This is a genomic window from Arthrobacter sp. UYCu512 (genome assembly GCF_040547075.1).
Taxonomy (GTDB): Bacteria; Actinomycetota; Actinomycetes; order Actinomycetales; family Micrococcaceae; genus Arthrobacter.
The window spans coordinates 114,325-200,226 of sequence record NZ_JBEPPA010000010.1 but is presented as its reverse complement, the minus strand read 5'-3'; the positions used below and the strand labels follow the sequence as shown (position 1 = coordinate 200,226).

70 protein-coding genes, 6 tRNA genes and 1 riboswitch (1 of these 77 only partly in view) are annotated in these 85,902 nt (G+C 66.9%); of the genes, 34 read left to right on the top strand and 42 right to left on the bottom strand.

Translation table 11 applies throughout. From position 1 onward, the window contains the following. Positions 1–191 precede the first annotated feature (191 nt). The 12 genes from hisF to def form a co-directional block, all read right to left on the bottom strand. Positions 192–968, bottom strand: a complete 777-nt coding sequence (gene hisF / locus ABIB49_RS12750; protein WP_253033081.1) for an imidazole glycerol phosphate synthase subunit HisF — start codon at positions 966–968, stop codon at positions 192–194. Positions 969–1,010: 42 nt separating this feature from the next. Continuing rightward, complete coding sequence (gene hisG / locus ABIB49_RS12745) at positions 1,011–1,853, bottom strand: ATP phosphoribosyltransferase (protein WP_226773562.1); 843 nt, start codon at positions 1,851–1,853, stop codon at positions 1,011–1,013. A gap of 134 nt (positions 1,854–1,987) precedes the next feature. Next, positions 1,988–2,251, bottom strand: a complete 264-nt coding sequence (locus ABIB49_RS12740) for a phosphoribosyl-ATP diphosphatase (RefSeq protein ID WP_024367461.1) — start codon at positions 2,249–2,251, stop codon at positions 1,988–1,990. A gap of 157 nt (positions 2,252–2,408) precedes the next feature. Further along, the gene (ribH, locus tag ABIB49_RS12735) at positions 2,409–2,894 is read right to left on the bottom strand and encodes a 6,7-dimethyl-8-ribityllumazine synthase (protein ID WP_226773561.1); all 486 of its coding nucleotides are present in this window, start codon (positions 2,892–2,894) and stop codon (positions 2,409–2,411) included. A 79-nt stretch (positions 2,895–2,973) separates the two neighbouring features. Next, positions 2,974–3,672: a GTP cyclohydrolase II gene (gene ribA / locus ABIB49_RS12730; protein ID WP_226773560.1), complete on the bottom strand. Its 699-nt coding sequence runs from the start codon at positions 3,670–3,672 to the stop codon at positions 2,974–2,976. A 13-nt stretch (positions 3,673–3,685) separates the two neighbouring features. Then, positions 3,686–4,375: a 3,4-dihydroxy-2-butanone-4-phosphate synthase gene (ribB, locus tag ABIB49_RS12725; RefSeq protein WP_283480702.1), complete on the bottom strand. Its 690-nt coding sequence runs from the start codon at positions 4,373–4,375 to the stop codon at positions 3,686–3,688. A 32-nt stretch (positions 4,376–4,407) separates the two neighbouring features. Next, the gene (locus tag ABIB49_RS12720) at positions 4,408–5,064 is read right to left on the bottom strand and encodes a riboflavin synthase (protein WP_282359827.1); all 657 of its coding nucleotides are present in this window, start codon (positions 5,062–5,064) and stop codon (positions 4,408–4,410) included. Then, positions 5,064–6,281, bottom strand: coding sequence for a bifunctional diaminohydroxyphosphoribosylaminopyrimidine deaminase/5-amino-6-(5-phosphoribosylamino)uracil reductase RibD (ribD, locus tag ABIB49_RS12715; protein WP_354157136.1), 1,218 nt, complete (start codon positions 6,279–6,281; stop codon positions 5,064–5,066). Before ribD ends, ABIB49_RS12720 begins: the two co-directional genes overlap by 1 nt. A 155-nt stretch (positions 6,282–6,436) precedes the next feature. Beyond that, a riboswitch (FMN riboswitch) is annotated at positions 6,437–6,587 on the bottom strand. A 100-nt stretch (positions 6,588–6,687) separates the two neighbouring features. Next, positions 6,688–7,344 (bottom strand): ribulose-phosphate 3-epimerase, encoded by a 657-nt coding sequence (rpe, locus tag ABIB49_RS12710; RefSeq protein WP_226773557.1) that lies wholly within the window; start codon positions 7,342–7,344, stop codon positions 6,688–6,690. A 76-nt stretch (positions 7,345–7,420) separates the two neighbouring features. Continuing rightward, positions 7,421–9,046, bottom strand: a complete 1,626-nt coding sequence (locus ABIB49_RS12705) for an RsmB/NOP family class I SAM-dependent RNA methyltransferase (RefSeq protein ID WP_226773556.1) — start codon at positions 9,044–9,046, stop codon at positions 7,421–7,423. Next, on the bottom strand, positions 9,043–9,963 hold the full coding sequence (gene fmt, locus ABIB49_RS12700; RefSeq protein ID WP_226773555.1) for a methionyl-tRNA formyltransferase: 921 nt from the start codon (positions 9,961–9,963) through the stop codon (positions 9,043–9,045). The genes ABIB49_RS12705 and fmt overlap by 4 nt, the downstream gene beginning before the upstream one ends. Then, positions 9,960–10,541: a peptide deformylase gene (def, locus tag ABIB49_RS12695; RefSeq protein ID WP_226773554.1), complete on the bottom strand. Its 582-nt coding sequence runs from the start codon at positions 10,539–10,541 to the stop codon at positions 9,960–9,962. Before def ends, fmt begins: the two co-directional genes overlap by 4 nt. A gap of 281 nt (positions 10,542–10,822) precedes the next feature. On the opposite strand from def, the gene ABIB49_RS12690 reads away from it, so the two are divergent. Next, positions 10,823–12,580 carry an HNH endonuclease signature motif containing protein gene (locus ABIB49_RS12690; protein ID WP_226773553.1) on the top strand — a complete coding sequence of 586 codons (1,758 nt, stop codon included), beginning with the start codon at positions 10,823–10,825 and terminating at the stop codon, positions 12,578–12,580. A 587-nt stretch (positions 12,581–13,167) separates the two neighbouring features. On the opposite strand, the gene ABIB49_RS12685 is transcribed toward ABIB49_RS12690, so the two are convergent. Then, on the bottom strand, positions 13,168–14,013 hold the full coding sequence (locus ABIB49_RS12685) for a cytochrome (RefSeq protein ID WP_226773552.1): 846 nt from the start codon (positions 14,011–14,013) through the stop codon (positions 13,168–13,170). A 175-nt stretch (positions 14,014–14,188) separates the two neighbouring features. Next, positions 14,189–14,260 (bottom strand) — tRNA-Val (locus ABIB49_RS12680). Between the two features lie 317 nt (positions 14,261–14,577). Between ABIB49_RS12680 and ABIB49_RS12675 the strand changes: the two genes are divergently transcribed. The 6 genes from ABIB49_RS12675 (at position 14,578) to ABIB49_RS12650 (ending at position 15,704) form a co-directional block, all read left to right on the top strand. Then, positions 14,578–14,650 (top strand) — tRNA-Gly (locus ABIB49_RS12675). Between the two features lie 45 nt (positions 14,651–14,695). Further along, positions 14,696–14,766: transfer RNA gene (locus ABIB49_RS12670), tRNA-Cys, on the top strand. Positions 14,767–14,805: 39 nt separating this feature from the next. Then, positions 14,806–14,880, top strand: a tRNA-Val gene (locus tag ABIB49_RS12665). 56 nt (positions 14,881–14,936) lie between these two features. Then, positions 14,937–15,009, top strand: a tRNA-Gly gene (locus ABIB49_RS12660). Between the two features lie 38 nt (positions 15,010–15,047). After that, positions 15,048–15,122 (top strand) — tRNA-Val (locus tag ABIB49_RS12655). A 312-nt stretch (positions 15,123–15,434) separates the two neighbouring features. Beyond that, the gene (locus ABIB49_RS12650; RefSeq protein ID WP_282359829.1) at positions 15,435–15,704 is read left to right on the top strand and encodes an antitoxin; all 270 of its coding nucleotides are present in this window, start codon (positions 15,435–15,437) and stop codon (positions 15,702–15,704) included. 204 nt (positions 15,705–15,908) lie between these two features. Here ABIB49_RS12650 and zapE read toward each other — a convergent pair whose 3' ends face one another. Continuing rightward, complete coding sequence (gene zapE / locus ABIB49_RS12645) at positions 15,909–16,946, bottom strand: cell division protein ZapE (protein WP_226773564.1); 1,038 nt, start codon at positions 16,944–16,946, stop codon at positions 15,909–15,911. Between the two features lie 229 nt (positions 16,947–17,175). Here zapE and ABIB49_RS12640 point away from each other — a divergent pair, with 229 nt between their 5' ends. From ABIB49_RS12640 to ybaK, 3 genes are all read left to right on the top strand, one after another. Next, on the top strand, positions 17,176–18,093 hold the full coding sequence (locus ABIB49_RS12640; protein ID WP_226773550.1) for a sulfurtransferase: 918 nt from the start codon (positions 17,176–17,178) through the stop codon (positions 18,091–18,093). Positions 18,094–18,169: 76 nt separating this feature from the next. Continuing rightward, positions 18,170–18,628, top strand: a complete 459-nt coding sequence (locus ABIB49_RS12635) for a SufE family protein (RefSeq protein WP_226773549.1) — start codon at positions 18,170–18,172, stop codon at positions 18,626–18,628. Between the two features lie 16 nt (positions 18,629–18,644). Continuing rightward, entirely contained in the window at positions 18,645–19,142 is a 498-nt protein-coding gene (ybaK, locus tag ABIB49_RS12630) for a Cys-tRNA(Pro) deacylase (RefSeq protein ID WP_226773548.1), read from the top strand. 57 nt (positions 19,143–19,199) lie between these two features. Here ybaK and ABIB49_RS12625 read toward each other — a convergent pair whose 3' ends face one another. Then, on the bottom strand, positions 19,200–20,531 hold the full coding sequence (locus ABIB49_RS12625) for an alpha/beta hydrolase family protein (protein WP_226773547.1): 1,332 nt from the start codon (positions 20,529–20,531) through the stop codon (positions 19,200–19,202). Positions 20,532–20,627: 96 nt separating this feature from the next. Between ABIB49_RS12625 and ABIB49_RS12620 the strand changes: the two genes are divergently transcribed. From ABIB49_RS12620 to ABIB49_RS12580, 9 genes are all read left to right on the top strand, one after another. Next, entirely contained in the window at positions 20,628–21,116 is a 489-nt protein-coding gene (locus ABIB49_RS12620) for a hypothetical protein (protein ID WP_226773546.1), read from the top strand. A gap of 14 nt (positions 21,117–21,130) precedes the next feature. Then, the gene (msrB, locus tag ABIB49_RS12615) at positions 21,131–21,631 is read left to right on the top strand and encodes a peptide-methionine (R)-S-oxide reductase MsrB (RefSeq protein WP_226773545.1); all 501 of its coding nucleotides are present in this window, start codon (positions 21,131–21,133) and stop codon (positions 21,629–21,631) included. Between the two features lie 269 nt (positions 21,632–21,900). Further along, positions 21,901–23,298 carry a DUF6421 family protein gene (locus ABIB49_RS12610; RefSeq protein ID WP_354157135.1) on the top strand — a complete coding sequence of 466 codons (1,398 nt, stop codon included), beginning with the start codon at positions 21,901–21,903 and terminating at the stop codon, positions 23,296–23,298. Continuing rightward, positions 23,295–24,068, top strand: a complete 774-nt coding sequence (locus tag ABIB49_RS12605; RefSeq protein WP_282359831.1) for an SDR family NAD(P)-dependent oxidoreductase — start codon at positions 23,295–23,297, stop codon at positions 24,066–24,068. The genes ABIB49_RS12610 and ABIB49_RS12605 overlap by 4 nt, the downstream gene beginning before the upstream one ends. A 63-nt stretch (positions 24,069–24,131) precedes the next feature. Then, positions 24,132–25,220: a threonine aldolase family protein gene (locus ABIB49_RS12600; protein WP_226773542.1), complete on the top strand. Its 1,089-nt coding sequence runs from the start codon at positions 24,132–24,134 to the stop codon at positions 25,218–25,220. 97 nt (positions 25,221–25,317) lie between these two features. Next, complete coding sequence (locus ABIB49_RS12595; RefSeq protein WP_226773563.1) at positions 25,318–25,980, top strand: DUF3000 domain-containing protein; 663 nt, start codon at positions 25,318–25,320, stop codon at positions 25,978–25,980. 84 nt (positions 25,981–26,064) lie between these two features. After that, positions 26,065–27,417, top strand: coding sequence for an HRDC domain-containing protein (locus tag ABIB49_RS12590; RefSeq protein ID WP_354157134.1), 1,353 nt, complete (start codon positions 26,065–26,067; stop codon positions 27,415–27,417). 181 nt (positions 27,418–27,598) lie between these two features. Further along, the gene (locus tag ABIB49_RS12585; RefSeq protein WP_282359833.1) at positions 27,599–28,861 is read left to right on the top strand and encodes a thiolase family protein; all 1,263 of its coding nucleotides are present in this window, start codon (positions 27,599–27,601) and stop codon (positions 28,859–28,861) included. Next, on the top strand, positions 28,858–31,020 hold the full coding sequence (locus tag ABIB49_RS12580; protein ID WP_354157133.1) for a 3-hydroxyacyl-CoA dehydrogenase NAD-binding domain-containing protein: 2,163 nt from the start codon (positions 28,858–28,860) through the stop codon (positions 31,018–31,020). The genes ABIB49_RS12585 and ABIB49_RS12580 overlap by 4 nt, the downstream gene beginning before the upstream one ends. Before the next feature lie 236 nt (positions 31,021–31,256). Here ABIB49_RS12580 and ABIB49_RS12575 read toward each other — a convergent pair whose 3' ends face one another. From ABIB49_RS12575 to ABIB49_RS12540, 8 genes are all read right to left on the bottom strand, one after another. After that, on the bottom strand, positions 31,257–32,234 hold the full coding sequence (locus ABIB49_RS12575; protein ID WP_226773217.1) for an aldo/keto reductase: 978 nt from the start codon (positions 32,232–32,234) through the stop codon (positions 31,257–31,259). A gap of 84 nt (positions 32,235–32,318) precedes the next feature. Continuing rightward, the gene (locus ABIB49_RS12570; protein WP_226773218.1) at positions 32,319–32,537 is read right to left on the bottom strand and encodes a helix-hairpin-helix domain-containing protein; all 219 of its coding nucleotides are present in this window, start codon (positions 32,535–32,537) and stop codon (positions 32,319–32,321) included. A 68-nt stretch (positions 32,538–32,605) separates the two neighbouring features. Further along, on the bottom strand, positions 32,606–33,160 hold the full coding sequence (locus ABIB49_RS12565; protein WP_226773219.1) for a hypothetical protein: 555 nt from the start codon (positions 33,158–33,160) through the stop codon (positions 32,606–32,608). After that, on the bottom strand, positions 33,157–33,702 hold the full coding sequence (locus tag ABIB49_RS12560) for a DUF402 domain-containing protein (RefSeq protein WP_226773220.1): 546 nt from the start codon (positions 33,700–33,702) through the stop codon (positions 33,157–33,159). The genes ABIB49_RS12565 and ABIB49_RS12560 overlap by 4 nt, the downstream gene beginning before the upstream one ends. Next, entirely contained in the window at positions 33,699–35,672 is a 1,974-nt protein-coding gene (gene dxs, locus ABIB49_RS12555) for a 1-deoxy-D-xylulose-5-phosphate synthase (RefSeq protein ID WP_226773221.1), read from the bottom strand. The genes ABIB49_RS12560 and dxs overlap by 4 nt, the downstream gene beginning before the upstream one ends. A gap of 132 nt (positions 35,673–35,804) precedes the next feature. Continuing rightward, positions 35,805–38,630: an aconitate hydratase AcnA gene (gene acnA, locus ABIB49_RS12550; RefSeq protein ID WP_282359836.1), complete on the bottom strand. Its 2,826-nt coding sequence runs from the start codon at positions 38,628–38,630 to the stop codon at positions 35,805–35,807. A 171-nt stretch (positions 38,631–38,801) separates the two neighbouring features. Continuing rightward, the gene (locus ABIB49_RS12545) at positions 38,802–40,175 is read right to left on the bottom strand and encodes a class I SAM-dependent RNA methyltransferase (protein WP_354157132.1); all 1,374 of its coding nucleotides are present in this window, start codon (positions 40,173–40,175) and stop codon (positions 38,802–38,804) included. Next, positions 40,172–42,148: an APC family permease gene (locus ABIB49_RS12540; protein WP_354157131.1), complete on the bottom strand. Its 1,977-nt coding sequence runs from the start codon at positions 42,146–42,148 to the stop codon at positions 40,172–40,174. Before ABIB49_RS12540 ends, ABIB49_RS12545 begins: the two co-directional genes overlap by 4 nt. Positions 42,149–42,314: 166 nt before the next feature. On the opposite strand from ABIB49_RS12540, the gene ABIB49_RS12535 reads away from it, so the two are divergent. Beyond that, positions 42,315–42,986, top strand: a complete 672-nt coding sequence (locus ABIB49_RS12535) for a potassium channel family protein (RefSeq protein WP_226773225.1) — start codon at positions 42,315–42,317, stop codon at positions 42,984–42,986. After that, positions 42,987–43,730, top strand: coding sequence for a potassium channel family protein (locus ABIB49_RS12530; protein ID WP_354157130.1), 744 nt, complete (start codon positions 42,987–42,989; stop codon positions 43,728–43,730). Positions 43,731–43,766: 36 nt separating this feature from the next. Here ABIB49_RS12530 and ABIB49_RS12525 read toward each other — a convergent pair whose 3' ends face one another. The 4 genes from ABIB49_RS12525 to dut form a co-directional block, all read right to left on the bottom strand. After that, positions 43,767–44,516 (bottom strand): DUF3159 domain-containing protein, encoded by a 750-nt coding sequence (locus tag ABIB49_RS12525; protein WP_226773227.1) that lies wholly within the window; start codon positions 44,514–44,516, stop codon positions 43,767–43,769. After that, positions 44,513–44,923, bottom strand: coding sequence for a hypothetical protein (locus ABIB49_RS12520; protein WP_354157129.1), 411 nt, complete (start codon positions 44,921–44,923; stop codon positions 44,513–44,515). The genes ABIB49_RS12525 and ABIB49_RS12520 overlap by 4 nt, the downstream gene beginning before the upstream one ends. Beyond that, on the bottom strand, positions 44,916–45,647 hold the full coding sequence (locus tag ABIB49_RS12515) for a DUF3710 domain-containing protein (protein WP_226773229.1): 732 nt from the start codon (positions 45,645–45,647) through the stop codon (positions 44,916–44,918). Before ABIB49_RS12515 ends, ABIB49_RS12520 begins: the two co-directional genes overlap by 8 nt. Positions 45,648–45,813: 166 nt before the next feature. Further along, positions 45,814–46,353 carry a dUTP diphosphatase gene (gene dut / locus ABIB49_RS12510; protein ID WP_396021204.1) on the bottom strand — a complete coding sequence of 180 codons (540 nt, stop codon included), beginning with the start codon at positions 46,351–46,353 and terminating at the stop codon, positions 45,814–45,816. A gap of 119 nt (positions 46,354–46,472) precedes the next feature. Here dut and ABIB49_RS12505 point away from each other — a divergent pair, with 119 nt between their 5' ends. Together ABIB49_RS12505 and sepH are read left to right on the top strand one after the other, a co-directional pair. Next, positions 46,473–46,958: a DUF3093 domain-containing protein gene (locus tag ABIB49_RS12505; protein ID WP_282359840.1), complete on the top strand. Its 486-nt coding sequence runs from the start codon at positions 46,473–46,475 to the stop codon at positions 46,956–46,958. A gap of 162 nt (positions 46,959–47,120) precedes the next feature. After that, positions 47,121–48,461, top strand: a complete 1,341-nt coding sequence (gene sepH, locus ABIB49_RS12500; protein ID WP_354157128.1) for a septation protein SepH — start codon at positions 47,121–47,123, stop codon at positions 48,459–48,461. Between the two features lie 50 nt (positions 48,462–48,511). On the opposite strand, the gene ABIB49_RS12495 is transcribed toward sepH, so the two are convergent. The 3 genes from ABIB49_RS12495 to ABIB49_RS12485 all read right to left on the bottom strand — a co-directional run bounded on the left by ABIB49_RS12495 (position 48,512) and on the right by ABIB49_RS12485 (position 53,277). Beyond that, a complete protein-coding gene (locus ABIB49_RS12495; protein ID WP_283480664.1) occupies positions 48,512–49,738 on the bottom strand; it encodes an alkaline phosphatase family protein in 1,227 nt (408 codons plus the stop codon). Position 49,739: 1 nt separating this feature from the next. Further along, on the bottom strand, positions 49,740–50,483 hold the full coding sequence (locus ABIB49_RS12490; RefSeq protein WP_354157127.1) for a DUF5998 family protein: 744 nt from the start codon (positions 50,481–50,483) through the stop codon (positions 49,740–49,742). 103 nt (positions 50,484–50,586) lie between these two features. Further along, entirely contained in the window at positions 50,587–53,277 is a 2,691-nt protein-coding gene (locus ABIB49_RS12485) for a bifunctional acetate--CoA ligase family protein/GNAT family N-acetyltransferase (protein ID WP_354157126.1), read from the bottom strand. A 67-nt stretch (positions 53,278–53,344) separates the two neighbouring features. Between ABIB49_RS12485 and ABIB49_RS12480 the strand changes: the two genes are divergently transcribed. Then, entirely contained in the window at positions 53,345–55,864 is a 2,520-nt protein-coding gene (locus ABIB49_RS12480) for a DNA gyrase/topoisomerase IV subunit A (protein WP_282359843.1), read from the top strand. Positions 55,865–55,913: 49 nt separating this feature from the next. Beyond that, the gene (locus ABIB49_RS12475) at positions 55,914–56,432 is read left to right on the top strand and encodes a DinB family protein (protein WP_226773236.1); all 519 of its coding nucleotides are present in this window, start codon (positions 55,914–55,916) and stop codon (positions 56,430–56,432) included. Positions 56,433–56,475: 43 nt separating this feature from the next. Here the strand turns inward: ABIB49_RS12475 and ABIB49_RS12470 are convergent, their stop codons facing one another. Genes ABIB49_RS12470 through ABIB49_RS12455 form a run of 4 tightly spaced genes read right to left on the bottom strand, consistent with a single transcriptional unit; the run spans position 56,476 to position 63,687 of the window. Then, positions 56,476–57,468 (bottom strand): GNAT family N-acetyltransferase, encoded by a 993-nt coding sequence (locus tag ABIB49_RS12470; protein ID WP_282359844.1) that lies wholly within the window; start codon positions 57,466–57,468, stop codon positions 56,476–56,478. 21 nt (positions 57,469–57,489) lie between these two features. Then, positions 57,490–61,005: a thiol reductant ABC exporter subunit CydD gene (gene cydD / locus ABIB49_RS12465; RefSeq protein WP_282359845.1), complete on the bottom strand. Its 3,516-nt coding sequence runs from the start codon at positions 61,003–61,005 to the stop codon at positions 57,490–57,492. Between the two features lie 6 nt (positions 61,006–61,011). Then, the gene (gene cydB / locus ABIB49_RS12460) at positions 61,012–62,061 is read right to left on the bottom strand and encodes a cytochrome d ubiquinol oxidase subunit II (RefSeq protein ID WP_226773238.1); all 1,050 of its coding nucleotides are present in this window, start codon (positions 62,059–62,061) and stop codon (positions 61,012–61,014) included. Between the two features lie 36 nt (positions 62,062–62,097). Further along, positions 62,098–63,687, bottom strand: a complete 1,590-nt coding sequence (locus tag ABIB49_RS12455) for a cytochrome ubiquinol oxidase subunit I (protein WP_226773239.1) — start codon at positions 63,685–63,687, stop codon at positions 62,098–62,100. A 331-nt stretch (positions 63,688–64,018) separates the two neighbouring features. On the opposite strand from ABIB49_RS12455, the gene ABIB49_RS12450 reads away from it, so the two are divergent. Beyond that, complete coding sequence (locus tag ABIB49_RS12450; protein ID WP_226773240.1) at positions 64,019–64,405, top strand: BlaI/MecI/CopY family transcriptional regulator; 387 nt, start codon at positions 64,019–64,021, stop codon at positions 64,403–64,405. A gap of 6 nt (positions 64,406–64,411) precedes the next feature. Next, positions 64,412–65,401: a M56 family metallopeptidase gene (locus tag ABIB49_RS12445; protein ID WP_226773241.1), complete on the top strand. Its 990-nt coding sequence runs from the start codon at positions 64,412–64,414 to the stop codon at positions 65,399–65,401. Between the two features lie 57 nt (positions 65,402–65,458). Here ABIB49_RS12445 and ABIB49_RS12440 read toward each other — a convergent pair whose 3' ends face one another. Beyond that, positions 65,459–67,567: a DNA gyrase/topoisomerase IV subunit B gene (locus tag ABIB49_RS12440; RefSeq protein ID WP_226773242.1), complete on the bottom strand. Its 2,109-nt coding sequence runs from the start codon at positions 67,565–67,567 to the stop codon at positions 65,459–65,461. A 237-nt stretch (positions 67,568–67,804) separates the two neighbouring features. Here ABIB49_RS12440 and ABIB49_RS12435 point away from each other — a divergent pair, with 237 nt between their 5' ends. Further along, on the top strand, positions 67,805–68,026 hold the full coding sequence (locus tag ABIB49_RS12435) for a DUF7455 domain-containing protein (RefSeq protein ID WP_160666415.1): 222 nt from the start codon (positions 67,805–67,807) through the stop codon (positions 68,024–68,026). Positions 68,027–68,223: 197 nt separating this feature from the next. On the opposite strand, the gene ABIB49_RS12430 is transcribed toward ABIB49_RS12435, so the two are convergent. The 4 genes from ABIB49_RS12430 to ABIB49_RS12415 form a co-directional block, all read right to left on the bottom strand. Then, positions 68,224–69,552, bottom strand: coding sequence for an RNA polymerase sigma factor (locus ABIB49_RS12430; RefSeq protein ID WP_226773243.1), 1,329 nt, complete (start codon positions 69,550–69,552; stop codon positions 68,224–68,226). Between the two features lie 327 nt (positions 69,553–69,879). Further along, entirely contained in the window at positions 69,880–71,199 is a 1,320-nt protein-coding gene (locus ABIB49_RS12425; protein ID WP_226773244.1) for a DUF4192 family protein, read from the bottom strand. A 92-nt stretch (positions 71,200–71,291) separates the two neighbouring features. Continuing rightward, positions 71,292–72,623 carry an MFS transporter gene (locus tag ABIB49_RS12420; RefSeq protein WP_226773245.1) on the bottom strand — a complete coding sequence of 444 codons (1,332 nt, stop codon included), beginning with the start codon at positions 72,621–72,623 and terminating at the stop codon, positions 71,292–71,294. A gap of 35 nt (positions 72,624–72,658) precedes the next feature. Beyond that, positions 72,659–73,597: a proteasome assembly chaperone family protein gene (locus ABIB49_RS12415; RefSeq protein WP_282359848.1), complete on the bottom strand. Its 939-nt coding sequence runs from the start codon at positions 73,595–73,597 to the stop codon at positions 72,659–72,661. 292 nt (positions 73,598–73,889) lie between these two features. Between ABIB49_RS12415 and ABIB49_RS12410 the strand changes: the two genes are divergently transcribed. The 5 genes from ABIB49_RS12410 to ABIB49_RS12390 all read left to right on the top strand — a co-directional run bounded on the left by ABIB49_RS12410 (position 73,890) and on the right by ABIB49_RS12390 (position 80,168). Continuing rightward, positions 73,890–75,416, top strand: a complete 1,527-nt coding sequence (locus ABIB49_RS12410) for a leucyl aminopeptidase (RefSeq protein WP_282359849.1) — start codon at positions 73,890–73,892, stop codon at positions 75,414–75,416. 257 nt (positions 75,417–75,673) lie between these two features. Next, the gene (gene lpdA / locus ABIB49_RS12405; protein WP_226773248.1) at positions 75,674–77,059 is read left to right on the top strand and encodes a dihydrolipoyl dehydrogenase; all 1,386 of its coding nucleotides are present in this window, start codon (positions 75,674–75,676) and stop codon (positions 77,057–77,059) included. A gap of 126 nt (positions 77,060–77,185) precedes the next feature. Further along, the gene (sucB, locus tag ABIB49_RS12400) at positions 77,186–78,964 is read left to right on the top strand and encodes a 2-oxoglutarate dehydrogenase, E2 component, dihydrolipoamide succinyltransferase (RefSeq protein WP_354157125.1); all 1,779 of its coding nucleotides are present in this window, start codon (positions 77,186–77,188) and stop codon (positions 78,962–78,964) included. A gap of 168 nt (positions 78,965–79,132) precedes the next feature. Beyond that, on the top strand, positions 79,133–79,483 hold the full coding sequence (locus tag ABIB49_RS12395) for a hypothetical protein (protein WP_226773299.1): 351 nt from the start codon (positions 79,133–79,135) through the stop codon (positions 79,481–79,483). A gap of 256 nt (positions 79,484–79,739) precedes the next feature. Then, positions 79,740–80,168, top strand: coding sequence for an OsmC family protein (locus ABIB49_RS12390; RefSeq protein WP_226773300.1), 429 nt, complete (start codon positions 79,740–79,742; stop codon positions 80,166–80,168). A gap of 85 nt (positions 80,169–80,253) precedes the next feature. Here the strand turns inward: ABIB49_RS12390 and ABIB49_RS12385 are convergent, their stop codons facing one another. After that, positions 80,254–83,811 carry a S41 family peptidase gene (locus ABIB49_RS12385; RefSeq protein ID WP_354157124.1) on the bottom strand — a complete coding sequence of 1,186 codons (3,558 nt, stop codon included), beginning with the start codon at positions 83,809–83,811 and terminating at the stop codon, positions 80,254–80,256. Between the two features lie 74 nt (positions 83,812–83,885). On the opposite strand from ABIB49_RS12385, the gene ABIB49_RS12380 reads away from it, so the two are divergent. Next, positions 83,886–84,788, top strand: a complete 903-nt coding sequence (locus ABIB49_RS12380; protein ID WP_226773302.1) for a TIGR01777 family oxidoreductase — start codon at positions 83,886–83,888, stop codon at positions 84,786–84,788. Between the two features lie 16 nt (positions 84,789–84,804). Here ABIB49_RS12380 and ABIB49_RS12375 read toward each other — a convergent pair whose 3' ends face one another. Then, positions 84,805–85,902 carry the 3' portion of a serine/threonine-protein kinase gene (locus ABIB49_RS12375; RefSeq protein ID WP_354157123.1) on the bottom strand. The gene runs 555 nt beyond the window's last position, so the window shows 1,098 of its 1,653 coding nt (coding positions 556–1,653); its start codon lies beyond the right edge, outside the window; it ends in the stop codon at positions 84,805–84,807.

Here is an 85,902-nt window from a genome sequence, read left to right as displayed (position 1 = left end):
GGCTGGCTAGACTTCTACAACCACCGCCGAAACCACGCAGCCCTCGGAGGACGACCACCCATCAGCAGATGTAACCAACCTGCTGGCTGAGTACATCTAGGCCCCGCAAACGCCCTCACCCCGCAAGCTCGGCCAGCGGACCCTGCGGGCGTGGCCCAGGCGCGACCAACCTTCTTTTTGCGTAATTGCGCTTAGCGGACGTCGAACCCTGCTGCCCGGATGGCTGCCTTGACCTGGGCGATCATGTCCAGCGGTCCGAAGTGGAAGACCGACGCGGCGAGGACAGCGTCCGCGCCGGCCGCCACCGCCGGCGGGAAGTGCTCAGGTTTCCCGGCTCCGCCGGAGGCAATGAGCGGAACCTTGACTGCTGCCCGCGCCAAGCGGATGAGCTCCAGGTCGAAGCCGTCCTTGGTGCCGTCGGCGTCGATCGAGTTCAGCAGGATTTCGCCGACCCCGCGGTCGGCAGCTTCACGGGCCCATGCGATTGCGTCGATCCCGGTGCCTTGCCGGCCGCCGTGTGTGGTCACCTCGAAGCCGGAGGGGGTGGGCTGCGAGCCGGGGCGGGTGCGCCGGGCGTCGAGGGACAGGACGAGGACCTGGGAGCCGAAGTGCCGGGTAATCTCATCGATCACCCCGGGACGCGCGACGGCAGCGGTGTTTATGGCGGCCTTGTCCGCGCCGCAGCGCAGGAGCCTGTCCACTTCTGCAACACCACGGACGCCGCCGCCGACGGTCAGTGGAATAAAGACTTCCTCCGCGGTCCGCCTGACGACGTCGAACGTGGTCTCCCGGTTACCCGATGAGGCCGTGACGTCCAGGAAGGTCAGCTCGTCCGCGCTGCCGTTGTCATACCGGTGCGCGAGTTCGACAGGGTCGCCGGCGTCGCGAAGCCCTTCAAAGTTGATGCCCTTGACGACGCGGCCGGCATCGACGTCAAGGCATGGGATAACGCGGACAGCTACAGCCATGACTTCTCCTGGTATTGGCTCACGAAGAATTACCGACGCCGCTCAGATGCGGCAGGCGTGGATGGTGCTCACCAGAATGGCGCGGGCACCCAGGTCGTATAGTTCGTCCATGATCGCGTTTGTCTGTTTCTTCGGCACCATCGAGCGGACGGCAACCCAGTCCGAATCGCGCAGCGGCGACACTGTGGGCGATTCCAGGCCAGGGGTCAGGGCTGCTGCTGCTTCCACCAGCTCCTTGCGGATGTCGTAGTCCATCAAAACGTACTGCCGCGCCACGAGAACACCCTGCAGGCGCCGGATCAGTACCTCGGCGGCGGCGTTCCGCTCGCCGGCGCGGCCGATCAGCACGGCTTCGGAGCGCAGGATCGGCTGGCCGAAAATCTCCATGCCTGCTGCTTTGAGGGTGTTGCCGGTTTCAACGACGTCGGCGATCGCGTCCGCGACGCCGAGCCGGACGGAGGACTCAACGGCGCCGTCAAGGCGGACCACCCGGGCGTTGATGCCGCGCTCGGCAAGGTAGCCGCGGAGCAGTCCGTCGTAGCTGGTGGCGAGGCGTTTGCCTTCAAGCTCTTCGACGGCGGTGAAGTCGCCGACCGGGCCGGCGAAGCGGAAGGTGGAGGCGGCGAAGCCGAGCGGAAGCAGTTCCGCGGCTTCAACTTCGGCGTCCAGGAGCAGGTCGCGGCCGGTGATGCCGACGTCGAGCGTTCCCTGGCCGACGTAGACGGCAATGTCACGCGGACGGAGGAAGAAGAATTCAATGTCGTTGTCCGGGTCAACCATGACCAGTTCGCGGGTGTCGCGGCGCTGGCGGTAGCCGGCCTCGGCGAGCATGGCGGAGGCAGCTTCGGACAGGGATCCCTTGTTCGGGACGGCAACTCTGAGCATGGGGAAGGTCTCTCTTGGTTGGGACGAAGTCCGTTCAGAAACAGTCCGTCCGGGAATTGTCGGTTCAGGCACAGCGGGCCACGCAGTACACCGGGTTCGCAGGCACGGCCTGCCGGTTTCCGGAGCGGACGTGGCTAGAGATGCTTGTAGACGTCTTCCAGGCTGAGTCCCTTGGCCAGCATCAGAACCTGCAGGTGATAGAGCAGCTGGGAGATTTCTTCAGCGGCGGCTTCATCGGATTCGTACTCGGCAGCCATCCAGACCTCGGCTGCTTCCTCCACGACCTTTTTTCCAATGCCGTGGACTCCGGAATCCAGTTCGGCGACGGTGCGGGAACCCTCCGGACGGACGGCTGCCTTTTCACTCAGTTCTGCGAACAGCGATTCGAAATTCTTCACACCCGCAAGCCTACTTCCTCGAGGGGGGAGGGTGCCTGCCGGGCCGTTCCGTGACGGGCGGGATGTGGGCGATGACACAGTCCGCAAGGTCCGGCAGGGGCTGCCCAGGGTCCGGCCTGCGCTGCCCGGGGTACGGCCGGACCCCAACCGCCGCGGCTTAGCTGAATTGTTTGAGCGTCACCGCTGTCGCCAGTGCGGCGGTGACGGCCTCGTGGCCCTTGTCCTCGGTTGAGCCGGGCAGCCCCGCCCGGTCAATACCCTGCTGTTCCGTGTCACAGGTCAGCACACCGAAGCCGACCGGAACGCCGGTGCGCACGGAGACTTCCGTCAGTCCGAGCGTGGCTGCTTCGCAGACGTACTCGAAGTGCGGGGTGCCGCCGCGGATTACGACGCCGAGCGCGGCCACCGCGTCGAAGTGCGGTGCCAGCCGGGCGGCGGCGACGGGGAGTTCGAAGGTGCCGGGGACCCGAAGCACTGTCGGCTCGTCGATGCCGGCGTCTTTCGCTGCGCGCAGGGCGCCCTCCAGCAGCCCGTCCATGATCCGGGTGTGCCAGCTCGCTGCCACAATGGCCAGTTTCAGCCGGGAGGTCTCTTCCGGCTGAAAGGTGCTGAGGTCAATCTGTGGTGCGCCGTGTCCGCTCATCTGGGAATCCTTGTTCTGCTCAGTTGTGGTGTGCGTGTCAAAACGTGGGAGCGGCCCGTGGCGGGCTGCTGCCGGTTAGTCAGTCGTGGCTGTTCTCGAAGCCGCCCGGACCCGATGCCGGCGCCACCGGCTGCACGTCCAGGACCAGCCGGTGGTCCATCCGGTCCTTTTTCGTCTGCAGGTACCGGATGTTCTGCTCGCGGGATGGAACTTCGGTGGGCACCATCTCCACAACACGGACCCCGGCCTGCGCCAGCCGGTCCTGTTTGTCCGGGTTGTTGCTCAGCAGGCGGACCTCGTGGAGGCCCATGTCCGCGAGGATCTGTGCCGCGGCCTGGTAGCTGCGGGCATCCACGGGCAGTCCGAGCTGTTCGTTGGCCTCGACCGTGTCGAAGCCTGCCTCCTGCAGGGCGTAGGCCTTCATTTTGTTCGCCAAGCCGATTCCCCGGCCCTCCTGGCCGCGAAGGTACAGCAGGGTTCCGCCGAACTCGTTGATCATCTCGAGGGCATACGCGAGTTGCTCGCCGCAGTCGCAGCGGTACGAGCCGAAGACATCTCCGGTGAGGCACTCAGAGTGCAAGCGGACCAGCGGAGCCTGCCCGTCGACCGGTGGCAGCGGGGAGCTGACGGCCAGGTGCTCGGCGCCGGTGGCCTGATCGGTCCAGGCTTGCGCCACAAAGTTGCCGAAGGCCGTGGGCAGCTGGACGATCGGGCCTGCGCTGACCGGATGCGGCAGGTGTTCGGCCGCCAGCTGTTCTTGTGCTTCAGACGTCGTCATCGTTTCTCCTCCATTAAACGGGGTCCGTTGGATGACCGGCGGGCTGCGCCGCCTCGAGGTAGGCCACCAGATCCGCAATCGAGATCAGCGGGCAGCCGTGCTCAAGGGCGAAGCCGCGAAGTCCGTCCAGCCGCATCATCTCTCCGTTGTCATACACCACTTCTGCAATCACACCCACGGGCTCGAGTCCGGCCAGCTTGCACAGTTCTACAGCCGCTTCGGTGTGCCCGGCGCGTTCCCGCACTCCCCCGTTAACGGCCCGGAGCGGAAAAACATGCCCGGGGCGGGTCAGAGCCGCCGGCTGGCTCCCGGGATCGGCAAGGATCCGGGCTGTCAGGGCGCGGTCCGTGGCGGAGATCCCGGTGCTCACGCCCAGCGCGGCGTCGCAGGACACTGTGTAGGCGGTGCCCTTGGCATCCTCGTTGATGTCAACCATCGGAGGCAGCGCGAGGGCCTCGGCCCGGCCGCCCTCGAGCGGCACGCAGATCACACCGGAGCTGTACCTGATGGTCCACCCCATCAGCGACGGCGTGGCATGCTGCGCGGCGAAGATGATGTCGCCTTCGTTTTCGCGGTCCTCGTTGTCCACCACCAGGACGGGACGGCCGGCGGCAATTGCGCGGACGGCGTCTTCAATCAGGTCGAGCCCGGCCGGCGCGGTAACGGGTGCGGGCCCGGCCGCGTCGCCGGCTTGGCTAAGGATGCCTTGACGGGCAGGAATGTCCTTGACGGTGTTCACGCTGTTGCCCCCTCCGCGCGTACTGCTGCTCCCCCGGCTGCAGCGCCGGAAAAGGCGAGCAGGCGCTCAGTGTACTTCGCCAGCACGTCAACTTCGAGGTTCACGCGCCCGCCAAGTGCTTTGGCGCCCAGTCCGGTGTCGGAGAGTGTGGTGGGGATCAGCCCCACTTCGAACCACGGGGCCGGTTCGGCGGCCGGGCTCACCGCCGTCACGGTTAGCGACACGCCGTCGACGGCAATCGAGCCCTTCTCCGCGATATAGCGGGCCAACCCCACCGGAACACCGAAGCGCAGCCGGTCCCAATTGCCCAGCGACTCGCGTTCGAGCAGTTGCCCGACGCCGTCGACGTGGCCCTGGACAACATGCCCGTCGAGCCGGCCGCCGGCCGGCACGCAGCGCTCGAGATTAACGGGGTCCCCGGGGGCAAGCTCGCCTACTGTGCTGCGGGTGAGCGTCTCGCCCATCACGTCTACGCTGAAGTCCCGGCCGTCGATCGCCGTGGCCGTGAGGCAGACGCCGTTGACGGCGATGGATCCGCCTAGGGCCAGCCCCTCGGTGCTGGCGGGAGCGTGCAGCCGGACGGTGGCGCTGATGTCACCATTGCGTTCAACGGACAACACCTTCCCCTGCTCGGCAATAATTCCGGTGAACATCAGTTGCCTCCTGCGGCGGTGTCCGCGCCTGCGCGGGACGGGGTTGAATCGGCTGAAGAGTTGTGGGCAGCCGGCGCGTTGCCGGTCCCCGCCGGGGTGGTTGGCGTGGGGCCGGTTGGCGTGGGGCCGGTTGGCGTGGGGCTCAAGTGCAGCCGCAGGTCTCTGCCAAGCAGCTGAACCGCGCCGCCGGACGCCGGATCCCAGTCCCACCTCTGGGCGTTCGCCAAAGTGGAGATGCCCAGGTCGTCCAGGGCCGGAGTTCCGGAACCGAGCAGGGTTGGGGCCAGGTAGACGATCAGTTCATCCACGAGCCCGGCGGCCAGGAAAGCACTCAGGATCCGGGAGCCGCCTTCGACCATAAGGTGGCGGACACCGGTGGAAAACAACGACTCCAGGGCCTCCAACGGCTCACGGGTGGGCAAGTGCAGCACCTTGCCGTCGGAGCCGTGAACGGCGGCGTCTTCGGGGATCCCCCGCAAACCCATCACAGCGCGCAACGGTTGCCGGCCGGCGGGTTTCCCGTCCGGTCCCCGGGCAGTGAGCCGTGGGTTGTCGACCAGGACCGTTTGTGTGCCGACCAGGATTGCGTCGATCCGGCCACGGAGGGCATGGTTGTCCGCCAGCGATTCGGGGCTCGAAATCCATTGGCTGGTGCCGTCGCTGGCGGCGATCCGGCTGTCGAGGGTCTGGGCGATGTGCAGGGTGACAAAGGGCCGGGCGGCAGCAACGGCGTCGAACCAGCGCCGGTTCATGTCCAGCGAGGCCTCGGCGCAGAGCCCGGAGCGGACGCGGACGTCCGCTCCGCGTAGCGTGGCCGCACCACCGGCCGCCGGGTCGTGTGGGTCATCTACCGCGTAGACGACGTCGGTAATACCGGCTTCAATGATCGCCTGGGTGCACGGCCCGGTGCGCCCGCGGTGGTCACACGGTTCCAGTGTGACCACCATCGTGGTGCCACTGAGGTCGATGCCGGCGGCTTTGGCTTGGTCAATGGCGTCCGCTTCGGCGTGCGCGGTGCCCGCCCCGCGGTGGTAGCCGGTGACGATGGGGGTTCCCGCGGCGGAAATCACGACCGCGCCAACCAGCGGGTTCGCGCCGCGCGGCCCCTGCAGCGCCGCAGCCAGGGCGGCGTCCATGGCGGCAAGCTCGGCGGTACTGAAGCCTGCAGCGGCCAGCGCCTCGACCGTCGTATCGGGCGTGGTATTCAGGACGCTCATCAACACCTCACCGGGCTTTCGCAAACCGTGGTGGTGGTCAAGAGCCATCGCAGAGAGTACATCTGGTTGCCGTTCCTTCCCTCAAAAGCGCGATGGCTCCGGGGGCATACGACAGCAACATTCCGCGGCGCCGGCAGGGCTCCGCAGTAACAGCTGTACGTGCTTCTCTCATCCAGACTTTAACTGTCGGTACCGGAGTTCCACCGGTTCAACCGTTTGCCGGCTATCTTCCCGAGGGAGGCGCCGGCGCGCGGGTCGCGGACTATAACCGCCGGTTCGGACTTACACCGACCCCGGAGCACGTATGTGTGTAGCTATTCTGGCACAACCGCCGGGCAGCCGCGGGTATTCCCCCGACCGGATGTTACGGCGTTGGTCCTTGGCGCCCGCGTTGCCGGCCTCAGCGTTAGCGTTGCCCGGCGGCCCGAAGCCGTTCGATGGCCTCTCCCGGATCCTCGGCACCGTAGACGGCGGAGCCGGCGACGAACACGTTGGCACCGGCGTCCGCGGCGCGGCGGATGGTGTCCTCGGTGATTCCGCCGTCGACCTGCAACGCCACCTGGAGGCCGGACGCGTCGATCGCCGCGCGGGCCCGGCGGATCTTGGGGAGCGTGAGGTCCAGGAAGGCCTGGCCACCGAAGCCCGGCTCCACAGTCATGATCAGCAGCATGTCCAGTTCCCCGAGCATGTCAAGGTATGGTTCGACGGCGCTGCCCGGCCGAAGGGCCATCCCGGCCTTCGCGCCGCGGGCCCGGAGCTCACGCGCGAGCTTGATCGGCGCGATGGAGGCTTCGGCGTGGAAAGTCACCGACGCGACCCCGGCCTCCGCGTACGCCGGAGCCCAGCGGTCCGCATCGTTAATCATCAGGTGGGCATCCAACGGCACCGGGCTGACCTCCTGCAGCCGTGCAACGACAGGTAAGCCCAGCGTGAGGTTGGGCACAAAGTGGTTGTCCATCACATCGACATGGACCGCATCCGCGTTGCCGATCCGGCGCAGTTCTCCTTCGAGGTTCGCGAAGTCGGCGGAAAGAATGCTCGGGTTGATACAGCACGTGGCCATGTGGAATTCCTTGTCATTCTGCTCGGATGTCCCGGTGCGGGTCGCTGCTCTTTAGTGCTTCAGTATTTCGTGTTGCTCAGGCTAATTTGTGGATTAGCGCCAGGAACATGGCGTCGGTCCGGTGCACGTGGGGCCACAGCTGGGCAGTGAGCTCGTGTCCGGCGTCGAGGTGGCCGGTGAGGCTGACGCTGTCCAGCACCGCACCGGCGTCGAGCAGTTCAAGGTCGTCGCGTTTGCGCAGCACATCGCTCACAACTGCGGTCGTTTCCGCCGGGTGCGGCGAACACGTCACGTAGGCCACCACGCCGCCGGGCTTCACGGCGTCCACTGCGGACTTGAGCAGTTCCCGTTGCAGCGGGCCGAGGTCCGTCAGGTCCTTGGGGGTCCGGCGCCAGCGTGATTCCGGCCGGCGGCGCAGGGCGCCCAGGCCGGTGCAGGGCGCATCAACCAGGACACGGTCGAAGCTTTCCGGCATCTCGGTGCCCACCTCGCGGCCGTCCCCGGTGCGCACATGCCAGACTTCGTGCGGGACCGCGGCGAGGGCCTGCCGGACGAGCTTCGCGCGGTGCGCGGCGGGCTCGTTGGCCAGCAGGGTGGCCCCGTGTTCGCGGGCCAGTGCGCCGAGCAGGGCTGCCTTGCCTCCGGGTCCGGCGCACATGTCCAGCCATCGTTCAGCCGGACTTTCCGACCCGGCGGTGCTGTCGCCGGTTCCTCCCTCGCCGGTCCTCGTTGTGCTGCCGCCAAGGTCGACGGCGGCCAGGGCCCGGGCCACGAGCTGGGAGCCAACGTCCTGAACACGGGTGGTGCCTTCCCGCACGGACGCGAGCCGGCCGAGGTCTCCGCCGCTGGAGAGCGCCGAGCCTTCGACGAGTTCCCCGGGTGTGGCGCCGCCTTCGAGCGCCTCGTCCAGGCTGCCGAGCCCGGGCAGCGCCACAAGGTTGACCACGGGAGCGGCATTGTCCGCTTCAAGCAGGTCACCGATTTCGCTGACGGGACGCCCGTGGGCCACCAGGGACTGCCGGAGCGCCCGGACAATCCATTCGGGGTGTGCGTAGCGGATGGCTGCCTTTTTGGTCTCATCCGTCTCATCGCTGAGCAGCAATTCCAGCCACTCCTCAAAGTTTCGGGCTGACACCTTGCGCAACACGGCGTTAATCAGGGTCGATGGCCCGGCGCCGATCACCGCGCGGGCCAGGCCCACTGTCTGGTCCAGCGCCGCGTGGGCGGGGACCCGCATGGCCAGCAACTGGTGTGCCCCGATCCGCAGCGCATCAAGGATCGCCGGGTCCAGCTGGTCCAGGGGCCGGTCCACGCAGCGGGCCAGGATGGCGTCATAGGTTCCCTGGCCACGCAGGGCCCCGTAGCTCAGTTCCGTGGCAAACCCGGCGTCGCGCTTGTCCAGGCCGTGGTGCCGGATCCGGGCGGGGAGGACGAGGTTCGCGTAGGCGTCCTCGGCTGCGACCGCGCGCAGCACTTCGAAGGCCACAAGCCGGGCCGGGTCCGCCCGGCGGGTTCGCTGGGACGGCGCGTTCTCGGTGAAACCGCGCTGCGGACCACGGTTCCGTTCCCGGCCCTGAGCATTCCGATGGCTGCCGTCGCGGCCGCGGCCGCCCTGGCCACCGCTTTGTCCGGCGCCGCGCTGGCCGCCTGAACCGCCGCGCTGGGGGCCGTTGCCCCGGCCGCTCGTCCCGGACTCACTCATTCGAATACCACGCTTTCCAGTGTTGCCTGTCCGCGCGCCCAATCAGCGGCGGTCATCATTTTTTTGCCTGACGGCTGGATCCGGGTGAGTTCCACCGGGTGCGAACCGGTGCCCACCAGCACTCCTTGACCCGCCAGTGCCAGCTGACCCGGTTCCAGGTCGCGGCCCGCTGGCCGCAGCAATACCGGTTCCAGCTTGATCCGCTGGCCGCCGAGGGTAGTCCACGCACCGGGTTCAGGGGTGACCCCGCGCGCCCGTCGTCCGATGGCCAGGGCCGGTTGCTGCCAATCGAGCCGGCCGTCGTCGAGGGTCAGTTTGGGGGCTGCGCTGATGTCGCCCTGCTGCGGCACCGCGGCGGCTTGGCCTGCGTCCACCGCGGACAGGGTCTGGGTCAGCAGCACGGCGCCGCTGTGGGACAGCCGCTCGAGGAGGGCACCGGCGGTGTCCTCCGGCAGGACTGCTTCGGTCAGGGTACCGAACACCGGGCCGGTGTCCAGGCCTTCCTCCAGCAGGAAGGTGACCGCGCCGGTGACGTCGTCGCCGGCGATCAGGGACCGCTGCACGGGAGCCGCGCCGCGCCAGGCCGGCAGCAGAGAGAAATGCAGGTTGATCCAGCCATGGCGGGGAATGTCCAAGGCCACCCGCGGGATGAGCCCGCCGTAGGCCACAATTGCTGCGACGTCCGGGGCGGCAGCCGCTATTTCTGCGGTCACGGCGTCGTCGACTTTCGAGGCATGGATGATCTTGATGCCCAGTTCCGCGGCGCGGGCAGCCACTGGCGACGGCGTCAGCACGCGTTTGCGCCCGAGCGGCGCGTCCGGCCGGGTCAGGACGGCGACAACGTCAAAACCCGCCGCCACCAGCGCATCCAGGGAGGGCACAGCCACGGCCGGTGTTCCGGCGAAAAGGACCCTCACTGGGAGTTGCCGAAAGCGCCGAAACTGCTGGAACCGAAGCTGGTGCCGACTGTCCTGGCCCGTTTCGCCATGGTCTGCTCCGTAATGGAGTCGTAGTTGGCGTTCCGGATCGCGCGCAGTGCGCTCTTGCGGTCTTCGCCCTCCAGCCGGTCGGTGAAGAGGATTCCGTCCAGGTGGTCCGTTTCGTGCTGGAAGGCCCGCGCCAGCATTCCTTCGCCCTCCACCGTGACCGGGTTTCCGTGCAGGTCCACGCCGGTGACACGGGTGTGGCGCCGGCGGCGGACCGGAAAACCAAGACCCGGGATGGAGAGGCACCCCTCAACTTCGTCGGGTTGGAAGTCTGCACTGTTCTCCAGCACAGGGTTGATGATGTGTCCCTCGACGCCGCCGATCCGGTAGGTGAAGACCCGCTGGCTGACGCCGACCTGGGGTGCGGCCAGGCCCGCACCTTCGACGTCTTCCATGGTTTCGGTCATGTCGGCAACAAGCTTCGCCAGCTCAGGCCCGAACTCCGTCACGGGATCGGCAACTGTGCGCAGCACAGGATCCCCGATGATGCGGATATTCAAAATGGCCATGTGCAGTCTGTCCTTACAGTGGGCGGCGATGGGATCCAGTCCAGTTTAGTTGCACATCAGCCCTTGACCCGGACGCGGCCAGCAAATCCGTCCGGGTGGATCGATGGTCTGCTCGCGCGGTGTAGGTGTCCGGTTTGACTGGCTGTGGCTTCCGGATGCCGGGGCTGGTCCGTTCTGAGGGCAGGGAAGCGGGCCGGGATTAGGGCGGGGATCTGCGGTCCGCACGGAGTCGCCAAGGCTGTGTCGCGCAAAATGTCAGACCCCCCGAGCAGAATGTTTATATGGAAGCCAGCAGGGATTTCATCACCGTCCGGGACACGGACCGGCGCGTAACTCCGGCCGGGCAGTCCGGAGTGGATGATGCCCTTGCCACACTCCGCGCAGTGGGCTCGACGGCAGTCGAAGCTGCTGCGGGGCTCGGGTTCGCGTCAGCGTCGGATTTCGCCGGCACCGTAGAGGAGCTCTCGCGGGTCGTGGAGTATTTGCAGGTTGTGGCAACCGGCGCGGTGGAACGGACCCGGAAGCAGGCGGCGGCCACAACAGCAGGCATTGTCGCTGGCAACTCGTGGACCACGGGCTGGCGGGAGGACCCCGGCACCGGGGCCGGCTGCGGCACGGGTGCGGGTGCGGGTGCAGAACCCGAGGTTCGTGCTGCCGGCCGGGAGGTCGCGGCCGGGTTGGAGCGCGCGGCTTGGGGCGAACCGGCACGGCGATCCTTGGACGCTGCGCCGGCCCCGGCTGTTGCGGTGGACGACGGGTACCGGAACGTCACGGAGTTCCTAAGGGCGCGGTTGCGGATCAGCTCCGCGGAGGCCCGGCGCCGGCTCTGCCTCGCCGGAACCCTGTTGCCCCGGCAGGGATTCACCGGGCAGGACCTGCCTGCGCTGCGCGCCGAGCTTGGTGCCACGGTGGCAGCCGGAGAGGTCCCGTCCCGGTCCGCGACCATCATCACCCTGGCCCTGGACCGGGTGCGGCACGTCTGCGACGAGGCAACCGCCGCCCGGATGGAGCACGCGCTGACCCGCACCGCCGCGGACAACGACCCGGACTTCCTCGCCCGCGTGGCCCGAAGCTGGACCGATGCGATTGATCAGGACGGCGCCGAACCCTCCGAAGAACTGCTCCGCCAACTCCAGGGCGCCTTCATCCGCAAACCCCGCCAAGGCCTCGCGCACCTGGAAATCTTCGCGACCACCGAACAGTTCGAGCACCTCCTCACCGTCATGAACACTGCCACCAACCCGCGGACCAGCGCTGCAGTGTACGCCGAAGCGTCAGGTGCATCGGATGCGTCAGGATCGTCGGGTGCGTCAGGAACGTCGGGTGATCCGGGTCTCGGAGGGGCCGCGGCAGCACAGTTGGACCTTCGTTCGCGCCCACAGAGGCTGCTGGACGGCCTGGTCGGAGCCTGCAAGGTCGCCCTCGCCACGGGATCCCTGCCGGCCGCGGGTGGACTCAGGCCGCAGGTTATGGTCACCATCGATTACCGCGGGCTACTGGCCCTGCTCCGAACCAGCCAGGACAGCCGTTCAAACCAGACCAGCCGTGCAAACCGGCAGGCCGGCACCAGTGATTCCGCCGGCCGGACGATGGCCCATACCGGGTCCCTGCTCTTCTCCGGGCCTGTCAACGCCGCCACGGCACGGAAGATCGCCTGCGACGCGGACATCATCCCGGTGCTGCTCGGCAGCGAAGGCAGGGTCCTCGACATCGGCAGGGCCACACGGGTATTCCCGCCGCACATCCGCAAAGCCCTCATCGCCCGCGACCAGGGCTGCGCGTTCCCCGGCTGCACAATCCCGGCGTCCTGGTGCGAGGCCCACCATGTCGACTACTGGTCACGCGGCGGCACTACCGGAACTGACAACGGAACCCTGCTGTGTTCGCACCATCACCATGTAATCCACAAGGAGCAATGGACCATCCAGGTCCGCACCGGGGTTCCCTGGTTCATCCCGCCACCGCACGTCGACCCACGCCAGCAACCCCGGCGCAACACCTACTTCCACCTTGCAAGCACAGAATTCACCGCCAGTTAGCTCTGCCAGGCAGATACACGGCATAGCCACAAGCACGGTGTCGGCTGGCCCATGCACGGCGCATGCGGATTGGTGCCCCGCGTTCCTGCCACCGGGGACCGAATGTTTTAGGGTAGGCCGATGCCTGGCATCGAGGGGTACTGGCTGCCACGTTTGTCACTGGCACGCACCTTCTAGACCCCATCGACTACCGGGAAGTCAAGGCTCGGCTCGAGTCAGCTGGCGGTGGTTGGGTTCGGCCCCCAACTAAAGTTCCTCTTTGGCAGATCCTGAACCGCCTAGCCGACGACGCGGCATATCCTTTGCACGGCTCCGCCGATCCGGGAATTAACGTTTTTGAAACGCCGACCCCTGTTGACTACTCGCCTGATGACTTAAGCGAGCAGAAAGCGGTCTTCGCTCCCAGTGACGTACGGATACCCCTGGCTGGCCTAGATCCAGAGTCCGAGCAGGGTATTCCGAGGCGGCGCCGCGAAATGCCACGCTTGGCTGCGTCCGAACCGCTGTTTCTGCTGACATCCAGGTGGCGGAGTTCCGCAGCGACGCCTGGAAACGATGACGCTGACGTGACGGCGCCCGGAGCCACCTCAGCGGGCTACCGGCGGCGCGATCGGCAGGAGGGCAGTTCCGGCCGCTGTGGTGTCGGCGGACATTTCCCAGACGCGCCGCAGGGCGCAGAACTTCCACCAATGGTGCTTGAGGACGTCAGGGTTGGCGCGCAGCGGACGGACTTCAGTCTGCCCAATCGCCACCGCTAACAGGATCGGGGATTCACCGTGCTGCCAGGCTTCCCACTCCCCTGCCACGGGATCCACCAGGCTTTCCTCGGCCTTCATGCCGGCCACGAGCTGCATCACCACTTTGTCATCGAGTGGTTTGACTGTGCCATCTCGGCTGGTGCCCTTGGTTTTGTAGTCGATGAGGCAGGTGCGGCCGTTAATCCTGGCGACAAGGTCCAAGGTCCCGGCATAGCCTACGGTCTTGTTCCAGACCGTGATTTCCGGGGCAACGGGTTCCACTTGGAAGAGTTCCCACCACTCGTCGAACCTGGCCGCGAAAGCTTCCTCACCGTTCTCGGAGAGGGCCTCGCGGGTTTCCTTCATCTGGTGCGGCCGGCCCAAGGCACGCAAAGCCACTTGCTCACAATAGTTGTGCACCCGGTCTCCGCGTTTCGCGGCATCGTCGCGGTAGGTTCCGGCCGCTTTGGCGGCACGGCTCACCGCCTGGCGAAGCTTGGCCGGACTGCCGAGAATACCGGGCAACCCGGGGTCCTGGGCGAGGCTGTTGGCGCCCATGTAGCCAAACCAGCCGTCCAGGCCATGGGGCTGCTGGCCGATCACTGTGGTAATCGAGGGCACGGAAAACTGCTCCGACGTGGACCGGGCATACATCCGGCCGTGATCCGTGGCGTGGGCAAGAAGTGGGGCGGTCATAACAAGACTCTTTCACGGGGGTAAGACAGTGCAGAACACCGCGATCCGCTCAACCGAGGCTCACACCATGCGGCTCACCAGAACGATCGCCGGTGGCAGGAACTCAGGACGAAGCCCGCAGCATTTAACTGAATGGTCCGCCCCGCTCACTGAGCGGGGCGGACCATTTAGTGCGTGGGCGATACTGGGTTCGAACCAGTGACCTCTTCGGTGTGAACGAAGCGCGCTACCACTGCGCCAATCGCCCCAATGCCATTGAATGCTAGCCCACCCTGAGCAAATTTAGAAATCGGGGCGGCACGCTACCGTGATGGCGCCGTATGCGTCCTTCAACACTGCCCTGCTGAACTGCGGCCCGCTGGGAGGGCCACCGGGCTGCGACCGGAAAAGCCTTCCCTAATTACATGGCTGTAATTCGAAAAAAACCCTAGAATTCAGGGATACAGCGGTCTTGAAGTCAGTCATCGTCGGCTCGATTTGTAAGTTCCCTGAACCTCCTATAGAGTTCTTACTCGTTGGAACGCGAGGAATTGCCGATTGCGGCGGGGATTTGCTGACAATAATGCGGACGTAGCTCAGCTGGTAGAGCACCACCTTGCCAAGGTGGATGTCGCGAGTTCGAATCTCGTCGTCCGCTCGCAGGACACTGTCACGGTAAGGTTCTTTGGAATCGTATCTACACGGTGGGTTGGCCGAGAGGCGAGGCAGCGGCCTGCAAAGCCGTATACACGGGTTCGAATCCCGTACCCACCTCGGTGAAAACCCTGGTTTCCGGTGCAGATCGGATGCAAGGGGCGATTGGCGCAGCGGTAGCGCGCTTCCCTGACACGGAAGAGGTCACTGGTTCGATCCCAGTATCGCCCACCAGAGCAAGGCAACTTGCTTGATGCAGTACCACCGGCCAAGCCGGCATGGACTAAAATGCGGACGTAGCTCAGCTGGTAGAGCACCACCTTGCCAAGGTGGATGTCGCGAGTTCGAATCTCGTCGTCCGCTCTCTTCATTGCAATTCCACTCCGGATACTTCCGGTTGCGGGCGATTGGCGCAGCGGTAGCGCGCTTCCCTGACACGGAAGAGGTCACTGGTTCGATCCCAGTATCGCCCACCACAAGAGCAGCTCCCCCGGAGCTGCTCTTTTTTGTGCCCGGCCCCTTGTCCAGGGTTATAGGGTTAGCGGCCAAAATGCGGGTTATAGGACAAAATGTGTGTCAATGCCGGGCGCGTCAGGTGCGTCCTGCCCATCCTCTTCTGGCCCACAGCCCTTCGTCAGCTCTGAGTCCGGCCCCTCCGGTCTGCTGGCCTGAACGCTGGGAGGAATCGCCTCTTACCCTGTGAGCGGACACCCTTGGCACCCCCGCCAGCTCCGGTTAGGGTAGAAAATGCAGGAGCGATCTGGCTCCACGACCGAAGGGAGGTGCCCGTGGGATTACTTGACGATCTAAAGGGCAAGGCTCAGCAAGTTATTGGTGGCAACGAACGAGCCATCAAGGACGGCATCGAAAAGGCCGGCGACTTCGTCGACTCTAAGACCGGCGGAAAGCACGCCGACAAGATCGATGCCATGCAGCGCGGCGCTTCCGGCTTCGTGGACAAGGCGAACGAGAAGCCCAATACGGCTCCTGTCGCCGATCGAACTCCCGTGGCCGATGAGCCGCCCGCCGCCGGCGAAGACCGCCGGCCAGGCCTCTGACCCAGATACGTCAGCGAGGTGCCGGTCCCGCCGAGAGGCGGTGCCGGCACCTCCGGCGTTTAACGGCTCCGGCGTTTAACGGCTCCGGCGTTTAACGGCTCCGGCGTTTAACGGCGCCTCGACTACACGGACCAACCACTGGCCAAGGCGAGCCCCCTACGGCGCGCCAGCGAATGACTCGCCGCAGCTGCGGAGCAGGATTCGCTACGAGGGCTCGCGGTTCTGGCCTTCCCTGGCCAGTGCGGTAAGGCGTGAGACGGCCCGGAAGTACTTCTTTGTATACCCGCCGGTCATCATTTCTTCGGTGAAAAGCTGGTCGAACGGCACACCGCTGGCAAGGATGGGCACGTCTTTGTCGTAGAGCCGGTCCGCGAGTACCACGAACCGCAGCGCCACTGCCTGCTCGGTGATGGTGTGGACGTTTTTCCAGACCACGCCTTCGATCCCGTCGAGCAATTGACGGTAACGGCTCGGGTGGACACCGGCCAGATGGTCGATCAGGGTGCTGAACTCATCGCGCGCCACTGTCTTTCCATGGAACTCCGCCTGCATGCGGTGCGTCAGCTGTTCGTTGGGCAGCGGCTGCGGCGCGGCGGGCAGACCTCGGTGGCGGAAGTCCTCACCATCAATCCGGACCACGTCGAACTGGTCCGCCAGGACCTGGATTTCCCGGGCGAAATCGACGGCGGCAAACCGGCCGTCGCCGAGTGAACCGGGCAGGGTGTTTGAGGTGGCCGCGAGCTTGACCCCGGCGTCGGCCAGTTCGCGCATCAGCCGGGACATCAGCACGGTGTCGCCCGGATCATCGAGCTCAAATTCATCGATGCAGACCAGCTTGTAGTGGCTCAGCGCCTCCACGGTTTTGCGGAAGGAAAGCGCCCCGACCAGGTTTGTGTATTCCACAAAGGTGCCAAACGCCTTGGGCCCCGGGGCGGCGTGCCACAGCGAGGCGAGCAGGTGGGTCTTGCCGACGCCGAAGCCGCCGTCGAGGTAGATCCCCGCCCGGGAGATGTCCTTTTTGCCGAAGAATCGTTTGAAGAGGCCCTCCCCATCGCGCGACCCCACGTTGGCCGCAAAAGCTTCCAGCGCGCCGACGGCGGCACTTTGGCTGGGTTGGGCCGGGTCCGGCCGGTAGCTGGAAAACGACACCTCACCAAAGCGCGGCGACGGATAAAACCCGTTAAGGAGTTCGTCCACTGAAACGGCCGGGGTGCGGGCGGTGAGCTGTTCGATCTGTACCAAGGTGGTCCGTTCTGCTGGTCTCTTGTCCCCAAAAAGAATACCGGCAAAGCGCGCGCCGACTGTCGGCCCGAGGAGTGTAGCCGGACGGCGCGTGACGAAGGCCATATTTCCGTCCGTGAACCAGGGGAGGAAATCCCGGCGGGCCGTGGTTAGTGTTGGAGAAGGCCCGGCGCCGTGCTCGATCCTGCAACGGCCCGGCCTCCTGACCGTTTCAGTGAAAGGCCACCAAATGCCCTACCCCGTTGAGCAGAATGAGAAGTTCGCCGGCTACGCCCACCCCGAGCGCCTAGTGTCCACCGAATGGCTGGCCGCCGCGATCGAATCCGGCGACCTCAACGACGGCCGGCTGGTGGTGGTGGAATCCGACGAGGACGTCCTGCTCTACGAGGTCGGCCACATTTCGGGAGCCGTGAAAATCGACTGGCACACGGACTTGAACGACGAGGTTACCCGCGACTACGTCGACGGCGCGGCGTTTGCTGCCCTCGCGGCGGCGAAGGGAATCTCCCGCGACAGCACAGTTGTCATCTACGGCGACAAATCAAACTGGTGGGCCGCCTACGCCCTCTGGGTCTTCGAGCTCTTTGGCCACAAGGACGTCCGGCTGCTCGACGGAGGCCGGGACAAATGGGTCGCCGAAGGTCGGCACCTCACCACGGACAAGCCTGCCGTCGCCCCGGGCGAGTACCCCGTCGTCGAGCGGAACGACGCTCCGATCCGTGCCTTCAAGGAAGACGTCATGGCACACTTCGGCAAGCCCCTGATCGACGTCCGCTCCACCGAGGAGTACACCGGCCAGCGCACGCATATGCCCGCCTACCCCGAGGAAGGCGCCCTGCGTGGCGGACACATCCCCACTGCGGCGTCCATTCCCTGGGCCCGGGCAGCCGCCGAGGACGGCACCTACCGGACCCGCGCCGAACTTGAGTCGTTGTACCTTGGCGAGGCCGGGCTGAAGGCGGGAGACGATGTTGTGGCGTACTGCCGCATCGGCGAGCGTTCCAGCCACACGTGGTTTGCACTCAAGTACCTGCTGGGCTTTGAGTCAGTGCGCAACTACGACGGCTCCTGGACCGAATGGGGCAACGCGGTCCGCGCCCCGATCGTCAAGGGCGCTGAACGCGGCAGCGCGCCGGCTGCCGGGTAGCCCGCAGGCTGCTCCGGGCTCCGGGCGGAATGCGGGCGCCGAGCGTGCGGAAGCTGGAAGACGTAAGCTGGACGAGATGAATACTCCTGCCCTCCCCACCGCACTGGCCGAAATCGTTGACGACTTCCAGGCCGTCACGGAACCCGACCGGCTCCAGCTGCTCCTCGAGTTCTCCCGCGAACTTCCGGAACTTCCGGACCGGCTCAAGGACCACCCGGAGCTGATGGAGCAGGTGGTGGAATGCCAGTCGCCGCTGTATCTGACCATTGAAACGGAGCAGTCCGACGGCGGCGCGGCAGAACGCGTACAACTCTTTTTCAAGGCTCCCCCCGAAGCCCCAACCACCCGCGGCTTTGCGAGTGTCCTGCATGCGGGTCTTGACGGCCTGAGCCCGGCCGAGATCCTGGCAGTCCCGGACGACATGCCCGAACTGCTGGGCCTCACCCGCGCCATCACGCCGCTTCGGATGCGCGGGATGACCGCTATGCTGGGCCGGATCAAACGCAAAGTTGCTGCCCTTCCGCAGCAGCCCTGACCGACGCACGGATCGTATGGCACGCAAGCAAGCTTCACAGGGAACCCCGGCGACCGCCGCGCTAACGGCTGCCGGGGTTCCTTTCCTCGTCCACCCCTACAGCCATGACCCGGCCGCCGCCAGCTACGGGCTGGAAGCCGCGGAGGTACTCGGCGTCGATCCCGCACGCGTGTTCAAAACCCTGATGGTCGACGTCGACGGCCGGCTAGCCGTCGGTGTTGTGCCGGTGAGCGGCAACCTGGACCTCAAGGCGATGGCGGCCGCCCTCGGCGGCAAGAAGGCGGCGATGGCGGACCCCGCGGCGGCCGAACGCCGCACCGGCTACGTTTTGGGCGGCATCTCGCCGCTGGGACAACGGCAGCCCTCCCCCACCGTGGTCGACGCCAGCGCACTGGCCCTGGAAACGATATTTGTCTCCGGCGGTCGGCGCGGCCTGGACCTTGAGCTAAGCCCGGCCGAATTGATCCGGCTTACCGGCGCCCGCACGGCCCGGATCGGCACCGGCAGGAACTAGCCGGCTTCCGCACGCCGGGGGTGCAGAAAAGAGCAATGTTGTCGGCAAACATTGCCGTCAACTGTCAACCCGGCGGGGCTCCGGCTCCGGATTCGGCTGGCCAGGGTTAGGGCGGGGCGCAATCTGCTGCCCCAGCCAAGCCGTGACCAGCCGCTCCCAGCGCTCCGGATCCACATTCCACTCCTTGGTGTGGCGGGCGCGGTCGAAGGTCTCGAAGGTAACCATCTCCGGGTTCTTCTCCGCCAGGGCCGCGGACGGGCCGTAGGGGACGTATTCGTCGTCGACGCTGTGGATGATCAGCGTCGGCGTCCGCAGTTCCACCGCACGGGATACCCAGTCCATCGCCTTCAGGTCCACCGGGGCGGCGAGGCCGGTCAGCCGCCGGCCCAGCTTGTGGCTCATCATAAGCTGCCCGTAGCGGCCGACCGCAGAGGGAATCCTGTTGAGTTCTGCATGGTGCGCCAACACATTCACCCAGTTAATGACCGGGGCATCGAGCACCATCGCGCGGATCAGGGGGTGGTAGCGGGACAAATCGGCGGTCTGGAGGCAGATGGCCCCGCCCATGGACCAGCCAAAGAGCACCACTTCACGGGCGCCGTGGCTGAGGGCAAAGCCGATGGCGGCCTCAACGTCGCGCCACTCGGTGGAGCCCAGACCGTATCGTCCGTCGTTCGCCGAAGGCGCCAGCCCGTCATTGCGGTAGGAAATCAGCAAGCTGGTCAGGCCCAGTTCCCGGGCAGTCGGGACGGCCCGGAGGCATTCCTGCCGGCTCGCCCCCCGGCCATGGACCATGATCGCCCAGATCCCGGACTCGTGCGGGCCCCGGACCAGCCAGGCCGGCGCTGTTCCGCCGTCGACGTCGATGTCCACGTCTTCCGGGGGCAGGCCGATGCTGGCGGGATCCGGGAACGCGGCTCCGCTCCAGTAGCCGCGGCGGGCCGTGCTGAGGTCGCCGCTGTAGACAGCCTCGACTTCCCGCTGCACGGTGCGCTCTGCCGGCGAATAGGACACGATCCGGCCGATCCGGGCGTGTCCGCGTCCGCCGTCGAAGAACAATCCATAGACGCCCTCGACCGTGGACTCGGGCGTCGCGGCGAGGATCACCTGCAACCCGTGTCCGGCCCGGATGACGGCGAGAATTTCCTGGTCCTCGTCCTTGACCTTGGCGGGGGTGATCACGCGGCGGGCGAAATACAGGGCGAGTGCGGAGGATCCGGCAGCCAGCAGCCCGGCCGCTGCACTGCCGCCAATGATGCCGCCGAGGGCCCATTTAGCAATGCCCTGGGCCGAAGCGTCGGTTGCGGTAGCAGCAGCGGAGCGGGTGGCCCGGCCGCGGGCGGCGGGGATCCGGTGCGGATCCGGCAGGAGGCGGAGGGAAGAAGCCATGGCACCATTCTTACCGAAGTCCGCGCCCGGCACGGCATCCGGGGACATCTGGCCGCAAACCGTGCGGGCGTACCGGTGCGCGACTAGGCTGGGGGCATGAGTGATCCAATCGTCATTTTGACAGAAGAGCCCCTCGGCGCGGACGACCGCGTCAACATTGAAACACTGCTCGCCGGAGGTGATACCCCGCTGGTGGTCCTGGTTCCGGCCAGCACGGAGCGGCACCTGCTGGTGGATTTCCTGGAGAATCTCTCCTTGCTGGAAATTTCCAAGGCCTTCCGTGAACTGACGGCACACTCCGACCCTGCGGGGGAACGCGCCGAAGCCGCGGAAACCCTGGCCGCCTCGCTCGCAGCGCTGGCAGGACTCGGCAGCGGCGTGACCGGCGAAATCGTTGAGGGCAAAGCCGTCGACGGAATGGTCGCCCGGGTCAAGGAACTCGGCGCCGGGCAGGCAGTTGTCATCACCCGTCCGCATGCCGTGGCAGACACCTTCCACACGGACTGGGCCACCAAAGCCCAGGACAAGCTGGGTCTTCCGGTCCTGCATCTTTATGCCGGATCGGGATTTATCGGGGACTCCTGAGCGTTACTGAGGCTATGAGCATCTTTACAAACAGGCCAAAAGTCACGCCCGTCAAGGATCCCGCCGCCGAAAGCGCGGGCGGATCCGATGCCGGCAACGCCAGCCCGACGGTGGAAAAATCCGACGAGCAGTGGCGCCAGGAACTGAGTCCGGAGGAGTACCGCGTGCTCCGCCAGGCAGGGACCGAGCGCCCGTACACCGGCGAGTACTGGGACTCCCACACCGCTGGCGTTTACCAGTGCCGCGCCTGCGGCACGGAGCTCTTCACCAGCAAGGAGAAGTTCGATTCGCACTGCGGCTGGCCCTCCTTCTGGGCCCCGCTGGCGGACGGCACCGTCCGGTATATCCATGACCGCACCCAGGGCATGGAGCGTGTGGAAGTCCGCTGCGCCCACTGCGATTCGCACCTGGGGCACGTGTTTGAGGGCGAGGGGTACGGAACCCCGACCGACCAGCGCTTCTGCATCAACTCCGTTTCCCTGAAGCTGGTTTCGGCCGGCGACGCCGGGCAGTAGTCCGCACCGGGTACGGCTGCGACCAGGACCCCCGGCGGCACCGCAGCAGCGGCGCCGCCGGGGGTCCTCTGCAGTGCTCGCCGGTTCGCCCCGCCCGAATCTCCGGGAAGCCCCGCGGCCGCTGGAGCTGGCCGGGGTCCTGCGGGCGGTTTGCCCCAGACTTTCTTATGCTCAAGCTTGTTTTGCGTTAGTACCTCTGTTTGCTTGCTACGCTCGTTTCAGCTACTGACGAGCGACGCTCCCAGCAAACAGAAAGGCGCCAGCTGACGATGACTACCACTGCTGTCACCACCACTGCCCCGATCACGGCCGACTCCCCGGCGTGGATGGAGCTCAAGGCCGCCGCCACCGCGCTGCAGGCACTCCAGGTCCAGGACGGCTCCGTGCCGGAGACCGCCAACCACGAACCGGCCCGCGGATATGTCCGGACGATCTCGTCGTCCATCACGGCTCTCGCGCCGTCCTTTCCGCACGACGCCGACTACCTCACCCTCCTTGTGACCGACTTCGGCCGCTGGGCCGACGGCGGCTTTGGCGTGCCCGATTTCCTGGACTCCCTGCAGGCCTTCCAGCCGCAGCAGCACCGGGTCAACGGCCTGCAGCACCTTGTGGTCTTTCCGATGTACACGCAGAACGGCAGCAGCAACCGCCTGGTCGAGGCCGTCCTGATCGAGGTCATCTGGCCCGAGTTCATTGCCGGGCTGGAGGAGGGCGACTACTCCAACAAGCTCTTCGTGCCGATTCGTTTCCTGGATTTCACCCCCGGTTACAACACCAATTCCGCGGTGCTGTTCCCGGAAACCGTCGCGGTCCGCAAGACTCCTACCTTCACCTGGGGCGCCATCTTTGCCGACCGTGAAGCAGCCCGCTTCCGCCGCGTGCTCAGCGCCGCCGCGGACATCACCTCGCTGCAGCTGCCGGAGGACGCGGCAGCCCTGCTGACGGACCAGGAGCTGACCCAGGAAACCTTTGTGATGTGGGACCTGATCCACGACCGCACCCACATGCGCGGTGACCTGCCCTTCGACCCCTTTATGATCAAGCAGCGGATGCCGTTTTTCCTGTACTCCCTCGAGGAATTGCGCTGCGACCTGACCGCATTCCGCGAATCCGTGAAAATCGAAAAGGACGAGGACGCCGATCCGGAGGCCCGCCGGCACGCCAAGCTGGTCCAGTACGCCGTTATCTTCGACCGGATCTTCCGCTTCGCCATTACCGGCAGCCGGGTGCGCAACTACGACGGTCTGGGTGGCCAGCTGCTCTTTGCCTGGATGCACCAGCACCGCGTCCTGCACTGGACCGACAGTAAACTCAGCATCGACTGGGACGAGGCCGCCGACGTTGTGGTTGAACTCGGCGCCAGGATCGAAGAGCTCTACTGGCGCTCCATCGACCGGCCGAAGATGGCGCACTGGCTGGCCGCGTACGAGCTGATTTCCGGCACCGTCACACCCAACCCTTCGTCCGTCTGGGCCAAAGGTCCGGATGCGCTGCCGCTGGCCGGCCCGCCGCGCGGACTCACCGACCAGGTCCTCGACGACGAGTTCCCGCTCTCGATGTTCTACGAGGCACTTGAGAAGAAAATGCGCCCGGTCATCGAATCCACGGCCGGCATCACGGGCACCTCGGAGACCTCAAATACCAGCACGGCCATGAACGCCGCATGAGCGCCGGACGGCCCCTGAACGTGGTGGTCACCGGCGGCAGCGGCCCGTCCGGAATCGCCGCGGCGCGCGCGCTGACTGGGGCCGGGCACACGGTCTTCACCGTGGGCTCGGACCGGGCCCGGATTGAAGCGGCCGCCGCGGAAGCCGGAAGCGCAGTCACGCCACTGGTGTGCGACCTCGCGGACCTCGCTGCAGTCCGGTCGCTGCACTCCACCGTGCACTCGATGCTGGCCGGAAAAGGCGGGGGCGTCGACGGCGTCATTCATCTGGTGGGCGGCTGGCGCGGCGCCAAGGGCATCACCGACCAGAGCGACGAGGACTGGGACTTCCTGGAACGCGGCGCAATCACCACGCTGCGCAACGTCTCGCGCGTGTTTTATGACGATCTTGCGGCGTCCGACGCCGGCCGCTTCGCCATGGTGTCCTCCACGGCCGTAGGCCGGCCGACGGCTGGCGGTGCCAGTTACGTGGCTGCCAAGGCGGCAGCCGAAGCGTGGACCCTGGCCGTGGCCGACGGTTTCCACCGCGGGCAGGCGGGGGCCGCCGGTCCCGGCAGTGCCGCCGTCCCCGTTGAACAGCACAGCGCGGCGGTGATTTTTGTGGTGAAAGCCCTCGTGGATGCCGCCATGCGCGCGAAGTCGCCGGAACGCACCTTCCCCGGATTCACCGACGTGACGGAACTGGCTGCGGCCGCCGTCGGGCTCTTCACCTCCCCCGCGGCGGAACTCAACGGCCGGCGCGTACTGCTTGGGCAGGTTCCGCAGCCCTGACCGACCCCTTGCGGCTTAGTGCCGGGGCCCGGATCTCCTTAGACTGAAAGAGTGAGCAAATCGATGACAAGCACAGTTGAAACTGCCCCCGCCAGCACAGCGGTGCGGCTCCACGATCCCGCCGTCCGCGGCTTTGCCTCGGATAACTATTCCGGCGTACATCCGGAGGTACTGGCGGCCCTGGCCGCCGCCAACGAGGGCCACCAGGTTTCCTACGGCGAGGACGACTACACCGCCCGGCTCCAGCAGTTGATGGAGGGCTACTTCGGCGCAGGGATCGAGTGCTTCCCGGTCTTCAACGGCACCGGCGCCAACGTGCTGTCGCTGCAGTCCCTGCTGCCTCGCTGGGGGGCCGTGGTTTGTGCCTCCACCGCACACATCAACATGGATGAGAACGGCGCCCCTGAGCGGATCGGTGGCATCAAACTGCTCCAGGTCCCCACAGCGGACGGCAAGCTGACTCCGGAGCTAATCGACAAGGAAGCCTGGGGCTGGGGCGACGAGCACCGCGCGCAGCCGCTGGCCGTGTCCATCACCCAGACCACCGAACTCGGCACCTGCTACACGCCGGACGAAGTGCGGGCGATCGCCGAGCATGTCCATTCCAAGGGCATGAAGCTACACATGGACGGCGCCCGGCTGGCGAACGCTGCAGCCCACTTGAATGTGCCGCTGCGGGCCTTCACCCGCGACGCCGGCGTCGACATCCTCTCCTTCGGCGGCACCAAAAACGGCTTGCTCTTCGGTGAGGTCGTCATCGCCCTGAACCCGGCCGCGGCCCAGGGCCTGATCTACCTGCGCAAGATGAACATGCAGCTCGCCTCCAAGATGCGGTTTATGTCCGCGCAGTTCATCGCCCTGCTCGAAGGGGACCTGTGGCTGCGCTCCGCCTCGCACGCCAATGCCATGGCTGCCCGGCTTCGGGCCGGCGTCGAATCCATCCCCGGCGTCGAGCTAAGCCAGAAGACGGAGTCCAACGGCGTGTTTGCGGTCCTGCCGCCCGGCGTGGCGGACCGGCTGCGCGCGTCCTTCCGTTTTTACGACTGGAACGAGGCGGCCGGCGAGGTTCGCTGGATGTGCTCCTTCGACACCACCGAAGACGATGTTGATTCCTTTATCGCCGCCATCAAGCGCGAGCTCGCCGCCGGTTGATCCCGGCAGTGCGCCCGCCGCCCTCGCCCGCCCAAAGCCGGAGCGGGCAGCGGCGGCGAGCCTGCAGGGCTTGTGCACACTCCGTGCATAATCTTCCATTGTGAACGCACTCGACCAGGTTCCGGCAGATTTTCTTTTTGCCCTGGGAACGCTTCGGCAGGCACGAACCCGGGGTGAACTGCGCCTGGAAGAAATCCCGGCCCCGGCGCGGCTGGCACCGTTCGCTGTGGCACTCGGGGCGGAGGTTGTTGCGCCCGGCGCATCAACGTCTTCCGGCGCAGTCCATGGACCCGCGGCGGCCGCCCTGGCGCGAGCGTCCGAGAGCGAGGACATCGAACTGGCCACCGGCCGCTTTATCCTGCTGCACGATCCCGACGGCTCCGCGGTCTGGGAGGGGGAATTCCGGATCGTTACCTACATCCGCGCGCAGCTGGAACCGGAGATGGGCAATGACGAACTGCTGGGTTCCGTTGCCTGGACCTGGCTCGTCGAAGCCCTGCAGGACCATGCCGCACCGTACCGCTCGGCCGGCGGCACCGCGACCAGGGTACTGTCCGAAAGCTTCGGAACCCTCGAAGGCCGACCCAATTCGATCGACATCGAGCTCAGGGCATCCTGGACTCCGGCCACCCCGGACATCACCTCGCATCTGGAAGCCTGGTCCGACATGGTCTGCACGTTCGCCGGCCTGCCGCCGCTGCCCGACGGTGTCACAGCCCTGCCGCGCCGGCGCCGGGGACGGGCCTGGTTTGGAAGCTGACATCGGCCGCAAGGACGGGCACACCGACTCCTTTTGGCGGATGCGCGGCCCGCAGCACCGTGTTATCGGTAAACTAAACCCATCATGACCCCTCAAATTCCGGAAATCAGCACGGCAGGCACCGTACAACATCAGACCGAGGCCGCTGACGCCACAGCCCACATCGCCGTGGACGGCTTCGACAGCCTGGTTCCCGAGGTGATCGACCTTGACGCCCCCCGCGACGGTGTGCCGCTCGTTATTGAAACCATGTCCGGGCTGGAACGCTGCGCGGCTGCCCTCGCCGCAGGCCATGGCCCTGCCGGAGTCGACGCCGAACGCGCTTCCGGTTTCCGCTACGGCCAGCGCGCCTTCCTGGTGCAGATCCGCCGGGAGGGCTCCGGCACCTGGCTGATCGACCCGGAACCCTTTGGCGACCTTGGCATCATCAACGAGGCCCTGCGCGGCGTCGAATGGATCCTGCACGCCGCCAGCCAGGACCTGCCGTGCCTCTCCGAACTCGGCATGTGGCCGGACAGACTCTTTGACACCGAACTCGCCGCCCGCCTCGCCGGGCTTCCCCGGGTGGGCCTCGCTGCGGTGATCGAGCAGCTGCTGGGCTTTGGCCTCGCCAAGGAACACTCAGCGGCCGACTGGTCCACCCGGCCGCTGCCGGAACCGTGGCTCCGCTACGCGGCACTGGATGTCGAAGTTCTTACCGAACTGCGCGAGGAGCTTATCGAACTGCTCACCGCCGACGGCAAACTGGACTTCGCCGAACAGGAGTTCGCCGCCATCCTGGGCGCCGGCCAGGCACCACCCCGGGTCGATCCGTGGCGGAAAACGTCCGGACTGCACCAGATCCGCGACCGGCGCCAGCTCGCCGCGGTGCGCGAGCTATGGCTCGAACGGGATTCGCTGGCGCAAAACCGCGACGTCGCCCCCGGCCGGCTGATTCCCGACTCCGCCCTGGTCGCGGCGGCGAAGGCTATGCCCGGCACCGTGCCCCAGCTGCTGGGGACCAAAGGCTTCCACGGCCGCGCAGCCCAGCGCGAGGCACCGCGCTGGCTGCGCTGCATCACCGCCGCCCGCGCCCTCGAGGACCTTCCTCCCCTGCACCTGCCCACCAACGCTCCCCCGCCCCCGCGGGTCTGGGCCGACCGGGACCCGGAGGCCGCCGCCCGGCTCGCCACCGCCCGCCCGCTGCTGCAGGCCAAGGCCGAAGAACTGAACATGCCTTTGGAAAACCTGTTGACCCCGGACCACCTGCGCCGTGTCTCCTGGCGTCCGCCCGTGGAGTTCAGCGAAGAGGGAATCGCCGAGGAACTGGCGAACCTCGGGACCCGGCAGTGGCAGATCGAACTGGTCACCCCGCTCATCGCCGAAGCCTTCCGCAACCCGCAGCCACTGCCGGTCAAGGAAGCCAAGACCGTGCCGGCCCCGGACAAAGCAGGCTAAGCCCGGCAGCCGCCCTCCCGGCCCGTTGCCAACCCGCCTCCATGCGGCCCGGCCACCTACTCCTTGCCAGCTATGTTACTGACAAGTAACATGTTGTCTGATGTCGCCCGGTTCCCTGCTGTCCTCGGCGTTTGCGCGCGGGGCAGGGGTCCGGCACCCAGGTCTCGATGAGGAGTAACACGTGAGCCACACCCGGAGCACCGCGAATCCGCGCACCATCCGTGAGGTCGTCTTCGTCGACGGCGTCCGCACCCCGTTCGGCCGGGCCGGCGAGAAGGGCATCTACGCCGGAACACGGGCCGATGACCTCGTAGTGAAATGCATCCGCGAGCTGATGCGCCGCAACCCGTCCCTGCCGGCCGAACGAATCGACGAAGTGGCCATCGCCGCGACAACACAGACCGGTGACCAGGGACTGACAATCGGCCGCACCGCGGCCCTGCTGGCCGGACTGCCGCGGACCGTACCCGGCTTTGCGATTGACCGGATGTGCGCCGGCGCCATGACGGCCGTGACCACCACCGCCAGCGGTATCGGCTTCGGTGCCTACGACGTTGTGATCGCCGGCGGCGTGGAACACATGGGCAACCACCCGATGGGGGCCGGTGCGGATCCCAACCCGCGCTTTATGTCCGAGCGGATTGTGGACCCGGCAGCCCTGAACATGGGCAACACGGCAGAGAACCTGCACGACCGCTTTCCCGCCATTACCAAGGCACGCACCGACGCCTACGCCGTCGCTTCCCAGGACAAGCTTGCCGCAGCATACGCGAAAGACCAGATCCAGCCGGACCTGGTCCCCGTGGCCACCATAAAGCCGGGCCGGGGCTGGACCGTCAACACGGTGGATGAGCCGCCGCGCCCGGGCACCTCCGTGGCGGACCTCGCCACGCTCAAAACCCCCTTCCGCGCCCACGGCCGGGTCACGGCAGGCAATGCAGCAGGCCTCAACGACGGCGCCACCGCCGCACTGCTGGCCTCCGCCGAGGCGGCCGAGGAACTTGGCCTGCCGGTGAAGATGCGCCTGGTCAGCTACGCCTTCGCCGGCGTCGAGCCGGAAGTTATGGGCATCGGCCCGGTCCCGGCCACCGAGAAGGCCCTGAAGAACGCCGGACTCGGCATCGAGGACATCGGCCTGTTCGAAATCAACGAGGCCTTCGCCGTCCAGGTGCTCAGCTTCCTGGACCACTTCGGGATCGCCGACGACGATCCCCGCGTCAACCGCTACGGCGGTGCGATCGCCGTCGGGCACCCGCTCGCTTCGTCCGGCGTCCGGCTGATGAACCAGCTGGCCCGCCAGTTTGCCGAGGACCCGGGCGTTCGCTTCGGAATGACCACGATGTGCATTGGCCTGGGCATGGGGGCCACCGTCATCTGGGAAAACCCGCACCACGCCGATTACGGCACCGACTACACCACCACCACGACTGGAGCCGCAGCATGAGCGCCGCCGATTTCCATAAGCTTGCCGAGCTGTTCCCGAACGAGACGGTAACGCACTCCTACGTCCAGGACATCGCGCTGCCGGCTGTCAACGGCAAGAGCCCCGGCACCTTCGCGCTGCTCACGCTCGACAACGGCCTGGACCACTCCAAACCCACTACCTTGGGCCCGAACACGCTGATCGAGCTCGGCACCGCCCTGGAGGGGCTGCGGGACCGTGCCGCGCGTGGCGAGATCGCCGGCGTCGGCGTCACCGGCAAGCCGTACTTCCTGGTCGCCGGCGCCGACTTGTCCACGGTCAAATCGGTCAGCGGCCGCGAGCAGGGCCTCTGGATGGCCCAACTCGGCCACGATGTCTACGCCACGCTGGCAAACCTCGGGGTTCCCAGCTTCGCCTTCATCAACGGACTGGCCCTCGGCGGCGGGCTGGAGATAGCCCTGCAGTCCACCTACCGCACCGTCTCCACCGGCGCCGGTGCGCTGGCACTGCCGGAGGCGTTCATTGGCCTGATCCCGGGTTGGGGCGGCGTCTACATCCTGCCGCGGCTGATCGGCCCGGAGAACGCCGTTAAGGTGATGATCGAGAACCCGCTGAGCAACAACCGCACCCTGACCGGACCGCAGGCCTACAAACTCGGCGTAGCGGACGCCATCTTCGAGCCCGCCGACTTTGTCGAGCAGTCAGTCGCCTGGGCTGCGCAGGTTATCGCGGGCGCCCTCACGCCCGAACGCGCCAATGCCGTCGACCCCGCCGTACCGGAGGTGGCCGATCGCTGGGCCGGTGCCGTCGCCGCGGGCCGCGCCTTTGTCGAAACCAAGACGTCGAACGCCTCCCCGGCCCCGGCCAAGGTGCTGGACGTGCTGGAAGCAAACCGCACCATGACCCAGGCTGAGTCGGCGGAGCTCGAGTGCCGGACCCTAGCGGACCTTATGCAGACCGACGAGTTCCGTTCCACTGTCTACGCCTTCCTGGATCTGGTGCAGCGCCGAGCCAAGCGCCCCGCCGGCGCCCCGGACCGCAAACTCGCCCGTCCGGTCACAAAAATCGGCGTCGTAGGGGCCGGCCTGATGGCCAGCCAGCTCGCGCTGCTCTTTGCCCGCCAGCTCAAGGTGCCGGTGGTGATGACGGACATTGACCAGGCCCGGGTGGACAAGGGTGTGGGTTACGTGCACGCGGAGGTGGATAAGCTGCTGGCAAAAAAGCGGATCAGCGCGGATGCCGCCAACCGGACCAAGGCCCTGGTCAGCGGCGCGGTTTCGAAGGAAACCTTCGCCGACGCCGACTTCGTCATCGAGGCCGTCTTCGAGGAACTCAACGTCAAGAAACAGGTCTTCAAGGAACTTGAGGCGATCATTTCGCCCGAGTGCATCCTGGCGACCAACACCTCCTCGCTGTCCGTCACCGCCATGGCTGAGGACCTGGAGCATCCGGAGCGGCTCATCGGCTTCCATTTCTTCAACCCGGTGGCAGTGATGCCTTTGCTGGAGATTGTCCGGGCCCCAAAGACCGACGACGCCGTACTGGCTACCGCGTTCGAACTGGCTAAGGGCCTGAAGAAGTCCGCAGTACTTGTCAAGGACGCCCCCGCTTTTGTGGTCAACCGCATCCTGCTGCGCCTGATGGGAGAAGTGACGGCCGCCTTCGACGAGGGTACCCCCGCCGGGGTGGCGGATAATGCGCTGCGCCCGATGGGCCTGCCGATGACACCTTTCGTTCTCGGGGCCATGGTGGGCCTGCCGGTCGCGCAGCACGTCCAGGAGTCCCTGCACGCTGCGTTCCCCGGCCGGTTCACCGTCTCGCAGAACCTGCAGAACCTGATCGATCACGGGGTCCGGTCCATCTGGGACCCGGCCTCGGTGACGGCCGGTACGCCGACCATTCCGGCCGAGACCCAGGCCCTGATGTCCTTTGGGGATTCGCCGTCCACCGCCGGGGAGGTGCTGCGCCGCACTCAGGACGCCCTCGCCGAGGAAATCGGACTGATGCTGGACGAGGGTGTCGTCGCCGGTCCGGAGGACATCGACCTTTGTATGATCCTCGGTGCCGGCTGGCCGATGTTCCTTGGCGGCATCACCCCGTACCTGGACCGGGTCGGCGCCTCGGAGCGTGTCACCGGCCGGAAGTTCCTGGCGCCGGGTGTGGCGTCCGAGCCGGCCTAACGCCCGGAGCGGCCGGACGGTCGAAGTGACCTAACACCCCGCATGCCGGCGGCACTCCCGGCGGCGGGCATCAGAGTTCCTGAAGCCCGCCGCCGCTGCGCGTTAAGGTCGCTGGGCGTTCAGGTCGCTGGGCGATCAGATAAGGTGCGCAGTGGCCGCTGCCTAGCCGGCGTCGTGAGTAACCCGCAACGCCGTGCGGGCACGCGCAGCGGTTTCCCGGGCGACAGCGAGGCCATCTAGAAAAGCGCGACTTTCGGCGTTCGCGGGAAGAGGTCGTTGAGTTCGTCACGTTCCGCGGCGGTGGGGATCCAGGCCACGGCGGCGGCGTTTTGCCGGACCTGCTCCGGCCGGGTGGCTCCGGCGATAACACTGCTCACCGAGCGCTGGGCCGCAAGCCAGGAGAACGCCACCTGGATCTCGTTCAGGCCCCGCTCGGCTGCGAAGGCGCCCAGGGCCGCCAACTGTTCCCAGTCGGCGTCGTGGACCAGGTTCGTGCGGGTGTGGCTGAGGCGCGAACCCTCAGGTGCGGTGTCCCTGGCGTATTTGCCGGTCAGCAGGCCGTTGGCCAGCGGGAAGTACGGCAGCACGCCCAAGCCGTAGGCGTCCGCGGCCGGAGTGACCTCAAGCTCAGCGCGGCGGTCAAGCAGGTTGTAGTGGTTCTGGCTGGAGATAAACCGGGCTCCACCGCGGGCACGGGCCACGAATTCGGCTTCGGCGATCTGCCAGCCGGCACGGTTGGAGTGGCCGATGTAGCGGACCTTGCCGCTGCTGACGAGCTCATCGAGGGCATCGAGGGTCTCCTCGATCGGGGTCAGCGGGTCGGGTGTGTGGAACTGGTAAAGGTCGATCCAGTCCGTCCCGAGCCGGCGGAGCGAGGCCTCCGCAGCCTTAATGATGTACCGGCGGGAGCCACGGGCACCAAAGTCATTGCCGTTGGCACCGCCCATGTCCATCCCGAACTTCGTGGCGACCACTGCCTCGTCGCGGCGGCCGTTCAGGGCCTTGCCCAGCATGGTTTCGCTCAGTCCCGGTTCCCGGCCGTAGGTGTCCGCGACGTCGAAGAAGGTTATGCCGGAGTCCAGCGCCGCATGCACCACGGCGTCGGTCCCGTCCTGCGACTCGGTCGCCGTATTGGCCCGGCCAAGGTTATTGCAGCCAAGTCCAACGACGGAGACGGTCAGTCCGGAATTTCCCACGCGGCGGTATTCAGTCATGTACTTCAGCCTATAACGGCCCGGGCCCGTCCGCGGGCCGCTGCGGCGGCCGGCGTCCGGTGTGCTGCCCGGGGCCGCGGAGGGTTATCCGGCGGTCAGCTCCAGCCCTTGATCGTCGAGGGCATCCTGGAGCTGGGCCAGGGTCCGCGGACAGATGCCGTGCATTCGGGCAAGTCCCCGCCCGCCGCGTGCCGCCACCTGTTCGAGTGACTCGACTCCGGCGTGTGCGAGGGCCCGGCGGGCCGGAGCCGAGATCCCCCGCGGCAGCGGGGTACGGCCCGGTTCAACGGATTTCGCCGCCATCTGGAATTCCTTTCCGTCGGGGTCCCCAAAAAATGGTCTGCAAGCTGCCCGTGGAGCGGCCCGCGGAACTAGAGGCTAAAGCTGTTCGCCGGCTTGGCTGAGTACTTGAGTCGAAAGCTGGACCCGTCGGTAGCGGCGCCGATGCTCAACTTGGTGAAGTCGAGGTCCTCGCCCCGAATGCAGACCTTGATGGCATTAACCGCCTTGTTGACGTCCGGGGTCAGGATAAAGATGTTGAGCTTGGAATCGGAAAATTCCGAGCGGTCCACTATTCCGAGGCCCCGCCACGCGAGGTGGCTGATCAGTGCGTCCTTGGCCTTTTCCTCGAGGTAACGGTCGCGATCCGTGCCACCCTTGGTCTTCAGTGCATACTGGGCCACGACCCAGAACTGCCCGTCCTCGGGGATTTCGGCAAAACCGTCTTCGGCGCACTGCACGGCGAAGGCATCCATCAGTCGCTCGGCAGCGCCGGCGTCGGCGACGTCGGTCTCATCGGTTTTGCTCTGGTGCCCGACGACGCCGTGGTTCATCACAAATTGGCTGTAGTCCTCGTCAAACCAGGCCTCCCTGAATTCGAGGACACCCTCATCGTTGCGCTTGTAAACCCGGATAATTCCGCTCATGCCCGTCCTTTCCTGAACCATTCGCGGTCTGTGCCGTCGAAGGGTGGCTGTTCTGCCTTGACGGCCTGGTAAAGCTGATCCGATGCGGCGCTGATCCGGGCCGCCACGTCCTCGGGGTAGTCCATCTCCACTCGGTGCTCGGCAAACTCGTCCTCATCGTCCACGTAGACTCCGCGCTCCGCGGTACGGATGACGTCCAGGTCCATGTCGATCAGGTGGAACTCGGTGACGCCGGGGCGGATGGTTCGCCAGCCGTGGTCCGTCGCGAGATCCACGTAAACCCTGACGCCGGCGGGATGGCCCGCTGCGTAGAAGGTGGCGACGTACTCGCCGCTTCGCGGAACCAGCAGCACGGCGTCCGATTCGGTGTAGAACGCGGCGCCCGGACGCGAACAGAACTCGTTGGTTCCCTGGAAGATCCACCAACCGTGGACGTCCTCGCCGAGGTAGGTACCGGGCACCACCCAGTGGGCCTTGCCGTTCCATTTGCGGTTCCGGGAGACTACCAGGTCTCCCGGAACCAGGTCCTTGGGGGTCCTCACAGAATCGGCAGGCTGCCGGTGCTGGGGTGTTCCTGGCCGGGGAGGGGACGCGCGAACGGTACCTTGGTCCCCAGGACCTGAGCCACGACGTCATGGGTGATCTGCTGGGCGGTCAAGCCGACCCGTTCGAGCACCTGGCTGCGGGTTCCATGGTCCAGGAATTCCACCGGCAGGCCCACTTCGTTCAGGGCGGTGTCCACTCCGGCGGCGCGCATTTCCTGCCTGATCCGGGACCCGACCCCGCCGGCGCGGACCCCGTCCTCGATGCAGATGACGAGCCGGTGGTGGGAGGCGAGGGCGACGATGGATTTCCGGACCGGCAGGACCCAGCGGGGGTCCACCACTGTGGAGCTGATGCCTTGCGCCCCGAGGCGGTTGGAGACGTCCAGGGCGAGTTCGGACATGGCCCCGACGCTGACGATCAGGACGTCGTTCTCGCTGGAGCCGACCGGGCGCCGTGCCAGCACGTCCACGCCGTCGCTGAGCCGCTCGACCGCCTCAACTTCGGCCCCGACAGTGCCCTTGGAGTAACGGATCACACTGGGGGCGTCTTCGATGGCGACGGCCTCGCGCAGCTCCTCACGCAACCGGTTGGCGTCCCGGGGCGCGGCGAGGTGCAGGCCTGGCACGATTTGGACCATGGCCATGTCCCACATGCCGTGGTGGCTGGCGCCGTCGGGCCCGGTAACGCCGGCCCGGTCCAGGACGATTGTGACACCGGCTTTGTGCAGGGCGACGTCCATCAGGAGCTGGTCGAAGGCGCGGTTCAGGAAGGTCGCGTAGACAGCGACGACCGGGTGCAGTCCCCCGAACGCCATGCCGGCGGCGGAGGTGAGAGCGTGCTGTTCGGCGATGCCGACGTCGAACACCCGCTCCGGGTGCCGGGCAGCGAACTTGTGCAGGCCGACCGGGATCAGCATGGCGCCGGTGATGCCGACGATGTCCTTTCGCTCATCGGCGATCTCGGCGATCTCGTCGGCGAAGACGGCGGTCCAGGATTTCGCTCCGCCGGCCTCGGTTGGCGCTCCCGTCTCCGGGTCAATAATCCCGACGGCGTGGAACTGGTCCGCTTCGTGTGCGCGGGCGGGCGCGTAGCCGTGACCCTTTTCGGTCATGGCATGCACAATCACCGGCCCGGCGTAATTCTTCGCGGTGGACAGTGCGTGCTCCATGGCCTGGAGGTTGTGGCCGTCGACCGGACCGATGTATTTCATCCCGAGGTCCTCAAACATACCCTGCGGGGCCCACCAGTCCTTAACGCCCTTCTTCATGGCGTGCAGGCTGCGGTAGGTGAACTGGCCCGCGGGTCCGCCGTTCTGCAGCTTGCGCCGCCACCAGTCCAAGGTGCCTTCGTAGGCAGGGGCGGCGCGGAAGGAATCGATGGTGGGGCGCAGCGAGGCGAGGTAGTCAGCGAATCCGCCCACGGTCGGGGCGTAGGAGCGGCCGTTGTCGTTTACGACGATCACCACCCGGCGCTTTTTGTCGGCCGCGATGTTGTTGAGGGCTTCCCAGGCCATTCCGCCGGTCAGCGCGCCGTCACCGACCACGGCGATAACGTAGCGGTCCCCGTCGCCGGTGAGCTGCCGGGCCCGGGAGATCCCGTCCGCCCAGGACAGCGAGGACGATGCGTGCGAGCTTTCGACGATGTCGTGCTCTGATTCGGCGCGGTCCGGGTAGCCCGACAGACCGCCTTGCTGGCGCAGGGTGCTGAAATCCTGGCGTCCGGTGAGGAGCTTGTGCACGTACGACTGGTGGCCGGTGTCAAAGACGATGCTGTCCCGGGGAGAATCGAAGACCCGGTGCACAGCGATGGTGAGCTCCACCACACCAAGGTTCGGGCCCAGGTGGCCGCCGGTCTGGGAGACGTTGGCGATCAGGAAGTCCCGGACCTCGGCTGTCAGCCGGTCCAGCTGCGCCTCGGACAACTTACTCAGGTCCTGCGGGTTGCGGACGGTCTCCAAGATTCCCAACGGCCCCTCCTTCGGGTGGTAGACATGCCTTTTAACTCTAACGCCTCAGGCATGGCGCCGGTGCCGGGCCACGAAAGCCCCGGTCCGTCGGGAACGGGCCGGGGCTTTCGGGTTGATACTTCCGGACTGCGGCTAGTTCGCGGAGATCTGCCGCAGCACGTACTGCAGGATGCCGCCGTTGCGGTAGTAATCGGCCTCGCCCGGGGTATCGATGCGCAGGACCGCATCGAAGCTCGTGACGGTACCGTCCTCGGCCGTGGCAATGACCTTCAGCGTCTTGGGTGTGGTGCCGTCGTTAAGGGCTGTGACGCCCTCAACCGCGAAGGTTTCCGTGCCGGTCAACCCGAGGCTGGCCGCGTTCTGGCCGGCCGGGTACTGCAGGGGCAGGACGCCCATGCCGATCAGGTTGGAGCGGTGGATGCGCTCGTAGCTTTCGGCAACTACAGCCTTGACGCCCAGCAGCGCAGTTCCCTTGGCTGCCCAGTCACGCGACGAGCCGGAGCCATACTCCTTGCCGGCGAGGACCACCAGCGGGATGCCGGCCGCCTCGTAGTTCTGCGCGGCGTCGTAGACGTAGGCCTGCGGGCCGTCGGCCTGGGTGAAGTCACGGGTGAAGCCACCTTCGACGCCGTCCAGGATCTGGTTCTTGATCCGGATATTCGCGAACGTACCGCGGATCATCACCTCATGGTTGCCACGGCGTGAGCCGTAGGAGTTGAAGTCCTTGCGCTCCACACCGTTGGCCAGCAGGTACTGACCGGCAGGGGTGTCCGACTTGAAGGAACCCGCCGGTGAGATGTGGTCGGTGGTGACGGAATCGCCAAGCTTCAGCAGCACCCGGGCGCCGGTGATGTCCTTGACGGGCTCCGGCTCCGCCTTCATGCCGTCGAAGTACGGGGGCTTGCGGACGTACGTGGATTTAGGGTCCCAGGCGAACGTGTCGCCGGCCGGCGTGGAGAGAGCTTTCCAGCGGTCGTCGCCGTCGAAGACGCCCTCGTAGCCGCGGGCGAACATTTCCTTGTCGATCGAGGAATCGATGACCTGCTGGACCTCAACCGGGTTCGGCCAGATGTCCTTCAGGAAAACGTCGTTGCCGGCCTCATCCTGGCCCAGCGGGTCAGCATCAAAATCGAAGTCCATGGTTCCGGCGAGGGCGTAGGCGATGACCAGCGGCGGGGACGCCAGGTAGTTCATCTTCACGTCCGGGTTGATCCGGCCCTCGAAGTTGCGGTTACCGGACAGCACAGCGGCAACGGAAAGATCGTTGGCCGCGATGGCCTCGGAGATTTCGGCGTCGAGCGGGCCGGAGTTGCCGATGCAGGTCGCGCAGCCGTAACCGACGATGTAGAAGCCGAGCTTCTCCAGGTACGGGGTCAGGCCCGACTTGTTGTAGTAGTCGGTGACAACCTTGGAACCGGGAGCCACGGAGGTCTTGACCCACGGCTTCGAGGTCAGGCCCTTGTCGACGGCATTGCGGGCCAAAAGTGCGGCGGCCAGCATCACGGACGGGTTGGACGTGTTGGTGCAGGAGGTGATCGAGGCGATCGACACTGCGCCGTGGTCCAGCTCGAACTCGCGGCCGTCAGCGGTCTTGACACTGACTTTCTTTGACGGCCGGCCGTTGGACTTCGGCCCGTGCGCGTGCGGGGCCTCGTCTGTCAGGTGCGTCTTGGTGGCGGTGAAGGACGGGGTATCGGACGCCGGGAAGCTCTCGTCAATGGCCTCATCGACGCTGCCGCCGACGAGGTCTTCCTTCACATAGTTGCGCAGGTCCTGGCGGAACTGGGCCTTGGACTCGGTGAGGATGATGCGGTCCTGGGGGCGCTTCGGGCCGGAAATCGACGGAACAACCGTCGACAGGTCCAGTTCGAGGTACTCGGAGAACTTGATCTCACGTGACGGATCGTGCCAGAGGCCCTGTTCCTTCGCGTAGGACTCCACCAAGGCGACGTTCTCGTCCGAGCGGCCGGTGAGGCGCAGGTAGTCCAAGGTAACGTCGTCGATCGGGAACATGGCGGCCGTGGAGCCGAACTCCGGGCTCATGTTGCCGATGGTGGCGCGGTTGGCCAGCGGCACGGCCGCAACGCCTTCGCCGTAGAACTCGACAAACTTGCCGACCACACCGTGCTTGCGCAGCTGCTCGGTGATGGTCAGGACGACGTCGGTGGCGGTCGCGCCGGCCGGGATGGACCCGGTCAGCTTGAAGCCCACAACGCGCGGGATCAGCATGGAAACGGGCTGGCCAAGCATGGCTGCCTCGGCTTCGATGCCGCCAACGCCCCAGCCCAGCACACCCATGCCATTGACCATGGTGGTGTGCGAGTCGGTGCCGACGCAGGTGTCCGGGTAGGCCCGGACGACTGAGCCGGACTCGGTGTCGACCTCGCGGGTCATGACCGTGCGGGCCAGGTATTCGATGTTGACCTGGTGCACAATGCCGGTCCCCGGCGGGACAACCTTGAAGTCATCAAATGCGGTCTGGCCCCACCGCAGGAACTGGTACCGCTCGCCGTTGCGCTGGTACTCGATCTCCATGTTGCGCTCCAGTGCGCCGGAGTTGCCGAAGGCGTCGATCTGCACGGAGTGGTCAATCACCATCTCGGCGGGAGCCAACGGGTTGACCCGCTTGGGGTCCCCGCCAAGTTCCTTGACGGCCTCACGCATGGTGGCAAGGTCCACCACGCAGGGCACGCCAGTGAAGTCCTGCATGATCACGCGCGCCGGCGTGAACTGGATTTCAGTGTCGGGCTCGGCGCTGGGGTCCCAGCCGGCCAAAGCGCGGACGTGGTCGGCCGTAATGTTCGCGCCGTCCTCGGTCCTCAACAGGTTTTCAAGCAATACCTTGAGGCTGAACGGAAGGTTTTCTGCACCTTCGACGGAGTTCAACCGGAAAATTTCGTATTCGGTACCGGCAACATTAAGTTTGCCTTTTGAACCGAAGCTGTCCACAATGCTCATCACAGGACTCCTCTCGCAACAGTTTCATCTTTGTCGCGCCGCAGACCCCTTGCTAGTTAGGTGGCCCTAACTAATGCTTGGCCTTGCTCGCACAAGGATCGGTACAGGGTGCAGGAGGTCAGCCGTGGGTACGGAGCGCGACGTCGGACTACTTCGCCCATCCTAGTGGCCTCAGCCCCGCGGAGTCAGTAGCGCCACAGTCTCCATGTGGTGGGTATGCGGGTACAGGTCAAAGGCCCGCAGCCCTGCCAGCTCCCAGCCGGATTGCTGGAAGTAGCCGACATCGCGGGCAAAGGACGCCGGATCGCAGGACACGTAGGCAACGGCCCGGGGGCCGGCTCCGATCAGCTGGTTTACCACGGCCTTGCCGGCACCGGCCCGGGGCGGGTCCAGCAGGATCGCGTCGAAATTGCGCGCCTTTTCACGCAGGACGCGTTCCACCCGGCCCTGGACGATCTCAACCTGCGGTGCGTCATGGAGGTTCTTGCGTGCGTCCCGGCTGGTCCCGGGAGCCCCTTCGACCGACAGCACCGAACCCGTGGCGCCGACGGCGTCCGCGAGCGGGGCGGTGAACAGGCCCACCCCGGCGTAGAGATCCGCAACAACGGCTCCCGGTTCCAGGAACCCGCCGTTGTGCAGGAATCCGGTCACGGCCCCCACGAGCGCGGCGGGGGCCTCGCGGTGGATCTGCCAGAAGCCGTCGCCGGTCACACGGTAGTCGTGCCCGGACGCGGTCTCCTGCACATAGGTGCGGCCGCGCAGCCGCAGTACCTCGCCTTTGACCGGATCAAAGCTCGCCACCGAAACATCGTCGGGCAGCTGGGCCAGGACCGCGCTAAGCCGCTTGGCCCGGGTGCCCGCGGCCGGGACCAGGAGCACCAGCGGCCGGGAGCCGTTCGCCGGTGCGGCGACCTCAACGCGTTCAATGCCCTGCAGGTCGATGTCCCAGAGCCGGAGGTTGTTGATGGCGTCAACGGCCAGCGGCATCTCCCGGACCGGAAGGATGGTATCGGAGCGGTGCGCGTGCATTCCAAGTTTGCCGGCCGGGGTCACGGCGAAACCGGCGCGGGTGCGCCAGCCCAGGCCCGCCGGCGCCGTCGTTCCCTGCTCCCCCACGGCTTCGACCAAGGAGCCTGCGGCCGTGTCCGTCCCTGCCAGCGGCAGTTCAACGCCGGCCAGGCGGTGCAGCTGCTCGGCCAGCACCTCGGCCTTGAGGCTGCGCTGGCGTCTCAGTGCGATGTGGCCGAGTTCTGCGCCTCCGACGGGCGGGTGACGGTGCGACCAGGAACGCGCGGAATCGGCCAGGTCCCAGAAGTGCGCCACCCGGTCCGGGGATGCGTCAAGGACTTCCACCACGTCGCCGCGCCAGAACTTGGCGTCCGAGCCGGACTCGGTGAGACGGACCTTGACCCTCTCGCCGGGAATGCCGTGCCGGACGAAGACCACCCGGCCCTCATGCCGGGCGACGCAGTGCCCGCCGTGAGCGACCGGCCCGACGTCGACGATGAGATCGGTGCGGTTTGGGGCCTGGGTGTCGGAGTTCATTGGATGTCCTGCAGTCTCTTGGCTTCTTCGGAGGATTTCAGCTGCCACGGCACACTGGCCACCATCACGCCGGGCTCGAAATGCAACCGGGTCTTGATGCGCAGTGCGGTCTGGTTGTGCACCAGTTGCTCCCACCACTTACCCACGACGTACTCGGGGATGTAGACCACAATCAGGTCACGGGGCGAATCGCGCCGCATGTTCTTGATGTACTCCATGATGGGGGTGACCGTTTCACGGAACGGACTGGCCAGCACGGTCAACGGTACCGGGATTTCCAGCTTCTCCCAGTCCGCGACCGTCTGTTCGGTCTCTTCGCTGCTGATGTCCACGGTGATGGCGTCCAGCCGGGAGGGCCGTGACGCGCGGGCATAGGCGAGGGCGCGAAGGACCGGCTTGCGCACATGGGAGACGAGGAGGACTGCGTGCACCCGGGTGGGCAGGGCCCGCGGAGAAGAATCCTCGTCGACTGCGAGTTCCTTGGCCACGTTGTCATAGTGCGACCGGATGCTCCACATGATGAGGAACAGCGCGAACATTGCCAGCAGCGCGATCCAGGCGCCCTGCTCAAATTTGGTGATCAGCACGATCACGAGGACCAGGGCCGTCATGCCGAAGCCGATTGCATTGATAATGCGCGACTTGAGCATCCGCCGCTTCACGGCAGGATCCTTGGCGAGCTTCAGCTCCCGGCCCCAGTGCCGGATCATCCCGAGTTGGCTCATGGTGAAGGAAATGAAAACACCCACAATGTAGAGCTGGATCAGCTTGGTGACGTCAGCGTTGAAGGCGATGATCAGCACCAGGGCGCCGGCGGCCAGCGCCAGGACGCCGTTGCTGAAGGCCAGCCGGTCTCCGCGGGTGCGCAGCTGCCGGGGCAGGTAGCCGTCCTGGGCCAGGATCGAGCCAAGGACGGGGAAGCCGTTGAAGGCGGTGTTGGAGGCAAACACCAGAATCACGCCGGTCGCGGCCACCACGATGTAAAAGGGAATGGTGCCGGCTCCAAAAATGGTCTGCGCGATCTGGCTGATGGCCGGATTCTGGATGTAGTCCTCCGCCAGCGGCTTGCCATCGAGCAGGAACTCGGTGGCCGGGTCCAGCACAATGTGCACCTTCGTGGCGTTGGCCAGGTAGATGATCCCTGCCAGCATGGACGCCGCGATCACGCCGAGCAGAAGCAAAGTGGTGGCGGCGTTTTTGCTTTTTGGCTTCTTGAAGTTCGGCACCCCGTTGCTGATGGCCTCGACGCCGGTCAGGGCAGCGGCGCCGGAGGAGAAAGCGCGCAGCAGCAGGAACGCGCCGGCGAGCCCAACGAGCCCGTCGTCAAAACCCTCGGCCGGAACAATCGTAAACGCCGCCGAGGGTGCCTCCCCCAGTGCCCCGGTGGCCGCCTGGAAGATGCCGATGGCCGTCATGCCGAGGATCGATGCCATAAAGATGTAAGTGGGGACTGCAAAGACGCTGCCGGCTTCCCTGATCCCGCGCAGGTTGACCAGGGCCAGGATCACGACGCCGATCGTCGCGATGGCGGCCTGCTGGCCGTGCAGCGAGGGTACTGCCGTCGTCACGTAGGCTGCCGCCGAGGACATCGACACGGCGACGGTCAGGACGTAGTCCACCAGCAGGGCCGAGGCGACCGTGAGCCCGGCGTATTTGCCGAGGTTCACGTTTGCGATTTCGTAGTCGCCGCCGCCGGAGGGGTAGGCATGGACGTTTTGCCGGTAGGAGGCGACAACAGTCAGCAGCACCACCATGACGGCCAGCCCCACCCAGGGCGAGAACGCCACGGCGCTGACGCCGGCCAAGGCCAGGGTCAGGAGGATTTCGTCGGGCGCGTAGGCCACTGAGGACAGCGCGTCGGAGGCGAAGATGGGAAGCGCGATCCGCTTCGGCAGCAGGGTGTGGGCCAGGCTGTCGTTCCGGAAGGGCTTGCCTACCAGCACCCGCTTCACGGCATTGAATATTGTCGGCACCCCACAAAGCTAGTCGCATTCGGACCCGATGTCATGACGGCGACCGGGCGCCGCGCGGCGGCGGCTCCAGGTCGCCGGGGCGCGGCAGCGGCGGGGCTGGCTCCAGGTGGCGCCGTGGCCGGTAGAGTTTTCCGCAGTAGCAGTCACAAAGCTTGAGGAGGCACGGTTGGCGCACTTCGTGATTATGGGTTGCGGCCGCGTGGGGGCAACCCTCGCGCACACGCTCGAGGATGCGGGCCACTCCGTGGCCATCATCGACCAGGACGACCGTGCTTTCCGTCGGCTCCGAACGGGCTTCACCGGCCGCAAGGTCACCGGCGTCGGCTTTGACCGCGAGACCCTCAAGCAGGCCGGCGTTGCGGAGGCCTATGCCTTCGCGGCTGTCTCCAGCGGCGACAATTCAAATATCCTGGCCACCCGTGTGGCACGCGAAACCTTCCACGTCCCGCACGTGGTCGCCAGGATTTACGACCCGGGCCGGGCTGAGATCTACCAGCGGCTCGGCATCCCCACGGTCGCCGCAGTGCGCTGGAGCGCGGACCAGGTGCTCCGGCGGATCCTGCCCGAACAGCACCTGGCCGGCGACTATCGCGACCCCTCGGGCCGCCTTGTGCTCGCCGAAGTGGACCTGAACACCGCGTGGATCGGCCACCCGGTCACCTCGATCGAGAAGGCCGCCGGGATCCGCGTCGCGTACCTGACACGGTTCGGTGAGGGGATGCTGCCCGCGGCCGGAACCCTGTACCAGGATGGCGACACCGTGCACGCCATGCTGGGCGTGGACCGCAGCAGCGAAGTCGGCCATGTTCTTGCCCAGCCCCCCGCCAAGGAGTCCTAAGTGAAAGTCGTTATTGTCGGGGCGGGAAGCGTCGGTTCCTCGATCGCGCGCGAACTGCTGGCCCACAAACACGAGATCCTGCTGATCGACCTCAAGCCCGAGGTAATCGGGCGAAGCGGACTGCGGGGCGCCCACTGGCTGGTTGGCGATGCCTGCGAACTGAGCACCCTCCAGGACGCGAAACTGGAAGACGCCGACGTCGTGGTCTCAGCTACCGGTGACGACAAGGTCAACCTGGTGGTCTCGCTGCTGGCGAAGACCGAGTTCGGCGTCGGACGCACGGTAGGCCGGGTCAACAACCCCAAGAATGACTGGATGTTCGACGATTCCTGGGGCGTCGACGTTGCGGTGAACACCCCGCAGCTGATGACTGCCCTGGTCGAGGAGGCCGTGGAGATCGGCGACCTCGTCCGGCTGCTGACCCTGCAGACCGGGGTGTCATCGCTGGTCGAGTTCACGGTCCCGCACGATTCACACGTCGTCGGACTGACCGTGGGCGGCATCGAATGGCCCGAGGATTCGACCCTTGTGGCAATCCTGCGGGATCAGGCACCAATCACGCCGAGCCGGGATGACGTGATTGACGGCGGGGACGAGCTGTTTTTCGTCACGACAATCGCAGCAGAGGACGAGCTGCGTGCCCTGCTCTCGCCGGAGTCCCAGGGCGAGCTGCCGGCGGAACAGCAGGGCGAAGACTCGCACGCCCACGAAGTCTTCGACGGCTTCGACGGCTTCGACGGCTAACCGGCTGTTGCCGGCAACCCCCGGTTGCCGGCCGGTTCAGTTGGGGGTTGCGGCTGGGGCGGGCCGGGTCAGCAGCCAGGCAACCCAGATGCCCAGGATGTACAGCGGTGCTCCCATCAGCAACCGCGTTGTGGCGAGGGCCGCGAAGCCCGCCTCGCCCATAAAGTACAGCGGAAGCTGGACCAGCAGGCGAAGGGCCAGGACCCCGATGATCACCCAGGTGCCGATCCGGTAGGCCCTGACCCGGGCTGGCTGCTTCCGCCAGTCCAGTCCTTCGTTCCGGATGAAGCCGAAGAGCAGCCCCGCAAACGGCCAGCGAACGGCGATCGAGATCGCCATCACCACGATGTAGGCGGCGTTGGTGAAGAATCCGGGGACGTAGAAGTCCTCGGCCTTGCCCGTGGTGTTGGCCAGCCACGCGGACAGCCCGACGCCGGCAATTCCCGCCAGTGCCTGCGTCAGCGGCTTGCGCTGGATGAGTCGGGCGACGGTAAACGCCGCCGCCACGGCCAGCGCGGAGACCAGCGCCAGGGGCAGCTCGCGCGCGATGGTGAAAGCGACCAGGAAGACCAGGCCGGGGAGGATGCTCTCGGCAATGCCCTGAATGCCGCCCGCGCTCTTGAGCACGTCGATGTTGCCGTTGCCGGACCGGTGCAGACCGGCCTTGGCGGCGTAACCTTCGGCGAGCTGCGCCGCTGTTGGCTGAACTGCTGTTGGCTGAACTGCTGTTGGCAGCGGCTCAGCGGGTTCCCGCCCTGCCGCGCCGGGATTTTCGGGAACCGTCATTGCTCCTCCTGCGGGGAGAGTATTTCGTAGCGGGGATTGAACATGGTCGGCAGTCCGTCCCGGACTGTGACCATGCCCTGCAGGCGCAGTTCGGTGCCGGCATCGACACCGGGTATACGGCGGCGGCCCAGCCAGACCACCCGGAGCCGGTCCTTGGGAACGGCGGACCGCTGGCGCCATAGGCCGGAGGCCGGCGTGGCGGCTGCGGCGCCGGATGCCACGGGGACGGAGCGTTTTTTGACCGGCGGCGCGTTGTGGTCGACGACGATCGCGGTAAAGGCAGCGACCTGGCTCGCCGGTGCGTAGGTGACCGATTCGATGAAGCCATGGCATAGCACGCGGCCGCGGTCCGGCAGTTCCCGGACGGAGACCGACGCAGCCGGGTCCTGGCGGGCAGCATCAGCCAATCTGGGTGGTCTCCGGTCCGCGTTCGGGGCGCTCGATGTCCGGGGCGGACTGTGGAGCGGGCACGGCGTTCTCCTTGGGCAAGTGCAGCTGCAGGAGGTCACGCGGGGGCATCGGGCTCTCGCCGCGCACCACCACGAGCTGCCGGAACAGTTCCTCGAGTCCGGCGGCCGCGTCGCGGTCTACAGCAGCCTCCCCGCCGAACACGCCGCGGAGGAACCAGCGCGGGCCGTCGACGCCGATAAAGCGGGCCACCCGGTAGCCGTGGCTGCCGTCGGCACCACCAGCGGGAAGCTTGGCGAGGAGTTCGGCGCCGAAGCCGCCCTGGACCTCCTCGACCTGGCCACCCTGGCTGCCGACGGACTGACCGATCTGCTCACGGATTTCCTCCCACAGGCCTTCGGAACGCGGAGCGGCGAACGCCTGGAGCTGAAGGCTTGAGCCGTTCAGGTCCATGGTGACGGCGACAACGCGCTGCGTGGCCTCTTCGACCTCAAGCCGGAGTTGCAGGCCTTCCGCCGGTGCAATCAGGAGGGCGCCGAGGTCCACGTAGCCGTCCTGGTCCTCGATCTCCGAGACGTCGAAGGGACCCGTGCCGCCGCGAAGCGGTGCGGCGGCTGCAGTCCCGGTCGAGTCATCGGCGGACGCTTCAGCAACTGCCCTCGGGGACTCCCCGGGTTCCGTCGCCTGTTCCTGCTTGGCTTTCTTGCCACGCCCAAAAACCATGGGGTCGTCTCCTTAATTGTGATCCTGTGCCGCCGCGCCACACTGCGCGTGCGGGGCTCCGGCTTTTATAGGCTGGCTGATGCAGCAAAAAAGCCGGCTGGTACGTCCTGCAAACGGGTCCTGCTGACCAGTTCGCGGCATCCGTTCGGGCCCGGCAGGCCTTTGCTTAGACCGGCGCGCCAAAACCTCCGGTAGACCCGAAGCCTGCGCCGCCGCGGACCGAGCCACTAAGTTCCTGGACCGGCAGGAAGCGGGCGTACTCCACTCGTTGAATTACCATTTGTGCAATTCTATCGCCGCGCGAGAGTTCGATCGCCTGGTGCCGGTCGGTATTGAGCAGCGTCACCGCGATTTCTCCGCGGTAGCCGGCGTCGACGGTTCCTGGGGCGTTAACTACTGTCAGCCCGTGTTTGGTCGCCAGCCCGGACCGCGGGTGGATCAAGGCAACAAAGCCGTCGGGGAGGGCAATGGCAACCCCGGTAGGGACCAGTTTGCGCTCCCCCGGTTCCAGCACTACGTCCTCGCGGGTCCGCAGATCCGCACCGGCGTCGCCGGGGTGCGCATACGACGGCGGTTCCAATCCGTCGTCGAGCATCTTCAGCTGGACCGTAAGGGTGGTGGTTCCGTATTCGGGCGCAGGCTGCGTTTCCGGCAAATCTTCGGGCGTTGCGTCGGTGGCGTCCACGGCAGTCGTTTCTTCAGTCACAGTTCCTCACTCTAACGCCAGCGGCGACGATCGGCCACGCGGCGTCCGGCCGACCGGGATACAGGACCTGCTGCCGCCGCCAAGGTGAAATAGCCCGGGAAAAGTGGAAAGCTGGCCTTATGCCCGAATCCAGCGCAGCCACGCCTGCCCCCATAAGCACCCCCAGCGACGCCACAGTTGTGTACAACGAGAAACTCTGGCCGAACGCTTGGATCTGGCTGGTGGCCGCGGGACTGTCGGGCGCCGGGATCCTGGTATTCGCCCCGATCAGCATGTTCGCAGGGATCACCGCTGCGGTGGTCCTCTTTACCATCATCTCGGTGTTGCTGGTCCTGTCGACCCCTTCCATTACGGTCACGGCCGCCACCTTGCGCGTCGGCCGGGCCACGATCGAGCGCGGCTTTGTTGGCAGCGCATCCGCGTTCCGGGGCAAGGAAGCGACGGCAGAACGCGGCACCCGCCTAAACGGCCTGGCGTTCCTGTGCATCCGTGGATGGATCGATCCAGTGGTCCGGGTCGAGATCACCGACCCCTCCGACCGGACCCCGTACTGGCTGGCCTCCACGCGGCACCCGGACCAACTCCTCGCCGCCCTGGCCTCCTAGCCCGCACAGTCCCGGCATTAAGGGAGCGAACGGGGCCCGGCTGCGGACCGAAAAGCCCTGGAAAGTAGCGGAAAATTGCGGCGCGCCCTCCGTCCTCACCGGAATTCGCCCGCATCGATGGCAGAGTTTCGATTGTTAGTAATGCCAGGGTGGAGGATTTGTATGCAGGATCTACGGCTTGTAGGCGTCCACGACGACGGGGAGCATCTCCTGTTGAGCGGCACCGGCGGCGAGATGTTCCAGCTGCCGATCGATGAGGCGCTTCGAGTGGCGGCCAGCAGGACCGCGGCTAAGGCCGCCTCCGGCGCTGCGCCCATTGCCATGTCTCCGCGCGATATCCAGGCGCGGATCCGCAGCGGCTCGACGGCGGCCGAGGTGGCTGAGCTCTCCGGCATTCCGCTCGCGAAAGTGCAGCGCTACGAGGGCCCGGTCCTGGCCGAGCGCGAGCACGTGGCTGCGCAGGCCCAAAAGGTGGAAGTCGCTGCCCCGGCCCCAGGCCATGACGTGTACCGCTCCGTGTTTGGCGACCAGCCGGCACTGCTTGGCGACATGGTGGCCCACCGGCTTAGCGCGCACGGCATCGATGCCTCCACTGTGGAGTGGGACTCATGGCGGCGCCCCGACGGCAGCTGGAACGTGGTGGCCCGGTTTGAGGCGAAGGCTGGCGGACCCGCTGGCATCGGCGAGGAACCCCCTGCCATGTGGACCTTCAGCCCGGCCCGGAAGTCCCTGCAGAACGCGAACCGCTGGGCGCAGCAGCTCAGTGAACTTGAGCCCCTCGACGGTCCGGTCCCGGCCCGTCGGCTCGCTGCCGTCTCCGACCGGCCCTTCGATTTTGAAACCGACGCCGATGCCGCCGCGCGGACCGCCACCGCACAGCTCCAGGTCGTCCAGCAGCTCCAATTGCAGCAGGAGCAAGAGTCCGACGGACTGCTTGACATGCTGCGCTCCCGCCGCGGCCAGCGCCTCGGTGTGGACGAGGACGCCGACGACGCCCTGGCCACGCTGCTGACGAACGGGGTCCCCGCCGCCCACCCGCGGCCCTCCGAAGTCCCTGCCGAGGTCTCCGCCGAACCGGAACCCGCCGGGACCGGGGGCAACACTCCGGAACCGGAAGACACCGAACAGCCGGTTCCTGCCGCGGATCCCTGGGAACGACGCCGCGACGGCCGGCCCTCGATCATGTCCAGGCTCACCTTGGCGCCCCGGCACCAGGACGCACCGGATGACGCCCTGCGGCTGCACGACGGCGTCAGCACCGAAACGCGCGAGATCACGATCGCGGCGTCACAGCTGCGTCCGGTCGGCAAGCAGGGGCCCGTTTCCAGCCCGGGGCTCGATGAGCTCCTCGGCGGCGGAACGTCCCGGCGCCAGCAACGGGAACCCGCAGCGGCGGCCCGCGATGACCGCGACGCCGAGCAACCGGAGCGCCAGCCGGCAAAGCCAAAACGCTCCAGCATCCCGAGCTGGGATGACATCGTCTTCGGTGCCCGCGGGGACTAGGCCTTCTCCGGAAGATCCGGTGCCCCCGGCGCGGGGCCCTGGCCGCGCAGTCAGCCGCGGTGGGCCCTTCGTCCGTCCGCCTGGAAACACAGCAGCGGGACTTCACGTTCGGCTTTTGTCAGCGAACCGTGCTGGCCCACCACCTCAAGGGCCGTTGGCCGGACCCGCCGGGTGTCATAAAAGGCCACGGCGTCCCTGGCCGCGATCATCACGTCCCCGATCCGCGTAACAACCTCGGCCCGGACCTCACCAAAGAGTCCCGCGGCGATGCCTTCCGCCCGGGTAAACGCCCAGATCCGCTCTCCGAAGCGTGCCCGCCAGGCCTCAACCAGCCGCAACCGGCCGGCATCGCCCACCTGGTCGTCCAGGTACAGGTGGACCATCCGCGGCTCCCCCGCCGTGTGCCGGACACCGGCCACAAGTTCGGGGTCGGCGGAATAATCGATTCGCTGCGACTGCGGCACGTCAAGCATGCCGTGGTCCGCCGTGAGCACAATGGTGGTGCCTGCCGGCAGGGTGGCGCTCAGCCGTTTGACGGTGGCATCGAGTTCCTCCAGCTGGTGCTCCCACTGCGCTGACTGGCAGCCGTAGCGGTGCCCGGCCTTGTCCAGTTCGTTGACGTAGAAGTACATCAGGGACCGTCCCGATCCGGCCATCGCCTCGGCGGCGGCAGCGGTCCTGGCCTGCGCGGTGGTGGCAGTGACGTAGCGGCCACCACGCAAGGCAGCGCGGGTCATGGCCGAGTCACTGAACTTCGGGAGGCTGACTGTGGTGACGTCCACATGGTCCGCGGACTGCTCGAACACCGTCGGGAACGGCTGCCACCGCTGCGGGTCGACGCCGGCGTCCCAGCCGCCAAGCATGTTGACCACCCGGTCCTGATCAGGGTCCAGCACGTCGTAGCCCACCATGCCGTGCTGCCCGGCGGCCAGGCCGGTGCCGAAGCTGGCCAGCGATGCCGCGGTGGTGGACGGAAATGCGGAGTCCAGCCAGACCGGCACCTCGCCTTGCCCGGACTGCATGACGGAGCGCAGGAACGGTGTGTGCGCCGACTTCTGCTTCAGCAGGTTTCGGCCCAGCCCGTCGGCGAGAACAACGCAAACACGCTGCGCAGCCGGCAACTTGAGCCGGTTCTCGAAACCCGGCACGCCCAGGCTGGCGGCGGCACTTGTGAGCACTTCGGCGATGGAACGCTCACCGAACGCCGGGGCCGCGGGCAGGTTCTGCGCAAGGGCCGCGGCGGAGGACAGGGGTTGGGGGGTGCCGGCCGGTGCCATCTCAGCGCTGGTGGCCGCGGCTGGTGCGGCTGCCGAACACGCCCATACGCGGGCGCGGCGGAAGTCCCGGACCGGTGTGCGGGACCGGGGCCGTGGACCCGGTATTCACGGCGCGAAGGGCACGGGCGAACAGCTTGGCGTCCTGGACAGCCTGCAGGCCGTCGGCCTCGGCGCTGATCCGGAGGACAATGTCTTCCTGGGCGATGGTGCCGCTGTAGCCATGGTCGGACTCGCACTGGGGGTCGCCGCAGCTCGCCGGTCCCATGTCGAGGCGCTGGCCGCCGGACCAGGCGATGGACAGGGTCAACTCCCGCACGGGATCCGACGGTTTGTAGTCCTGGGGCTGGGCGTACACATAACTGAGCAGCACGGAACGGATCTGTGTCACCGGAACGGATTCGGTGGAGACCTGGGCCACGATCTGTTCCCCGGCCTCGTCCAGCTGCTGGTCATCCACATGGGTGATGACGAGCATGTCGTCGGTCAGGACCAGCACGGAAATGTGGCGCCGCACTTCGGCGCGGTCGAAGTGCGTCTCCAGGTGCACCAGGTGGGCCACGCAGTCACGGCCGTCAAGTGCATCGGCGACGACGTCGGCCACCAGCCGGGGGTAGAAACCGGCCTGCTGCAGTGCCCCTTCCAGGCTTTGACCCTGCGCGCTGTGATCATGCAGGCCTTGATGGTGCGCGCCCGGACGTCCGGATACTGCCGCCTGGGGCTTGGGTGTCGGAGACTGAAAGCTCATGGTCCCCATTTTCACAGATCGGCTGGGGACATGCTAACCCGTTGCCGGCCGGGCGCCGCCGCCGCCATGGCGCCGGCACTCCCCCGCACCGGCTCCCGGGCCGTCAGCTGCGCATGGCCCGCCGGGCGCTGTCGGTGCGCTGGGCAGCATTCGCGATCCGGACGTCGGCAGCAAGGATGGCTGCGCCGTCCGGCCCGGCGAGCACGGGGTTGAAGTCCACCAAGGCGATTTCCGGGTGGTTGTCCTTGAGCTTGGTCAGCCGCGCCGCGAGGTCCTCCAGGGACCGCGCATCCACGGCCGGCAACCCCTGGTAGCCGAAGAGCTTGCGCGAGGCACGGGGGGACCGGATGAAATCATGCAGGTCGGAGCCGGAGAGCGGAGGCACCCGGTGGGCCCAGTCGTCCAGCAGGTTGACCGCATCGCCGGCCAGGCCAAAGGAAACCACGGGGCCCAGCAGCGGGTCCTCGATGGCGCGGAAGGTGCACGCCTGGCCTACCGGCGCCATGGTCTGCACCTCCAGCGACGGCGAGCCGTAGCGTTCCAGCGACTTGCGCATCTCCAGTACGTTGCGGCGCAGCGAGTCCGCATCCTGGATGTCCAGGCGCACCCCGCCCAGGTCCAGCCGGTGCCGCAGCGCAGGGTCGGTTGTTTTCAGGGCCACCGGCCAGCCAAGCCGGTCCGCGGCCGCGAGGGCCTGTTCGACGGTGTCGAAGCCGACCGACGGCACCACCCGGATACCGTAGCGGGCCAGCAGGCTGGCGGCCGTGTCCGGGTCCAGCCGGAGCAGTTGCTCACCGCCCACCCCGTCCAGCAGGCGTTCGAGCTCCTCGTGGGTGCCTTCGGGGTCGCAGCCCTCCGGCTCCGTGAACAATCCCTGGTCCCGGTCAAGCCACTGGGCGTAACGGACCACGGCACTAAGCGCCGCCACTGCCGTCCCGGGGTTGGAGAAGCAGGGAACCGCCGCCGGACCCGCGTCGGCTCCGACCATCCCTTCAACGTAGATCGAGGGGTCAAGGAGCCCGCTGAACGCCGCGACCACGGGTTTGCCCGCCGCCACCGAACATTCGGCCAGCACTTCGGCGATCTTCTCGACGGTCAGGCCGTGGGCCGGGAGCAGGGCGACCATCACGGTGTGGACGGTGTCCGCCGTGAGGATCTCCTGCAGGCTGTCCCGCAGCGCGGGCAGCGCCACGGACATCCCGGCGTCGAGGTCGACGTCGGTAACGATCCGCTCCACACCGAGGCCCTGGGCCGCGGCACTGTCAGCAACGACCTTGCCAAGGGCCCGCGAATTGCTGAAGACGGCGATACCCGGCCCCTTCGGCAGCGGCTGGCTCGAGACGATCTGCGCGACGTCCATAAGTTGCTCGATCGTCTCAACGCGGATCACCCCGGCCTGGCGCATCATCGCGTCAAGTGCCTCGGGCGGGGCCAGGGTGGTGCGGACCGCGTGGCCGGGAGGCAGGCCCAGGCCCGTCGCGTCGGATTTGGCCACGATGACCGGCTTGGTCCTGGCCAGGCGCCGGGCCAGGCGAGAAAATTTGCGCGGGTTGCCGATCGATTCCAGATACAGCCCAACGGCGGTGGTGTCGGCGTCGTCCTCCCAGAACTGCATCATGTCGTTGCCGGAGACGTCGGCCCGGTTCCCGGCCGAGAGGAACGTGGAGATCCCGACGCGGCGCCGGCTGGAGGCGGCGTAGAGCGAGACACCGATCGCCGCTGACTGGCTGAACAGGCCCAGGCCGCCGCGGCCGGCCAGCGTGGGCGCCATCGAGGCGTTCAGTGATACAGCAGGGTTGGTGTTCACAATGCCCAGCGAGGCCGGCCCGATTACCCGCATGCCGTTGGCACGGGCCTGCCGGACGAGTTCGCGCTGCCGGGCCAGGCCGCGTTCGCCGTCGTCGGCATAGCCGGAGGTAGCCACCACAATTCCCTTGACCCCGGCGGCGCCGCACTCCGCCACGATTTTGGGGACCTCGGCATAGGGGACTGCGATGATGGCCAACTTAACCGGGCCCGGCACTTCGGCGAGCCGGGCAAAGGAGAGCATGCCGGCCAGCTCAAAGGCTTCCGGGTTGATGGCATAGACCGGGCCGGTGAAGCCGCCCTCGATGATGTGCTCCAGCAACTGGTAGCCCACGGTGCCCCATTTGCGGCTGGCCCCGATCACGGCGACAGAGGACGGCGCGAGCAGTTCCTGGATGCTGCGGGCCTCGGCGCGGTGTTCCCGTGACTCCATCACGGCGCGCGACTTGTCGGTGGGGTCGATATTGAATTCGAGGCTGACCACACCGTCGTCGAAATGGCGTTTGACGTCGTAGCCGGCATCTGAGAAGACCATCAGCATCTTGCGGTTTTCCGGGAGGACCTCGGCGCTGAATTTCCGGATCCCGTTTTCGCGGGCGGCGGCGGCGAGGTGTTCAAGCAGAATGGACCCGATGCCGCGGCCCTGGTGCGCGTCGGCGATGTTAAAGGCCACCTCGGCGTCGGCGGGGTCATCGAGCCGGTCATAGCGGCCGATGCCCATGATTTCCCCGCCTACTGTGATGACCAGGGCCACGCGGTCCTTGTAGTCCACTTCGGTGAACCGTTTGAGTTCCTTGGCGGACAGCTTGGACTTAAAGGCAAAGAACCGCATGTAGATGGACTTCTGCGACTGTCCCACGTGGAAAGCCTGGACAGCGTCCGAGTCGGACGGGTGGATCGGGCGCAGATGGGCCGTCCCGCCGTCACGCAGGACAACATCGGCTTCCCAATATTCCGGATATACGCCTTCCGCGGGCTGATCCACCATAGGCTTAGCCTAGTCATAAAGTTACGCAGCGCACGCTCAGCACCCCGCAGAAGGACCCACCAGCCTCATGGCCCGCCGCCAAAGCCCGTCCCCGGCAGGGGAAAGCAGCCAGGATTTCGTCGAGAACATCGTCGACATCGATGTCACCTCGGAGATGGAAGGATCGTTCCTCGAGTACGCCTATTCGGTGATTTACTCGCGGGCCCTTCCGGATGCCCGCGACGGGCTGAAACCTGTGCAGCGGCGCATCCTGTACATGATGAGCGAAATGGGCCTCCGGCCGGACCGCGGCCACGTCAAGAGCGCCCGCGTGGTGGGCGAGGTGATGGGTAAGCTTCACCCCCACGGTGACACCGCCATTTACGACGCGATGGTGCGCATGGCGCAGGACTTCTCGCTGCGGCTGCCGCTTATCGACGGCCACGGCAACTTCGGCTCGCTCGACGACGGACCCGCCGCACCCCGGTACACCGAGGCCCGGCTCGCGGCGGCGGCATTAACGCTGACCGACCACCTCGACGAGGACGTGGTGGACTTCGTCCCCAACTACGACAACCAGCTGACCCAGCCGGACGTGCTGCCGGCGGCGTTCCCGAATCTGCTGGTCAACGGCGCCACGGGCATCGCCGTCGGGATGGCCACGAACATGGCCCCGCACAACCTGGTCGAAGTGATTGCCGCCGCGCGGCACCTGATCGAGTACCCGGAGGCCACGCTCGAGGACATCATGAAGTTCGTCCCCGGCCCTGACCTGCCCACCGGCGGACGGATCGTGGGCCTGGACGGCATCCGCGACGCGTACGCGACCGGCCGCGGCTCCTTCAAGACCCGCGCCAAGGTGGAGGTCGAGCAGCTCTCGGCCCGCCGCACCGGTCTGGTGGTCACTGAACTGCCGTACATGGTGGGACCGGAAAAGGTGATCGAGAAGATCAAGGACGCCGTTAACGGCAAGAAGCTGACCGGTATCAGCGACATCGTGGACCTCACGGACCGCAAGCACGGCCTGCGCCTCGTGATCGAACTGAAGAACGGCTTTAACCCCGCTGCCGTGCTCCAACAGCTCTACCGCTACTCGCCGATGGAGGATTCCTTCGGCATCAACAACGTCACACTCGTCGACGGCCAGCCGCAGACCCTGGGCCTGCTGCAGTTGCTCTCCGTCTACGTGGAACACCGCATCAACGTGGTGCGCCGGCGAACCGCTTACCGGCTCGGCAAGAAGAAGGACCGCCTGCACCTGGTCGAGGGCCTCCTGATCGCCATCGTGGACATTGACGAGGTCATCCAGATCATCCGGTCCTCGGACGAGGCGGCCGCGGCCCGGACCCGGCTGATGTCCATCTACGATCTCTCGGAGATCCAGGCCAACTACATCCTGGAACTCCGGCTCCGGCAGCTGACCAAGTACTCCCGAATCGAGTTGGAGAAGGAACAGGACGAGTTGCGCCGCGAGATTGCCGAGCTCGAGGCCATCCTCGGCTCCAGCGAGCGGCTCCGCGGCTTGGTGTCCGCCGAGCTGGCAGAGATCGCGGAAAAATATGGAACACCCCGCCGCACCGTGCTGCTGGAATCCGAGGCCGTCTCCCCCACTGTCGCCGCGCTGGCCGCCGCGACGGGTACCCGGGGCAAGGCTGCGCCGCTGGCCCTCGAAATCCCGGATGACCCCTGCTGGGCGATCCTGACGGTGTCCGGGCAAATTGCGCGGACCACCAACCGGGACAGCCTCGCCGAATCGGGTCCGCGGACCAGGCACGATGTGTTCGCCTCAGTGGTGAAGTCCTCGGCGCGCGGCGAGATCGCCGCCGTCACCTCCCAGGGCCGTATGCTTCGGCTCCAGGTGATGGACATGCCGGTATTGCCGCCGACTTCCGGTACACCGAACATGGCCGGCGGCGTCCCGGCCAAGGACTTCATCACCCTGCTCAAGGGCGAGTCGCTTGTGGCGTTCGCGCCGCTGGATGAGGTGCTCGCCATCGGCACTGCCCAGGGCGTCGTGAAACGTGTCCAGCCCGACTACCCGCTGAACCGCGAGGACTGGGAAGCCATCGCGCTCAAGGACAAGGACACCGTGGTGGGGGTGGCTCCCGCCGGGTCCGACGACGTCGACCTCGTTTTTGTGACCCGGCAGTCCCAGCTGCTGCGCTTCGCCGCCTCCGCTGTCCGTCCGCAAGGCAGGACCGCCGGCGGCATGGCAGGGATCAAGCTGGCCGCCGGGGACCGGGTGATGTTCTTCGGCGCCGCGAGCCCGGACGACAGCGCCGCAGTTGTCGTGACCATCGCGGGCACGGAGGGGGCCCTGCCGGGCACGGCCCCTGGTGCCGCCAAGGTCACGGCGCTGGCCGAATACCCTGCCAAGGGCCGCGCCACCGCCGGGGTCCGGGCACACCGTTTCCTCAAGGGTGAGGACACCCTGCTCCTCGCGTGGGCAGGCCACGGCCCGGCAAAGGCCTCTTCGCTGGCCGGTGTGGCGCGTTCCCTTCCCGGTGAACACGGCCGCCGCGACGGGTCCGGCATTCCGCTCTCGCAGGCAATCGACGCGATCGGTCCGAGTATGTCCTGGCAGCCGGAACCCGGTGCGGATTCCTAAGCCGGCAACGGCGCATGCCGCGGCGGGACAATACGCTTAGACTGCTCCCATGCCTATCATCGCGGACAACAAGGACTGGACCTGGGTGCTGTCGCAGCCTTGTCCGGAATGCGGTTTCGACGTCACAGCAAGCACCCCGGCGACGGTGCCGGGGCAGCTGGCAAGCATGCTTCCCCGCTGGCGGGCGGCACTGCGTCGCCCGGAGGCGGCGGAACGCCCGGACGTAAACACTTGGTCGGTGCTGGAGTACGCCTGCCATGTCCGGGACGTCTTCAGCCTGTTCGATTACCGGCTGGATCTGATGGTCAGCGGCGAGGACGCCCGGTTCGCAGATTGGGACCAGGACCTCACCGCCGTCGAGAAGGACTATGCCAGCGCCGATCCGGCCAAGGTCAGCGCGGAACTTACCGCTGAGGGCGAGCAGATCGCGGCGTCCTTCGGCCGGGTCCCGGAGGACCAGTGGGACCGCAAGGGCACCCGGAGCAACGGCTCGGAGTTCACCGTCCTGACGTTCTCGCAGTACTTCCTGCACGACGTGATCCACCATCTCCACGATGTGGATGCCTAACCCGCCGACAGCTGGCTGGTGAACTACCAGCGGGTCCGGGCCGCTACAGTTCCTTGTCCCAGGCCATGCTGCGGCTGACGGCCACATAGCCCATCTTGGTATAGAGGGCCAAGGCACCGGTCGGGTTCTCCGAGTCGACGTCGAGGGAGGCCTGGTCCATCCCGGCCGCGGCGAAACGGCGCATCGCGTCGGTCAGCAGGGCTTGTGCCACGCCGCGGCCGCGGAACTCCCGCCGGACGCCCAGCAGGTCCGTGTAACCCTCCGTGTAGCCCCTGGACCCAGCGATGGCAGCGTCATGGCTGGCGAGCTGGTAGCCGGCGACCCTCCCGGTGGCCCGTTCCAGCACCACAGCGCTGAGATCCGGCCGGGCCAGCGGGTCGTTCAGCACAAAGCCCCACGCCTCATGGTCCCGGGGCTCGCTGCCCCAGTGGTCCTGGAATGCTTCATTGTGCGCAAGCCGCACCGGCTCGTGCAGCTCGGGGCCAAAGGTCACCAGCTCCAAGGCGGCGTCAAGCACAACCTCGGGGACGCCATCCTTTAGCGGGCGGTGCATCTCGTTAAAGTAGCGGACAATCCGGTAGCCGGCGGCCTGGAACAGCGCCGCCTGGTGCGTGTGCTGCTCTTCCGCCTGGAGCCGCAGCTTGGGCCTGGCTCCCGGCATTGCGTCCACGGCAAAACGCTGCCGGGTCACGGATTCCATCCAGCCCAGCAACCCGGTGCCGATCCCGGTTCCCTGCCATCCGGGATCGACGGCGCCGTAGCCGATCGCCTTCTCGCCTTCCGGGTTCTTGGTGATCCGGCCGTAAGCCCGGGCCACGCCCTCCCCGTCGATGCCGAGGATGGTATTTGCGGCAGCAGGATTCATTGTCGAGGCGAGGACCTGTTCCAGGTCCGCACGGCGTTCGAACCAGGCCGGCTGTTCGACGCCGGCGGTCCGGGCGATCAGCGCGGCCCAGCCATCCAGGTCCGCGGGCCGGCCGGCCCGCCACTGCAGGCGGTGGTCCAGGCTGGTTCGGGGATCGGCGTGTCCGTGCATGGCAACAGGTTAACCTGCGGTCTACCCCCGCGCCAGCGACGGCGTTGGCGCCCCGGAACGCGGCTCATGGCCGGCGGCCGCGTGGTCCAGATCCAGGCGGGTGTCCGCATCGGCAATATCCGCCGGGTTGTGAGTCACCAGCACTACTGTGCGGTCCCGCAGGCCGCGCCGGAGCTGCGCCAGCATCAGCCGGCCGGACTCCGCGTCAAGGTGCGCCGTGGGTTCGTCCAGCAGGATGATATCCGCCCCGGTCAGGAGCGTGCGGGCAACGGCCAGCCGCTGCCGTTCGCCGCCGCTGAGGAACGCACCCCCGGGCCCGATCCGTGTGTCCAATCCGTGCTCCAGCCGCCCGATCAGCGGAGCGAGGCCCACGTCAGCCAGGGCAGCGCGCAGCAGCTCTTCCTGTCCCCGGCGCCGGTCTTCCGGGAGCCCGAGGAGCAGGTTGCCGCGGATGGTCGAGTCGAACAGATGCGCCTCCTGCGGGCACCACGCCGCCCGCCCACCCAACAGGACGTGGCCGCCTGCTGCCGGCAGGAAACCCAGGATCACGGCAAGCAGGGTGGATTTTCCGGAGCCGGAAGCCCCGGTCACAGACAGCCAGCGGCCGGGTTCGGCCGTGGCCGTGAGCGCAGTGAAGACCGGCAGCCCGCCGGGCCAGGCGGCGGCAAGGTCCTGGAGTTCGATGCCCGGCCGGCCGCCTGCCCTGGCCCCGACCGGCACCAGCCCGCCGGAAGTCTTTGCGTCGTGGTCATCGAGGACGCCCGCTTCGCCGATTCGCTCAAGCACGGCCCGCAACGCCGGGTACTGCCGGACGGCCGTTGTGATTCCCGCGTAGGGCTCCACCAGCGCGAGTTGGAGCAGTACAACGACGGCGGCAGTGGAGGCTGCGACGGCACCGCTGAGGACCGAGGGAGCCGCCAGCACCGCGCTGGCGAGGGCTGCGCTTCCGCAAGCCAGCACGGTCAGGCCCTGCCCGAGCCCCTCGGCCCAGGCCGAGCGCTGGGAAGCAGCAGTCGCCGCGCCGTCGGCGCCGGTGATGGCGTCGAGCACGGGTGCGCATACGCCGTTGGCGTGGAGCTCGGCGCGGGCATCGAGGGCCGCCGCCACTTGGCGGAGGACCCCGGAGCGGAGGCTTTGTTCGGTGCCGGCGGACATCCGGTCCGCGGCCAGGGCCAGCGCCGGGGCTGCCACCAGGCTTAGCAGGGCGGCGGCAATCACGGCCGGGAGCGCTGCCGGCACCAGCAGCGCGATGCCGGTAACGGCGGCGGCAGCGACGGCCAGGGCCGTCAGCGGCGGCAGGACCACACGGGGCAGGAGCTCACGTATCGTGTCGACGTCGTCCACCACGGTACCCAGGACGTTGCCGCCCTGCAGCAGCCGGCGCAGCGAGAGGGCGCGCCGGCTCAGCGATTCCCAGAGCCGGCCGCGGAGCCGTGTCAGGGCAGCAAAGACAGCATCGTGCAACAGCAGGCGTTCAAGGTACCGCAGCGCCGCCCGGCCGATGCCGAAGAAACGTACACCCACGATTGCGGTGAGCAGGTACAAGATGGGCGGCTGCTCGCTGGCGCGAATGATCAGCCAGCCGGAGAGCCCGGAGAGTGCGACGGCAAAGAGTGCGGCAAGGGTGCCGACAGCACCGGCCGCGGCGAACGCGAACTGGACCGGTGCGAGCAGCCGGCGGAGCCGCGCCGCCGTCGAACCGTGGCCGGCCGGCGCTCCAAGCGCGCCCCGGTGTTCCGGGCCCTCACCCATTCCCGGCTCCGCAGGCACGGGCCCGGACAGCTGCACTCCGGACAGCTGCACATTGGACGGCCGGGATGCGGCGGCAGGGGAAACGGCCGCCGCGGCGGCCGCCGCCACCGAGCTGCCGGCACCGATTGCCGGCGCTGCACCGATTGCCGGCGCTCGCCCGGGGGCCACCGCCACCAGCTCATCGGCAAGCTCCCGGGTCGCCTGGTCGTGAGCCACCAACACGATGGTGACCTTTCCCCGCAGCCCGGCAACGGCGCGGCTGACCGCTGTTGCTGAGGCACGGTCCAGGTGTGCCGTAGGTTCATCGAGCAGCAGCACCGTAGCGCCCGCTTCCACTCGGGCCAGGCCGCGCGCCAGTGCGACGCGGCGCAGCTCCCCCGGGCTGAGTTCGGCCGGGTGTTTCGCGGCGAGGTGCTCCGCGGCGCAGGCACGCAGGCAACGCAGGGCCGTGGCCGCGCCGGCGCCGGACGCGGCTCCGTCCGGTGCGGCGCCCAGATAGAGCCGCACCTCGTCCAGCACTGTCGGTGCAACCATCACGGGATGCTGCGGTACCCAGGCCAGGTCGGCCGGGGTGAATCCTTCTAACCGACCGGTGACGGTGGTTTTTCCGCCGGTGCCGATGGTGCCGGCCAGGACGCCGAGTACTGTGCTCTTGCCGGCACCGCTGGCTCCGTCGAGGGCGGTGATCCGGCCCGCGCCGGCGGTGAAGCTGAGCGGTCCGACGGCGGAGTCCAGGCTGCCTCGGTAGCTGACGACCAGCCCGACCACTGCCACGGCAGGGGGGCCGGCGGCCGGGCCTGCCGTGCCGGCAACCGCGGCAGCGGATGGCGGGACGGGGCGAAGCGGCGTGGATTCGGGTGCCTCGAGGACTGCGGTGGTTTCGGCGAGCGCGGCGCGGCCGTCGTCACTGGCGTGGTGGGCAGTGCCCAGTTCCCGCAACGGCAGGTAACAGTCAGGGGCGAGGATCAGGGCCAGCAGCCCGGCTTCCAGTGCCATGTCACCGTGCACCAGCCGGACGCCGATAAAGACCGCGACGACGGCCACAGAGATGGTGGCGATGAGCTCCAGCGCGAGCGCGGACAGGAAGGCGGTCCGCAACGTCCCCATGGTCCGCCGTCGATACTCCTCCGAGAGGTCCTCAAGGGCCTTGCGCTGGGCAGTGGCGCGGCCGAGCCCAACGAGCACGGGCAGGCCCTTGGCGAGTTCCAGCATGTGGCCGGAGAGCCGCGACAGCGCCGACCGGGCTTCCCGGACGCGCTCATCGGTGTACCGGCCGATCAGGACCATAAACACCGGCACCAGCGGGACGGTCAGCACAATCACAACGGCACTGATCCAGTCGGCGAACAGAATGCGGGCTCCCAGCAGCAGCGGGAGCGCAGCGCAGTTCACCAGGGCCGGGAGGTACTGGGTGTAGTAGCTGTCCAAGGCATCCAGTCCCCTGGTCGCGAGAATGGCAAGGCCGCCGTCGGCGGGCCCGGCGGACCGGGTGCCGCTGCGCAGCGCACGCGCCAGCAGCTGCGAACGCAGTTCCTCCTTCACACCCAGTGCAGCGCGGCGCGACGCTGCCGCCTGCGCCCAGACGGTCAGGGAGCGCAGCACCACCCCGGCAACCCCCCAGTACAGCTGAGCGTTCCAGGCCGGGTCGCCGGCCATCAGGCCGGCCAGCATGGATGCCACCGCCTGGCCGACCAGCACGAGGGACAAGGCCTTCAGGGCCGCGAGCAGGCCCAGCAGGTACAGGGCTGTGCGGTTGGCGCGCCCCCGGGGGAACTGCGGTCTCATCAGGTGCTAGTCCTTGGGTGCCAGTGCTTTGGCTGCGATAGCCGGGAGGAAGCTGTGGGCCGCCGGGATGTGCGCGTCGCTTACCCGGCGCCGGAACACCCAGTACGTCCATGCCTGGTAGGCGAGCACCAGCGGCAGCCCGATGCAGGCGACGACGGTCATCAGCCCCAGGGTGTAGTCCGAGGAGGAGGCATTTGAGATTGTCAGGTTGAAGTCCGGGTTCAGCGTGGACGGCAGTACCACGGGAAAGGCTGCGCCAAAGATTGATGCGCTGCCCAGCAGCAGGAAGGCGCCCAGCGACACAAACGCCCGTCCCTCGGCACCCTTGCGGGCAAAGGTCCAGGCCAGGACTGCTGCCACCACTGCGGCAACGACGGCCAGCACGGTCCAGATCTCGCCGCTGAGCAGCTGCAGGCTCACGGCCCAGCCCGCGATCGGAAGCAGCAGCACGGGCAGCAGCCGGACGAACCACCGGCGGGCGCGGTGCCGGATCTCGCCGTCGGTCTTCAAGGCCAGGAAGGCGAGCCCGTGGAGCAGGGAGAAGCCGACGACGGCAAGCCCGCCGAGCACGGCGTAGGCACTGAACCACGCGAAGGGGCCGCCTTCACGGTCGCCGTTGGCGTTCAACGGGAGTCCGGTGGTGGTCAGTGCGAGGGCGGCTCCTACGCCGAAGGCCGCCACAAGGGAGCCGAGCGAGATGGCCCAGTCCCAGCGGGCACGCCATCGCGGGTCGTCCACCTTGCCGCGGTATTCAAAGGCCACGGCGCGGAAGATAAGGGCCACCAGGACCAGCAGCAGCGGCAGGTAGAGGGCGGAGAACAAGGAGGCGTACCAGAACGGGAAGGCCGCGAAGGTAGCACCCCCGGCCGTCAGCAGCCAGACCTCGTTGCCGTCCCAGACCGGTCCGACGGTGTTGAGCAAGACGCGGCGTTCGGTATTGTTCCGGGCGAAGCCCTTCATCAGCATGCCGACGCCGAGGTCAAAGCCTTCGAGAAAGAGATAGCCCGTCCACAGCACCGCGATGGCGATGAACCAGATGGTGGGAAGCAGTTCCATGCTGAGTATCCTCTGCGTTTCTTGGGGAGCGAAGGCTTAGTAGGCGAAAGCCAGGACGTCGTCGGCATCCCCGGGCGTGCCCGGGCCGCCCGGCGCCGAGTCATGGTCATCGGGAACGTGGGCGAGCTCGGGCATGGCCGAGACCACCCCGCCCCGGATATACGTGACCAGCAGCTTGACTTCCACCACCAGCAACACCGCGTACACGGCGGTCAGCACCACAAGCGAGGTCAGGAGCTCACCGGCAGAGACGCCCGGTGAGACGGCCGCGGCCGTGAACATAAAGACCTGGTCGATCCCGCTGGGATCCGGGTTGGGGGCGACAACAAAAGGCTGGCGGCCCATTTCGGTGAAGATCCAGCCGGCGGCGTTGGCCCCGAATGGTGCCAGGATCCCGAACACGGCAAGCCGCATCAGGCCGCGGGAGGCGGGCACTGTCCCTTTGCGGGTGATCCACAGTGCAGCGAGGGCGGCCAGGGCCGCCGCTCCGCCGAAACCGATCATCATCCGGAAGCCCCAGTAGGTAACCTCCATGACCGGAACGTACTGGATCTCCTGGCCGGCGCGGTCCCCATAGATCGGGTTGTCCGGCAAATTGGTCCCGTAGTCGGCCTTGTACTGGTCAAGCAGGCTGTTTACGCCCTTGACCTCGGTGGTGAAGTCCCCCTTGGCGAGGAAGGACAGGATTCCGGGGACCTCGATCACGGCGACTACGTCATCGCAGTTTTTGGAGCCGACGTTTCCGACGCTGAGGATGGAGAACCCGGTGCCGTCGTGGCAGGCCGCCTCGGCGGCGGCCATCTTCATGGGCTGCTGCTCGAACATCAGCTTCCCCTGCAGATCTCCGGTGATGGCGGTGCCGGCGAAGGAAATCATGGCGACGACGGCGCCGATCCGCAATGAACGGATCCAGACGGCGTGGTCGGTGCGGTCCCGGCCGGGGATGGCGGCCTCGCCGGGAATCACCCTTCCATCGGCATCGACGGCGTCGATCCCATCGTGGCGGCGGCGCCACAAGTGGTACCAGGCGATGCCCAGCAGGAAAGCCCCGGCGACGGCCAGGGCGCCGAAGAGGGTGTGCGGGACAGCAACCAGGGCGGTGTTGTTGGTAAAGACCGCCCAGGCGTCGGTCATCACCGGACGGCCGTTGATCATCTCCACGCCGACCGGGTGCTGCATCCAACTGTTCGCCACGATGATGAAATAGGCGGAGAAGACCGATCCGATCACGGCGATCCAGAGGCAGGCAAGGTGCACGGCGGGCTTGAGTTGCTTCCAGCCAAAGATCCACAGGCCCAGGAACGTCGATTCCACAAAAAACGCCAGCAGGGCTTCGAGGGCCAGCGGTGCGCCGAAAACGTCGCCCACAAAGCGGCTGTACTCACTCCACGCCATGCCGAACTGGAATTCCTGCACAATGCCGGTGGCGACGCCCATGATGAAGTTGATCAGGAAGAGCTTGCCCCAGAACTTGGTCATCCGGAGGTACTCCGGTTTGCCGGTCCGGTGCCACATCGTCTGGATCACGGCGACCACAAGGCCCAGCCCGATCGTCAGCGGCACCATCATAAAGTGGTAGACAGTGGTGATTCCGAATTGCCAGCGTGCGATTTCCAAAGCGTCCAAGGCAGTCCCTAACTGTGCTGAGCGGGCAACTTCTACATGATGTAGAAAACTTCTTCTACAAAGTGTAGAACAAATCATCAGCTCGCTGCACCCAGCGTTGCACGCCACGGAACGAGCCGCAATGGCGCCTGAGCACGGGAAACGCCGCGCCTGCGGTGTCCCCGGCTGCGCCGGATGGCCCCTGATCGACTCCGGCCTGCGACACGCCCGGCCGAAGTCTTCTACCTCATGTAGAAACTATCCGCAAAACACGGTAAATTTAAGACCACAGCATTGATGGAACGCCCTGCAGGCTGGATCGCCGCAGCGGCACTGACAAAGGACGTACGGAATGGCTAGTCTCGGTGAACTGGAACGGGCAGTGATGGACCTGCTCTGGGCGGGCCACGAGGCTGCCACAGCAAACACCCTGCGGGATCTGCTGGCACAAAGCACACGCGCCGAAAACGGCGCCAGGGGGCACGAGGGCAAGGATCTGGCCGTTACGACGGTTCTGACAGTACTTTCCCGGCTGGAGCGCAAGGGCCTTGTCGAGCGGGAACGCGGCACCCGTCCGCACCGCTACCAGGCCGTCTCCAGCCGCGAGGACCACACCGCTGAGCTGATGCACGAGGTTCTGGGGTCCGCGCCGGACCGCGAGGCCGTGCTCGCCAGGTTTATTGGTTCGGTCACGGACACCGAGGCAGAAACGCTGCGCAAGCTGCTGGGGCTCAGCTAGCGCCCGATGTTCTGGACCTCATGGTTTCTGGCGGTCCTTGCGATAGTGCTGGCCTGGCCGGTGCCTATCCTGCTCTCGCACGCCCAGTGGCCGGCGCGCTCCCCGTTCACGGCCATGCTGCTCTGGCAGACCATCGCACTGGCGGGCGGCCTGTCGATGATCGGAGCCATGCTGGTTTACGGGCTGGAGCCGGTCGGAGACAATCTATTGGCCGGCCTGAGGGCTCTGGCCCGGATCGTCTTCAACAACGCGCCGACAACGGCGTTGGGGTTTTGGCACATTTTTGCGCTCTCGGCAGCGGCCCTGCTCTCGGCGCACCTTGTGTTCACGCTGCTGCTGACCTACTACAAAATCCAGCGCCAGCGGCGCCGGCACCGCGAACTGCTGGAGTTGCTGGCCTCACCTTCCGTTGACGGTCCGCGGACCATGGTGATCAATGTCGACTCCCCCGTTGCGTATTGCCTGCCGGGCGGGGCCCGCTCGGTCACCGTCCTCTCCGACGGATTGATGGCGGCTTTGGAGCCGGCGGAGTTGCGTGCGGTCCTGAACCACGAGAACGCCCATCTGGACCAGCGCCACCACCTGCTGCTCTGGGCCTTTGCGGCCTGGCGGCAGGCCCTTCCCTGGCTGCCTACCACCCGCCTGGCGCAGGAAGCGGTCAGTTCCCTGATCGAGATGCTTGCCGACGACGTCGCGCTGAAGACCGAGAGCAGGGCGACCCTGATCAAGGCCATCGCGATTGTGGCCAGCGGGTCACCCGGCGCCGCAGGCGGCCGGTTGGCTTTTAGCGAACCGGAGCTCTCCGACGTCGAAACCGGGCAGCCCGGTGCCACCGGAGGCGCCGGTTCCGCCCGGGCAACGGCGTCCCGAGTCAGCCGGTTGCTTGCGCCGCAGCCGCCCCTGCCGCAACCGCTGCGGGCCGGCGTCCTGGCAATCTGCCTGGTGCTGCTGACGGCGCCGACAGCGTTGCTGATTGTCCCCGGCCTGCTGGGCTGACCACCGCGGTTGACCGTGGCCGCTCCGCCGCCGGGCTGTTGTACGCCTGCAGGGGCGTCAGGCGTCGATGCGCTCCCGGTCCAGGCTCGCAGCGCCGGCAATGATGAAGTCCTTACGGGGCGCGACGTCGGATCCCATCAGCAGGTCGAAGGTTTCCTCAGCGTGCTTGGCGTTCTCGATTCCCACCTTGCGCAGGGTGCGGTGCCGCGGGTCCATAGTGGTCTCCGCCAACTGCTCCGCGTCCATCTCGCCCAGGCCCTTGTACCGCTGGATCGGCTCCTTGTAGCGTTTGCCTTCCTTGGCGAGCCGGGCCAGCAGGGAATGCAGCTCGGCTTCGGAGTAGGTGTAGATCATCTCGTTCGCCTTCTGGCCGGCGTTGATGACCTCCACCCGGTGCAGCGGCGGGACGGCGGCGAACACGCGGCCCTCATCGATCATCGGGCGCATGTAGCGGAAGAACAGGGTCAGCAGGAGGGTCCGGATGTGCGCACCGTCGACGTCGGCGTCGGTCATCAGAATGACCTTGCCATAGCGGGCGGCGCTGATGTCGAAGCTGCGGCCGGAGCCTGCACCGACCACCTGGATGAGGGCCGCGCATTCGGCGTTGGAGAGCATATCACCCACCGAGGCCTTTTGAACGTTGAGGATCTTGCCGCGGATGGGGAGCAGCGCCTGGAAGTCGGAGGACCTGGCCAGCTTGGCGGTTCCGAGTGCCGAATCGCCTTCCACGATAAAGAGCTCGGAACGTGCGACGTCGTCCGTGCGGCAGTCCGCCAGCTTGGTGGGCATGGAGGAGGTTTCCAGGGCGTTCTTGCGGCGCTGGGTTTCCTTGTGCACCCGCGCGGAGATCCGCGATTTCATCTCGCTGACGACTTTTTCCAGCAGCAGCGCTGACTGGGCCTTGTCATTGCGCTGGGACGAGGTGAGCTTGGCGTTGATCTCCTGCTCCACGACTTTGGCGACGATCGCGCGCACGGCGGAGGTGCCCAGGATCTCCTTGGTCTGGCCCTCGAACTGCGGCTCTGCCAGCCTGACCGTCAGGACGGCGGTTAGACCGGCGAAAATGTCGTCCTTCTCGATCTTGTCGTTGCCGGCCTTAAGCTTCCGGGCGTTGGATTCTACGGCCTTCCGGAAGGTTTTGAGCAGCGCCTGCTCGAAGCCCGACTGGTGGGTGCCGCCCTTGGGTGTGGAGATGATGTTGACGAAAGTGCGCACGGTACTGTCGTAACCGATGCCCCACCGGAGGGCGACATCGACTTCGCAGTCCCGTTCGACCTCGGTGAGCTGACTATGGCCCTTCTCATCAATGACCGGGACCGTTTCCTTGAATTTGCCGGCACCGTGCAGCCGCCAGACGTCGGTGACGGCGGGGTCCGCGGCGAGGAATTCGACGAATTCGGAGAGGCCGCCGTCGTGGTGGAAGACTTCCTCATGTGCGCCGGACTCCCCCGGGGTGCCGGGGACTTTGCGCTCGTCCCGGACGGTGAGCTTGAGCCCGGGGACCAGGAAGGACGTCTGGCGGGCGCGGTCCGCAAGTTCGTCGTAGGAGAATTTGGCGTCCGGGGTGAAGATCTGCCGGTCCGCCCAGTAGCGGATCCGGGTGCCCGTGACGCCGCGCTTGGCTTTGCCCACAACGTCCAGGACGGAGCCATCAAGGAATGGCGCGAAGACGGACGCCGGATCGAGCCTGCTGCCGTTGTCTTTAAAGCGGCCCGGCTCACCCCGGCGGAAGGACATCTTGTAGGTCTTGCCGCCGCGGTCGACTTCCACGTCCAGCCGGGACGAAAGGGCATTTACCACTGACGCGCCGACGCCGTGCAATCCGCCGGACGCGGTGTAGGACCCGCCGCCGAATTTTCCGCCGGCGTGCAGCTTGGTAAACACAACTTCAACGCCACTGAGTCCGGTCTTCGGTTCGATATCCACCGGCACGCCGCGTCCGTCGTCGTGGATCTCCACGGAGTTGTCCGCGTGCAGGATGATTTTGATGTCGTGGCCGAAGCCGGCAAGTGCCTCGTCGACGGAGTTGTCGATGATTTCCCACAGGCAGTGCATCAATCCGCGGGAGTCTGTCGAACCGATATACATGCCGGGGCGCTTTCGAACCGCTTCCAGGCCCTCCAGCACGGACAAATGCCTGGCGGTGTAGTCAGAACTTGGTGCCACGGGGCGGGGACTCCTTCAGGGACGGGACCGTCGCCGTCGGACGGGCAAAGCTGTTAGACGCTCTTGCTAGCCTAGCCGGAGTGCCCTCCGCCGGCGTGCTGCCACTCCCAACAGCCCGAAGCTCCGACGGGCGTTACCGAGACGTGATACGCGTACAGCGAAAGTGTGCCATCCAAGCCATGGATTCGCTGCGAATGCTGGTTATATAGGTATACCGATCTACCAAGGAGGCCGAACATGACAACAGCAGTTGCGGACCGCACACTGAGCACCGTTGACCGGTGCGATCGTTGCGGAGCACAGGCATATGTCCGGGTTGTTCTCGGCGCCTCCGGGGGTGAGCTGCTTTTCTGCGGCCACCACGCCCGCGCCGTGGAGCCGACGCTACGGCCGCTCAGCTCAGACTGGCACGATGAGACCGGCCGCCTTCACGAGAAGCCGCCGGTCCCCGTCGACTAGACCAGCACCCGGTCGACTAGACCAGCAAGAAATGGCCCCTCCGGATTCGGAGGGGCCATTTTGGTCTTAGCGTTCGTCGCGGCAGAGACCACCACGCGCTCAACGACCACTAAGCTTAACGATCAACGCGGAGCCGCGTCCGGCCCCATCCTGGTGGATGCCGGGCCGGGTGCGACTCCGCGTTGCTGCGTTTGTCCTTAGTCCAGGTAGTCCCGGAGGACCTGGGACCGGGACGGGTGCCGTAGCTTGGACATCGTCTTGGATTCAATCTGTCGGATCCGCTCACGCGTGACGCCGTAGACCTTTCCGATCTCGTCTAAAGTCTTCGGCTGTCCGTCGGTGAGGCCAAAGCGCATCGCCACCACACCGGCCTCGCGCTCGGAGAGGGTGTCCAGTACCGAGTGGAGCTGTTCCTGCAGGAGGGTGAAGCTGACCGCGTCGGCGGGGACGACTGCCTCGGAGTCCTCGATGAGGTCCCCGAATTCCGAATCGCCGTCTTCGCCCAGCGGTGTGTGCAGGGAGATCGGCTCGCGGCCGTACTTCTGGACTTCAACAACCTTCTCGGGTGTCATGTCCAGTTCCAGGGCCAGCTCTTCCGGAGTTGGTTCGCGGCCGAGGTCCTGCAGCATCTGGCGCTGCACGCGGGCCAGTTTGTTGATGACTTCCACCATGTGCACCGGGATGCGGATGGTGCGGGCCTGGTCGGCCATGGCCCGGGTAATCGCCTGGCGGATCCACCAGGTGGCGTAGGTGGAGAACTTAAAGCCCTTGGTGTAGTCGAACTTCTCGACTGCGCGGATCAAGCCCAGGTTGCCTTCCTGGATCAGGTCCAGAAACAGCATGCCGCGGCCGGTGTAGCGTTTGGCCAGCGATACCACGAGGCGGAGGTTTGCCTCCAGCAGGTGGTTCTTGGCCCGCTTGCCGTCGTGGATGACGAATTCGAACTCGCGCTTGAGTTTCGGATCCATGCTTCCGTCGTCGGCGTTGATCTTTTCCTCGGCAAAGAGGCCAGCCTCGATGCGCAGGGCCAGGTCGACTTCCTGCTCGGCGTTCAGCAGGGCGACCTTGCCGATCTGCTTCAGGTAGTCCTTAACGGGGTCGGCGGTGGCGCCGGCAGACATAACCTGCTGCACGGGTGCGTCGTCGTCGTCGGCGTCGGAGTAGACAAAGCCGGAGCCGGTAGCGGCTGCTGCCTTGGCCGGGATCTCCTCGCCGTCTTCACCGATCTCAACGGCCTCGACCGCGGCGTCGTCGAGGTCTACCTCGGCGTCCTCATCATCGTCGCCGTTCGCGGCTTTGCCGGCGGCTTGGGCCGCGGCCTTAGCGCCGGGCTTGGGCCCGCGCTTTTTGGGCTCAGGCTTGGCGACTGCCGACTCGGTGCTGTCGCCATCGGCCGAGGCGGCGTCTTTGACAGCCTTGTTGGCGGCGCGGGTGGCGGCGCGCTTGGCGCTCGTCGCCGCCTTCTTCTCCTCGGGAGACAATACGGCCTGGTCGGCGGGTTCCTTCTTCGCGGAAGACGGGGTCACAGAAAACCTTTCTAGCGGCGGTCTGTGGAATCACCATACGGGCAACACCACTATGACCCTGTCAAGTCCGTGTTTGACATCAGATGCGATCACGTCCAGCAGAGCCACTGAGTAGAACTCCTGGAGCGACCGTAATGTTCCCTGTTTCCAAGGTCCATAACGAGCACCTAATACACGGACCCAACCGGGTCTCGGCAACCATTGTCTCACGAATTTCGAAATCGGCACGGACCCGCAGGGCACCCGGAATGGTTTTCTGCCGCCGGTACCGTGCCACTGTCACAGCCGGAGCCTCGGTTTCGCCCCGGTGCCCGGTACCGGCGGGCCTCAGGTGCCGTCCGGCGCGAAACGCTGCCAGGCTGTCTCCCGTCGTCCCGCCCAGCCACACAGCGTTCCGCGGCGGACAAGTTCCGCCAGTAGTTCCGCCAGGCGGTATCCGGGATGTTCCTCGGTGGCCCGGCTGAAAAGCGCATCGGCAAAGGACCCTTTGCCTCGGCACCATTCAATCCAGCCCTGCCCGGTGAGTGCGGCGGCGGCGGCTTCGCCTCCGCCCGCAGCCAGCTGCTCCAGGACCCGGTCCAGGCCTGCCATCGCGGCCCAGTCGGGCAGCTGGGGTGCCAGCCCAAGGAGGATCTCGCCGTAGCCTGGCAGCTCCTGCAGTTGCTGCGCGGGACGCTCACGGCCGGCTCCCCCGCCGCGGCTTTCCTGGTCCGGCCGCTGTCCACCGTCGGGTTCCGGCCTCCGGCTTTGTCGTTCGCCGGGAAAGCCTTCCAGCGGTGGCAAGGGCGCCGGCGCCCGCGTCGCACACAGGGTTGCCGGCGGAGAGCAGGCCGCCGCGGCCGCAAAAACACCGAAGTCCTCGGCACCGCGTTCCGCGGCCGCCTGCCCTGCCGCCGCCATTACCAGCACCGCGTCACGCCAGGACGGAACGCACAGGGAGGCGCGGAGGTAGCCGGTGAGCCCCGCCGCGAGTGTGGGCCCGGGCGCCGGGGCGGCTATCACCTGCGTCCACACTGCCAGGACCTGGCTGAACTGGAGCTTGTCCCGGGTGCGGGCGGCGAACTGCCGCGCCCAGCCACGCTGGGCTTCCAGCACCGCAGGGTCAGGCGCGCCCGTCCGCGACCGGGATGAGGTGGTGCCGGGCGCCGGGCCGACGGTACTGCCGCGGAAGACCATCTCGGCGTTAAGCCGGCTGTTCCTGATTTCCTCCACGGGACGTCCCGGTGGTGCGCAGCACAACGGGTCGAGGCAGTAGGCGTTGCGCCAGTAACCGGAACCGACCAGCCAGGCATCCCGTACCGGCATTCCGGCGCCGGCCAGCGCGTCCTCCAGTTCAGCCAGCAGCGGAGCCCACCGCGCGCCGTCGCCGTCCGTTTCGGTAAAGAACGCAAGCAGCGAGCCGTCCGCCGCGTCGTCGGCCGCCAGGTAGGACGCCACGGTCCGGGCAAAGGCCACCGGGCGGACAGGGCCGGACCTGCCGGGGCCGCCGGCGCTCCCGGGGAGGTCTACCCGCAGCGTTGCTCCGAGCCTTTTGCCCTGCATTGTTATGGCGACGAGGCTGTGGGCTGGCCAGTAGCCAAGGGAATGCGGGATAAACCCGAGGATGTCCTCCGGGCCGGATATTTTCAGGTCATCGGGTGCTTTCATCCAACCAGCCTCGCGGTACGCGCGGTCCCGCGTTAGTGGCGCCTGCCCGTATGTGGACAACCCGCACGGGCGAACCGCGCAGCTGCTGGCGGTCAGGGTGTGCGGCGACGCTCCGCGCTGAGCCTGCGCTGCTCGGCGAGTGCCCGCAGCAGCGGCCGGACCACAACGCCCTGTGCCGCCATCTGCCTGCGCACCTTGCGGCGGATGATCACAATGGCGCCTGCCCCGCCTGCCAGCAGCAGGAACTGCACGCTCAAGGCGATCCGGAAGGGATCGAGCCCGTACAGCTCGCCGCGGGAGAATCCGGTCGCGTACAGGACGTCAAGGATCAAGCCAATCAAGTAGATCGCAATCAGGGAGGCGATAAAGCCGCCCACATTCACGATCCCGGTGGCGGTGCCGATCCGGTGCGCCGGGTTGAACGTGCGGGCGAAGTCGAAGCCAATCATGGAACCGGGGCCGCCGATGGCGAGTACCACCACCAGTCCGGCCAGCAGCCACAACGGGGAGCGCCCCGGGATCAGCAGCACAGCTGCCCAAGCCGCAGCAGTGGCCGCGGAAATCAGCAGCACCATGGTGGACCGCCGCAGCGGGTGGCGGGCAACGAAGCTGCCCATCACCGGTCCGGCGGCGATGGCCGCTGCCACGTAGAGGGTCAGCAGCGCCGACACTGTCGGGGTTTCCAGGCCCTGGGCAGAGATCAGGAACGGGTAGCCCCAGGTCATGGCGAAGACGGTACCGCTGAACTGGACGGTGAAGTGGCTCCAGAGGCCCAACCGGGTGCCGGGCTGCCGCCACGCGTGCGACAGGCTGACCCCCGTGGCGCGCAGGCCCTGGCTCGGCTGCGGTGCGGGGTGCCCGGGTGGCAGGTCCTGAAGCAGGACCAGCACAAGCACCGTGGCGAGTGCTGACATGGACGCCAGCGTCAGGAATGCGGGGGTCCAGCCGGCGAGGTGCAGGATCATAGCGAACGGCACCACACTGAACAGCTGGCCAAGCTGGCCTGACATTCCGGTCAGCTGGGTGAGCAGCGGGACGCGGGTGGGCGGAAACCAGATCGGGATCAACCGGATCACCGAGATGAACGTCATCGCGTCCCCGGCGCCGACCAGTACCCGGCCCAGCACCCCTCCCGGGATGTTCTCGGCAAACGCCAACTGAAGCTGGCCGAGCCCCATCAGGACTGCGCCGCCGGCGATCATGGCCCGCGACCCGAAGCGGTCCACAAGAATGCCAACAGGTATCTGCAGGACTGCGTAGACGAGCAGCTGCAGCACGGTGAAAAAGGAAATTTCGGCAGCGCTGGCATGGAAGCGCTCGGTCGCTTCCAGCCCCACAACGCCGAAGGAGGTGCGCTGGCTGACCGCCACGAGGTACGCGAAGACACCAACGATCCAGATCAGCCAAGCGCGGGGTGAGGTCACTCCTCCATTATGCCCAGTCGACGGAGAAATCGTATTTATTCTCCGGGTTCTTTACGGGCCAGGTAGGCCTCAACGGCGGCGCCAAGGGCATCTGCGTTGGGCAGCTGGTCATTCTCGTCGGCGAGCAGGGAACGCCGTACGGTACCTTCGGCATTCTCGTCATAGCGGGTCTCGAGCCGGGACACCACCTGCTGCACCTCCGTGGAAGCGTCAATCTGCTGGGCGATCTGGCGTCCGACTTCGCGCCCGGCTTCCCGAAGCCGGTCAGCCGGCAGCATCAGCGAGGTGGCCGCCCCCAGGTATTCGAGTCCGGCGACGGCGGCCGTGGGGTATTCGGCTTCGGCGAGGTAGTGCGGGACGTGCATCACGTAGCCGGCGACGTTGCGCCCGGCTTCCGTCAGCCGAAGTTCCAGGAGGTGGCCGATGGCGGCCGGCACCTCGACGGTGGGCTTCCACACCGAGATGCCCTCGATGAGCTCCGGCCGGTTGCCGTGCACCGTGACGCCGACCGGCCGGGTGTGGGGTACGGGCATGGGAATGGAATGGATCCAGGTGACGAGGTTGACATCAAGCGCCTCGACGATGCCAATGACGGCCCGTGCAAACCGCTCCCATTGCAGGTCAGGCTCGAATCCGGCAAGGAACAGGAATGGGCTGCCCAGCCCGTCGACCAGCCGATAGAGGGCAAGGCGCGGCGCCTGATAGTCCTGCAGGTGGTCCTCGACGAAGCTGATCTGCGGGCGGCGGCTCCGGTAGTCCATCAGTTGGTCGGCGTCGAATTCGGCGACAATGCCGGAATCCAGGGTGTCCAGCAGTTCCCCGGTGATCTGGCTGACGACGTGACCCGCATCGGCAAATCCGGTGAAGCCCATCACGAGGTTCAGTCCGCGCAGTTCCGGGCTGTGGAACAGCGCGTCATCACGCAGATAAAGCGATTCGGGGTCCAGCAGGGAGCCAGAGATCCGTTCAAACACGGCATGTTCCTTTCCTCTTAGTCTGTGGGAGCGGCCGGACACGCCAAGAGGGCGTCGGCGCTGTTATCCGGTACAACACGCCGTGGCACGTACTCATTCCTGTCCGCGGTGTGCCGCAGCTCTCATTCAATTGAACACCCGCGCCGGGGAGAGACTACGATCGGAGCTGGCCTTATGACGGCTTGGCGACACCCGGGTTACGTCGCAAACCGACAACGGCCAGGTTCCATGGCAGGACGGAAGAACATGCGGTTCCTGCCCACAAAAACTCAAAGAATTGAGGACTGTCCTCGTGGTCAAGAATAGTGAAGTCAAACTTAGTGCGGTTGCAGGGGACCTGAAGAAGTCCCCCAGCGATGCCCTGGTAATCGGAGTGGGGCAGGGCGCCGACGGTCCCGTCCTGCTGAGCAACCCCCTGACCGCCAAGGCCGCCGAAGCCCTCGCGGACTCACTGAGTGTTCTTGGCATCACCGGCGCAGCGGACCAGGCCCACCGCCTCCCGGGCCTGGGCGAGGCAGGGGCGAAAGTCCTCGTGCTCGCCGGCGTCGGAAAAGTGTCCGCATCGCAGCCGCTCACCGAGGAAGCCCTCCGCCGCGCCGCCGGCTCGGCGGTCCGCCAACTGGCGGGACTCGGCACGGTCACAGTGGCGTTTCCGACGACCTCGCTCGGCGATGTTGCCGCCGTCGCCGAGGGCGCAGCGATGGGCGCCTACTCCTTCACCGAATACCGTTCATCCACGGACGGCCTGAACGAACCGGTGAAAAACGTTCTGATAGCCACGGATTTTGCGGCCGACAAGGGTCTCAAGACGGTCCTGGAACGCGCGGCCCTGATCGGCAAGGCCGTCAACGCGACCCGCTCGCTGGTTAACCAGCCGCCGAGCCACCTCTTCCCCGAGTCCTTTGCGGAAGCAGCCAAGGATCTGTCCAAGGGCCTGCCGGTCAAGGTGACCGTCTGGGACGAGAAGCGCCTGGAAAAGGACGGGTTCGGCGGAATCCTCGGCGTCGGCAAGGGCTCCACCCGGCAGCCCCGCCTGGTCAAGGTCGAATACTCCCCCGCCAGGGCCACCGCCAAAATCGCCCTCGTGGGCAAGGGCATTACCTTTGACACCGGCGGAATCTCACTCAAGCCGCACCTTGGCATGGGTGATATGAAGTCCGACATGGCGGGCGCCGCCGTCGTACTGAACACCGTCCTGGCCATCGCGGGCCTGGGCCTGCCGGTCAAGGCCACCGCCTGGCTCTGCATCGCGGAGAACATGCCCTCCGGCGCTGCGCAGCGTCCCGCCGACGTCCTGACCATCTTCGGCGGCAAGACCGTCGAAGTCCTGAACACCGATGCCGAGGGCCGCCTGGTCATGGCGGACGGCATCGTCGCCGCCAGCCAGGAATACCCGGATGCCATCATCGATGTCGCCACACTCACCGGGGCGCAGCTCATCGCCCTCGGGGACCGCACCGCCGGCGTGATGGGCTCCGAGTCCGTCACCGGCGCGCTCAAGACCGCAGCTGACCGCGCCGGCGAGCTCGTCTGGCCGATGCCGCTTCCCGAAGAACTGCGCCCCAGCCTCGAGTCACAGGTCGCCGACATTGCCAACATCGGCGAACGCCACGGCGGCATGATGACCGCGGCCGTGTTCCTGCGCGAATTCGTGGGCAAGGGCAAGGACGGCGAGCAGATCCCGTGGGCCCACATCGACATCGCCGGGCCGTCCTTCAACAACGGCAGCCCCTACGGCTATAACCACAAACAGGGCACCGGCTCTACCGTGCGCACCCTGGTGGCCTACGTCGAGGACATCCTCGCCAAGTCCAGCTAGGCACCGGACGCAGCGCCGGGCGGGCACACGCCCTGGTGAGCAGGGCGTGGCGCCCCGCTCACCAGGGCGCGTGAGTCTGGACACAAGCCCTCCACAAACGCCATGGCAAGGTGGAGCATGTATAAGTGGTTCGCTAAGGTGAACTGCGGTAGTCACAAATGAAAGGGAACGGCCCCGCTGGCATAATCGCAGCAGGGACATTCCAAGACCAGATGATGCGTACTCCCGTGTCATCGTTCACGCGAGGGAGCGTTTTAGTGGCCGATCAGGCAACTGCGCAAGAATTCGACATCCTGGTACTCGGCGGCGGCAGCGGCGGCTACGCCACTGCCCTGCGTGCCGTTCAGCTCGGCCTTACCGTTGGCCTGATCGAAAAGGGCAAGCTCGGCGGGACCTGCCTGCACAACGGCTGTATCCCCACCAAGGCCCTGCTGCACTCCGCGGAACTGGCAGACCACGCCCGCGATTCGGCAAAGTACGGCGTCAACGTCACGCTCGACAGCATCGACATCACAGCTGTGAACGCCTACAAGGACGGCATCATCGCGGGCAAGTACAAGGGCCTGCAGGGTCTGATCAAGTCCAAGAAGGCCATCACCGTCATCGAAGGCGAGGGCAAGCTCCAGGGCACCGACACCGTCGTGGTGAACGGGACCGCCTACAAGGGCAAGAACATCGTCCTCGCGACCGGGTCCTACTCCCGTTCCCTGCCGGGGCTGGAAATCGGCGGCAAGGTAATCACCTCCGACGAAGCCCTCACCATGGACTACATCCCTAAGAGCGCGATCATTCTGGGCGGCGGCGTGATCGGCGTCGAGTTCGCTTCCGTCTGGAAGTCCTTCGGCGTCGACGTCACCATCATCGAAGGCCTGCCCTCGCTGGTTCCCAACGAGGACGCCACGATCGTCAAGGCCTTCGAGCGTGCCTTCAAGAAGCGCGGCATCAAGTTCTCCACCGGGACCTTCTTCCAGGGCGTCGAGCAGAACGACGACGGCGTGAAGGTCACCCTCGTGGACGGCAAGACCTTCGAGGCGGACCTTATGCTCGTGGCCGTCGGACGCGGCCCCGTCACGGCCAACCTCGGCTACGAGGAAGCCGGGCTGAACATCGACCGCGGCTTTGTTATCACCAACGAGCGCCTGCACACCGGTGTCGGCAACGTCTATGCCGTCGGTGACATTGTCCCGGGCGTGCAGCTGGCGCACCGCGGCTACCAGCAGGGCATTTTTGTTGCCGAGGAAATCGCCGGCCTGAAGCCGGTAGTCGTCGAGGACGTCAACATCCCCAAGGTCACCTACTCCGAGCCGGAAATCGCGACTGTCGGCTACACCGAGAAGGCCGCAAAGGCCAAGTTCGGTGACGACCAGGTCCAGATCCAGGAATACAACCTCGCCGGCAACGGCAAGAGCTCCATCCTGGGCACCAGCGGACTAGTGAAGCTGGTCCGCCAGAAGGACGGCCCCGTCGTCGGCGTTCACATGATCGGCTCCCGCATGGGCGAGCAGATCGGCGAGGCCCAGCTGATCGTGAACTGGGAAGCTTACCCGGAGGACGTGGCCCAGCTGGTCCACGCCCACCCGACCCAGAACGAGGCCCTGGGCGAAGCCCACCTGGCTCTGGCCGGCAAGCCCCTGCACGGCTGACAGTTCCGCCCGCATCACCGCAAGAACCTCGGGCGAAGTGCACCCGGCACAAAATGCCGGGTGCACTAAGCTCGACCAAGGCAGCAATCATCCGCACTAAAGATCAATAAGGAGAACGGGGACGACATGTCTGAATCCGTTAACTTGCCCGCCCTCGGTGAGAGTGTCACCGAAGGAACCGTCACCCGCTGGCTCAAGCAGGTAGGTGACCGGGTGGAGGTGGACGAGCCGCTGCTCGAGGTTTCCACCGACAAAGTAGACACCGAGATCCCCTCTCCGATCGCCGGCGTGATCGAGGAAATCCTCGTCGCCGAGGACGAGACCGCCGAAGTCGGCGCACCGCTCGTGCGCATCGGCGACGGTTCCGGTTCGTCGGGTTCGGGCGAAGCGCCCGCCGCGGCCCCCGCCGATGAAGCCCCGGCCCCCGCCGCGGCCCCCGAGTCCCCCGCGGCAGCCGAAGCGCCGGCCCCCGAGGCTGAAGCACCCGCCGCGGCCCCCGCTCCCGACGGCGAAGGCCACGAAGTCACCCTTCCCGCCCTGGGCGAGAGCGTCACCGAAGGCACCGTGACCCGCTGGCTCAAGAGCATCGGCGACGCAGTGGAGGTCGACGAACCGCTGCTGGAAGTTTCCACTGACAAGGTCGATACCGAGATCCCGTCACCAGTGGCCGGCGTCCTGCAGGAAATCCGTGTCGCCGAGGACGAAACGGCCGAGGTCGGTTCCGTCCTGGCCGTGATCGGCTCCGCTGCAACAGCCCCGGCAGCGGCCGCTCCGCAGGCCGCCGAAGCGCCGAAGCAGGAAGCTCCCAAGGAAGCCGCACCGGCTGCGGCACCCAAGCAGGAAGCGCCCAAGCAGGAAGCTCCCAAGCAGGAAGCGCCCAAGCAGGAAGCTCCCAAGCAGGAAGCACCGGCTGCCGCACCCAAGCAGGAAGCACCCAAGCAGGAAGCTCCCAAGCAGGAAGCACCGGCTGCCTCATCCGCGGAGTCCGGCTACGTCACCCCGCTCGTCCGCAAGCTGGCCAACCAGCACGGCGTGGACATCTCGGCGTTGACCGGGACCGGCGTCGGCGGCCGCATCCGCAAGCAGGACGTGCTGGCGGCAGCAGAAGCCAAGTCAACGCCGGCCCTGGCCCCGGCCCCCGCCGCCGCTCCGGCGGCACGCCCGTCGGCCGAACTGTCCTCGCTGCGCGGCACCGTGCAGAAGGCACCGCGCATCCGCCAGGTCATTGCCCGCCGCATGCGTGAGTCGCTGGATATCTCCACTCAGCTGACCCAGGTCCACGAAGTGGATATGACCAAGGTCGCCAAGCTGCGCACCAAGGCCAAAAACTCCTTCCAGGCCCAGAACGGCTCCAAGCTGACCTTCCTGCCCTTCATCGCCAAGGCTGTCGCCGAGGCCCTGAAGCAGCACCCGAAGGTCAACGCCTCCTATGACGAGGACAAGCAGGAGATTACCTACCACAACGCCGAGCACCTGGCGATTGCAGTAGACACGGACAAGGGCCTGCTGGTTCCGGTGATTGCCGACGCCGGCAACCTGAACCTTGCCGGCCTGGCCGGCAAAATCGCCGACGTCGCGGATCGCACCCGCAACGGCAAGATCGGCCCGGACGAACTCTCCGGCGGGACCTTCAGCATCACCAACATCGGTTCCGTGGGCGCCCTGTTTGACACTCCGATCATCAACCAACCGCAGGTAGCCATCCTGGGCACCGGCGCGATCGTCAAGCGGGCCGTTGTGGTCTCCGATGCGAACGGCGATGATTCGCTGGCCATCCGCTCGATGATGTACCTCTCGCTGACGTACGACCACCGACTGGTGGACGGCGCTGACGCGGGGCGCTTCCTGCAGACGCTCAAGGCACGTCTTGAAGAAGGCGCCTTCGAAGCGGACCTGGGTCTTTAGCAGCCACCAGGCCTAAGGCCACCAACGGCGACGGCGGTGCGGGCAGCGATGGGAAACCACCGCTCCCCTGCGCCGCCGTCGCCGTCTTCGATTCCACCGCCGGCCGCGCGGCGCTCCGGCGGATGGGCCTTACTACACTCGGTAGAATCCTCTGGCTACACTGGTCCCATGAATATCGTTTATAACATCATGGTCTTCCTGCACATCATTGGCGCGGCCATGATCGTTGGTATCTGGATCGGCCAGATGAAAAAACCCACGGTACATCCCCGCCAGTTCGACGGCGCACTCCTGCAGCTGGTCACGGGCATCGTGATGCTGGGCCTGATCCCGGCCCTGGACATGGACGCAAACTACTTCAAGCTCGGCATCAAGTTCGCCATTGCCCTCGCCGTGGGCGTCCTGGCCTTTATGGGCAGGCGCCAGTACAAAAAGGGCGAACAGGTCAGCAAGGGACTCGCCCACGGCGTCGGCGGTCTTGCGCTGCTTAACGTGGCCATTGCCACCCTCTGGCAGTAGGCAGTAGGCAGTAGGCAACTTACGCCACGACGGCGACGGACCCGCAAGGGTGCGTCGCCGTCCTCGTTAACCCACTCCTCAGCGGGGCACCCCTCGTGGGACGCTGGACGCGCCGGGCCCATTACCCCCAAATGCGGTCACAATCCTCTGAGAGCGGACACCGGTGCGTCGTCAGCGCCGACTCCCTAGGATGGGAGACGGCACAATCCGGCTCTTCGCCGGTTCTGTGGGAAAAGAACAATCTGGAGGAGTGGACATGGCAGCAACACGCACCGCACACACTGTATGGAACGGCGACTTGATGACCGGCGCCGGCAACACAACGCTGGACAGCTCCGGTCTTGGCAACTTCGACGTCACCTGGAAGGCGCGCGCGGAGGCCTCCGAGGGCAAGACAAGCCCGGAAGAGCTCATCGCCGCAGCCCATTCAGCCTGTTTCTCCATGGCCTTCAGCCTCGCCGTCGCGCAGGCCGGCCACACACCGGAGGAAGTCAACACCAAGGCGGATGTCACGTTTGTCCCCGGGACCGGGATCACAGGCAGCCATCTGACCCTCAGCGCCCGGATCCCCGGCATCTCCGAGGACGAGTTCCAGCGCCTTGCCGAGGACGCCAAGACCGGTTGCCCCGTCTCGGCCGCCCTTACCGGCATCAAGATCACCCTGGACGCCAGCCTGGCCTCCTAGCACGAACAACGGCGAAGGCCCCCGTTCCCCAGCCAGGGAAACGGGGGCCTTCGCCGTCGGGCGCTGGACGACCCGGGCGTGCCGCCTAGTGGCCCGACCCACGGGCCGGCAGCGGGGCCGGCCGGAGAAGGCGGTAGCCCTCGCGCAGCGGCGGGCGGTCGGTCGGCAGCTCCTGGACCATTTCTTTCAGAGCGCCAATGCCGTATTCCAGTTGCGGGTCGTTTCCGGCGGCATACGCGTGCGGCGGGAAGGTCACCTCGATGTCCGGCGGGACGCCGAAGTTCTCGACCCCCCACCCCACACCGCCGGAGAACCAATTGGCGTAGCGTGGCTGGGTTACTCCGGTGCCGTCGGCCAGGGCGAAGCGGTTGTCGATACCAACGACGCCGCCCCAGGTCCGGGTGCCGATGACCGGACCGATCCCCCGCAGTTTGGCAACCTGGGTGATGATGTCCCCGTCGGAGCCGGCAAATTCATCGGCCAGGATGATCACGGGTCCGCGCGGCGCGTGGTGCGGGTAGGTCCGCGGCTTCTCCCCGCGCGGCATGCTCCAGCCGGTTACTTTGCGGCCAATGAGTTCGGCGACAAGCTGGGAGGTGTGTCCGCCACGGTTGCGGCGGACGTCGACGATCAGCCCGTCGAGCGCCGTTTCGGTATCAAGGTCCCGGTGCAGCTGGGCCCAGCCGTTGGCCATCATGTCCGGAATGTGCAGGTAGCCGAAAGTTCCCTGCGAGGCCTGCCGGACGGTCCGGCGGTTGGCGCTCACCCATTCCTGGTAGCGCAGCCTTTCCTCGTCCCGGACCGGGACCACAGCCACCCTCCGCTGCTGCCCGGCCCGGTCGCCGTGCCCGGCGCCGTTGCGCAGGGTGAGTTCAACGGCGCGTCCGGCGGCGCCGACCAATTCCATGGCGGGGGTTCGTTCCCCGGTGAGTTCGACGCCGTCGATCGCGAGCAGCACGTCGCCGGCTTTCGCGTCAGCTCCCGGGCGGGTCAGCGGCGAGGTGGCGAGCGGGTCGGAGGACTCCCCCGCAAGAATTCGCGTGATCTGCCAGCCCGCGCCGGTGAATGCGAGGTCGGCGCCGAGGCGGCCCTGGCCGTTGCTGCCGTTCTCGGTGACGGCCACCGGCCGGACGTAAGCGTGCGAGGTGCCCAACTCGCCGTGGAGCTCCCAGAGCAGATCCACGAGGTCATCGTGTGAGCCGAGCCGGTCCACGATCGGGCGGTAGCGGGCGTGCACCGAGTCCCAGTCCTGGCCGGCCATGTCTTCGGTCCAGAAGAAGTCGCGCTGCAGCCGCCAGGCTTCGTCGAACGCCTGACCCCAGACACTGAGCGGATCAAGCTTCACCCGGATGCGGCTGAGGTCCACCTTGACCAATTGGCCCGACTCCTCGTCAGCCTTGGCGTTGGCAGGCGAAACGCGGATCTGCTTCTCGTGCAGGACCACCACCTTCTCCCCGTCGCCGGAGAGCCGGTAACTGTCCAGGGCTTCCACGATGACGGTGGTTTTGCGGCGCGCGAAGTCGAAGCGGACAAGGCTGGGTGCAGCGTTCTTGTCCTCCAGGCTGGCGCGTCCCTCGCCTGTCACGCCGGAGAGTTTGCTGTCAAGCCAGAGCAGGGCACCCTCCGTGGCGGACAGGTGGGAGTAGTTTCCCTGCGGCACCGGCACGCTGATAACGCGGTGCGCGAGCCCGTCCGGGTCGACCCGGACGGCCGGAACCACGTCTTTGGCGGCACTTTCATCGGCGTCGGCCGGGCCTGCAACGCTGCTCTCCGGCAGGTCAACGCTAGGTCCAAAGGGCGAGGCGGTCTCCGCGGCAAGGGCCACAAGGTACGGCTTGATCGGGCTTGGGAAGGACAAGTCAAAGGAGTGTCCGTCATAAACCGGGTCGAAGCTGCGGTTAGAGAGGAAGGCGAGGTACTTCCCGTCGGGGGTAAACGACGGCGACTCGTCGCAGAAACGCCCGTCGGTGACATCGATGATGGCGTTTGTGCCATCCGCTGCGGCGTTGGTGACTGCCGTGATGCGCAGCCGGCTGCGGGAGCCGAAGGAGGTGACCGGCTCGGACCAGGCCAGCCAGGCCGAGTCCGCGGACCAGCTGAATCCTTCGATACTGCCTTCACCGATACTGCTCACGAGTGCGAGCGTGCCGGTCCGCGTGTCGGCAAGGTAGACATCGCCGAAAGCAGTGCCGACGGCGAGCCAGCTGCCGTCCGGGCTGGCTTCAATGGCGCAGGCGCGGGTCGCTTTGGGGAAGTCGAGCCTGGTCAGCCGGGGGGCGGGTTCCTGCTGCCTTGCGCCGGCTCCGTCGACCACTGCTGGGGTGTCCTCGGAGCTGTTGTCGGCTGGGCCCTCCGCCGCTCCTGCCGGAACGGTTGCCGTTGCCACGGCGTCGGGTCGGGTGAGTGCTGCCGCGGAAACGGGCCGGGGCAGGGCAGGGCCGGCGTCGGGTTCCCCGCCAGTTCCGGCTTTCTCCTGCGGCGCGGCGGCAGGCAAATGTCCCGCAGGCTGCTGCGAGCCGGAAACGGTGCCGCCGTCCGGCGTACCCGCGTTCAAGGGCGCCGCGATGGCCGTCAGGTACAGGGCTTCAACGCCATTGTGGTCGGCCACGTAGGCGATCCGGCCGGCGCCGAAGGGGCGCGGCAGGCGGGCCCGGACGCCGGGGGTAGCTTCCAGGACACGCGACGGGCCGTCCTTGTGACGCAGCCAGTGCAGCGTGCCGTGGGCCTCTACGGCGCTGGAGCTGCCGGTGCGGTCCGGAACCACGTCACCGAGGTGCCGTGATGGCTTCAGCGGCACACCGCGGCGCGCCTGTGAGGCTGAACCGAGGGAGATCTCGAGTTTAACGGCGTCCGCGCCGAGGTCCGGCAGCAGCCAGAGCTCACCGGCCGATTCGAAGACAACCCGCCGGCCGTCGGTTGCAGCGTGGCGGACGTAGAAGTCCTCGTGGTCAGTGTGGCGGCGCAGATCGGAACCGTTTGGCAGCACGGAGTAGAGGTTTCCGTAGCCCTCGTGGTCGGACAGGAAGGCGATCCTGCCGTCGACCCACAGCGGGTCCGTGAGGTTGCCGTCCAGCTCTGCGGCCAGGCGTTCGAATTCGCCGTTTCCGTCGGCGTCGATCCACAACTTGCCGGCCGCGCCGCCCCGGTAGCGCTTCCACCAGGCCGGTTCCCGGGAGAGCACGCTGGCCAGGACCACGGGGCGTTCGTCGCCGACGACCGGGCCGAAGGCGACGGATTCCACCGGGCCCAGCGGGAGTTCAGTGGCCCAGCCGCCGGTGACGGGAAGGCTGTAAGCGTGTGTGTGGCGGCTGTCAGCCTGCCGGAACGCGCTCGTGACCAGGACGTCGCCCTCGGGGGTGAAGCCCTTAACCCGGGTTGTGGCGTGGCCGAAGTAGCTCAATTGGCGGTAGCCGCCGCCGTCGACCTCCGCGGTGACGACTTCCGGTGACGTTCCCTGCACAACCGTCCACACCAGCCGTTTGCCGTCCGGGGTGAAGCGGGGGTTGCGGGCGGGCAGCTGCAACGCGGAAACGCGCCAGGCTCGGCCCCCGCCGAGGGGCGCAACCCAAACGTCGTCTTCGGCCACGAAGGTGACCAGGTCGCCGTGCAGATGCGGGAAACGGAAGTAACTCGAGGAAGTCATCGTTCGATCATAGTCAAGACCTGCCCGCAAGCCGGGCAGGTATCCCCGCTGCGCCGGACGTGGTGAGATGGATCATGCGAATCATTATTGCCGGAGCCTCGGGGCTGATCGGAACAGCGGTTTCCCACACCCTGCGCAGTGCCGGGCACAACGTCGGCACGCTGGTCAGGCGTCCGCCGGACTCGCCGTCCGAGTTCCAATGGAACCCCGGCGAAGGCCGTATTGATGACACCGCGCTGAAAGGCGCCGACGCCGTCATCAATCTCTCCGGTGCCGGCATCGGCGACCGGCCCTGGACCCGGTCGCGCATCAACGAACTCCGCAGCTCGCGGCTGGGGGCCACCAGGACACTGACTGCGGCCATGGGCCGCCTTGACACTCCCCCGGCGGTCTTCCTGAGCCAGTCGGCCTCCGGCTATTACGGCAACGCGGGACCGGCTGTGCTCCGGGAGAACGCCCCCGCCGGCAGCGGAGTGCTCGCCCGCATCTGCGTCGACTGGGAGGCAGCGGCGCACGAGGCTCCGGCTGGCGTCCGGGTGCTCACGCCACGCACCGGCGTCGTTTTGAGCCGTTCGGGTGGAGCCCTGGGCAGGCTTATGCCGCTGCTGCGCCTGGGCGTGGGTGGACCGCTGGGCAACGGCCGGCAGTACTGGCCCTGGGTGACGCTCCCGGATGTTGCCGGCGCCTATGCGTTCCTGCTGGACAGCCCGCTGTCCGGGCCGGTGAACCTGTGCGCCCCGGAGAGCGCGGATGTAAACTCGCTGATCGCGCAACTGGCTGCGGCCCTGCACCGCCCCGCGTTGCTCCGCGTCCCCGCGCCGGTGCTGCGCCTGGTCATGGGCCAACTCGCCGACGAACTGCTGCTCGCCAGTCAGCGGATGGAACCGGCGGCGCTGAGCGAGGCCGGTTTTGCCTGGCAGCATCCCTCGTTGGCCCAGGCCGCAGCCTGGGTAGCAGGATCGGGCCGCACGTCCTGACTAGCGCGGACGCACGCTAGCCGGATCCGTCGAGGACATCCTGCAGACGCCAGTGTCCGGCCACCGGCGCGAGTACCAGCCGAAGCCGTTGCTCCGGCCCTGCGCCGGCCTCGGCCAGGACCGCGCCGTCGGCGCCGCGCTCCTGGTAGGGGGGTGTACTCGCGGTGACGGCCACCACCGCACGGGCGGAGCCGCTGCCTGATTCCGTGGCCACCCGGGTCAGGACGGTGCTGAACCCGGCCAGCACCCGGCCCGATTCCTTAAGCCGGGCACTGATCCGGATATCCGCCACGGCCGCTGTCGATCCCGGCACATTGACCTGCTCCAGCAGCAGGAAGTCGCCCGAGCTGAACGCCAGCGAGCGGAGCCTCGCCAGCCCCAGGACGGCGACTCCGGGATCCGGCGAAGCGAGCTGTGCCGTCACATCCGGGGGAACCGCAGCAGTTCCCCCGTCCGCCGCGGCGGATGCAGGCGCCGGGTCCCGGACCACCCCGGCATCTGAACGGGGAAACCCGGGAATCGGAGCCCAAAGCCCGGCGAAACCCCACGCTCCGGCCAGGGCCGCGGCGACGGCCAGTACCGCGGCGACGGCCAGTACCGCGGCGGCGGTCCGGAAGACTCTTCCCCGAGACGCACGGCCGCCAGAGGCGCGGCCCCCGGGCGCACGTCCCCCGGGTGCGCGGCGTGCCGCGTGCCGCGCGGCCGGATAAGTCGCGGCGAGAGGTGCGCGGCGGAAGCGGCCCGGCAGGGACCGGAGCTGTTCCACGCGGCGCTCCCGTGCCGTGCCGGGCAGGGTGCGGCGGGTCAGCAGCTGGGGAAGGACCGTGGGGTGGACCGAGACCGAGAGGTCCACCGGCGCCGCCCCGGCGCTGCGATGAACGGCGGCCGCCAGTTCGCCGGCGGAGGGCCGAAGCCTGCGGTCCTCGTGAAGTCCGGATTCCAGCGCTGCTGCCAGCGCCGGCGGAACCCCGGGAACAAGCAACGGAAGCGGCGGCCGCTGCGGTCCGGGCTGGGGCGGGTGTCCGGTCAGGCAGTACCAGCCCAGGGCGGCGAGCGAATAGACGTCGCGCCCCGGCTGCAGTCCGGCCCGGACGGCGTCAACCGGCGCCGGGTC

What these genes read in the sequence shown, in the direction of transcription:
- hisF (WP_253033081.1), bottom strand. Translation starts at nt 968, where the DNA reads ATGGCTGTAGCTGTCCGCGTTATCCCATGCCTTGACGTCGATGCCGGC.
- hisG (WP_226773562.1), bottom strand. Translation starts at nt 1,853, where the DNA reads ATGCTCAGAGTTGCCGTCCCGAACAAGGGATCCCTGTCCGAAGCTGCC.
- ribH (WP_226773561.1), bottom strand. Translation starts at nt 2,894, where the DNA reads ATGAGCGGACACGGCGCACCACAGATTGACCTCAGCACCTTTCAGCCG.
- ribA (WP_226773560.1), bottom strand. Translation starts at nt 3,672, where the DNA reads ATGACGACGTCTGAAGCACAAGAACAGCTGGCGGCCGAACACCTGCCG.
- ABIB49_RS12720 (WP_282359827.1), bottom strand. Translation starts at nt 5,064, where the DNA reads ATGTTCACCGGAATTATTGCCGAGCAGGGGAAGGTGTTGTCCGTTGAA.
- ribD (WP_354157136.1), bottom strand. Translation starts at nt 6,281, where the DNA reads ATGAGCGTCCTGAATACCACGCCCGATACGACGGTCGAGGCGCTGGCC.
- rpe (WP_226773557.1), bottom strand. Translation starts at nt 7,344, where the DNA reads ATGGCCACGTGCTGTATCAACCCGAGCATTCTTTCCGCCGACTTCGCG.
- ABIB49_RS12705 (WP_226773556.1), bottom strand. Translation starts at nt 9,046, where the DNA reads ATGAGTGAGTCCGGGACGAGCGGCCGGGGCAACGGCCCCCAGCGCGGC.
- def (WP_226773554.1), bottom strand. Translation starts at nt 10,541, where the DNA reads ATGGCCATTTTGAATATCCGCATCATCGGGGATCCTGTGCTGCGCACA.
- ABIB49_RS12690 (WP_226773553.1), top strand. Translation starts at nt 10,823, where the DNA reads ATGGAAGCCAGCAGGGATTTCATCACCGTCCGGGACACGGACCGGCGC.
- ABIB49_RS12685 (WP_226773552.1), bottom strand. Translation starts at nt 14,013, where the DNA reads ATGACCGCCCCACTTCTTGCCCACGCCACGGATCACGGCCGGATGTAT.
- ABIB49_RS12640 (WP_226773550.1), top strand. Translation starts at nt 17,176, where the DNA reads ATGCCCTACCCCGTTGAGCAGAATGAGAAGTTCGCCGGCTACGCCCAC.
- ABIB49_RS12635 (WP_226773549.1), top strand. Translation starts at nt 18,170, where the DNA reads ATGAATACTCCTGCCCTCCCCACCGCACTGGCCGAAATCGTTGACGAC.
- ybaK (WP_226773548.1), top strand. Translation starts at nt 18,645, where the DNA reads ATGGCACGCAAGCAAGCTTCACAGGGAACCCCGGCGACCGCCGCGCTA.
- ABIB49_RS12625 (WP_226773547.1), bottom strand. Translation starts at nt 20,531, where the DNA reads ATGGCTTCTTCCCTCCGCCTCCTGCCGGATCCGCACCGGATCCCCGCC.
- ABIB49_RS12620 (WP_226773546.1), top strand. Translation starts at nt 20,628, where the DNA reads ATGAGTGATCCAATCGTCATTTTGACAGAAGAGCCCCTCGGCGCGGAC.
- msrB (WP_226773545.1), top strand. Translation starts at nt 21,131, where the DNA reads ATGAGCATCTTTACAAACAGGCCAAAAGTCACGCCCGTCAAGGATCCC.
- ABIB49_RS12610 (WP_354157135.1), top strand. Translation starts at nt 21,901, where the DNA reads ATGACTACCACTGCTGTCACCACCACTGCCCCGATCACGGCCGACTCC.
- ABIB49_RS12605 (WP_282359831.1), top strand. Translation starts at nt 23,295, where the DNA reads ATGAGCGCCGGACGGCCCCTGAACGTGGTGGTCACCGGCGGCAGCGGC.
- ABIB49_RS12600 (WP_226773542.1), top strand. Translation starts at nt 24,132, where the DNA reads ATGACAAGCACAGTTGAAACTGCCCCCGCCAGCACAGCGGTGCGGCTC.
- ABIB49_RS12590 (WP_354157134.1), top strand. Translation starts at nt 26,065, where the DNA reads ATGACCCCTCAAATTCCGGAAATCAGCACGGCAGGCACCGTACAACAT.
- ABIB49_RS12580 (WP_354157133.1), top strand. Translation starts at nt 28,858, where the DNA reads ATGAGCGCCGCCGATTTCCATAAGCTTGCCGAGCTGTTCCCGAACGAG.
- ABIB49_RS12575 (WP_226773217.1), bottom strand. Translation starts at nt 32,234, where the DNA reads ATGACTGAATACCGCCGCGTGGGAAATTCCGGACTGACCGTCTCCGTC.
- ABIB49_RS12570 (WP_226773218.1), bottom strand. Translation starts at nt 32,537, where the DNA reads ATGGCGGCGAAATCCGTTGAACCGGGCCGTACCCCGCTGCCGCGGGGG.
- ABIB49_RS12565 (WP_226773219.1), bottom strand. Translation starts at nt 33,160, where the DNA reads ATGAGCGGAATTATCCGGGTTTACAAGCGCAACGATGAGGGTGTCCTC.
- acnA (WP_282359836.1), bottom strand. Translation starts at nt 38,630, where the DNA reads ATGAGCATTGTGGACAGCTTCGGTTCAAAAGGCAAACTTAATGTTGCC.
- ABIB49_RS12545 (WP_354157132.1), bottom strand. Translation starts at nt 40,175, where the DNA reads ATGAACTCCGACACCCAGGCCCCAAACCGCACCGATCTCATCGTCGAC.
- ABIB49_RS12525 (WP_226773227.1), bottom strand. Translation starts at nt 44,516, where the DNA reads ATGACGGTTCCCGAAAATCCCGGCGCGGCAGGGCGGGAACCCGCTGAG.
- ABIB49_RS12515 (WP_226773229.1), bottom strand. Translation starts at nt 45,647, where the DNA reads ATGGTTTTTGGGCGTGGCAAGAAAGCCAAGCAGGAACAGGCGACGGAA.
- ABIB49_RS12505 (WP_282359840.1), top strand. Translation starts at nt 46,473, where the DNA reads ATGCCCGAATCCAGCGCAGCCACGCCTGCCCCCATAAGCACCCCCAGC.
- sepH (WP_354157128.1), top strand. Translation starts at nt 47,121, where the DNA reads ATGCAGGATCTACGGCTTGTAGGCGTCCACGACGACGGGGAGCATCTC.
- ABIB49_RS12495 (WP_283480664.1), bottom strand. Translation starts at nt 49,738, where the DNA reads ATGGCACCGGCCGGCACCCCCCAACCCCTGTCCTCCGCCGCGGCCCTT.
- ABIB49_RS12490 (WP_354157127.1), bottom strand. Translation starts at nt 50,483, where the DNA reads ATGAGCTTTCAGTCTCCGACACCCAAGCCCCAGGCGGCAGTATCCGGA.
- ABIB49_RS12485 (WP_354157126.1), bottom strand. Translation starts at nt 53,277, where the DNA reads ATGGTGGATCAGCCCGCGGAAGGCGTATATCCGGAATATTGGGAAGCC.
- ABIB49_RS12480 (WP_282359843.1), top strand. Translation starts at nt 53,345, where the DNA reads ATGGCCCGCCGCCAAAGCCCGTCCCCGGCAGGGGAAAGCAGCCAGGAT.
- ABIB49_RS12475 (WP_226773236.1), top strand. Translation starts at nt 55,914, where the DNA reads ATGCCTATCATCGCGGACAACAAGGACTGGACCTGGGTGCTGTCGCAG.
- ABIB49_RS12470 (WP_282359844.1), bottom strand. Translation starts at nt 57,468, where the DNA reads ATGCACGGACACGCCGATCCCCGAACCAGCCTGGACCACCGCCTGCAG.
- cydD (WP_282359845.1), bottom strand. Translation starts at nt 61,005, where the DNA reads ATGAGACCGCAGTTCCCCCGGGGGCGCGCCAACCGCACAGCCCTGTAC.
- cydB (WP_226773238.1), bottom strand. Translation starts at nt 62,061, where the DNA reads ATGGAACTGCTTCCCACCATCTGGTTCATCGCCATCGCGGTGCTGTGG.
- ABIB49_RS12450 (WP_226773240.1), top strand. Translation starts at nt 64,019, where the DNA reads ATGGCTAGTCTCGGTGAACTGGAACGGGCAGTGATGGACCTGCTCTGG.
- ABIB49_RS12445 (WP_226773241.1), top strand. Translation starts at nt 64,412, where the DNA reads ATGTTCTGGACCTCATGGTTTCTGGCGGTCCTTGCGATAGTGCTGGCC.
- ABIB49_RS12435 (WP_160666415.1), top strand. Translation starts at nt 67,805, where the DNA reads ATGACAACAGCAGTTGCGGACCGCACACTGAGCACCGTTGACCGGTGC.
- ABIB49_RS12425 (WP_226773244.1), bottom strand. Translation starts at nt 71,199, where the DNA reads ATGAAAGCACCCGATGACCTGAAAATATCCGGCCCGGAGGACATCCTC.
- sucB (WP_354157125.1), top strand. Translation starts at nt 77,186, where the DNA reads ATGTCTGAATCCGTTAACTTGCCCGCCCTCGGTGAGAGTGTCACCGAA.
- ABIB49_RS12395 (WP_226773299.1), top strand. Translation starts at nt 79,133, where the DNA reads ATGAATATCGTTTATAACATCATGGTCTTCCTGCACATCATTGGCGCG.
- ABIB49_RS12390 (WP_226773300.1), top strand. Translation starts at nt 79,740, where the DNA reads ATGGCAGCAACACGCACCGCACACACTGTATGGAACGGCGACTTGATG.
- ABIB49_RS12385 (WP_354157124.1), bottom strand. Translation starts at nt 83,811, where the DNA reads ATGACTTCCTCGAGTTACTTCCGTTTCCCGCATCTGCACGGCGACCTG.
- ABIB49_RS12380 (WP_226773302.1), top strand. Translation starts at nt 83,886, where the DNA reads ATGCGAATCATTATTGCCGGAGCCTCGGGGCTGATCGGAACAGCGGTT.